This is a genomic window from Reyranella sp., from assembly GCF_004297265.1.
Lineage (GTDB): Bacteria > Pseudomonadota > Alphaproteobacteria > Reyranellales > Reyranellaceae > Reyranella.
The window spans coordinates 106,952-216,106 of record NZ_SCUT01000010.1; the positions used below are offsets into that span (position 1 = coordinate 106,952).

The 109,155-nt window shown below is 66.2% G+C and carries 105 protein-coding genes (1 of these 105 running past the window's edge); 47 read left to right on the forward strand and 58 right to left on the reverse strand.

Features of this window, described 5'->3' with window-relative positions:
* Both EPO41_RS04225 and EPO41_RS04230 read right to left on the reverse strand, forming a co-directional pair.
* Positions 1 to 32, reverse strand: the beginning of a protein-coding gene (locus EPO41_RS04225; RefSeq protein ID WP_296320884.1) for an AbrB family transcriptional regulator. The gene continues 1,060 nt to the left of window position 1, outside the view; 32 of the gene's 1,092 nt are visible here — the first part of the coding sequence; the start codon lies at positions 30 to 32; its stop codon lies beyond the left edge, outside the window.
* The gene (locus tag EPO41_RS04230) at positions 29 to 811 is read right to left on the reverse strand and encodes an NAD kinase (protein WP_296320886.1); all 783 of its coding nucleotides are present in this window, start codon (positions 809 to 811) and stop codon (positions 29 to 31) included. Before EPO41_RS04230 ends, EPO41_RS04225 begins: the two co-directional genes overlap by 4 nt.
* Positions 812 to 913: 102 nt before the next feature.
* On the opposite strand from EPO41_RS04230, the gene EPO41_RS04235 reads away from it, so the two are divergent.
* Positions 914 to 1,792 carry a TauD/TfdA family dioxygenase gene (locus tag EPO41_RS04235; protein ID WP_296320890.1) on the forward strand — a complete coding sequence of 293 codons (879 nt, stop codon included), beginning with the start codon at positions 914 to 916 and terminating at the stop codon, positions 1,790 to 1,792.
* A gap of 60 nt (positions 1,793 to 1,852) precedes the next feature.
* On the opposite strand, the gene EPO41_RS04240 is transcribed toward EPO41_RS04235, so the two are convergent.
* Positions 1,853 to 3,664, reverse strand: coding sequence for a radical SAM protein (locus EPO41_RS04240; RefSeq protein ID WP_296320893.1), 1,812 nt, complete (start codon positions 3,662 to 3,664; stop codon positions 1,853 to 1,855).
* A gap of 291 nt (positions 3,665 to 3,955) precedes the next feature.
* Here EPO41_RS04240 and EPO41_RS04245 point away from each other — a divergent pair, with 291 nt between their 5' ends.
* Together EPO41_RS04245 and EPO41_RS04250 are read left to right on the forward strand one after the other, a co-directional pair.
* The gene (locus tag EPO41_RS04245) at positions 3,956 to 5,206 is read left to right on the forward strand and encodes an MFS transporter (RefSeq protein ID WP_296320897.1); all 1,251 of its coding nucleotides are present in this window, start codon (positions 3,956 to 3,958) and stop codon (positions 5,204 to 5,206) included.
* A 36-nt stretch (positions 5,207 to 5,242) separates the two neighbouring features.
* On the forward strand, positions 5,243 to 6,346 hold the full coding sequence (locus EPO41_RS04250) for a lipid A deacylase LpxR family protein (RefSeq protein ID WP_296320900.1): 1,104 nt from the start codon (positions 5,243 to 5,245) through the stop codon (positions 6,344 to 6,346).
* A gap of 63 nt (positions 6,347 to 6,409) precedes the next feature.
* On the opposite strand, the gene EPO41_RS04255 is transcribed toward EPO41_RS04250, so the two are convergent.
* A complete protein-coding gene (locus EPO41_RS04255) occupies positions 6,410 to 6,565 on the reverse strand; it encodes a DUF3309 family protein (RefSeq protein ID WP_230552445.1) in 156 nt (51 codons plus the stop codon).
* 12 nt (positions 6,566 to 6,577) lie between these two features.
* Positions 6,578 to 7,174, reverse strand: a complete 597-nt coding sequence (locus tag EPO41_RS04260; protein WP_296320903.1) for a superoxide dismutase — start codon at positions 7,172 to 7,174, stop codon at positions 6,578 to 6,580.
* A 297-nt stretch (positions 7,175 to 7,471) separates the two neighbouring features.
* Here EPO41_RS04260 and bfr point away from each other — a divergent pair, with 297 nt between their 5' ends.
* Positions 7,472 to 7,957: a bacterioferritin gene (gene bfr, locus EPO41_RS04265; RefSeq protein ID WP_296320906.1), complete on the forward strand. Its 486-nt coding sequence runs from the start codon at positions 7,472 to 7,474 to the stop codon at positions 7,955 to 7,957.
* A gap of 17 nt (positions 7,958 to 7,974) precedes the next feature.
* Here bfr and EPO41_RS04270 read toward each other — a convergent pair whose 3' ends face one another.
* Together EPO41_RS04270 and EPO41_RS04275 are read right to left on the reverse strand one after the other, a co-directional pair.
* The gene (locus EPO41_RS04270; protein WP_296320909.1) at positions 7,975 to 8,178 is read right to left on the reverse strand and encodes a (2Fe-2S)-binding protein; all 204 of its coding nucleotides are present in this window, start codon (positions 8,176 to 8,178) and stop codon (positions 7,975 to 7,977) included.
* A gap of 105 nt (positions 8,179 to 8,283) precedes the next feature.
* Positions 8,284 to 9,945, reverse strand: a complete 1,662-nt coding sequence (locus EPO41_RS04275; RefSeq protein WP_296320912.1) for an adenylate/guanylate cyclase domain-containing protein — start codon at positions 9,943 to 9,945, stop codon at positions 8,284 to 8,286.
* 87 nt (positions 9,946 to 10,032) lie between these two features.
* Between EPO41_RS04275 and EPO41_RS04280 the strand changes: the two genes are divergently transcribed.
* The 4 genes from EPO41_RS04280 to EPO41_RS04295 are packed head-to-tail and all read left to right on the forward strand — an operon-like array spanning position 10,033 to position 12,243.
* Positions 10,033 to 10,491: a MaoC family dehydratase gene (locus EPO41_RS04280; RefSeq protein WP_296320914.1), complete on the forward strand. Its 459-nt coding sequence runs from the start codon at positions 10,033 to 10,035 to the stop codon at positions 10,489 to 10,491.
* Positions 10,488 to 11,333, forward strand: coding sequence for a VOC family protein (locus EPO41_RS04285; protein WP_296320918.1), 846 nt, complete (start codon positions 10,488 to 10,490; stop codon positions 11,331 to 11,333). The genes EPO41_RS04280 and EPO41_RS04285 overlap by 4 nt, the downstream gene beginning before the upstream one ends.
* Positions 11,334 to 11,338: 5 nt before the next feature.
* Positions 11,339 to 11,782, forward strand: a complete 444-nt coding sequence (locus EPO41_RS04290; protein WP_296320920.1) for a thioesterase family protein — start codon at positions 11,339 to 11,341, stop codon at positions 11,780 to 11,782.
* The gene (locus tag EPO41_RS04295) at positions 11,779 to 12,243 is read left to right on the forward strand and encodes a PaaI family thioesterase (protein ID WP_296320923.1); all 465 of its coding nucleotides are present in this window, start codon (positions 11,779 to 11,781) and stop codon (positions 12,241 to 12,243) included. Before EPO41_RS04290 ends, EPO41_RS04295 begins: the two co-directional genes overlap by 4 nt.
* A 94-nt stretch (positions 12,244 to 12,337) precedes the next feature.
* On the opposite strand, the gene EPO41_RS04300 is transcribed toward EPO41_RS04295, so the two are convergent.
* Complete coding sequence (locus tag EPO41_RS04300; protein WP_296320925.1) at positions 12,338 to 13,921, reverse strand: hypothetical protein; 1,584 nt, start codon at positions 13,919 to 13,921, stop codon at positions 12,338 to 12,340.
* Between the two features lie 62 nt (positions 13,922 to 13,983).
* Between EPO41_RS04300 and EPO41_RS04305 the strand changes: the two genes are divergently transcribed.
* The 8 genes from EPO41_RS04305 to EPO41_RS04340 all read left to right on the forward strand — a co-directional run bounded on the left by EPO41_RS04305 (position 13,984) and on the right by EPO41_RS04340 (position 20,126).
* Positions 13,984 to 14,724: a class I SAM-dependent methyltransferase gene (locus EPO41_RS04305; protein ID WP_296320928.1), complete on the forward strand. Its 741-nt coding sequence runs from the start codon at positions 13,984 to 13,986 to the stop codon at positions 14,722 to 14,724.
* The gene (locus EPO41_RS04310) at positions 14,717 to 15,769 is read left to right on the forward strand and encodes a glycosyltransferase family 2 protein (RefSeq protein WP_296320931.1); all 1,053 of its coding nucleotides are present in this window, start codon (positions 14,717 to 14,719) and stop codon (positions 15,767 to 15,769) included. Before EPO41_RS04305 ends, EPO41_RS04310 begins: the two co-directional genes overlap by 8 nt.
* A gap of 3 nt (positions 15,770 to 15,772) precedes the next feature.
* A complete protein-coding gene (locus tag EPO41_RS04315) occupies positions 15,773 to 16,105 on the forward strand; it encodes an EamA family transporter (RefSeq protein WP_296320933.1) in 333 nt (110 codons plus the stop codon).
* Positions 16,106 to 16,118: 13 nt separating this feature from the next.
* On the forward strand, positions 16,119 to 16,982 hold the full coding sequence (locus EPO41_RS04320; protein WP_296320936.1) for a crotonase/enoyl-CoA hydratase family protein: 864 nt from the start codon (positions 16,119 to 16,121) through the stop codon (positions 16,980 to 16,982).
* A gap of 13 nt (positions 16,983 to 16,995) precedes the next feature.
* Positions 16,996 to 17,382, forward strand: coding sequence for a nuclear transport factor 2 family protein (locus tag EPO41_RS04325; protein WP_296320939.1), 387 nt, complete (start codon positions 16,996 to 16,998; stop codon positions 17,380 to 17,382).
* 74 nt (positions 17,383 to 17,456) lie between these two features.
* Positions 17,457 to 18,494 carry an ABC transporter substrate-binding protein gene (locus tag EPO41_RS04330; RefSeq protein ID WP_296320941.1) on the forward strand — a complete coding sequence of 346 codons (1,038 nt, stop codon included), beginning with the start codon at positions 17,457 to 17,459 and terminating at the stop codon, positions 18,492 to 18,494.
* Between the two features lie 35 nt (positions 18,495 to 18,529).
* Entirely contained in the window at positions 18,530 to 19,327 is a 798-nt protein-coding gene (locus tag EPO41_RS04335; RefSeq protein WP_296321173.1) for an ABC transporter ATP-binding protein, read from the forward strand.
* 1 nt (position 19,328) lies between these two features.
* Positions 19,329 to 20,126: an ABC transporter permease gene (locus EPO41_RS04340; RefSeq protein WP_296320944.1), complete on the forward strand. Its 798-nt coding sequence runs from the start codon at positions 19,329 to 19,331 to the stop codon at positions 20,124 to 20,126.
* Between the two features lie 2 nt (positions 20,127 to 20,128).
* On the opposite strand, the gene EPO41_RS04345 is transcribed toward EPO41_RS04340, so the two are convergent.
* The gene (locus EPO41_RS04345; RefSeq protein WP_296320946.1) at positions 20,129 to 20,950 is read right to left on the reverse strand and encodes an enoyl-CoA hydratase; all 822 of its coding nucleotides are present in this window, start codon (positions 20,948 to 20,950) and stop codon (positions 20,129 to 20,131) included.
* Between the two features lie 149 nt (positions 20,951 to 21,099).
* Between EPO41_RS04345 and EPO41_RS04350 the strand changes: the two genes are divergently transcribed.
* From EPO41_RS04350 to EPO41_RS04360, 3 genes are all read left to right on the forward strand, one after another.
* A complete protein-coding gene (locus tag EPO41_RS04350) occupies positions 21,100 to 21,567 on the forward strand; it encodes a MaoC family dehydratase (protein WP_296320950.1) in 468 nt (155 codons plus the stop codon).
* Positions 21,568 to 21,577: 10 nt separating this feature from the next.
* Positions 21,578 to 22,270, forward strand: a complete 693-nt coding sequence (locus EPO41_RS04355; protein ID WP_296320953.1) for a gamma-glutamylcyclotransferase — start codon at positions 21,578 to 21,580, stop codon at positions 22,268 to 22,270.
* A gap of 79 nt (positions 22,271 to 22,349) precedes the next feature.
* Entirely contained in the window at positions 22,350 to 23,276 is a 927-nt protein-coding gene (locus EPO41_RS04360; protein ID WP_296320955.1) for a DMT family transporter, read from the forward strand.
* 2 nt (positions 23,277 to 23,278) lie between these two features.
* Here EPO41_RS04360 and moaA read toward each other — a convergent pair whose 3' ends face one another.
* The 3 genes from moaA to EPO41_RS04375 are packed head-to-tail and all read right to left on the reverse strand — an operon-like array spanning position 23,279 to position 26,949.
* Positions 23,279 to 24,271: a GTP 3',8-cyclase MoaA gene (gene moaA, locus EPO41_RS04365; protein ID WP_296320959.1), complete on the reverse strand. Its 993-nt coding sequence runs from the start codon at positions 24,269 to 24,271 to the stop codon at positions 23,279 to 23,281.
* The gene (locus tag EPO41_RS04370; RefSeq protein WP_296320963.1) at positions 24,268 to 25,926 is read right to left on the reverse strand and encodes a cisplatin damage response ATP-dependent DNA ligase; all 1,659 of its coding nucleotides are present in this window, start codon (positions 25,924 to 25,926) and stop codon (positions 24,268 to 24,270) included. The genes moaA and EPO41_RS04370 overlap by 4 nt, the downstream gene beginning before the upstream one ends.
* Before the next feature lie 3 nt (positions 25,927 to 25,929).
* A complete protein-coding gene (locus EPO41_RS04375; RefSeq protein ID WP_296320967.1) occupies positions 25,930 to 26,949 on the reverse strand; it encodes a ligase-associated DNA damage response exonuclease in 1,020 nt (339 codons plus the stop codon).
* Between the two features lie 28 nt (positions 26,950 to 26,977).
* On the opposite strand from EPO41_RS04375, the gene EPO41_RS04380 reads away from it, so the two are divergent.
* Positions 26,978 to 29,419: a ligase-associated DNA damage response DEXH box helicase gene (locus EPO41_RS04380; RefSeq protein WP_296320970.1), complete on the forward strand. Its 2,442-nt coding sequence runs from the start codon at positions 26,978 to 26,980 to the stop codon at positions 29,417 to 29,419.
* 9 nt (positions 29,420 to 29,428) lie between these two features.
* Here the strand turns inward: EPO41_RS04380 and EPO41_RS04385 are convergent, their stop codons facing one another.
* The 5 genes from EPO41_RS04385 to EPO41_RS04405 are packed head-to-tail and all read right to left on the reverse strand — an operon-like array spanning position 29,429 to position 35,672.
* The gene (locus tag EPO41_RS04385; protein ID WP_296320973.1) at positions 29,429 to 32,746 is read right to left on the reverse strand and encodes an error-prone DNA polymerase; all 3,318 of its coding nucleotides are present in this window, start codon (positions 32,744 to 32,746) and stop codon (positions 29,429 to 29,431) included.
* A 4-nt stretch (positions 32,747 to 32,750) separates the two neighbouring features.
* Entirely contained in the window at positions 32,751 to 33,191 is a 441-nt protein-coding gene (locus EPO41_RS04390) for a type II toxin-antitoxin system VapC family toxin (RefSeq protein ID WP_296320975.1), read from the reverse strand.
* Positions 33,188 to 33,433, reverse strand: a complete 246-nt coding sequence (locus EPO41_RS04395) for a hypothetical protein (RefSeq protein ID WP_296320977.1) — start codon at positions 33,431 to 33,433, stop codon at positions 33,188 to 33,190. The genes EPO41_RS04390 and EPO41_RS04395 overlap by 4 nt, the downstream gene beginning before the upstream one ends.
* A 12-nt stretch (positions 33,434 to 33,445) precedes the next feature.
* On the reverse strand, positions 33,446 to 35,095 hold the full coding sequence (locus EPO41_RS04400) for a DNA polymerase Y family protein (RefSeq protein WP_296320979.1): 1,650 nt from the start codon (positions 35,093 to 35,095) through the stop codon (positions 33,446 to 33,448).
* Entirely contained in the window at positions 35,013 to 35,672 is a 660-nt protein-coding gene (locus EPO41_RS04405) for a damage-inducible mutagenesis protein (RefSeq protein WP_296320981.1), read from the reverse strand. Before EPO41_RS04405 ends, EPO41_RS04400 begins: the two co-directional genes overlap by 83 nt.
* A 432-nt stretch (positions 35,673 to 36,104) precedes the next feature.
* Here EPO41_RS04405 and EPO41_RS04410 point away from each other — a divergent pair, with 432 nt between their 5' ends.
* On the forward strand, positions 36,105 to 37,265 hold the full coding sequence (locus EPO41_RS04410; protein ID WP_296320983.1) for a glycosyltransferase family 61 protein: 1,161 nt from the start codon (positions 36,105 to 36,107) through the stop codon (positions 37,263 to 37,265).
* Positions 37,266 to 37,338: 73 nt separating this feature from the next.
* Complete coding sequence (locus EPO41_RS04415; protein ID WP_296320987.1) at positions 37,339 to 38,181, forward strand: MBL fold metallo-hydrolase; 843 nt, start codon at positions 37,339 to 37,341, stop codon at positions 38,179 to 38,181.
* 9 nt (positions 38,182 to 38,190) lie between these two features.
* On the opposite strand, the gene EPO41_RS04420 is transcribed toward EPO41_RS04415, so the two are convergent.
* The 4 genes from EPO41_RS04420 to EPO41_RS04435 all read right to left on the reverse strand — a co-directional run bounded on the left by EPO41_RS04420 (position 38,191) and on the right by EPO41_RS04435 (position 41,086).
* The gene (locus EPO41_RS04420) at positions 38,191 to 39,222 is read right to left on the reverse strand and encodes a histone deacetylase family protein (RefSeq protein ID WP_296320990.1); all 1,032 of its coding nucleotides are present in this window, start codon (positions 39,220 to 39,222) and stop codon (positions 38,191 to 38,193) included.
* A gap of 9 nt (positions 39,223 to 39,231) precedes the next feature.
* On the reverse strand, positions 39,232 to 40,404 hold the full coding sequence (locus tag EPO41_RS04425; RefSeq protein ID WP_296320993.1) for a CaiB/BaiF CoA-transferase family protein: 1,173 nt from the start codon (positions 40,402 to 40,404) through the stop codon (positions 39,232 to 39,234).
* 68 nt (positions 40,405 to 40,472) lie between these two features.
* A complete protein-coding gene (locus EPO41_RS04430) occupies positions 40,473 to 40,802 on the reverse strand; it encodes a type II toxin-antitoxin system RelE/ParE family toxin (RefSeq protein ID WP_296320996.1) in 330 nt (109 codons plus the stop codon).
* Positions 40,799 to 41,086: a type II toxin-antitoxin system Phd/YefM family antitoxin gene (locus EPO41_RS04435; RefSeq protein WP_296320999.1), complete on the reverse strand. Its 288-nt coding sequence runs from the start codon at positions 41,084 to 41,086 to the stop codon at positions 40,799 to 40,801. Before EPO41_RS04435 ends, EPO41_RS04430 begins: the two co-directional genes overlap by 4 nt.
* Positions 41,087 to 41,151: 65 nt before the next feature.
* Between EPO41_RS04435 and EPO41_RS04440 the strand changes: the two genes are divergently transcribed.
* Together EPO41_RS04440 and EPO41_RS04445 are read left to right on the forward strand one after the other, a co-directional pair.
* On the forward strand, positions 41,152 to 42,393 hold the full coding sequence (locus tag EPO41_RS04440) for a Zn-dependent hydrolase (RefSeq protein WP_296321001.1): 1,242 nt from the start codon (positions 41,152 to 41,154) through the stop codon (positions 42,391 to 42,393).
* Positions 42,394 to 42,525: 132 nt separating this feature from the next.
* The gene (locus EPO41_RS04445; protein WP_296321004.1) at positions 42,526 to 43,683 is read left to right on the forward strand and encodes a benzoate/H(+) symporter BenE family transporter; all 1,158 of its coding nucleotides are present in this window, start codon (positions 42,526 to 42,528) and stop codon (positions 43,681 to 43,683) included.
* On the opposite strand, the gene EPO41_RS04450 is transcribed toward EPO41_RS04445, so the two are convergent.
* Entirely contained in the window at positions 43,670 to 44,218 is a 549-nt protein-coding gene (locus EPO41_RS04450; RefSeq protein WP_296321007.1) for a carboxymuconolactone decarboxylase family protein, read from the reverse strand. The two genes, EPO41_RS04445 and EPO41_RS04450, sit on opposite strands and share 14 nt — an antisense overlap.
* A gap of 86 nt (positions 44,219 to 44,304) precedes the next feature.
* Between EPO41_RS04450 and EPO41_RS04455 the strand changes: the two genes are divergently transcribed.
* Positions 44,305 to 44,616: a helix-turn-helix domain-containing protein gene (locus EPO41_RS04455; protein WP_296321009.1), complete on the forward strand. Its 312-nt coding sequence runs from the start codon at positions 44,305 to 44,307 to the stop codon at positions 44,614 to 44,616.
* A gap of 12 nt (positions 44,617 to 44,628) precedes the next feature.
* Here EPO41_RS04455 and EPO41_RS04460 read toward each other — a convergent pair whose 3' ends face one another.
* The 14 genes from EPO41_RS04460 to EPO41_RS04525 form a co-directional block, all read right to left on the reverse strand.
* Positions 44,629 to 45,069 carry a hypothetical protein gene (locus EPO41_RS04460; RefSeq protein ID WP_296321011.1) on the reverse strand — a complete coding sequence of 147 codons (441 nt, stop codon included), beginning with the start codon at positions 45,067 to 45,069 and terminating at the stop codon, positions 44,629 to 44,631.
* On the reverse strand, positions 45,066 to 46,307 hold the full coding sequence (locus tag EPO41_RS04465) for a sulfite oxidase (RefSeq protein ID WP_296321014.1): 1,242 nt from the start codon (positions 46,305 to 46,307) through the stop codon (positions 45,066 to 45,068). Before EPO41_RS04465 ends, EPO41_RS04460 begins: the two co-directional genes overlap by 4 nt.
* 29 nt (positions 46,308 to 46,336) lie before the next feature.
* Positions 46,337 to 47,128 carry an ABC transporter permease subunit gene (locus EPO41_RS04470; RefSeq protein WP_296321020.1) on the reverse strand — a complete coding sequence of 264 codons (792 nt, stop codon included), beginning with the start codon at positions 47,126 to 47,128 and terminating at the stop codon, positions 46,337 to 46,339.
* A 10-nt stretch (positions 47,129 to 47,138) separates the two neighbouring features.
* Positions 47,139 to 47,978, reverse strand: a complete 840-nt coding sequence (locus EPO41_RS04475) for an ABC transporter permease subunit (protein WP_296321023.1) — start codon at positions 47,976 to 47,978, stop codon at positions 47,139 to 47,141.
* Positions 47,979 to 48,173: 195 nt separating this feature from the next.
* Positions 48,174 to 49,172 (reverse strand): ABC transporter ATP-binding protein, encoded by a 999-nt coding sequence (locus EPO41_RS04480; RefSeq protein ID WP_296321026.1) that lies wholly within the window; start codon positions 49,170 to 49,172, stop codon positions 48,174 to 48,176.
* A gap of 1 nt (position 49,173) precedes the next feature.
* Positions 49,174 to 50,259 carry a polyamine ABC transporter substrate-binding protein gene (locus tag EPO41_RS04485; RefSeq protein WP_296321028.1) on the reverse strand — a complete coding sequence of 362 codons (1,086 nt, stop codon included), beginning with the start codon at positions 50,257 to 50,259 and terminating at the stop codon, positions 49,174 to 49,176.
* 16 nt (positions 50,260 to 50,275) lie between these two features.
* Positions 50,276 to 50,977, reverse strand: coding sequence for an ABC transporter ATP-binding protein (locus tag EPO41_RS04490; protein WP_296321030.1), 702 nt, complete (start codon positions 50,975 to 50,977; stop codon positions 50,276 to 50,278).
* Entirely contained in the window at positions 50,977 to 51,729 is a 753-nt protein-coding gene (locus EPO41_RS04495; protein WP_296321033.1) for an ABC transporter ATP-binding protein, read from the reverse strand. Before EPO41_RS04495 ends, EPO41_RS04490 begins: the two co-directional genes overlap by 1 nt.
* The gene (locus tag EPO41_RS04500; protein ID WP_296321036.1) at positions 51,722 to 52,699 is read right to left on the reverse strand and encodes a branched-chain amino acid ABC transporter permease; all 978 of its coding nucleotides are present in this window, start codon (positions 52,697 to 52,699) and stop codon (positions 51,722 to 51,724) included. Before EPO41_RS04500 ends, EPO41_RS04495 begins: the two co-directional genes overlap by 8 nt.
* A gap of 82 nt (positions 52,700 to 52,781) precedes the next feature.
* The gene (locus EPO41_RS04505) at positions 52,782 to 53,696 is read right to left on the reverse strand and encodes a branched-chain amino acid ABC transporter permease (protein ID WP_296321039.1); all 915 of its coding nucleotides are present in this window, start codon (positions 53,694 to 53,696) and stop codon (positions 52,782 to 52,784) included.
* A 63-nt stretch (positions 53,697 to 53,759) separates the two neighbouring features.
* The gene (locus EPO41_RS04510; protein WP_296321176.1) at positions 53,760 to 54,896 is read right to left on the reverse strand and encodes an ABC transporter substrate-binding protein; all 1,137 of its coding nucleotides are present in this window, start codon (positions 54,894 to 54,896) and stop codon (positions 53,760 to 53,762) included.
* A gap of 106 nt (positions 54,897 to 55,002) precedes the next feature.
* Positions 55,003 to 56,832: an adenylate/guanylate cyclase domain-containing protein gene (locus EPO41_RS04515; RefSeq protein ID WP_296321042.1), complete on the reverse strand. Its 1,830-nt coding sequence runs from the start codon at positions 56,830 to 56,832 to the stop codon at positions 55,003 to 55,005.
* Positions 56,833 to 56,889: 57 nt separating this feature from the next.
* On the reverse strand, positions 56,890 to 57,522 hold the full coding sequence (locus tag EPO41_RS04520) for a GNAT family N-acetyltransferase (protein WP_296321046.1): 633 nt from the start codon (positions 57,520 to 57,522) through the stop codon (positions 56,890 to 56,892).
* A gap of 27 nt (positions 57,523 to 57,549) precedes the next feature.
* Entirely contained in the window at positions 57,550 to 59,109 is a 1,560-nt protein-coding gene (locus EPO41_RS04525; protein WP_296321048.1) for a benzoate-CoA ligase family protein, read from the reverse strand.
* A 148-nt stretch (positions 59,110 to 59,257) separates the two neighbouring features.
* Between EPO41_RS04525 and EPO41_RS04530 the strand changes: the two genes are divergently transcribed.
* Entirely contained in the window at positions 59,258 to 59,683 is a 426-nt protein-coding gene (locus EPO41_RS04530) for a hypothetical protein (protein ID WP_296321051.1), read from the forward strand.
* Positions 59,684 to 59,914: 231 nt separating this feature from the next.
* On the opposite strand, the gene EPO41_RS04535 is transcribed toward EPO41_RS04530, so the two are convergent.
* Positions 59,915 to 60,292 carry a hypothetical protein gene (locus EPO41_RS04535; protein WP_296321054.1) on the reverse strand — a complete coding sequence of 126 codons (378 nt, stop codon included), beginning with the start codon at positions 60,290 to 60,292 and terminating at the stop codon, positions 59,915 to 59,917.
* Between the two features lie 190 nt (positions 60,293 to 60,482).
* Here EPO41_RS04535 and EPO41_RS04540 point away from each other — a divergent pair, with 190 nt between their 5' ends.
* A complete protein-coding gene (locus EPO41_RS04540) occupies positions 60,483 to 60,758 on the forward strand; it encodes a hypothetical protein (protein ID WP_296321057.1) in 276 nt (91 codons plus the stop codon).
* A gap of 11 nt (positions 60,759 to 60,769) precedes the next feature.
* Here EPO41_RS04540 and EPO41_RS04545 read toward each other — a convergent pair whose 3' ends face one another.
* Positions 60,770 to 61,372, reverse strand: a complete 603-nt coding sequence (locus tag EPO41_RS04545; protein WP_296321059.1) for a hypothetical protein — start codon at positions 61,370 to 61,372, stop codon at positions 60,770 to 60,772.
* Positions 61,373 to 61,625: 253 nt separating this feature from the next.
* Here EPO41_RS04545 and dctP point away from each other — a divergent pair, with 253 nt between their 5' ends.
* Positions 61,626 to 62,597, forward strand: a complete 972-nt coding sequence (gene dctP, locus EPO41_RS04550; protein WP_296321061.1) for a TRAP transporter substrate-binding protein DctP — start codon at positions 61,626 to 61,628, stop codon at positions 62,595 to 62,597.
* A 13-nt stretch (positions 62,598 to 62,610) separates the two neighbouring features.
* Here dctP and EPO41_RS04555 read toward each other — a convergent pair whose 3' ends face one another.
* From EPO41_RS04555 to boxC, 4 genes are all read right to left on the reverse strand, one after another.
* The gene (locus tag EPO41_RS04555) at positions 62,611 to 63,357 is read right to left on the reverse strand and encodes a hypothetical protein (protein ID WP_296321064.1); all 747 of its coding nucleotides are present in this window, start codon (positions 63,355 to 63,357) and stop codon (positions 62,611 to 62,613) included.
* 115 nt (positions 63,358 to 63,472) lie between these two features.
* Entirely contained in the window at positions 63,473 to 67,339 is a 3,867-nt protein-coding gene (locus EPO41_RS04560) for an autotransporter domain-containing protein (protein WP_296321066.1), read from the reverse strand.
* A 332-nt stretch (positions 67,340 to 67,671) separates the two neighbouring features.
* Positions 67,672 to 69,090 carry a benzoyl-CoA 2,3-epoxidase subunit BoxB gene (gene boxB / locus EPO41_RS04565; protein WP_296321069.1) on the reverse strand — a complete coding sequence of 473 codons (1,419 nt, stop codon included), beginning with the start codon at positions 69,088 to 69,090 and terminating at the stop codon, positions 67,672 to 67,674.
* A gap of 162 nt (positions 69,091 to 69,252) precedes the next feature.
* Complete coding sequence (boxC, locus tag EPO41_RS04570; RefSeq protein WP_296321072.1) at positions 69,253 to 70,911, reverse strand: 2,3-epoxybenzoyl-CoA dihydrolase; 1,659 nt, start codon at positions 70,909 to 70,911, stop codon at positions 69,253 to 69,255.
* A 79-nt stretch (positions 70,912 to 70,990) separates the two neighbouring features.
* Here boxC and EPO41_RS04575 point away from each other — a divergent pair, with 79 nt between their 5' ends.
* The 3 genes from EPO41_RS04575 to EPO41_RS04585 are packed head-to-tail and all read left to right on the forward strand — an operon-like array spanning position 70,991 to position 72,486.
* Positions 70,991 to 71,410: a GNAT family N-acetyltransferase gene (locus EPO41_RS04575; RefSeq protein ID WP_296321074.1), complete on the forward strand. Its 420-nt coding sequence runs from the start codon at positions 70,991 to 70,993 to the stop codon at positions 71,408 to 71,410.
* Positions 71,407 to 71,802, forward strand: coding sequence for an Rrf2 family transcriptional regulator (locus tag EPO41_RS04580; protein WP_296321077.1), 396 nt, complete (start codon positions 71,407 to 71,409; stop codon positions 71,800 to 71,802). Before EPO41_RS04575 ends, EPO41_RS04580 begins: the two co-directional genes overlap by 4 nt.
* A gap of 9 nt (positions 71,803 to 71,811) precedes the next feature.
* Positions 71,812 to 72,486, forward strand: coding sequence for a hypothetical protein (locus EPO41_RS04585; protein WP_296321079.1), 675 nt, complete (start codon positions 71,812 to 71,814; stop codon positions 72,484 to 72,486).
* An 84-nt stretch (positions 72,487 to 72,570) separates the two neighbouring features.
* Here the strand turns inward: EPO41_RS04585 and acdA are convergent, their stop codons facing one another.
* The 9 genes from acdA to EPO41_RS04630 form a co-directional block, all read right to left on the reverse strand.
* On the reverse strand, positions 72,571 to 73,764 hold the full coding sequence (acdA, locus tag EPO41_RS04590; protein ID WP_296321080.1) for a 3-sulfinopropanoyl-CoA desulfinase: 1,194 nt from the start codon (positions 73,762 to 73,764) through the stop codon (positions 72,571 to 72,573).
* Positions 73,765 to 73,776: 12 nt separating this feature from the next.
* On the reverse strand, positions 73,777 to 75,288 hold the full coding sequence (locus EPO41_RS04595) for an adenylate/guanylate cyclase domain-containing protein (protein WP_296321083.1): 1,512 nt from the start codon (positions 75,286 to 75,288) through the stop codon (positions 73,777 to 73,779).
* Positions 75,285 to 76,787 (reverse strand): adenylate/guanylate cyclase domain-containing protein, encoded by a 1,503-nt coding sequence (locus EPO41_RS04600; protein WP_296321086.1) that lies wholly within the window; start codon positions 76,785 to 76,787, stop codon positions 75,285 to 75,287. Before EPO41_RS04600 ends, EPO41_RS04595 begins: the two co-directional genes overlap by 4 nt.
* 61 nt (positions 76,788 to 76,848) lie before the next feature.
* The gene (locus EPO41_RS04605) at positions 76,849 to 77,940 is read right to left on the reverse strand and encodes a transglutaminase domain-containing protein (RefSeq protein WP_296321088.1); all 1,092 of its coding nucleotides are present in this window, start codon (positions 77,938 to 77,940) and stop codon (positions 76,849 to 76,851) included.
* 335 nt (positions 77,941 to 78,275) lie between these two features.
* Positions 78,276 to 78,992, reverse strand: coding sequence for an ABC transporter ATP-binding protein (locus EPO41_RS04610; RefSeq protein ID WP_296321091.1), 717 nt, complete (start codon positions 78,990 to 78,992; stop codon positions 78,276 to 78,278).
* The gene (locus tag EPO41_RS04615) at positions 78,989 to 79,720 is read right to left on the reverse strand and encodes an ABC transporter ATP-binding protein (protein WP_296321094.1); all 732 of its coding nucleotides are present in this window, start codon (positions 79,718 to 79,720) and stop codon (positions 78,989 to 78,991) included. Before EPO41_RS04615 ends, EPO41_RS04610 begins: the two co-directional genes overlap by 4 nt.
* Entirely contained in the window at positions 79,717 to 80,715 is a 999-nt protein-coding gene (locus EPO41_RS04620) for a branched-chain amino acid ABC transporter permease (protein ID WP_296321098.1), read from the reverse strand. Before EPO41_RS04620 ends, EPO41_RS04615 begins: the two co-directional genes overlap by 4 nt.
* Positions 80,712 to 81,593 (reverse strand): branched-chain amino acid ABC transporter permease, encoded by an 882-nt coding sequence (locus EPO41_RS04625; protein WP_296321102.1) that lies wholly within the window; start codon positions 81,591 to 81,593, stop codon positions 80,712 to 80,714. Before EPO41_RS04625 ends, EPO41_RS04620 begins: the two co-directional genes overlap by 4 nt.
* Before the next feature lie 15 nt (positions 81,594 to 81,608).
* Positions 81,609 to 82,862, reverse strand: a complete 1,254-nt coding sequence (locus tag EPO41_RS04630; protein ID WP_296321105.1) for an ABC transporter substrate-binding protein — start codon at positions 82,860 to 82,862, stop codon at positions 81,609 to 81,611.
* 73 nt (positions 82,863 to 82,935) lie between these two features.
* Between EPO41_RS04630 and uraD the strand changes: the two genes are divergently transcribed.
* From uraD to EPO41_RS04655, 5 genes are all read left to right on the forward strand, one after another.
* Complete coding sequence (gene uraD / locus EPO41_RS04635) at positions 82,936 to 83,817, forward strand: 2-oxo-4-hydroxy-4-carboxy-5-ureidoimidazoline decarboxylase (protein WP_296321107.1); 882 nt, start codon at positions 82,936 to 82,938, stop codon at positions 83,815 to 83,817.
* Between the two features lie 19 nt (positions 83,818 to 83,836).
* The gene (locus tag EPO41_RS04640) at positions 83,837 to 85,276 is read left to right on the forward strand and encodes an NAD-dependent succinate-semialdehyde dehydrogenase (RefSeq protein WP_296321110.1); all 1,440 of its coding nucleotides are present in this window, start codon (positions 83,837 to 83,839) and stop codon (positions 85,274 to 85,276) included.
* A gap of 158 nt (positions 85,277 to 85,434) precedes the next feature.
* Positions 85,435 to 86,409 (forward strand): tripartite tricarboxylate transporter substrate binding protein, encoded by a 975-nt coding sequence (locus EPO41_RS04645; protein ID WP_296321113.1) that lies wholly within the window; start codon positions 85,435 to 85,437, stop codon positions 86,407 to 86,409.
* A gap of 46 nt (positions 86,410 to 86,455) precedes the next feature.
* The gene (locus EPO41_RS04650; RefSeq protein WP_296321116.1) at positions 86,456 to 87,436 is read left to right on the forward strand and encodes a tripartite tricarboxylate transporter substrate binding protein; all 981 of its coding nucleotides are present in this window, start codon (positions 86,456 to 86,458) and stop codon (positions 87,434 to 87,436) included.
* Between the two features lie 4 nt (positions 87,437 to 87,440).
* A complete protein-coding gene (locus EPO41_RS04655) occupies positions 87,441 to 88,427 on the forward strand; it encodes a tripartite tricarboxylate transporter substrate binding protein (RefSeq protein ID WP_296321120.1) in 987 nt (328 codons plus the stop codon).
* Between the two features lie 3 nt (positions 88,428 to 88,430).
* Here EPO41_RS04655 and EPO41_RS04660 read toward each other — a convergent pair whose 3' ends face one another.
* Entirely contained in the window at positions 88,431 to 89,177 is a 747-nt protein-coding gene (locus EPO41_RS04660; protein ID WP_296321122.1) for an SDR family oxidoreductase, read from the reverse strand.
* Positions 89,178 to 89,216: 39 nt separating this feature from the next.
* Here EPO41_RS04660 and EPO41_RS04665 point away from each other — a divergent pair, with 39 nt between their 5' ends.
* The gene (locus tag EPO41_RS04665; protein WP_296321124.1) at positions 89,217 to 89,999 is read left to right on the forward strand and encodes an alpha/beta hydrolase; all 783 of its coding nucleotides are present in this window, start codon (positions 89,217 to 89,219) and stop codon (positions 89,997 to 89,999) included.
* A gap of 89 nt (positions 90,000 to 90,088) precedes the next feature.
* Here EPO41_RS04665 and EPO41_RS04670 read toward each other — a convergent pair whose 3' ends face one another.
* Together EPO41_RS04670 and EPO41_RS04675 are read right to left on the reverse strand one after the other, a co-directional pair.
* Positions 90,089 to 91,285, reverse strand: coding sequence for a CaiB/BaiF CoA-transferase family protein (locus EPO41_RS04670; RefSeq protein WP_296321126.1), 1,197 nt, complete (start codon positions 91,283 to 91,285; stop codon positions 90,089 to 90,091).
* A gap of 19 nt (positions 91,286 to 91,304) precedes the next feature.
* Positions 91,305 to 92,093, reverse strand: coding sequence for an enoyl-CoA hydratase (locus EPO41_RS04675; RefSeq protein WP_295141408.1), 789 nt, complete (start codon positions 92,091 to 92,093; stop codon positions 91,305 to 91,307).
* 81 nt (positions 92,094 to 92,174) lie between these two features.
* On the opposite strand from EPO41_RS04675, the gene EPO41_RS04680 reads away from it, so the two are divergent.
* The 5 genes from EPO41_RS04680 (at position 92,175) to EPO41_RS04700 (ending at position 97,600) form a co-directional block, all read left to right on the forward strand.
* Entirely contained in the window at positions 92,175 to 93,242 is a 1,068-nt protein-coding gene (locus EPO41_RS04680) for an ABC transporter ATP-binding protein (protein WP_296321130.1), read from the forward strand.
* Positions 93,243 to 93,244: 2 nt separating this feature from the next.
* Positions 93,245 to 94,306, forward strand: a complete 1,062-nt coding sequence (locus EPO41_RS04685; protein ID WP_296321133.1) for an extracellular solute-binding protein — start codon at positions 93,245 to 93,247, stop codon at positions 94,304 to 94,306.
* Positions 94,307 to 94,309: 3 nt separating this feature from the next.
* Positions 94,310 to 95,362 (forward strand): extracellular solute-binding protein, encoded by a 1,053-nt coding sequence (locus tag EPO41_RS04690; protein WP_296321136.1) that lies wholly within the window; start codon positions 94,310 to 94,312, stop codon positions 95,360 to 95,362.
* Entirely contained in the window at positions 95,359 to 97,038 is a 1,680-nt protein-coding gene (locus EPO41_RS04695) for an iron ABC transporter permease (protein ID WP_296321138.1), read from the forward strand. The genes EPO41_RS04690 and EPO41_RS04695 overlap by 4 nt, the downstream gene beginning before the upstream one ends.
* 109 nt (positions 97,039 to 97,147) lie before the next feature.
* Entirely contained in the window at positions 97,148 to 97,600 is a 453-nt protein-coding gene (locus EPO41_RS04700) for an SH3 domain-containing protein (RefSeq protein WP_296321141.1), read from the forward strand.
* Between the two features lie 17 nt (positions 97,601 to 97,617).
* On the opposite strand, the gene EPO41_RS04705 is transcribed toward EPO41_RS04700, so the two are convergent.
* Positions 97,618 to 98,586 (reverse strand): ABC transporter substrate-binding protein, encoded by a 969-nt coding sequence (locus EPO41_RS04705; RefSeq protein ID WP_296321143.1) that lies wholly within the window; start codon positions 98,584 to 98,586, stop codon positions 97,618 to 97,620.
* A gap of 86 nt (positions 98,587 to 98,672) precedes the next feature.
* On the opposite strand from EPO41_RS04705, the gene EPO41_RS04710 reads away from it, so the two are divergent.
* Positions 98,673 to 99,587 (forward strand): YihY/virulence factor BrkB family protein, encoded by a 915-nt coding sequence (locus EPO41_RS04710; protein WP_296321145.1) that lies wholly within the window; start codon positions 98,673 to 98,675, stop codon positions 99,585 to 99,587.
* A gap of 36 nt (positions 99,588 to 99,623) precedes the next feature.
* Here EPO41_RS04710 and EPO41_RS04715 read toward each other — a convergent pair whose 3' ends face one another.
* Positions 99,624 to 99,848 (reverse strand): aa3-type cytochrome c oxidase subunit IV, encoded by a 225-nt coding sequence (locus EPO41_RS04715; RefSeq protein WP_296321149.1) that lies wholly within the window; start codon positions 99,846 to 99,848, stop codon positions 99,624 to 99,626.
* Between the two features lie 96 nt (positions 99,849 to 99,944).
* Between EPO41_RS04715 and EPO41_RS04720 the strand changes: the two genes are divergently transcribed.
* On the forward strand, positions 99,945 to 100,463 hold the full coding sequence (locus EPO41_RS04720) for a tetratricopeptide repeat protein (protein WP_296321152.1): 519 nt from the start codon (positions 99,945 to 99,947) through the stop codon (positions 100,461 to 100,463).
* A 62-nt stretch (positions 100,464 to 100,525) separates the two neighbouring features.
* Positions 100,526 to 102,001: a M23 family metallopeptidase gene (locus tag EPO41_RS04725; RefSeq protein ID WP_296321154.1), complete on the forward strand. Its 1,476-nt coding sequence runs from the start codon at positions 100,526 to 100,528 to the stop codon at positions 101,999 to 102,001.
* On the opposite strand, the gene EPO41_RS04730 is transcribed toward EPO41_RS04725, so the two are convergent.
* Positions 101,987 to 103,486: an amino acid permease gene (locus tag EPO41_RS04730; protein ID WP_296321157.1), complete on the reverse strand. Its 1,500-nt coding sequence runs from the start codon at positions 103,484 to 103,486 to the stop codon at positions 101,987 to 101,989. The two genes, EPO41_RS04725 and EPO41_RS04730, sit on opposite strands and share 15 nt — an antisense overlap.
* A 47-nt stretch (positions 103,487 to 103,533) precedes the next feature.
* Here EPO41_RS04730 and EPO41_RS04735 point away from each other — a divergent pair, with 47 nt between their 5' ends.
* Positions 103,534 to 104,283, forward strand: a complete 750-nt coding sequence (locus tag EPO41_RS04735) for a DUF4239 domain-containing protein (protein ID WP_296321158.1) — start codon at positions 103,534 to 103,536, stop codon at positions 104,281 to 104,283.
* Between the two features lie 24 nt (positions 104,284 to 104,307).
* On the opposite strand, the gene EPO41_RS04740 is transcribed toward EPO41_RS04735, so the two are convergent.
* A complete protein-coding gene (locus EPO41_RS04740) occupies positions 104,308 to 107,886 on the reverse strand; it encodes an autotransporter outer membrane beta-barrel domain-containing protein (RefSeq protein WP_296321162.1) in 3,579 nt (1,192 codons plus the stop codon).
* Positions 107,887 to 108,127: 241 nt separating this feature from the next.
* Between EPO41_RS04740 and EPO41_RS04745 the strand changes: the two genes are divergently transcribed.
* Positions 108,128 to 108,997 (forward strand): hypothetical protein, encoded by an 870-nt coding sequence (locus tag EPO41_RS04745; RefSeq protein ID WP_296321167.1) that lies wholly within the window; start codon positions 108,128 to 108,130, stop codon positions 108,995 to 108,997.
* Positions 108,998 to 109,155: the final 158 nt, after the last annotated feature.

Genomic DNA, 109,155 nt, shown 5'->3' on the forward strand with positions numbered 1-109,155 from the left:
TCGGGCTTGAAGGGAATATCCTTGGCGCTCAAGGAGCGAACTGCTCCTTGAGGATGCGCTCCTCGAGATCGTGCTCGGGGTCGAACAGCAGGGTAAGCTTCGTGTCGCTGGCCTCGGTGACCTCGACATGGGCGACGTTGGCGATCTCCACCGAGTCCGCCGCCGCCGCGACGGGACGCTTCTTCGGGTCGAGGATCGTGAACTCGACCTTGGAGGTGCGCGAGAGCAGCGCCCCGCGCCAGCGCCGGGGCCGGAAGGCGTTGATCGGCGTCAGCGCCAGCAGGCCGGCGCCCAGCGGCAGGATCGGACCGTGGGCCGAGAGATTGTAGGCGGTGGAGCCGGCGGGCGTCGCCACCAGGACGCCGTCGCAATGCAGCTCCGGCAGCCGCTTTTGGCCGTCGACCGCGACTTCGATGCGCGCCGTCTGACGGCTCGAGCGCAGCAGCGACACCTCGTTGATGGCGAGGACTTCGGAGACCTTGCCGCGCGTATTGGTGGCCAGCATGCGCAGCGGAGTCAGCGTCACCTGGCGGGCCTTCTTGAGCCGCTTCAACAGGTTGGTTTCCCTGTATGTGTTGAGCAGGAAGCCGACCGTGCCGAGGTTCATGCCGTAGATCGGCTTGAGCCGCCGCATGTTGCGATGGAGCGTCTGCAGCATCAGCCCGTCGCCGCCCAGCGCGACGATGATGTCGGCCTCGGCGGAGGTCGACGCGCCATAGATTTCTTCGAGGCGGGCCTTGGCCTTGCGGGCCGCGGGCGTGCTGGCACAAACGAAGGCGAGGCGGGGAGCGGGCGGGGACTGGACGGCCATACGGGATACAGCAATGCCTCGGGTGCAGGAATCGTACTATAGCCGCCCGCCGTGCCGGTGCGATAAAATCCCGGCCATAAAGAAACCGCGAGGAGGAACGCGATGGAACTGGTCCCGCTGGCCGATGGCTTCGGCGTCGAGGTGAAGGGCGTCTCGCTGCTCGATGTCGCGACGGACGCCCAGGCCTACAAGGAAGTTCGCGCCGCCTTCGAAACGTATTCACTCCTAGTGTTCCGCGACCAGCAGATCGCCGACGACATCCAGGTCGCCTATAGCCGCGCCTTCGGGCCGCTGGAGCTCACCAAGGTCGCGTCGCTCGGCGCCAACAGCTTCTACTCGCGCCTGACCAATGTGGGCGAGAAGGGCGAGATCGTGCCGCCCGACCACCGCCAGGTGCTGGTCGCCAAGGCCAACGCGCTGTGGCACACGGATTCATCCTTCAAGAAGACGCCGGCGCTCGCCTCGGTGCTGACGGCGCGCGTACTGCCGGACGCCGGCGGCGAGACCGAATACACCTCGACGCGGCTCGCCTGGGAACGGCTGCCGGCCGACCTGCAGGAGAAGCTGAAGACGGCCGTGGCGACCCACTCCTATGCCAACAGCCGCGACCAGATCCATCCCGACCTCGCCAATGCCGAGGAGCGCAAGGCGCTGCCGCCGGTGCGCTGGCGGCTGAACTGGCGGAACCCGGTCAACGACCGCCGCGCTCTCTATGTCGCCAGCCACGCCTATGCGATCGACGGCATGGACGATCGCGACGCGCGCCAGCTTCTCGCGCAGCTCCTCGACGAGGCGACGCGACCGGAATTCGTCTACAGCCACAAATGGCGCCAGGGCGACGCGGTGATGTGGGACAACCGCGCCATGCTCCACCGCGGCCGCCCGTGGGACTACACGCGCGAACGCTCGATGGTGCGCACGACGATCTCGGCAACGGAAGCCGACGGGCTCAGCGAAGTGACGCCGCCAGTCGTTCACTAGGGCAGGGAAGGGGATTGGCGGCCCGGCCCGAGGGGCGCGCCGCCAAGTTCCAGACGCCGCCTACTCGGCGGCGGCGAGGCGCTGCTGGTTCTGCTGGGCCGCCACCTTGGCGCGGGCGAGGTCCTCGCCGCGCCGCTTGTTGACGGCCGCACCGCCGCCCGCCGTGTCAGCGAACAGCGACAGCTTGTCCATGTCGTCGTCCATCACCGGCTGCAGCGCGAGGTCGGTGTATTCCAGCCGCTTCGGGTCGTTCCTGACCATCCGGCCGATGCGGCGGCCCTCCAGGGTGAGACGCACGTAGATCTTCAGCTTGTGCCAGAAGTTCTTCGCCACCTTGTAGTGGAACACGCCGATCGGCTCGATCGGCAGGCCATGGCGCCGGTCGAGGCGGTACTTCATACGCACCGCGCCGCCTTCCAGCGGATGCACGCCCTCGGCCTCGAACATGATCTTGAACATGGTCATGAAGTGCGCGGGCTCGGCCGGGTCGCGGCCGGGGATCGCTCCGTGGCGCCGCGCCACCGTCTCGATATGCTCGGGCGTGTAGTACGACTTCCAGGCCTCGCGATAGACCTGCTCGAATTCCGCGTCGCTCATCTTCGGGTGATGCACGCAGCGATGATGGACGTCGTACTTGTTGAGGTCGGGGTCCATCCAGACGCCCTGCTTCCACAGGGTCTGGTGATCCTCGGAGCCGGGCAGCGGCGTCAGCATGAACAGCTCGAGGATGTCGAGCGGCAGCTCCTTCTTGATGATCTCCATGTCGCGCAGGATCGATTCGCGCGTGTCGCCCGGGAAGCCCAGGATGTAGCCGGCCCAGGTCGAGGCGCCGCTGGTGTGCCACGCCTGCAGCATCTTGCGGTACTCGGTGATCTTGTTCTGGCGCTTCTTGGCGGCCAGCAGATTGTCCGGGTTGACGTTCTCGAGGCCGATGAAGACGCGATAGACGCCGGCCCAGCGCGCCTTGGCGATGAAGTTTGGGATGCGATGGCACTGGGTGTCGACCTGGATGATCAGGGACAGCTGGATGCCCTCGTTCTCCTTCAGCTCGATGAGCCGGTCGAAGAAGCTTTCCCAGTGCTTGTTGCGGGCCATGTTGTCATCGGTGATGAAGAACCCGGTGATGCCCTGCTTGTAGTTCTCGCGGATGATCGCTTCGAGATCGTCGGCGGTACGGAAACGGCTCTTGCGGCCCTGCACATTGATGATGGTGCAGAACGAGCACTGGAACGGGCAGCCGCGGCCAAGATCGAAGCTCGACATGCCGCCTTCGTTGCGCGACAGCGCTGACGGCGGCAGGCTCGGGGTCGGTGCGCCCTCGAGGCCCGGCAGGTCGTCCATGTAGTTGTAGAGCGGCTTCATGGTGCCGTTCATGGCGTCGCGCAGCACGATGTCGAAGCGGCCTTCCTCGGCTTCGCCGGCGAACATGGAGACGCCCATGTCCATGGCTTCCTGGATCTCCGGCGGGATCACCGGCAGCATCGACAGGCAGCCCGACACATGGAAGCCGCCGATCGCCACCGGGAAGCGGCCCTTCAGGAACTTGCGGGCGAGGTCGACGGCGTGGGGGAACTGGTTGGTCTGGACGCCCACGAGGCAGATCAGCCCCTTGCCGCCGCTGCGCTCGATCTGGGCCATCAGCCGTTCGGGTCTGACCCGCGTGTTGGTCTCGTCGATCGGGTGGATGACGATTTCCACGTCCGGCCCGAGCACCTCCCGCGCGCGGCAATCCTCGCCGAGCCCGTACAGCGCGGCCAGGGTGTTCGAGGGAATGTGCGACCGAAGCCAAGTGATCGGATAGCCATCGTCATCGTAGTGAGTAGGCTTGATCAGAATGAGATGAAATTTCGTACGCTTCACGGCACCGCCCATTGCGGACTTCTCCAAGACATAACCCGCACGCGGTTCCAGCCCTATACCGCTTGACGGCATCCATTGTCACAATGCTCTGAGCCGGTCCCCAACGCAACCGGGAGCGACGCAAATTCACAGGTCGAATGCGCAATAGAACCACCAGAATTAGGGTTTTATAGGGCCAAGCCCAGCCATTAGTGCGGATGCGCCATTCCGAGGGGATTATTGCAGTCCGTGGCGTGAAAGCGCAGGTTCGATTCGACCCTGAAGCGCTCGATGAAAGGCGCAGGGGGAGGGAACGAACAAGAATTGAGTCTCATCGAGCGTGCGCCCGCCCTGGCGCCTTTCCGGATTCGGAGCTTCCGCTTCCAGTGGCCGGCCGACCTCCTCGCCTCCTGGGCGTTCGAGATGGAAGGGGTCATCCTCGGCTGGTTCGTGCTGGTCTCGACCGGTTCGGTTTTGGCGCTGGCGGTGTTCGGCTCGCTGCAGTTCCTTGGCACGCTGATCTCGCCGCTGTTCGGCATGGCGGGCGACCGGATCGGCAACCGTAACGTCCTTCTTCTCATGCGGACGGCTTACCTCCTCCTGGCAGCCTGCCTGACGGTCCTGTTCCTGACCGGCCTCGCAGCACCGGTACCGGTGTTCGTCCTGGCCACGATCATGGGGCTGGTGCGCCCCTCGGACATCACGCTGCGCAACCTGCTGGTCGGCGAGACCATGCCGGCCGACTACCTGATGCGTGCCATGGGCGTGTCGCGGACGACCGCCGATTCCGCCCGCATCGTCGGCGCGCTGTCGGGGGCGACCCTGGTCGCGGTGCTTGGCTCGGGACTGGCCTATGTGGTGGTCTGTGGCGTCTATGCCACCTGCTTGGCGCTGACGCTGGGCGTCGGCATCCGTCGCCTGCGCATTCTGGGCGAAACCGAGGCCAGGCCGACCGCGCTCGGTGCTCTGCGGCAGGGCTTCGTCTATGTCTGGTCGACGCCGGTCGTACGCGCGGTGATGCTGCTGGCCTTCCTCGTGAACTTCGCGGCCTATCCGCTGACCGGCTCGCTGCTCGCCTATGTGGCCAAGGATGTGTACGGCATGGAGCAGACCGGACTGGGCTGGCTCATCGCCTGCTTCGCCGGCGGCGCGCTCGCGGGCTCGATTCTGGTGTCGATGTACGGCGCCCATATCCGGCCGGCGCGCACCATGATCGTCTGCACGCTCCTCTGGCTGTCCTGCAACCTCGTCTTCTCCTGGCTCACGACGCCGCTTCTGGGCGAGATCGTCCTGTTCGTCGCGGGCTTCTTCCAGAGCTTCTGCATGATCCCGATGTCGGTGATCCTGCTCCGCGTCACCAATCCCGCGTTGCGGGGCTGCGTCATGGGGGTGCGCATGCTCGCGGTGTACGGCATGCCGCTCGGGCTGCTGATGTCGGGGCCGCTGGTCGAATGGACCGGCTTCACGGTGACGGGCTCTGTCTACAGCCTGCTGGGCATCGCCTTTACGCTGGTGATCGCCGTGTGGTGGCGCGCCGACCTGTGGAGCCGCGCGGCGCCGGTGAATGTGAGGTAGCCGCAACCTGCCGGCGGGCGTTGCGTTCCAGCGGGAATGCATCATCGCCTCGCCACGACCGTCGCTCTGGCGATGACCGTTCTTTTTGCCGCGTGCACCGGGGCCAGTGCCCAGTCCTCCGACGAGGGGAAGCCCGCGCCGCGGCCCTCGGCCACCGAGGACGAGCAACGCAGCATCTACACCTTCCAGGTGGAGAACGACGTGTTCAACCGGTTCGGTCGGTCGGACCGGGACTATACCAGCGGCGTCCGGATCGGATGGCTGTCGCCGGCCATAACGGAGATGCCCCATGGCATCGTCGCGATGACCACCATTCCGACGTTCCTGGGCGAGCCTGCAGCCGATTCGGTGATCCGTCGCATCGCCATCTCCGCCGGCCAGAACATCTATACACCCGAGGACACCTACGTTTCATATCCGATCTACGACGACCGGCCGTATGCTGCCTGGCTCTATGCGAGCTTTGCGCTGCAGTACACGTACAAGCGCCACGATCCCAGGACCGGCATCGACGAGCCGATGCGCCTCGACACGCTGCAGCTCGATCTCGGCGTGATCGGTCCGGCCGCGGGCGGCGAATTCGTGCAGAACAACTTCCATAACCTGATCGGTGTGTCGCCTGCCTACGGTTGGGGCAACCAGCTCCACAACGAACCGACGGTCGGCCTCACCTTCGAGCGGCGCTGGCGCACCGGTCGCGCCGTGCTGATCGACAATCCAAAGCTCGAGGTGGATTTCATCCCGCGCGCAGCAGTCGCCATCGGAAACGTCGCGACCTACGGCAGCGTGGGCGGCACGGCCCGCATCGGCAAGAACCTGCGGGACGATTTCGGGCCCACGCGCGCCCGGCCGGCCTTGCCTGGATCGGACGCCTTCATCGGCGACGGCAGCTTCGGCTGGTACCTGTTCGCGGGCTTCGACGGGCAGGCGGTGGCTCGCAACATATTCCTGGACGGCAACACCGACGGCTTCAGCCAGCGCGTTTCGCACCGGCCCTTCGTCGGCGAGGTGCAGGCGGGACTGGCCGTGCTTTGGCGCGGCATGAGGCTCTCCTACACGCAGGTCCTACGCACACCGGAATTCTTCGAGCGGGACCGCGTCACCCAGTTCGGTTCGATCAACCTGACCTTCCGATACTGAAACCCTCGCGGCCAAATAAAAGGGGCGCCCGAAGGCGCCCCCTTTGTCTGCGGCATGGGCCGGTTAAATGCGTCCCATCAACAGCAGGATGATGACGATGATGAGCACCAGTCCGATACCGCCGCTCGGGTAGTATCCCCAGCCGCTGCTGTGCGGCCAGGTCGGCAACGCCCCGATCAGGATGAGGATCAGGACGATCAGAAGAATGGTGCCCAGCATCTGTTGCTCTCCTTAGCCTAGGTTTTTCTCGGCAAACGACCAGTTCGCGAGCTTGTCGAGCCAGGCCTGGATGTGATCCGGCCGGCGGTTCTGGAAGTCGAGGTAGTAGGCGTGCTCCCACACGTCGGCGACGAGGAGCGGGGTACCGCCGTGGGCGATCGGGGTGTCGGCATTGGCGGTCGTCTCGATCTTGAGCTTGCCGTCGGCGCCCTTGACGAGCCAGGCCCAGCCGCTGCCGAACTGGCCGACGGCCGCCGCCTTGAAGGCCGCCTTGAAGGCATCGAGACCGCCGAAGCTGTCGTCGAGCGCGCTCTTGATCTTGCCGGTCGGCTCGCCGCCCTTGGGTGCCATGCTGTTCCAGTAGAAGGTATGGTTCCAGATCTGGCCGGCGTTGTTGAAGATCGCCTTGCCCTTCTCGTCCTTCGCCGACTTCTTGATGATGTCCTCGAGCGACAGGCCTTCGTACGCCGTGCCGGGGACGAGCTCGTTCAGCTTGTCGACGTAGGCCTTGTGATGCTTGCCGTAGTGGAAGGAAATGGTGTTGGCCGAAACGACCGGCGCGAGCGCGTCATCGGCATAGGGCAGTTTCGGAAGGGTGAAATTCGACATAACGCGAGTCCTCAAGCTGGCTGGCCCGGATCGACCCGGGCGGGCGGCGTCCGACATGAACGCACCTCACCTTATGACGTTGCGCGTTGCGATGGTGCTACGTTTTTTCCTGTAAAATCCTAAAGCCCCGATTCGCCGTGTGGGATCGGATTCGGCAAGTGGTTCTCACTTGCCGGGCCCAGAAAGCGCTTCGCGCGATTTTTTCAGCGAACGTTTCTCAGTCGCTCACTCTGTGGTTGCGTGCCCCGGATCGGTGAGTATTTGTGAGAACTGACTCATTCAAAGAGGAGGTTCGCCATGAAGGGCAACCCGCAGATCATCGCCGAACTCAACAAGCTCCTGAAGAACGAGCTGACGGCGATCAACCAGTATTTCCTCCACGCCCGCATGATGAAGCACTGGGGCTTCGATCGTCTCGGCAAGAAGATCTACGAGGAGTCGATCGGCGAGATGAAGCACGCCGACAAGCTCATCGAGCGCATCCTCATGCTCGACGGCCTGCCGAACTTGCAGGACCTGGGCCGGCTCGCGATCGGCGAGAACGTGCCGGAGGCGCTCGACGCCGACCTCAAGCTCGAGACCGCCGCGCGCACCGCGCTGGTCGAGGCGGTGACGGCCTGCGAGGCGGCGAAGGACTATGTCAGCCGCGAGATCGCCGTCGACATCCTCGAGGACGCCGAGGAACACATCGACTTCCTCGAGACGGAGATCGGCCTGATCGAGAAGGTGGGCGTGCAGAACTACCTGCAGAGCCAGATCGGCGAAGGGAAGGGCCCGAGCTGAAGGCTCGGGGGACCGGATCAGTCGGCAGCGAGAAGCGTCGGCTGGACCGAGCGCTCATGGGCGATCGCGTGGGCAATGCGATCGCGCATGTCGCAGGCACAGGTGCCGCACTGGGGGCTCTTGCCGCAGGCCCGGAAAACGTCGGCCGGACGCCGGGCGCCTGCCCGGACGGCGGCATCGACTTCACGCTCGCGAATGGCCTTGCAGATGCAGATATACATGCCTTGACGGCCGTTTCTTCCCGCTGTTGCGACTTACTCGCAGACGCAGGATAGGGGCAGGACCCCGCGTGGGTCAAGTCCTCGACGCCCTTCGCCGGACGGAACCTACTGCGGCGCCACCATGAACGGTCCGATGGCCGTGATGGCGCATTCGGAGCCGCCGGCATCGCGGCAGGCCTGCAGCGCCGTCGAGGTAGCGTCCTGCTCGCTCGACCGCTTGGTGGCGATGCCGACACGGCCGTTGGCGGCCAGCGCGACGGCGCGCCAACCATCGGCAATCAGGTACTGGTCCAGCGCCCTGGTCTGGGCGTTATCCAAGCCGCTCATATCCTGGGGGGTGAAGATGTCGGTGACGCGCATCGTCTGCGGCGTGCGTACCAGGACCTCGTTGTTGACCGCGTAGACGACGCAGGGCCGGCCCGTCAGGTGGCCGCAGATCTGCAGGTTGCGGCGGATCGCGTCGGCGTCGTTCTCGCTCGGCGTCCACCAGTCGAACCGATTGTGCCCCAGCACCAGGGCGCGGCTGTGCCTGTTGGTGAGGTAATGGGTGGTCAACCGCTCGCGGGCGGCCGGATTGAGCAGCGGCGCCGTCGCGGGATCCAGGGTGATCGGCGGCGACGGCTTCGTCGCGGGCACATAGGGCGGCGGCGGCATGGGCGGCGACCGGAACGACCAGACCACGTCGTTCTCGACGGCGTAGAGTGAGCATCGGTCGTAGGTCCGCACGATCGGCACGTCTCTCTCGACCTTCCTGTTGCAGTCTTCCAGGGCGACTCGGCGCGCGGTCGCCTCGTCGACCCGGTCGGTCGCCATCGCGAAGATGCCGCGTACGTTCAGCGCGAAGGCCTTGGCGCCGGGGGCATCGGCATAGTTCTGCAGGGCACGCCAGTGGAAGTCGGGAACGAAAGGAACGTCCCCGGCCGCAAAGCGACGAAGCGCGGAGGAGGATGGTACGGCAGCCGGGAGGGCCGCCGGCGCCGGAGACGTGTCCGGCGTCGTCGCGCGGGGCGTTGCCTGCGTGGCGACGGTCTCCGGTACGGGCGGGGTCGCAACCGGCAGGGCAGAAGTGGGTTCGGCAGTCTGCAGGGACGGCGGTGCCGAGGGATGGCGCAGATAGAAGGTCCCGGCGAGCGCACCCAGGACCAGGATCGCCACGACCCCGCCAACCAGGAGCAGGCGGGTACGCGGCATCGATCGCGCCACGGCCTGCGCAGGATGGGCGGCGGTGCCCGGCCGCTGGCCGTCGACCGTCAGGCGATAGGCATGGATGGGACGGGGGATGTTCTTGACGTGCTGCTCGCCGATATCCTCGGCGCCCAGCATCAACTTGCCGAGGATCTGGTCGTAGACGGACGAGGAGATGCAGATGCCGCCGGGCGCGGAGATCGACTCCAAGCGTACCGCCACGTTCACGGCGTCGCCCATCAGATCGTCGCCGCTCTCCACGACATCGCCCAGGTTGACGCCGATCCTCAGGACGAGCTGGCCGTCGGCCAGCGCGCCGGCGTTGGCCGAGCGCATGGCCTCCTGGATCTCGAGGGCGGCGCGGACGGCTTCGACCGGGCTCGCGAATTCCGCCAGCAGCCCGTCGCCGGTCATCTTGAAGACGCGTCCGCGATGCTGGCGCACGAGCGTGCCGGCCGAATCGAGGCGGGTGGCCAGCAGGGCCAGGGCATGTTCCTCATCGCGCGCCGACATGGCGCTGAATGCCACCACGTCGAGCGCGAGGATCGTGGTGAGCCGTCGGACGAGATTCGGATCGGTCATTGCGCGTTCGTTCCGGAGGGCAAGGTACCATAGCACGCGGCGGAGGACATGCTTGCGTGATTGCCCATGCTCTGCGAAGACCAAAATATGCAATCTGCAGAGCCCCGCTACTGGGAAGACTACGAAGTCGGCAGGAAGTACCCTCTCGGCTCGACCAGCTTCACGGCCGAGGAAATCGTCGAGTTTGCCGAGAAGTTCGATCCGCAGAGCTTTCATGTCGATGCCGAAGCCGCCAAATCCTCTCTTTTCGGGGGGCTTTGTGCGTCGGGTTGGCACGTCGCCGCCAAGCTGATGCGACTCTTCGTCGACAACTACGTCGACAAGCGCACGGCGCTGGGCTCTCCCGGCATCGATGAACTGCGCTGGCTGAAGCCCGTGCGTCCTGGCGATACGCTCACCGCCTGGGTCGAGTGCGCGGACAAGGTTCCATCCAAAAGCCGCCCGACCCTGGGTGTCATCCATGAGCACTGGACGGCGGTCAATCAGAACGGCGAACTGGTCATGACCTCCAGGGGGGTCAACATGGTGCGCAGGAGGCCGGTATGAAGCGTGCGGTGAAGGGGCTCGACCATGTGGTGGTCATGGTCGACGGCATCGACGCGGCCGAGGCGGCCTACAGGAAACTCGGCTTCCAGGTCCAGCCGCGCGGCTTTCACAAGAAGCTCGGCACGGCCAATCACCTGATGATCTTCGACACCGACTATTTCGAGATCCTGGGCATCGTCGAGGATACCGAAATCAATGCCGAGCGGCGCGAGTGGCTGAAGGGCGGTGGCGGGCTCGCCAACGTGGCGCTGGCGACCGACGGTGCCGACGTGGCCTTCGAGGCCTTCAAGGCGGCCGGTCTCAATCCCGATGCCCCGCTTTTCTTCGACCGCGCGGTCGAAGTGGCGGGAAAGACGGAACTCGCCAAGTTCCGCACGGTGCGCATCCCGAAGGACAACATGCCGGTCGTCGGCTTCTTCGTCTGCGAGCACCAGACGCCGGAATTCGTCTACCGGCCTGAATGGGCCGCCCATCCCAACGGCGCGCGCGGCATCCTGGGTGTCACGGTGATCGCCGAGCAGCCGGCCAAGTGGATCCCCGAGCTCGAAAAGTATTTCGGGGCGGGTTCCGTCAAGCGCGAGGGCGAGGGGCTGGTGGTCGATACAGGAACGCAGCCGATCCGCTACATGACGCCCAAGGACTATGCCGTGCGCTATCCCGGCATCACGCCGGTGCGGTCGGGCGACCATCCTGCGCTGCTTACCATCCGCGTCGAGAACCTCGCGGCCTGCGAGATTCTCCTGAAGAAGAACGGCGTCAAATTCACGAAGCCCGACTCCGGCCGCCTGGTGGTGCCGCCGTCGGAGGCCGCGCATCTCACCCTGGAATTCTCGGAGCTCTAGTCTTCATGGCGTTCGATCTCGCCGACCGCGGCATCTACGGCTTCTCGACCACCGAAAACCTGCGCTTCGCCGACGTCGACGCCAACGGGCACATCAACAACGGCGCTTTCCTCGAGCTGCTCGAGAATGTGCGCGTCTGCTATCTGCGTGGCATCGTGCGGACGGGTCTGCCGCGTTTCCGGCTGGTCATCGGCCGCATCGAGGCCGACTTCAAGCGCCAGATGTTCTATCCCGGGACCGCCGTCGCCTGTGCCCGCCTGATCGAGGCGCATGACCGCAAGTGCGTGATCGGCCAGGGCCTGTTCGACGGCGAGGGCAACTGCACGGCCGTGCAGAAGGTGATCATGGTGTCGCTGAACGAGGAGACGCACCGCGCCACGCCCTTCGATCCGGCGGTGCGCGCCATGCTCGACCGTCTCGCAGCCTCCAGGGACGGGCTCGATCCATGACCGCTTCGATACCGGAAGGCTTCCGTAAGCTCGACGTCACCGACGACTTCGTCGGGTTGGTGGGACCGCTCTGGTTCAAGGCGGAAGGGGATGGTCTCAGGATCGGCCTGCCACTGGAGAAGCGGCACGGCAATCCGATGGGCTGGGCCCATGGCGGGCTGCTGGTCACGGTCGCCGACATGGTGATGGGCGTTGGTTCGGGTTTCTCGACCGGCATGTTCTGGCCGCATCCCACGATCTCGCTAACCAGCGAGTTCGTGCGCGGCGCCAGACTGGGACAGTGGCTCGAAGGCAAGGCGCGCATCGCCCGCCGTACCCTCAACTTCTGCTTCGCAAGCTGCGATCTCGTGTGCGGGGGCGAGATCGTGCTGGTGGCGTCGGGCGTTTTCAAGGTGCCCGATCCGGAGAAGATCCCCGAAACGGCGCGTGCCGCGGCGCTGTCGCCGCCGTGGAAGGCCTGAGCCTCCTGTCATCCCGAGCGAAGCGAAGGATCTCACGTCCGCCAGGGAGTACTTCGGTCGTTCCGTCAGGTCCTTCGCTTCGCCAAGGGCGACATTATTTCTTCAGCTTCTTCCGCCGGTAGATCCGGTAGCGGTCGAAATCCATCAGGTGTTCGTAGTTCTCGAAGGCGTCGGCGAACACCCGGTTCTGCAGGAAGTATTCGAGATAGTCGAACTCCTTGCCCTGGCAGCGCGGCACGCCGGCGATCCGGTCGACGATCAGCAGGTCGGGATGCTCGCGGGCGAAGTCCTCGCTCACCGTATCGAACACGAACTTCTCGGAGTCGCCCATCGTGTCGGGCGGATTGTAGAGGGCAGGGAAGTCGTCGCAGGTCGCGTAGACGCCCTGCAGCACCCACATCGTCAGGAACCGCGTCGTCATGCGGCCGCCGATATAATTGATCATCGGCCAGAACGGGTAGATGCCCGGTGACAGGACGAGGATTGTCCGGTGCGGCGCGTTCTGCTCGATGATGTGCTGCAGCCGGCCACCGATGGATGCCTCGAACTGGCGCTGCTTGTAGAAGGGTGGCGTGTAGAGAGCGGCCTGGAAGTAGAGCAGCACCATGAAGGTGGCGCAGATCACCGCCACCGGCAGGCGGTGGGCGCTGCGGCTGATCGGCAGGTAGCGGTCGACGGTCTGCGAGACGGTGAGCGCCGCGAGCAGGATCGCGGCCGAAAGCGCCGGCAGCACGTGATAGGGCCAGCCCTTGGCCTGGCCGATGGCCGAGAGGGCGGCGCCCACGCCGAACACCACGAGGACGCGTGCGGCGATGGTCTTGGTGAAGACGATGGCCAGCAGGCCGAAGATCGCCAGCGCCAGCAGGGTGGGGCCGAGAACGTTGCTGGTCAGCACCTCGCGCCAGCCCGAATCGCCGATCGGCGCATAGGCCTCGACCGCCAGCGGCAGCACGAAATGGCCGAACTCGGGGAACACCAGGTACATCAGAGCGAGGTGCGCCACCGCGAGCAGGCCGATCGCCCAGGGGATGGGATCTGTGAAGGTCGGGCGCACGCCGCGCCGGACCAGCAGGTAGAGTTCGACCGCGGCCGGGATGGCGAGATAGTGCGGCTTCATGGCCAGCGCCACACCGGCCACGAGGCCCACCATGACAGAGGCGAAGCGCGACGGGTTCACGCCCTCGGCGCGCGCCATCGAGGCGACCAGGTAGGGCGCGCAGGCCACGAACATGATGTGTTCGCGCTGGCCGAAATGCTCGTTGGGCAGCACCGTGAACAGGAACAGCAGCACCGGCGGCAGCAGCGCCTCGGTGAGCGCGTGATCGGCCGAGGGCACGAGATGGATCAGCCGCCGGCAGGCCCAGAACGAGGCAAAGATGCCTGCCACGACCCAGGTCGTGAACCAGAATGCCACTGTTCCAGGCAGCAGCTTTGCCGTCAGCACGGGCAGTCCGTGCACGATGAAGGTAAGCGGCAGGTTCTCGTCGAGCACCTCGACATAGAGCTTCTCGCCGCCGATCCAGCGCGTCGACACGTCGAGGATGGCGGCGACATCGTGGTTGATAGGTGGAAAGAAGTATCCGGCGAGCCAGAGGATCGGCAGCGCGAACAGCGGGACCAGCAGGAGCTGCTCGACACGCGGCGGGATCGTCGGAGGTTTGGTCTGAACGGTTGGCAAGGCGGGGCGAAGATATCATAAGCGGACGGGAAGAGGAGACTTCCCGGGAGAGAGGCCGCTTCGTGGAACGGGCCGAATACGAGCTTATGCATGCGGTCGAAGATCGCATGTGGTGGTATCGCGGCCTGCGGAGGCTGGTGACAGACCAGCTTGCCCGGGCGCTGTCGCGGTCCAGGGCCGGCGGCCCGGTCCTCGATGCTGGATGCGGCACTGGCGGCATGCTGCGCGTGTTGGGCCCGGACGTCGCCGGCCGGCCGACCATCGGCCTTGAATACGATCCCGTAGCCGCCGGCATGGCGAAATCGAAGGCCGGGCGGCCCGTCCTGTCGGGCTCGGTCAATGAAATGCCGCTCGGAGACGGAACCTTGGGCGGCTATGTCTCGCTGGATGTCCTGTGTCACGCCAATGTGGAACCCGCGCGCGCCCTGAAAGAGGCGCATCGTTGCCTCGGGCCAGGCGCGATCGCGGTCTTCAATCTACCGGCCTATTCCTGGATGCTGTCGGCGCACGACAGGCGCGTCCACAATGCCCGCCGCTTCACCCGCGGCGAGGCGCGCGCCCTGATCGCCGCACCGGGCTTCCGTATCCTCCGGGCGAGCTATTGGAACACGCTCCTCTTTCCCCTGATGCTCCTCCACCGGCTGGTCGAGCGCGACGACGCGGAGAGCGATGTGCGCGACTATCCGCGCTGGCTCGACACCATCTTCTCCACTGCGCTCGCCATCGAGCGCGCCGCCATCGGCGCCGGGCTCAGCCTGCCGTTCGGCGGTTCCCTCATGATCGTGGCGGTGCGTGATGCTTGAGACTTTGGGTAATGCGCCGGCTCTTTCGATCGTCGTGCCGGTTTACAACGGTGCGGCGACGGTCGGCGAACTGGTGAAGGCGCTCCGCGCGCTGGAGATCGAGGGCGGGCTGGAGATCGTCCTGGTGGTCGACGGCAGTCCCGACAATAGCCTCGATGTCTGCAAGCAGCTCGCGGCCGAACCCGGGGCGCCGGTGACGGTGCTGAGCCTCAGCCGCAATTTCGGCGAGCACAACGCGGTCATGGCGGGCTTCGCGCGGGCGCGCGGCGCATACACGATCACCATGGACGACGACCTGCAAAACCCGCCCGAGGAAGTCCGTCGCCTGTTCGAGCATGCGCGCGACGGCAACTATGATGCAGTCTACACCTACTACGAAGAGAAGAAGCACGCCGCCTGGCGCAATCTCGGCAGCCGCTTCACCAACTGGTGCGCCGACAAGCTGATCGACAAGCCGCCCGGCCTCTACCTCTCGAGCTTCCGCTGCGTTTCGAGCTTCCTGCGCCAGCGGGTGGTGTCGAGTTACGAGGGGCCGGCGCCCTATGTCGACGGCCTGATCTTCCAGATCACCCAGAACGTGAGCCGCCTGCAGGTCAATCACCTGCCGCGCGCGGAAGGGCGCTCGAACTACACGCTGCGCCGCCTGCTGCGCCTGTGGCTGGCGATGTTCCTGAATTTCTCGGTCATGCCGCTCCGTATTGCGACGATCCTCGGCCTCGTGTTCGGCGCGCTGGGTGCCCTCGCTGCCGGCATTACGATCGTCGAGGCGATCGTCTCCGACAAGCCGCCGCAGGGCTGGGCCTCGCTGATGGTCGCGGTGCTGGTGCTGGCGGGAGTGCAGCTGCTCGTGATCGGCATGATCGGAGAGTATCTCGGCAGCATGTTCCTGGCCGTGAACCGCAAGCCGCAATACCTCGTGCGGGAAGTGTTCCGCCGCGGTCCTGGAGACGGGGGGCTCGACATCGAGCGGCCGAAGGTCGATACGCGGGCGGCCGGCCAGCCGCATCGCGAGCCGTCGCACGAGCAGGACCGCAGGGAGAGCTGAAGGATGACGATCTACTACGTGGCGCTGGGGATCGGGATACTGACCGGCATCGGCGGCCAGATGCTGCTCAAGGCGGGTGCCGATGCGCCGGACTTCGTAAGCCAGCTCTTCCGCCCCTCCACCATCATGGGGCTGGCGCTCTACGGGTCCGCCGCGTTCCTTTACATCGTCGCGCTGCGCAAAATTCCGGTTTCTGTCGCCTTTCCCAGCGTGTCGCTCTCCTATGCGATCGTTGCAGTGCTCGGGCACTTCCTTTTCGGCGAGGCCTTCGGCATCAAGCAGATCGGCGGCATCGCGCTGATCGTGGGCGGCGTCGTTCTCATCAACCAGACCTGAGAGGGACGTCCCCGTGAACTACGAGCAGATCAAATACGAGACCAGGGAAGGGATCCTCACCATCACCCTGAACCGCCCCGACAAGCTCAATGCCTTCACCGGCAAGATGCTGTCGGAACTGCTCGACGCGATGGACCGCGCCGACCGCGACGACGATGTGCGAGCGGTCGTATTCACCGGCGCGGGCCGCGGCTTCTGTGCAGGAGCCGACCTGTCGGGCGGCGCCAATACCTTCAATGCCGAGAATCGCGGGCCGGTCGATCCCGGCCTCGACGGTCATCGCGATGGTGGCGGTCTGTTCACCCTGCGTCTCTACGAATCGCTGAAGCCCACCATTGCCGCCTGCAACGGCCCGGCGGTCGGCGTTGGCATCACCATGCAGCTCGCCATGGACATCCGCCTCGCGTCCGAGGCGGCGCGCTACGGTTTCGTCTTCACCCGCCGCGCCATCGTGATGGAGGCCTGCTCAAGCTGGTTCCTGCCGCGCCTCGTCGGGCCGCAGCAGGCGCTGGAATGGGTGATGACCGGCCGCGTCTTTTCGGCCGAGGAGGCGCTGAACGGCCGTCTCGTGCGCTCGATCCACAAGGCCGACGATCTCCTGCCGGCCGCCTATGCGCTGGCCCGCGAGATCGCCGACAACACCGCGCCGGTCTCGGTCGCGCTGAACCGGCAGATGATCTGGAAGATGCTGGGCGCGGATCATCCGATGGAAGCGCACAAGGTCGATTCCAAGGGCATCTACTCGCGCGGCAAGTCTGAAGACGTAAAGGAAGGCGTGACCGCCTTCCTCGAGAAGCGCCCGGCCCGCTTCCCCATGAAGGTGAGCGACGGTATGCCGTCCTACTTCCCGTGGTGGCAGGAGCGTAAGTTCAAGTAGGCGGGAGCCTCCCGTGGACGAGCGGCTCGAGCGCAACAAGCGGACGGTCAGGGAATTTTATGACCTGATGTTCAATCAGTGTCGTCCGCGCGAGGCGGTCGAGCGCTATGTCGGTGCCGACTACATCCAGCACAATCCCGGGGTCGCGAGCGGCAAGCAGGGCTTCATCGCCTATTTCGAGGAAGCCGCTCGTGAATACCCCGGCAAGCGCGTCGAATTCAGGCGGGTAATTGCCGAAGGCAATCTCGTCGTTCTGCACTGCCGTCAGGACTGGCCCGGCGATCACGTCTGGGCAGGCATCGACATCTTCCGCCTGGATGACGAGGGCAAGATCGTCGAGCATTGGGACGTGTTGCAGATCGTGCCGGAAAAGGCCGCGAATCCGAACGGGATGTTTTGACGTTCGCTCCGGATCGGTTGCCGCAACGGTTGGCTTGCGGCAAGCTGCCGGAAAACAAACCTGTCGCGGAGGAAATGATGACCAAGCTGCAGATGCGGCGCCGGACCTTGCTGGCGGCCGCCCCGATCGTACTGGCGGCGCCCCATGTCGCGCGGGCCCAGACCAAGCCCGAGAAGAGCAAGGTCATCCTGGCTGTCGGCGGCAAGTCCGCCCTCTATTACCTTTCGCTGACCATCGCTGAGCGCAAGGGCTTCTTCAAGGAAGCCGGCCTCGACGTCGAGATCAACGACTTCCAGGGCGGCGCCAAGTCGCTGCAGGCCCTGATGGGCGGCAGTGCCGACGTGGTCGCCGGCGCCTACGAGCACACGATCCGCATGCAGCAGCGTGGCCAGCCCATCGTCGGCTTCGCCTTGATTGGCCGCGGCATGCAGCTTGCGATCGGTCTGCGCACGGATGTCGCCGCCAAGGTCAAGGGACCGGCCGACATCAAGGGCATGAAGTTCGGCGTCACGGCGCCCGGCTCCCAGACGCACATGCTGGTCAACAACTGGGCCGCCAAGGGTGGGCTGAAGCCGACGGATATCGTGGCAATCGGCGTCGGCGCCGGCGCATCCGTGGTCGCGGCCATCGAGAAGGGCGAGGTCGATGGCGTGTCCCAGGCGGATCCCGCGCTGACGATCCTGCAGGAGAAGGGCGCGATCAAGATCATGGTCGATACCCGCACGATGAAGGGGAACCAGGAACTGTTCGGCGGCTCGATGCCGGCGGCCTGCCTCTATGCCCAGCCCGATCTTCTCAAGAAGACGCCGGGAACGGCGCAGGCTCTTGCGAGCGGCATCGTGCGGGCGGATCAGTGGCTGCAGACGGCCAGCCCGGCCGACGTGGCGGCAACCGTGCCGGAAGCCTTCCTGCTGGGCGACCGCGCGATCTACGAGAAGGCCTTCGCCAACGTGCGCGACACCATCTCGCCGGACGGCGTCATGCCTTCGGACGGCCCGGCCAACTGCCTCAAGTTCCTGGCCGAGGGTGACCCCAAGATCGAGCCGGCCAAGATCAAGCTCGCCGACACCTGGACCAACGAGTTCGCCCAGCGGGCCGGCAAGCGCAGCTAACCGGCGTGAATACCAATGGTGTGCCGGCGCTGCGGCTGGCAAACGTCACTTGTCGCTTCGCGGACCGTGACGGAAGGGGCGAGGGCTATACGGCCGTTGCCGACACGACGCTGACGATCGAAGCGGGGGAGTTCGTCTCCGTCGTCGGTCCGACCGGCTGCGGCAAGTCGACCCTGCTGAACGTTGCGGCCGGGCTGCTCGATCCCTCGGCTGGGTCGGTAGAGGTTTTCGGCCAGCGCCTCCACGCGGCGGACGGCGTGAACCGCCGCGCGGGCTATATGTTCCAGGCCGACGCGCTGATGCCTTGGCGGACCGGGTTCGACAATGTCGTGGCGGGTCTCGAGTTCCGCGGTATGTCGCGCAGCGAGGCGAGGGTGCAGGGCGAGGAGTGGTTGCGCCGGGTCGGTCTTGCGGGCTTCGGCGACCGTTATCCGCACCAGATGTCGGGCGGCATGCGCAAGCGACTGGCCCTGGCCCAGACCCTGATCCTGAGCCCCGACATCCTGCTCATGGACGAGCCTTTCTCCGCGCTCGACGTCCAGACCCGCCAGCTCATGGAGAACGAGCTGCTCGACCTCTGGGCGCAGGACCGCAAGTCGGTGCTGTTCATCACGCATGACCTCGAGGAGGCGATCGCGTTGTCCGATCGCGTGGTCGTGCTCTCGGCCGGCCCGGCGACACGGCCAATCGGCGACTTCAAGGTGGATCTGCCGCGTCCACGCGACGTGCAGGAGATCCGCATGACGCCGGCGTTCCTCGCGCTCCATCGCGAGATCTGGGGCGCCATGAAGGAGGAGGTCCTGAAGGCCTATCAACGCCAGAAGGTGGGCTGAGATGCAGCTGCGCGCCCTGCAACTGCTCGTGCTCGCGGTCCTGATCACCATCTGGTACGCGATGACGGCACCCGGCCTGATCCCGCCCTTCTATTTCGAGCAGGACAACCGTGCCGCCTTCTTCTTCGGCGAGCCACAGAAGGTTTTCGGTGTCGTCGTCGACTGGTTCGCGACGGGCGAGATTTTCCCCCATCTCGGCGTCACGCTGCTGGAGACGGCGCTGGGCTTCTTCATTGGTGCATCCTTCGGGCTCGGTGTCGGCCTGTGGTTGGCGCTGTCTCCCACCGCGTCGGCGATTATGGATCCCTATATCAAGGGCTTTAATTCGATGCCGAGGGTCGTGCTGGCGCCGATCTTCGCCGTGTGGTTCGGGCTCGGGATCTGGTCGAAGGTGGCGCTGGGGGTTACGCTCGTCTTCTTCGTGGTGTTCTTCAACGTCTACCAGGGCGTGCGCGAGGTCAGCCCCAACCTGATCGCCAACGCGCGCATGCTGGGCGCCTCGCAGCGGCAGCTCCTGCGGTCGATCTACCTGCCGAGCGCGATGAGCTGGGTGTTCGCCAGCCTGCACAACGCGGTGGGCCTCGCCTTCGTCGGCGCCGTGGTGGGCGAGTATCTCGGCTCGTCGATGGGCGTGGGCTACCTGATCCTCCAGGCCGAAGGCACGTTCGACATCAACACCGTGTTCGCCGGCATTCTTGTCCTGACCGCCTTCGCCCTTGTGCTTGACGGCCTGGTCGGCACCGTCGAGCGGCGTCTCATGACCTGGCAGCCGAAGGCCGGCCAGACGGAGAAGGTTTAGCCCTAGTTCCCTGTGAATCGCGCGGCGCGCTTCTCGAGGTAGTGGGCGACGCCTTCCTTGAAGTCGGCGGTCTGAAAGGACAGTTCCATCTCGTGGTTGGCCTGGACAGTGGCCTCGGCCAGGGTCTGGAACTGGGCTTCCCAGAGCTGGCGCTTCATCACTGCGACCGACCGCGGCGAGACCGTGTTGGCCAACAGGGTGGCATAGGCGCGGGCCTCGGCGAGCAGCCTGTCGTCGGGGATGACCCGGTTCACGAGCCCCATCGCCAGCGCCTCGGGCGCCCTGAACTTGCGGGCCGAGCAGAGCAGGTCGAGCGCCGTCGGCAGGCCGACCAGCCGCGGCAGCAGCCAGCTGATCCCATGCTCGGCGATCAGGCCGCGCTGAGCGAAGGCGGTGGTGAAGACCGCCGATTCGCCCGCGAACCGCAGGTCCGCATAGAGCGGGATCACCATGCCGAGGCCGGCCGCCGGGCCGTTGATCGCCGCGATGATGAACTTCGGGATCGCCGGGAAATAGGAATAGTTCATCTTGAATTCGGGCAGGGTGCTGCCGCCCGGCACACCCGCCTGAGCCTTGGTCGAGCGGTCGGCTGAAGCCCCCGAGCCGATCGCCTGCAGGCCGCCCATGTCGGCGCCGGCGCAGAAGCCACGGCCCGCGCCGGTCAGGATGATGGCCCGCACGTCGGGGTCGGCGCCCGCCTTGTGCATGGCGTCCTTGAGGTCGAGGTGCATCTGCCGCGTCCAGGCATTGAGCTTCTCCGGACGGTTGAGCGTGATGGTGCAGATGCGGTCCGCGACGTCATAGAGGACGGTCTCGTACGCCATGTGGGGGTCTCCTCCTGTGCATTCTTGTGAGTGGCATGATGGGCAAAACCTCGCGACGATACAAACTTGGGGAGCAGCACAGAGGCGGTCGTCGGCCAGCATTTGTGTTGTCAATTGCATTAAAAGTGCAATAATGGAGCTGAGGCAAGATGGCAAAGCGTGAGTTCGCCCATCCGAACGAGATGCACAAATACGTGGGCCAGGAGATTGGCGTGAGTGACTGGGTCGAGGTCACCCAGGAAAGGATCAACCTCTTCGCCGATGCGACAGGCGATCATCAGTGGATCCATGTCGATGTCGAACGGGCGAAGAAGGACATGCCGGGCGGCAAGACGATCGCCCACGGCTTCCTGACCCTGTCGCTGATCCCGATGCTCAGCCATCAGATTTCTCACATCAACAACGTGCGCAACGGCATCAACTACGGCTGCAACAAGGTCCGCTTCACCAGCCCGGTCCCGGCGGGATCGAAGGTACGGGCGCGCGCCAAATTGATCGCGGCCGATCCGATGGACAAGGGCGGTGTCCGCCTGACCAACCAGGTCACCATCGAGATCGAGGGACAGGAGCGTCCGGCCTGTGTGGCCGAGACCATGTCCATCGTCTACGGCACCTGAGGGCGCGCGGTTGCTGACGCGCGAGGACCTCTCGTCGGAGCGGATCGACCAGATCGTCGCCGACGCTCGTGCCGCCGGTTACGACTTCTTCCTGTCGTCGCCGGAGCGCGAGGCCAGCCTCAACGAGGCGCTGCTCGACCGCCCGCCGGGCGAGGAGACCTGGATCTTCGCCTACGGCTCGCTGATGTGGAACCCGGCGCTCGAGTATGCCGAGGTCCAGCCTTGCCGGGTGGAGGGATGGCGCCGTTCCTTCTGCTTCTGGACGCCGATGGGCCGGGGCACGCCCGAACTTCCCGGCTTGATGCTGGCACTGGCCGACGGCGGACAGTGCGAGGGCATCGCCTATCGCCTGTCGCCCGAGCTGGTGCGGCAGGAACTGGGCCTGCTGTGGAACCGCGAGATGCTGGCGGGCCTCTACAAGCCGCGCTGGGTGCCGACCAAGCTGCGCGACGGGCGCACCGTCAGCGCCGTAACCTTCGTCGTCGAGACCGGGCATTGCCAGTATTGCGGCGACCTGCCGATCGAGCGCGCCGCCTACCACATCGCCTTCGCCGAGGGCCGCCGCGGTGCCTGCCGCGAGTACCTTCTGAACACGGCCGCGCATGCGCGATCGCTGGGCATCAACGACCCCTATCTCGAGGAGCTGGTTGCCCGTGTCGTCCGCTTGCGTGAGGACCAGGTGCCGGCCACCGTCGTGGCCTGAACGGGCCACGCACTCGCCTTACGGAAGCTGTCGTAGCGTCGATGGTGCGAGGCCGCAGGGCCTGTGACATAGTCGCGGCGTGTCCGCCCTTGTTGCTCGCTGGCTCGCGCTGCCGCCGAATTTGCGCGGCATCCTCTGGGTCGCATTCTCGGGCGTACTGTTTGCGCTGCTCAACGTCTTCACGCTGATTCCCGCGCAGCATCTCAATCCCTATGTGATGGCCTTCCTGCGCTATTTCTTCGGCGCGCTGTTTCTCGTGCCGCTGGTGATGCGGCTTGGCCTCTACCGGTCGCTGCACACCAGGCGGCTGCCCCTGCACATCTCGCGCGGCGCCATCCATACGATGGGCATGATGCTGTGGTTCGTGGCGCTGCCGCTCACCACCCTGGCCGAGATCACGGCGCTGGGCTTCACAGGGCCGATCTTCGTCACGATCGGCGCCGCGCTGTTCCTCTCGGAGAAGGTGCGGCTGCGGCGCTGGATCGCCGTCATAGTGGGCTTCATCGGCGCCATGATCATCATCCGGCCGGGCTTCGGGGACATCCATATCGGCGTCATCTGTATCCTGATCTCGACGCCGATCTTCTCGGCCTCGAACCTGATCTCCAAGGCGCTGGCCCGAACCGATTCCGCCACCACCATCGTGATCTGGCAGAATATCGTGATCGTGGCCTGTGCCCTGCCGTTCGCACTGTGGTTCTGGCAGATGCCGCAATGGGGAGACGTCGTCTGGTTCCTGCTGGCCGGCGCCGCCGGTACCCTCGGCCATATCTGCCAGCAGCGGGGTTACCAGCTCGCTGACATCACGCTGCTGCAGCCGATCGGCTTCCTGTCGCTGATCTGGAACACGATGCTGGGTTATTTCCTGTTCTTCCAGAAGCCCGACGTCTGGACCTTCGTCGGCGCGGCGGTGATCTTCGCCAGCGCCCTCTACATCTCCCACCGCGAGGCGGTGCGGCGGGCGCAGATCATGACGGCCAATGCGAAGGGCAACCCGGAGGCTTGAGCTCAGCCGCCGGTCACGCTCATGTGGCGGGGGACGGCGGGGCCGCTGTGGCGGCGATCGATGATGAAGTCGTGGCCCTTGGGCTTGCGCGCGATCGCCTCGGTGATGGCGCGGTCCAGCACCTCGTCGCTCTCCGACGCCCGCAGCGGCGCGCGCAGGTCGGCGGCATCCTCCTGACCCAGGCACATGTAGAGCGTGCCGGTGCAGGTGAGGCGCACGCGATTGCAGCTTTCGCAGAAATTGTGGGTGAGCGGCGTGATGAAGCCCAGCCGTCCGCCGGTCTCTTCGACCTTGAAGTAGCGGGCGGGTCCACCGGTGCGGTAGTCGGTCTCCGTCAGCGTGAAGTGCCGGGCAATCTCGGTGCGTGCCAGTGACAGCGGCAGATACTGGTCGAGCCGCGCGGCGTCGCCGATCTCGCCCATCGGCATGACCTCGATCAGGACCAGGTCCATGCCGCGGCCGTGACACCAGCGGATCATCTCCTCGAATTCGCCGTCGTTGACGCCGCGCAACGCCACGGCGTTGATCTTGATCGCGAGCCCGGCGCGCTGGGCGGCGTCGAGGCCGCGCATCACCTGGTCGAGGTCGCCCCAACGCGTCAGCTGGCGGAACTTGTCCGAATCCAGCGTGTCCATCGACACGTTCACCCGGCGCACGCCGATATCCGCCAGTTCCTGCGCATACTTGGCAAGCTGGCTGCCATTGGTCGTGAGGGTGAGCTCTTCGAGAGCGCCGCTTTCGAGATGTTTCCCGAGCCCGCGGAACAGTGACATCACGTTCTTGCGCACCAGCGGCTCGCCGCCGGTCAGTCGAAGTTTCCGGACGCCGCGGCGGATGAACGCCGTGCATAGTCGCTCCAGTTCCTCGAGTGACAGCACCTCCGCCTTGGGCAGGAAGGTCATGTCCTCGGCCATGCAGTAGACGCAGCGGAAATCGCAGCGATCCGTCACGGAGACGCGGAGGTAGGAGATGTGGCGGCCGAACGGGTCGATCATGGCTCTTCGGTTAAGGTGACGCCCGGATAATGGGCATGCGACATACCCCCTGCAAGGGGCGATTCCGGCTCCGATTTCGTCAGCAGCCGCAGGAGATTGTCGACCGCGTCGGCCTCGGCCGCGGGCTTGTCGATCCGGATGCGGTTGATGCGCGGGAAGCGCATGGCCACGCCCGATTTGTGGCGGGTCGAGCGGGCGATGCCGTCGAAGGCGATCTCCAGCACCAGTTTTTGCTCGACCTCGCGGACCGGGCCGTAGCGGTTGATCGTGTGATCGCGCACCCATTTGTCGAGCCAGCGCAGTTCCTCGTCGGTGAAGCCAAAATAGGCCTTGCCGACGGGCGCCAGCTCCCGCCCACCTGCCGAACCGTCACGCCAGCAGCCGAAGGTGAAATCCGAGTAGAAGGAGCTGCGCTTGCCATGGCCGCGCTGGGCATACATCAGCACGCAGTCCGCGAGCATGGGGTCGCGCTTCCACTTGAACCAGGGGCCCTTGGGCCGGCCCGAGAGATAGGCGCTGTCGCCGCGCTTCAGCATCAACCCCTCGATGCCGTCGGCGCGCATCTCCTCCCGCTTGGCGGCAAGCTCCGCCCAGTCGGCGAAGGTCACCAGCGGCGACAGATCGAAGCGCGGACGCTCCTTCAGCGCCATCCAGGCTTCGAGCCGGGCGCGGCGTTCGTCGAAGGAAAGGCCACGCAGATCCTGTCCCTCCAGCCACAGCACGTCGTAGAGCCGGATATGCGCGGGATGCTCTTTCAGCATCTTCGGCGTTACCGTCTTGCGGTTCAGCCGCTGCTGCAGGTCGTTGAACGGCGCCACCGCCGTCTCGCGGCGCACCAGCAGCTCGCCGTCGAACACGCCTTCGAAGTCGATGGCTTCGATGATGTCGGGGAAGGCGCCCGAGACATCCTCGCCGGCGCGGCTGTAGAGCCGCTTCAGTCCGCCGGATGCGGCGACCTGCACGCGAATGCCGTCCCACTTCCATTCCGCCCGGAAATGCGCGGGATCGAGCGCGTCTAGCTCGCTGCGGTCGATGGGATTGGCCAGCATCGCGGGCAGGAAGGCCGCACCCGCATTGCTGCTGGGCCGAGGCGCCCCGTGCAGCAGCCAGTCGAACAGCGGCCGATAGGGCGCTTCCAGCCCGTGCCAGACCTCCTCGACCGCATCGACCGGTTGGTTGCCGATGTTTGCGACCGCCTGCTTGGCCAGCCGCGCCGAGACGCCGACCCGGAGCGCGCCGGTCAGGAGTTTCAACAGAGCCCACCGGCCGGTCGAATCGAGGGCGTCGAGCCAGCGCTTCAGGATCGCCGGCGTCTGGGTGCGTGTCGCGCGCTGCAAGGTCTCGACGACTTCGGCGAGGGTCGGCGGCGGCCCGGCGGCGGGATCGGTCTCCCAGATCAGCGCCAGTGTCTCGGCGAGGTCACCGACATAGTCGTAGGAGAGGGCGAACAGCTCCTCGCCGATCTTCTCCTGGCCGAAGCCACGCAGCAGCGCGGGCTTGGCCGAGGGAAAGTCGAGCCCGCCGGTCAGCGCCGCCAGCGCCCAGCCCCGGTCGGGATCGGGCGCCTCTCGCAGGTAGGTCTCGATCAGCCGCAGCTTGGCGTTTCGCGCCGGCTGGAAGGAGAGGGAGTCGAGAAGGCGGGCGAAGGCCTGCACGGATCAAGAATCCTCTTCCTCGCGGCCAGCGAGGTGCAACGCTTCGGCGTCGATGCCGAGCCCGCGCGCATAGTGCACCAGCGCCTCCTCGCGGCCATGCGTCACCCATACTTTGGGCGCGCCGACGTCCTTCAGGGTCTGCGCGAGTTCGGGCCAGTCGGCATGGTCGGAAATCACCAGCGGCAGTTCGGCACCGCGCTGCCGCGCGCGCGCACGTACATTCATCCAGCCCGAGCAAACCGCGGCGATCGGATCGGCGAAGCGCCGCGACCAGCGGTCGGCGATGGCCGAGGGCGGGCAGAGCACGATGGCCCCCTTGAAGGTCTCCAGGATCGCCTCGGAGACCGGCGCCACGTCGCCGAGATCGACGCCATGCTCCTGGTAGAGCTTGCACAGGGACATCAGGCCGCCATGCAGCCAGATGCGCTTATCGTAGCCGGCTTCGCGCAACAGGCGGATGACCCGCTGGCACTTGCCGAGCGCGTAGACGCCCACCAGATGAGTGCGCTCGGGAAAGGTCGCGACGGAGCGCAGCAGCTTGCCGATCTCGCCGGCGTCGGAGGGATGATGGAAGACCGGCAGCGCGAAGGTCGCCTCGGTGATGAACACGTCGCACGGTACGGGCTCGAACGGCGGGCAGGTCGGGTCGGGCCGGCGCTTGTAGTCGCCCGACACGACGATGCGCTGGCCCCTGTATGCCAGCACTGCCTGCGCCGAGCCGAGAATGTGACCGGCTGGCGCGAAGCCGACCTCGACCTCGCCGATGCGCACGCTCTCGCCGTATTTCAGCGCCTGCTGGTCGGTGTCGGGCATGTCCTGGAAACGCGTCCGCATGATCGCGAGCGTCTCCGGCGTGGCCAGCGCCCTGCGGTGGCCCGGCCGCGCATGATCGCCATGCCCATGCGTGATCACCGCGCGCGGCACCGCGAAGGCCGGATCGACATAGAAGTCACCGGGCTCGCAATAGAGGCCGCGCGGCGTCGGATAGAGCCACTTACGGGGATTTAGGGTCTCGGTTGCCATGAGCCTTGCTGCATCCTACCCAACAGATATGGGGATTCCCGACCTGTTTGCACGCTGGTTCGAGAGTCGCGGCTGGGCGCCGCGGCCGCATCAGCTCGCGCTTGTCGAACTGGCGCGACAGGGCAAGAGCGCGCTGCTGATCGCGCCGACAGGCGGCGGCAAGACGCTGGCGGGCTTCCTTCCGTCACTGATCGAACTCACGGAAAGGCGGCAGGCCGGGGAGGACCTAGCCTACAAGAAAGGGCAAGGGGAGCTGCACACGCTCTACATCTCGCCGCTGAAGGCGCTGGCCACCGACATCCGTCGCAACCTCGAACAGCCGCTGGCCGAGATGCGGCTGCCGGTGCGGGCGGAGAGCCGGACCGGCGACACGCCGCAGAGTCGCCGCCTGCGTCAGCGCGAGCGGCCACCCGACCTGCTGATGACGACGCCGGAATCGCTGGCGCTGCTGCTCTCCTATCTCGATGCGGCGAAGTTCTTCGCCAGCCTCAAATGCGTGATCATCGACGAGCTGCACGCTTTCGCGACCAGCAAGCGCGGCCATCACCTGGCGCTCTGCCTGTCGCGGCTGGCGACCTTGGCGCCGCAGGCGCGCTTCGTCGGCCTTTCGGCCACCGTTGCCGATCCGCCAGCGCTCGCCGGGTTCCTCAATCTGCGCGACGATCCGCTCGAGATCGTGATGGGCGAGCCCGGCGCGCCGCCGGTCGTGTCGATCATCGACGCGCACGAGCGGCTGCCGTGGGGCGGGCACATGGGGCGCCATGCGGTGCCGGAGATCTACAACATCATCCGCCAGCACAGGACGTCGATCATCTTCGTGAACACGCGCGCCCAGGCGGAGTTGGCCTTCGATGCGTTGTGGCGCATCAACGACGACAATCTGTCGATCGGCCTGCATCACGGGTCGCTGGCCGTCGAGCAGCGCCGCAAGGTCGAGGCGGCGATGGCCGCGGGCAAGCTGCGCGCGGTGGTGGCGACCTCGTCGCTCGACCTCGGCATCGACTGGGGCGACGTCGACCTCGTCATCCAGATGGGCGCGCCCAAGGGCGTCAGCCGCCTGATGCAGCGCATCGGCCGCGCCAACCATCGGCTCGACGAGCCCAGCCGCGCCATGATCGCGCCGGCCAATCGTTTCGAGGTGCTGGAATCGCTGGCGGCGCTGGAGGCCGTCGAGGCGCGCGAGCTGGACGGCGATCCGCCACGGCCGCCCTGTCTCGACGTGCTGGCGCAGCACATCGTGGGTTCCGCCTGCGCCCAGCCGATCGACCGTGAGGCCTTTTTCGCCGAGGTGCGCCGGGCGCAGCCCTATCGCGACCTGCCACGCAAGGATTTCGACGACACGTTCGACTTCGTTGCGACCGGTGGCTATGCGCTTGCAGCCTACGATCGCTGGCACCGGCTGAAGCAACTGCCCGACGGGCGGTGGATGCTGGCCTCGCCGATGGTGGCCAAGCAGTTCCGCATGAATGTCGGCACCATTGTCGAGCTGCCCCTGATGAAGGTGCGGCTGCGGCGCGGGCCCGTGCTGGGCGAGGTCGAGGAGGGCTTCGTGCAGGGGCTGGTGCCGGGCGACACGTTCGTGTTCGCGGGGCGCCTGCTGCGCTTCGAGGGCGTCAAGGAACTGGCGGCGATCTGTTCGCCGGCCACCGGTGGCGATCCCAAGGTGCCGGCCTATGGTGGCGGGAGGCTGCCGCTCTCGACCTTCCTCGCCAACCGGGTGCGCGGCATCCTGCAGGATCCGCTGAAGCATCCCAAGCTGCCGGCCGAGGTGCAGGAGTGGCTGCGCATCCAGGTTTTCCGCTCGATGCTGCCGCCGGCCGACAAATTGCTCGTCGAGGGTTTCCCGCGCGGCGGCAAGCAGTTCCTGGTCGCCTATTGCTTCGAAGGCCGCAACGCGCACCAGACGCTGGGCATGCTGCTGACGCGCCGCATGGAGCGCATGGGCCTGCGGCCACTGGGCTTCGTCGCCACCGACTATGTGCTGGGCCTCTGGGGCTTGCGGCCGGCCTCGCCGAAGCAGCTCGAGGAATTGTTCGACGAGGACATGCTGGGCGACGATCTCGAGACGTGGATGGACGAATCGAGCATGCTGCGGCGCTCGTTCCGCAACGTCGCGGTGATCGCCGGGCTGATCGAGCGGCGCTTTCCCGGCGAGGAGAAGTCGCGCCGCCAGGTCACGTTCAGCTCGGACCTGATCTACGACACGCTGCGCCAGCACGAGCCCAACCACATCCTGTTGCGCGCCACGCGCCAGGATGCGGCCTGGCAGCTTGCGGACCTCAAGCGGCTGGGCGACCTGCTGAAGCGCGCCAAGGGCCGCATCGTCTATCGCCGGCTCGACCGTATCTCGCCGCTGGCTGTGCCGGTGCTGCTCGAGATCGGCAAGGAACGCGTGCTCGACGGCACCGCCGAGGACGAGCTTCTGGACATCGCTGCGCAGGAACTGATCGACGAGGCGACGCGGCTCTGAAGAGCGGCGTCAGTGGAAGTCCCGGCTCTGGATGCGGATTTTGGGCCGGTCGAGGACGATGCGGTTTCGGTCGTACTTCGGCTGGCTGGCCGGCTTTTCGGGAACATGCCGGCTCGAACGATGGCGCGTGGCGTTGGCTTCCGCGACCTTCACCCGGCGATCGCCGGGATCGCTGCGGACCTCGTCGCCGCGACCGTTTGTCAGATGGAACAAGTCGAGTTCGGAGATCGAATCGAGCTCGGCCGACAGGTCCCACACTTCCTCGGCGACCAGATGGATCACCTTGTAGTCATCCTCGCCCTGGCACTGGATGCGACCGCGCACGCCCATCAGGCGCGCGCCCATGACGATGCGACGATGAGCGTCGAACACCTTGGGCCAGACCACGAGATTGGCGATGCCGAATTCATCTTCAAGGGTGACGAATACCACGCCCGAAGCCGTGCCGGGTCGCTGGCGGACCAGGACGAGACCCGCCAAGGTCATGAACTGGCCATTCCTCGACGTCTTGAGCGCTTCGCTGCTGGATATGCCGCGTTGCGCGAAAGTTGCCCGCAGCAGCTCCATCGGGTGGGACCGCAACGACATCGAGAAGCTGCCGTAATCGTCCACCACCTGTTCGCCGAGCGTCAGGGCGGGAAGGGTGACGGCAGGTTCCTGGTCGCACACCCCCTGCCGCATGTCGAGCAACGGCAATTGCCCGTCGGAGAAGCCGCGCACGGCCCACAAAACGTCGCGGCGCGTGAGGCCGAGGGACGCGAAGGCATCGGCGCGAGCCAACGCTACAATCTGCCGTTTGGTAAGGCCGCTGCGCCGCCATAGGTCCGCAGCATCTCGATAAGACGCAGTGCCACGGCGCACGACCATCCGCTCCGCTGCTTCCTTGGAAAGACCCGTCACCTGTCGCAGGCCAAGGCGTAGGGCGCAGCGGTTGTTCCGTCCCGGCTCCAAGGTGCAATCCCAGTCGCTGGCGTTGATGTCGGGCGGACGCACTTCGACGCCGTGCTCCTTCGCGTCGCGCACGAGCTGGGCCGGTGCGTAGAAGCCCATCGGCTGGGAGTTGAGCAGGGCCGCAGCGAAGACCTCGGGGTAATGATGCTTCATATACGACGAGGCATAGACCAGGATCGCGAAGCTCGCGGCATGGCTTTCGGGGAAGCCGTACTCGCCGAATCCCTCGATCTGCTTGAAGCAGCGTTCGGCGAATTCCTCCTCATAGCCGTTCTTCTTCATACCCTCGATGAAAGGCGTCTTGAACTTGTAGATGGTGCCGTTGTGGCGGAACGTCGCCATGGCGCGCCGCAGTTCGTCTGCCTTCGCGGGGGTGAAACCCGCCCCGTCGATGGCGATCTGCATCGCCTGCTCCTGGAACAGGGGGACACCCAGCGTACGTTCGAGGACTTTCTTAAGCTTCGGCCCGGGATAGGCGACGGCGTCGGGATTGGCGCGGTTCTTCAGATAAGGATGGACCATGCCGCCCTGGATGGGGCCGGGGCGCACGATCGCCACCTCGACGACGAGATCGTAATATTTCCTGGGCTTCAACCGCGGCAGCATCGACATTTGCGCCCGGCTCTCGACCTGGAACACACCCACCGAGTCCGCACGGCACAGCATCTCGTAAACATTCTCGTCGGTTGGCCGCATGTCGAGCGACAGCTTCTCTCCGAAATGCTTCTCGACGAGGGCGAAGCCCTTGCGCAACGCGGTCAGCATGCCGAGCGCCAGCACGTCGACCTTGTAGATATCCAGTACGTCGAGGTCGTCCTTGTCCCACTCGACGACGGTGCGGTCCTTCATCGCCGCGTTCTGGATCGGCACCAGTTCGTCGAGCCGGTCTTGGGTGAGAACGAAGCCTCCGACATGCTGCGAGAGGTGACGGGGAAACCCGCACAAGGCTGACGACAGTTCGAGCGCCAGCATGATGCGCGGGTCCATCGGGTCGAGGCCTGCTTCCCGCACATGGTCGACCTTCACGCCGCTCGACCCCATGCCCCACACCGTGTCGGCCATCACGCCCACCGTGTCGGGCGAGAGGCCCAGGACCTTGCCGACCTCGCGGATGGCGCTGCGACTCCGGAAGGAGATCACCGTGGCGGCCAGGGCGGCCTTCGAACGATGCTTCTCCTCGTAGATCCACTGAATGATCTCCTCGCGACGTTCGTGCTCGAAGTCGACGTCGATGTCGGGCGGCTCATCGCGGGAATTGGAGAGAAAACGCTCGAACAGGACGTCGGTCTCTGCAGGATTTACCGACGTGATGCCGAGGCAATAGCAAACGGCGGAATTGGCGGCAGAGCCGCGCCCCTGGCAAAGAATGCCACGCCTGCGGGCCTCCATCACGATCTCGTGCACCGTCAGGAAGTAGGGCGCGATCTTCTTGAGATCGATGAGCGCGAATTCCTTCTGGATCGTGCTTGTCACCTCCTCAGGAACGCCGCCCGGATAGCGCCAGTGCGCCCCCTCCCAAGTGAGGCGCGTGAGCTTGTCCATGGGAGTCTCGCCGCCCTCGTAGAGGACCGGGTACTGGTAGGTGAGCTGCCGGAGCGAGAAGCTGCAGCGCTTCACGATCTCCTGGGTATGCGCGATGGCGTGCGGATGGCGGCGGAACAGACGCCCCATCTCTGCGGGCTCCTTGAGGTGGCGTTCGGCGCTGGCGAAGCGGCGGAAGCCCAGCTCCTCGACGGTGCAGCCGAGGCGAATGGCCGTCACCACATCCTGCAGGGCCCGCCGCTCGGGGACGTGATAGTGCACGTCGTTGGTGGCGACGAACTTCACCCCCATCCCGGTGGCGAGGTCGTCGAGCTGGGCCAGGCGCCGCGCATCGTCGCCTCGGAACAGCATGGTGCCGGCGAGATAGCAGCGGTCGCCGAACAACCCGGCCAGGGCGCGCAGCCGGTCGCGGAAGGCCGGATCCTCGGGCTTGCGGGGCGGTAGCACGATCGCCAGCAGGCCTTCGGCATGTTCCGCGAGATCGTCGAAGCCGATGTCGCACTGGCCCTTCCCGGTGCGCCGGTTTCCCAGGGTCAGCAGGCGGGAGAGACGCTTGTAGGCGTCGAGGTCGGTCGGATAGGCGAGCAGCGAATAGCCGTCGCGTGTTTCGAGGCGGCTGCCGACCAGCAGCTTGATCCTGTCGCACTTGGGGTCCTTGGGCCTCTCACCGCGCGAGGCAGCGAAGGCGCGCACGACGCCGGCCAGCGTGTTGCGGTCGGTGATGCCGATGGCGGTATGGCCGAGTTCGATCGCGCGTTCGACCAGTTCCTGCGGGTGCGAGCCGCCGCGCAGGAAGCTGTAATTGGTCGTGACCTGGAGCTCGGCGTAGTCCATGGCGTCAGGGATCGACGAGTTCGTCCGCCCGGGCGAGCGGCACGCCGCGCACCGGGATGCCTTCGCTTCGCAAGGCATGGAGGAAATCCTCGTCGGCGCTGACCAGCGGCGCCTGGGCAGCCTCGGCGCAGGCGGCATAGAAGCACTCGTGCACCGGCCGGCTGCACTGGAGCGCGATGGCAAGCGCGCGGTTGCGCAGCTGCGGCGATTCGACGAAGGCCGAGACGAAAGATGGCAGCGCGATGTTGCGGACGATGGGCTCGGCCTGCTCGACCGTGATCTCGCCGCGCGTCGCCTTCTGCCAGGCCAGTTCGGCGACGCCCGCGATCAGGATGTCGGGGGCGATCACCTCGTGGCGGTTCGCCAGCAGCGAGCGAGCCTGCGGCCGCAGCGGCTCCTCGACGAACCACTTTATGGCGACGCCGGGATCGACGACGACGATCACTTGCCATCTCCCATCTGGGCGACGGTCATCCGTGGTGTCATGGCGGCGATGCGGTCGGCCTCTTCCAGCGGATCGAGCACCAGCGGCTGGCCCGACGCGTAGGTCAGCAGGTCGCGCAGGTCGGCTTCGAGCGAGCGGCCCTTGGCGCGCGCATGGATCTTCAGCCGTTCGATGATCGCGACATCGAGACCGCGGATGGTGAGCGTGGTGCCCCGTTTGGCCGTTGCTGTGACTGTCTCCATTTCCCTCTCCCCTCAGGCGCAGAATCCGTGGAGGAACCAGCGGGCGGTCGGCTGACCGTTGGCGGCGAGCTGGTAAGGCCCGTCGCGGAACAGCCAGAAGCGGCCACCATCGTCGTCCTCGACGCGGTAGTAATCGCGGACCGGCGGCAGGATGCCGGCCGGCGGATGAGTGCCGTCGGACCGGGGCCGCCACCATTCGTTGGCGATCCGCTCCGGCCCGTCGGCGCGCACGATGCGATGGGCATGCCGCCGCCAGCGGAAGACCGAGGGCGGATCGTCGGGCACGAAGGCGGTGACCTCGACAGGTTCGGGCCGCTGCAGCAGACGCGTCGGCCGCGCCCCCTTGAGATCGGCGGCACGACGCCAGGCGCCCGTCGCGGCAGGCTTCGACGAAACGGGCGCGGCGATCTGCACGCGCTCCGGCAGGTGGCTGTCGCGTGTCAGAAGCCGCACGACATTTCCCGCGCCCAGCCGCAGCGCCAGCCGGTCGGCGAGATCAATCGTGCCGTCCACGCCCGAGGCGATGCCGGGCGACTCCTGGTCGGGCAGCGCATCCTGCGTGCCGCTCCACGCCTCGACCTCGGGCGCCGACAGGATCATCAGCTCGACGCCGAACCCCGGATCGAGCTCGTCCAGTCTTTCCTCGAACAGCTTCATGAGCTTCGGGTTGTCGCGGTTGGGCCGGCTGGTGCCGATCGAGGTGCGGTCGACCGACCCGTCGACGCGATAGAGCGCGATCTCGAGCCGGCGCGCGCCGACACCGGCCTGCTCGAACTGGTGACAGAGGGCGGCCAGCAGACGGCTGGTCGCGGCGGCAATGTCCTCGGCCCGGCCGATCGGCTCGGCGAAGGCGAGACGCGTGCGGAAAGCGGGTGGGATGCGGCGCGGCTCGATCGGCTCGGCGAGCGCACCCAGCGCCTGGTCGAGACGATTGAGCGGCAGCTCGCCGAAGCGGCGGACGAGTGGTGCCCGCGGCATGGGATAGAGATCGCCGATGCGGCGCAGGCCGAGCTTCAGGAAGGTTTCCATGGTCGGAGGATCGAGACGCAACCCTTCGACCGGCAACGACGCGAGCGCATCGCGCTGGCCGCGTGCGGGACAGTGGAGATCGGCCTGGCGTTCGGCGAAGCGCGCCAGAGCCCAGGCAGCGCCTGCCGTGTCGGCCATGGCGGCGCGGCAGGAAAGGTCACGGCGGGCCAGGCGCATGACGAGATCGGCCAGCAATGCGCGCTCGCCGCTCTCGCCCTCGCCGAAGAGATGCGTGCAGCCCGTTACGTCGAGCAGCAGGCCGGCATCGCCGCCGAATCCGCCGGCGCTGCACGCTGTCTCGATATCCTCGGCCAGGGCGCCGCCCAGCGGGTCGATGGCCACCCAGGGCGTGTAGCGATCGCACCACCCCGCGATCGTCTCGATCAGGCGGCAGTCGGCCTGCGGTTCCCCCGCCTCGGTGACGAGGTCGGGCAGCAGGGCACGCGCATCGGCCAGCCGCATGCGCGGACGCAGGCCGGCAGCCCGGGCATGCGGATTGATGGCGGCGAGGCGTGGGCAGCCGTCATGCCAGGCGACGGCGGCGGCGGCCCTATCCGACCAGTCTTTCCTGGAAGCGCGCGCTAGGCGATCCGTGGAGAGCTTGGGGAACCACAGCGAGACAATGCGTTTCATCGTTCCACTCCAGGAGCCAGGACGGTGTTTCGGCGGCGGACGGCGTGCCGAAGCGGTTGCGCCGCAATTCGAGGCGCCAGCGCGCGGCGCCGACATCGGTGAGGCCCGGCATCGAGGCCGATGCGGCGGAGGCGACCCGCCACCGCGTCGCGCATACGCTTTGCGGCGGCGCGGGCTGCGCGCGCAGCAGCAGGGCGGGCACGCCGTTCTTTTCGGCGGCGAGCGACAGGCGGCGACCGGCCGTGGGATCGGCGGCCCGCGTCTCGCCCAGTACGGCGGCAATGCCGGGACAGCGCAGCCCTTCCTCCATGGCCCAGAAGAGATCCTCGTCGCGCTGCGCCGTGACCATCAGCAGGCGCGCCGGATCGAACCAGGCCGACAGCGCGGGCGCATAGGGGGCGGCATCGAAGCGGCCGGTGGGACGGCGGCACCACAGGATCGTACCGGGGCCGAAGCGCCCGAGGAGATGGGCGGTGAAGCCGAGAGCGGCGCCATCATGAGGGGCCACGCGACCGGAAGGACCAGGCCCGGCCTCGATCTCGTGCAGGGCGCCCGTCAGCAGCCCGCCTTCGGGCAACAGGACATCGATGGCCGGAATCCCAACGGGAACCGCCGCCGCTTTACCGCTTCTCTGGATACTGTTCGCCCTCTCCAGGCGCCTTACTTTTTCCCGCAGGGCTGCGGGGACCAAAGCCGCCAGGTCATTGGCAGCCCTTGGATCAGGGGAAGCAAAAGCACTCGGGGAAATGACAGGCATCGTCCCCCTCGTTGGTCTGGTGGATAGGCTGTGGGTTAAAAGTTCTTGTTTTGTTCTAGTTGCTTCACAATCGTGAGTCAACGGTCCCAGGACTGGCATATCGAGTGCATCCGGGAAAAGCTGCCGTCCTCCCGCAGCGTGGCAAGTTCATCTGGCTGGGGAAGTACAGAGAACGCACGGATGTCAGGTCAGGGCGCACCGTTGAACACCCCTCGCGATGAGCGCAAACGGAGGCGTCGCCTGCGACGACGGATGCTCGCCGCCGAAAACTCGCTGGGTCTGCTTGAATGGCGGGAACTGTCCTCCATCCTTCATGAGCCCCGGGGGCAGAGGCCTGAACCGCCGATGGAGGAGCCATCGAAATCCGGGAAATGGCTCATCGGTGGACCGATCTACTTTCACAAGCGGCGCGCGATCCTCTCGCCGGCCGTCGAAACCATTCCCATGACCGCCGAGCCCATCTCGTCGGCTTTCGTATCCGGCCATCGCCATCCGACACTGCCGCCCGCCACCCACTACGCCGGTGCGGTGTATCGCGACGACCGCAGGATCGTGTCCGAATTCCTTGAGTACGACTCGCTGACCGGACATCGCGTGCCAAGACGCACCAATCCCCCCGTGATCGAGGAGGCCCGCGTCAGGCAAGCCCCCCGGCTTGACGGGACATGCATATACATGGGGCCTCTCTCCGATCATTTCGGGCACTTCCTTTTGGAGTCCATGCAGCGTGCCTGGTATCTGACGGAGGCCGACCCTTCAGCCCTTCTGCTGTTTCACCGCAGAAGCGAACAGGCCAACCTGCCCCCCTTCGCCCGCATCATCCTTGCAGCCCTCGATGTCGACGTTGCGCGAATCAGGATCACCATGAACGACGTGCTAGTCTCGAGACTCGTCCTTCCGGCGTCGCAGTTCTGGCAGGGGATCAAGGCATCGCCCGGAATGGGCATTGCCTTCGACCATGTCAGGGAGAGGATACTGAAGCGTCGGGCGGGCAGGCCGCCGACACCGGCCAAGGTCTATTTCAGCCGGAAGAGCCTCTCGCCGGAGAGGATGTCCGGCAGATCACGCGCCGTGATCTCGAATGAAGAAGAGGCGGAGGCCCTGTTCCGCAAGCGTGGCTACGAGATCCTGCAACCCGAGACCCTGCCGTTCGAGGAGCAGGTCGCCCTCGTTGCAAACGCGACCCATGTCGCAGGCACTTCCGGTTCGGCCTTGCACCTGATGCTGTTCAACGACAATCCGCGGACCCGGCTCATCGAGTTGCGGACGAAGCCGGCCGTCAATCAGCTCCTGATCAGTGCCATCCGTCCGAGTGCCGCTTTCCACATATGGAGTTTGGCAAAAGACAGTTCACGCGAGACGGCCATCCTCGACATGGAAGTCGTCGACCAGGCCGTGAGACAAATCGATTGAGATGATCGTTCCCCTCGCTGATATTGACGATGGCCGACGGCGGGATCGGTGGTGCGCGTCTCATGGAGGTCCCATGACTCTTCGATTGTCCCTTGCCGCCCTGTGCGCCACCGCCTTCGCCCTGCTGGCAGGACCGGCGCTGGCCCGCTGTTCCAAGAACCTGGTCGAGCTCGGTCCCACCCTGCAGGGCCGCGGCACACAGATGGCCTCGCTCGACGGGGCGCAGATGGCGGCGGACACGGCGAGCCGCGCCATCATCACCTTCCTCGGCCATGCCAGCTTCGAGATCGACACGCCTCAGGGCGTGCGCGCCATCACCGACTACAACGGGCTGAACGGCTTCGGCCGCAAGCCCGACATCGTGACGATGAACAACGCGCACTCCACGCACTACACCGACACGCCCGAAGAGGGGATCACCTACGTGCTGCGCGGCTGGCCGAGCGAGGCCGGACAGACCGAGGCGCGCCACGACGTCTCGCTCAAGGACCTCAAGGTGACGAACCTGCCGACCAATGCGCGCGACTGGGGCGGGGGCTCCGCGCGCATCAACGGCAACTCGATTTTCACCTTCACCATCGGCGATCTCTGCATCGCCCATCTCGGGCATCTGCATCACCGGTTGACCAAGGACCATCTCGACGAGCTCGGCCGCATCGACGTGCTGATGGTCCCGATCGATGGCGCCTACACGGTCGGCCTGCCGGTGATGGTCGAGGTCATCCGCCAGGTGCAGCCGCGCATCGTGCTGCCGATGCACTATTGGGGACGCGGCCAGGTCGCGCGCTTCGAGGAGCTGATGGCCGACCAGGACGCCGTTTTCATCTGGCCCGACCGCCGCACCATCGAGGTCGCGCACGACACGCTGCCCGAGAAGCTCACCGTCTACGTCGTCGGCGGAAATGGCGGCGACTGACGTGAAGCGCTAGGCGCCGCGGCCCTTCTCGAAGCCGGTGAGGAACTGCACCAGGTTGCGGCCGAGATCGTCGCCGAGATAGCCGCCTTCCTGGACCAGCACCGTCGGCAGGCCCAGGCGTGCGATCTTCTCGGCCATGGCATGGAAGCCCGCGCCGGTGACCTTGAGGCCCTGCAGCGGATCGCTTTCGCTGGCGTCTAGGCCCAGTGCCACGACCAGCGCCGTCGACTGGAATTCGCGGATGCGCGCGAGCGCCCTGTCGCCGGCCTCGAGCCACGGCACGTCGGGCGAGCCCAGCGGCAGCGGCAGGTTGAGGTTGAATCCCTGGCCCGTGCCGGCGCCGTGCTCGTGCGCATGGCCCCAGAAGAAGGGATAGTAATAGTCGGGATCGGCGTGGATCGAGACGGTGAGCACATCGTCGCGCTCGTAGAAGATGCCCTGCGTGCCGTTGCCGTGATGCACGTCGACGTCGAGGATCGCCACGCGTTCGTGCTTGCCGCGCAGTCTCTGCGCGGCCACAGCGGTGTTGTTCAGGAAGCAGAAGCCGCCCGCCATGTCGGCATAGGCGTGATGACCGGGCGGCCGGCAGAGCGCGTAGGCGTGGCTCTCGCCCGCCAGCACCATGTCGGCCACGGTCGCGGCGACTTCGGTGGCGGCGAGGGCTGCCTCCCAGGTGTGCGGGCCGATCGGGCAGGCCAGGTCGACCTGGTGCCAGCCGGCCCGGCCGGCCAGCGCCTTCGGGTAGGAGGCATGGGCGCGCGCCGGATGGACGTTGGGCACGACCTCGGCGCTGGAGCCCGGCAGCTTCGCCCATTCGCGCGCGGCGATCTGCAGGAAGTCGATGTATTCCGGCGTGTGCACCGTGGCGGCCGGCGCCGGACCGTACGACCGCGGTGGCAGGATCGTATGGCCGGAGGCCTTGGCGGCGGCCAGAAGGCGCGTGGCGCGCTCCGGCTGCTCGGCGCTGCGCTGCTTTGTGCCGCGCACCACGAAGTTCTGCGGATCGTGCTGGGCGTGCTTTTCGGAATAGACGATCTTCACGGGAGGACCTCAGGTCGTCGCGATGGCCTTCGCCGACTTCAGCGCGGCGATCTCGTCATCGCTATAGCCCACCTCGCGCATGATCTCGACCGTGTGCTCCCCGATGCCGGGCGACTTCTGCCGCGTCTCGACGGGGGCGGCGGAAAGCTTGATCGGGTTGGCGGCCGACTTCACGGGGCCGATGCCGGGATAGTCGATCTCCAGCACGCTGCCGCGCGCCCTGGCGTGGTCGCTCGCCATCACGTCGCTCACCTTGTAGGCGGCGGAGCAGGGCATGCCGGCGGGAATGAGCTTGTCCAGAAGCTCGTCGGCGGTGTGCTCCATGAAATAGGCCTCGATCATCGGCTCGAGGATACCGCGATGGGCGACTCGGCCGGCGTTGGTCTTGAAGCGCTCGTCGTCCAGCCAGTCCTTCCTGCCCAAGGCGGTGCAGAGCAGACGCCAGAAGGCGTCGTTGGTGCCGGCTACGAACACCGGCTGGGTTTTGGTCGGGAAGACGCGCAGCGGACAGAGGATCGTGTTCGAGGTGCCCATGCGCTCCGGGTTCTCGCCGGTGAGCCCATGGTTGGTGATCCAGTGGCTCATCAGGTGCATGCCGACGTCGAACAGCGACAGGTCGAGCCGCTGGCCCTTGCCGGTCTTGATCCGGTGCAGCAGCGCGAAGGCGATGCCGCCGGCACAGGCGAGACCGGTCGAGTAGTCGATCGGGGCGGTGCCGACGCGGCACATCTCGCCCTGGTAGGGGCCGGTCGCATCCATCAGGCCGATCTCGGCCTGGATGCAGGGATCGTAGCCGGCACGCGGCGAGTAGGGGCCGGTCTGGCCATAGCCGGAGATCGAGGCATAGATCGTCTGCGGATTGACCTTCGACACGACGTCCCAGCCGAAGCCCAATTTGTCGATCACGCCCGGCGTGAAAGCCTCCATGAACACGTCGGCCTTCTTCACGAGGCGCATCAGAACGTCCTTCCCGCCCTCGCTGCGCAGGTCGATCGCCAGGCCGCGCTTGTTGCGGTTCATCGACGGCACCCAGGCACCGCCGAAATGCGGCCGGAAATGCTCGCCATTGAGCGGCTCGACCTTGATCACGTTGGCGCCCATGTCGCCCAGGATCTGGCCGGCGGTCGGGCCGGCGATGACCTGCGTCAGGTCGAGAACGAGCGTATCGGACAGCGGAAGCATGCGGTTACACATCCAATGTTGTGAGGTCCGAGCAATAGCGGTGTGCGGCCGATCCTGCCAGCACTGGCCTAGGCGCCCAGCAGGCGTCTGGCCAGCAGGGCACGCATATCGCGCCGACCGTCCGCGATGAGGAATACAACGACCTCTCGCTCATAGACGCGATAGACGATGCGGTAGGGCTTGAAATGGATTTCTCGGAAGCTGCGGTTGCCCAGGGTCAGAAGCTCCCGCGGATACTGTCCGCGGTCCGGCAAGCTGGCCAGCGACGCGAGTGCTTCCTCTATTCGATTGGCGACGTGCTCGGCTTTTTCCGGCAAGTCGTGGAGCGCGATGTAGCGGGCAATGTCGTCGAGATCGAGAAGGGCCTGCTCGGTCAGTATCACCGTATAGCGCTTCATTCCCCCGCTCTTGTCCGCTTGATCCGGTCGCGGAACCGTCGCATCGCCTTCGCGGCGGGAACAGTCTTGCCTTCTCTGACCTGCTGCTCGCCCAGCGCCAGGATCTTGAGGAGCGCAAGTGTCTCCTGCGTCTCCTCGTAACTGGCGATGTCCTGAATGACAGCGGTCGCTTCGCCGTTCTGTGTGATGATCATCGGCTCGCCGCTTTCGGCGAGGCCGCGCACGACCTCGGCCGCGTTCGCCTTGAGGTAGCTGATGGGCTTGATCCGGGTGGAGTATTTCATGGTAGGGTCCTCCTGACCTTGGACTGAATTTAGTCCGTTAACGGCTTGCTGACAACGGAGTCACCATGACCACCGCCGACCGCCCAAATCTCAGTGTCGATCCTGATCGCCTGTGGTCGAGCCTGATGGAGCTGGGCCAGATTGGCGGGACGGAGAAGGGCGGCGTGTGCCGCATCGCGCTGACCGATCTCGACCGCCAGGGGCGCGACCTGTTCGTGCGCTGGGCCAGGGAGGCGGGCTGCACGATCAAGGTCGACCAGCTGGGCAACGTCTTTGCCCGTCGCGAGGGCCGTGATCCGGCCAGGCCGCCCGTCATGACCGGTAGTCATCTCGACACGCAGCCGACCGGCGGGAAGTTCGACGGCGCCTATGGCGTGATGGCGGGGCTCGAAGTGCTGCGCGTGCTGCACGATTCCAACTATGTCACCGAGGCGCCGATCGAGGTCGCGGTCTGGACCAACGAAGAGGGCTGTCGCTTTGCACCTGCCATGGTCGCCTCGGGCGTGTTCGGCGGCGCCTTTACTCTGGAGCATGCGCTGTCGATCAAGGATCGCGACGGCGTCACCTTCGGCGAGGCGCTGAAGCAGATCGGTTATGACGGCAAGGAGCCGGTCGGCGGCCGGCCGATCGGCGCCTTCTTCGAGGCGCATATCGAGCAGGGGCCGATCCTGGAGCGCGAAAAGAAGACGATCGGCGTCGTCACCGGCGCCCAGGGGCAGCGCTGGTACGAGATCAGCTGGACGGGCATGGAAAGCCACGCCGGAACGACGCCCATGGAGGGCCGCCGCGATGCGCTGGTCGGCGCGGCCGAGTTGATTGTCGCTGCCCGCACCATCGGCAACCGGCCGAATGGCCGGTCGACCATCGGCGTCATCGAGAGCCACCCGCAGGCGCGCAACACCATCCCCGGCCGCGTCTTCATGACGGTCGACTTTCGTCATCCCGACGATGGCGAGCTGACCAGGATGGACGCCGAGATGCGCGCCGCCGCGGCGGACATCGCGAAGCGCCATCGTCTCGAGGTGAAGATCGAGCAGATCTGGTACTTCCCGCCGTCGCCCTTCGCCAAGGAACTGGTCGATGCGGTGCGCCGCGGCGCCGAGCAGGCGGGCTATCCGCACATGGACATCGTGAGCGGGGCCGGCCACGACGCCTGCTATGTCAGCCGCGTCGCCCCGACGGCGATGGTCTTCGTGCCCTGCAAGGACGGTGTCAGCCACAACGAGATCGAGGATGCGAGCAAGAGCGACGTCGGCGCCGGCGCGCAGATCCTGCTGCAGGCGATGGTCGAACGGGCGAATGCGTAATCCGACGCACGGCGAGCAACCGACCTCTCTTGTCATCCCGAGCGCAGCGAGGGACCTTTCGCAATACCGAGTAAAGGTCCCTCGCCTGTGGCTCGGGATGACAATGGTTTCGAAATCGACAGGCGTGCGCCCTTGAAATCGGCTGGACTCGTCTCCGTCGCGACCGCCGCTCTGGTTGCGACCATCGCCGGTGCGGGCGGGGCGCTGCCGGTGGTGCTGGCGGCGACGCAGGGCGTCGGCGCCACGCCCGAGCAGGCAAGTTCGTGGGTTTCGGCCCTCGGCATCGCCACGGCGGTCAGCGCGCTGATCCTGAGTGTGCGCTACCGCATGCCGATCATCGCCGCCTGGTCGACGCCCGGAGCCGCGCTCCTCGCCTCGACCTCGGGCGTGCCGAGCTTTGCCGCAGCGGTCGGCGCCTTCGTGCTGGCGGCTCTCCTGATCCTGCTCACGGCGGCGGTGCGGCCGCTCGGGCGGTTGATCGAGAGGATTCCGGCCAGCATTGCGGCGGCCATGCTGGCGGGCGTCCTGCTGCGTCTGGTCATGGCCATGTTCGAGCACGTGCCGACGGCGCCCGTGCTGGTCCTGCCGTTGCTCCTGCTGTTCCTGGTGTCGCGCGCCTTCCTGCCGACGCTCGCCTCGCTGGTCGTCCTGGTCGCGGGTGCGCTGCTCGCCTGGTCGATGGGGATGGTGAAACCGCTGCCGCCGCTCGGCTTCTCGACCGTGGTGTTGACGATGCCGGCGTGGGATGTCGCCACAGTCGTGGGGCTCGGCGTGCCGCTCTACCTCGTGACCATGGCATCGCAGAACCTGCCCGGCTTTGCCGTGTTGCGCGCCTCGGGCTACCAGCCGCCGGTCCAACCCATCCTCGCGGTCACGGGCGTCGCGTCGCTCGTCAGCGCGTTCCTGGGCGCCCACACATCGAACCTCGCGGCGATCTCGGCCGCGATCTGCACCGGCCCGGACGCGCATCCAGATCCGGCGAAGCGCTGGATGACGGGCCCGTTCTACGCCCTGTTCTGGGGCCTGATCGCGCTGTTCGGCGCGTCGGTGGTGGGGCTGTTCATGGCGCTGCCGCCGGCGCTGCTTGCGACGGTCGCGGGCACGGCATTGCTGGGATCGACCGCGGGCGCGCTGGGATCGGCCCTCTCGGGCGATCAGGACCGGCTTGCGGCAGCGGGGACGCTGGCCGTCACCGTCTCCGGTATCGGCCTGCTCGGCATCGGCTCGGCTTTTTGGGGCCTTGTCATCGGCCTCCTCATCCTGGCGATCGACCGTCTCACGAAGCGCTAGGGAAGCGCGCGGCGTAGCCCTCGAGCGGCAGGTCGAGGGCGCGGCAGAGGAAGCTGATCGTGTGGTAGTAGCCCGCGAGCGCGATCACTTCGAGGATTTGCGCCTCGTCGAAATGCGCGGCGAGTTCAGTCCACGTCTCGTCGCCGATGGTGTGACGGTCGACCAGATCGTCGACGGCGGCCAGCAACGCCTGTTCATCGTCCGACCAGCAGGGTGCATCGGCCGGGCCGTGGATCGTCGCGGCGATCCTCTCGGCATCGAAGCCGACCTTCTCGGCGAAAAAGGCGATATGAACGCCCCATTCATATTCGGCCCCGAGTCGCGCCGTCGTGCGGTCGATCACGACCTCGCGCTGCCGCAGCGACAGCGTGCCTTTGTCGAGCAGGCCGCCGGCAAACATCTTCCCGAAGACGCGCGGGTTGCGCGCCATCGTCCGGAACAGGACCAGCGGCGCAACGCCTGGAGGCATGGTGCGCGCAAGAGCAGCCGCGATCTCGGTCGGATAAGGCTCTTCGGCGGGAGCGATGCGGGGCATGGCGGGTCTCCGGTGTCTTTGCTACATATTCCGTAGCAATGAGCGATGCGGTTTGCTACAGAAAATGTAGTAACGGAGTGTAATAGATGGTGAAGAGGGTGCGCGGCTCGACGACCGGCCGCCCGATCATGGCGCTGCTCGACCTGCTGGGGCGGCGCTGGACCCTGCGCATCGTCTGGGAGCTACGCGAGGAACCCAGGCGCTTCCGCGAGCTGCAGGATCTGATCGGCGCCAGCCCGACCATCGTGAACACGCGGCTGGCAGAGCTGCGCGAGGCAAAGCTGGTCGAGCTGGACGAGGCGACGGGCTATCGGCTCACGGCGCTCGGCAACGAGCTGCTGCGGCTGTTCCTGCCACTGCATGTCTGGTCTGAGAAATGGGCGAAGGCGACAGCTTAGCCGCCGCCCGCCTCATTTCAAAAACGGATTGTCGCTGCCGCGGCCCTTGCGTCGGGGCGGGAAGGTCTCGGCGAGATAGTCGAGGATCTCCGTCCGCTCCTCGGCCTTGATCGGCGGCATGCGATGCTTTTCCAGCATTAGGTCGATGGTCGAATCCCAGAGGTCGCGCGTCAGACCCTGGGCCTTGATCAGCGCCACGCCATGGCAGGCCGTGCACGTGTAGAACGTGAGCTCGCGGTTCTTGCCCTCGGGCAGGTCCTCGACCGTGTCGTTGTGCGGCGGCGGCTTGCCCTTGTCGGGATCGGCGACGGCCGGTGCCGCCGCGACCTTCGGTGCCGGCGGCACGTGGACATACTGATCCCTGCGCAGCGCGCCGGCGCGATCGAAGGCGAGCAGCAGGAACGTCGCCGTCAGGCCGATGACGGCGGCGTGGATCACGTTGAGGCGGGTCAAGATTCGACGAGCACCCGGATGCGGTTGATCGGATTGGCGCCGTATCCCTGCGGGTTCCAGTTGGCGGCCTGGAAGGGCTGGGTCACGCCCTTGCTGTCGGTCGCCTTGGCCCACACTTCGTAGTAGCCCGCGGTCGGCAGTTCGATCGAGGCGCTGAAGTTCTGCCACGCATACTTGTTGGCCGGCGCGTCGACCTTGGCGGGCTTCCAGGTCACGCCATAGTCGGTCGAGATGTCGACGGTCTTGATGTCGAAGTCGCCGGCCCAGGCATGGCCGCGCAGGTCGAGTTTGCGCGACGTGAGCTTCGAGCCGTCGGCCGGGAAGGTGATGATCGAGCGCACGGGCATCGATTCCAGGATCGCCATGTCCTTTTCGTTGCCCTTGCTGCCCGGCACGATCGGCGTTTTCGGCACTCGGTAGGAGAAGCCGCCCATGCCGGGGCCGTCGTGCTCCTTGTCGCGGATCCAGATGCGGTTCAGCCACTTGGTCGACGCGGAAGCGGGCCAGCCGGGGATCACGAGGCGGACCGGTGCGCCGTGGATCAGCGGCAGGTCCTGGCCGTTCAGCTTGAAGGCGATCAGCGAGTGTTCCTCCATCGCCTTGGCGATCGGCACACCGCGCGAAATGGAGGGCTTGTTGGTTTCGCCGGCCAGGGTCGGATCGGCACCATAGGCGCCGGTATAGATGGCGGAGGACTTGAGCCCGGCGGCCTTCAGCACGTCGGCCAGGCGCACGCCGGTCCACATCGGGCAACCCGCGCCGCCGTTGGTCCACTGGTTGCCGCGCGCCTCGGGCGTGAAGAAGGACCGGCCATTGCCACCGCATTCCAGCATGAGCTGGTAGGTGACAGCGGGGAACCTGGTCATCAGGTCGCCGACGCTGATTTCCATCGGCGTGTTGACCTCGCCGTCGATCTTGACCTTCCAAGCCTTGGGATCGCCCGTAATGTCGGGCACCTGCCCGTTGTTGCGGATGAACAGCTTGTTGGTCGGCGTGACGTTGTCGTCGAGCAGCTCGGCCTGCGTCTCGGCCACGAGCGGTCTGTCACCCAGGACCGCGAGCTTGGCCTTTCCGTCCATTTCGAGCAGCTTCGGGCCCTTGGCGGCCGCCGGCGCGCTCTGCGCGTGAGCCGCACCTACCGGCGGCAGGGAAGCACCCAAAGACGCACCGACAGTGGCCATTCCGACCCCCTTCAGCACATTACGACGCGACGGCTTGGACGTTCCGGAACGAAGCATTTTTTCCTCCCTGAGGTAGGATTCTTAGCTCAAACTTTCCGGCGCGTCAGCCAGCCGGACAGGATCAATGCACAGGCCGCGACCGTGACGACGATGGTCGCGAGCACGTTGATCTGCGGGTCGACGCCCAGCCGGACGCTGGAATAGACGCGCATCGGCAGGGTCTGCGACTGCGCCCCGGCGACGAACTGAGTCAGGATCAGATCATCCAACGATAATGTGAAGGCGAGCAGCCAGCCCGAGCCGACGGCTGGCGCGATCAGCGGCAGGGTGACGGTGCGGAACGTCACCCAAGGGGTGGCGCCGAGGTCCATCGCCGCCTCCTCCAGCGCGCGGTCGAAGTCGGTGAGGCGGGCCTGTACGACGATGGCCACGAAGGCGATCGAAAAGGTCGTGTGGGCGACGACGATGGTGAGGAAGCCGCGGTCCGGGCCGCCGAACAGTCTTTCGGAGCCGACGAACAGCAGCAGCATCGAGATGCCCATGACGACTTCCGGCATGACCATGGGGGCCACCACGAGGCTGCCGAACAGCGTGCGTCCGGGGAAGCGAGGTGCGCGCGCCAGCGCATAGCCGGCCGCGAGGCCAAGCAGCGCCGCGCCGGTCGCGCTCACCAGCGCGATGCGCAGCGACAGCCAGGCGGCCTCCAGCATCGCCTCGTTGGCGAACAGGGCGTGCCACCATTTCAGGGAGAAGCCCGACCAGACGGTGACGAGGCGCGATTCGTTGAACGAATAGATGATCACCAGCGCGATCGGCAGGTAGAGGAAGGCATAGCCGAAAGCCAGCACGCCGAAAGCGAGGCGGGCGCGGCCGGTCATGTGCCCAGCCTCATGTGCGCTTCTCCAGGCTGCGCGCCTGGTTGCGCTGGAAGATCGCGATCGGGCCGACCAGCAGCACCAGCAGACAGACCGCGACCGCGGAGGCGAGCGGCCAGTCGCCGTTGGTGAAGAACTCGTCCCACAGGACCTTGCCGATCATCAGCGTCTCGGTGCCGCCCAGCAGGTCGGGGATCACGAACTCGCCGACCGCCGGGATGAACACCAGCAGGCAACCCGCGACGATGCCGGGCAGCGACAAGGGCAGCGTGACGGTGAAGAAGGCGGCCAGCGGCTTCGCACCGAGATCGGCCGCCGCTTCGAGCAGGCTGTCGTCCAGCTTCTCGAGGGTGGCATAGAGCGGCAGGACCATGAAGGGCAGGTAGGCGTAGACGATGCCGAGATGTACCGCCCACTCGGTGCCGAGGATCGTGCCGGGATTGGACACGAGGCCGCTCCAGCGCAGGAACTGGTCGATCAGGCCGTTGTCGGCCAGCAGGCCCATCCAGGCGTAGATGCGGATCAGGAACGAGGTCCAGAAGGGCAGCACGACCAGCATCAGCAGCAACGGGCGCCGGTTGGGCGCGGTGCGCGCGATGGCATAGGCCATGGGATAGCCCAGCAGCAGCGCCACCAGGGTCGAGGTCGCGGCGATCCTGAGTGAGGAGAGCCAGGCCGCCAGATAGAGGCCGTCGGAGAAGAGGAGCGCGAAGCTCTTAATGCTCAGTCCCAGCTCGACCGGCGGCACCGAATCGGGCGCATAGGTTCCCAGCGAGATGGCCAGCACCAGCAGGCAGGGGAGCAGGAAGAAGATCCCGAGCCACAGGAACGGCAGGCCGATGACGAACCGCACCGTCTAGAGTCCTTCCATTTTTACATTGACCCACTTACCTCATCCTGAGGAGCGTCGTGAAGCGGCGCGTCTCGAAGGATGGGCAACAGGCAAGGTGCGCGTTCCCACCCTTCGAGACGCATCGCTGCGCGATGCTCCTCAGGGTGAGGTCGGTGTTGGAATGCTCGGTTCAATTCAATCTCGCCCATGAACGCTCTAGGCCTCCAGCCTCTGGCCGGATTCGTCCGCCCAGCCCAGCCAGACCGGCTGTCCTCGTGCGAAAGCGGCGCCGGCGCTGCGGCTGGTGTTGGTCGTCGACACGGTCATCGTGCCGTGGGCGTCGGTCTCGACATGATAGAGCGAGCGGTCGCCCTCGTAGGCGACGTCGACGATCCGACCGGCGATGGTCCTGGGCAGGCCGGGCCGTTCGGCAGAGAGCGCGATCTTCTCGGGTCGCAGCGCCATCCAGCCGCCGCCGTCGCGGGCGATGATGTTGGCGATGCCGATGAAGTCGGCCACAAAGCGCGAGACCGGATGCTCGTAGACCTCGTGCGGCGTGCCGATTTGGGCGATTCGGCCCGCGTTCATCACGGCGAGTCGCGTCGCCATCGACATGGCCTCCTCCTGGTCGTGCGTCACCATGACGAAGGTGAGGCCGAGCTGCTCCTGCAGGCGCACCATCTCGAAACGCGTGCCCTCGCGCAGCTTGCGGTCGAGGGCGGCCAATGGCTCGTCGAGCAACAGGAGCTTCGGCCGTTTCACCAGCGCGCGTGCCAACGCCACCCGTTGGCGCTGGCCGCCGGAGAGCTGCGACGGCTTGCGTTTGGCATGGTCCTGCAGGTGCACGAGCGTCAGGATCTCGGCGACCCGCTCGGCGATCTCGGCCGCCTTCACCCCATCGCGGCGCAGCCCGTAGCCCACATTGGCCGCCACATCCATGTGCGGGAAGAGGGCGTAGGACTGGAACATCATGTTCACCGGCCGCCGGTAGGGCGGCACGTCGGTCATGTCCTGTCCGTCGATGAACAGCCGGCCCTCGTCGGGTGTCTCGAACCCCGCCAACATGCGCAGCAGGGTGGTCTTGCCACAGCCCGAGCCGCCCAGCAGCGCGAACAGCTCGCCGCGGGCGATCTCGAGATCGACACGATCGACGGCGACGATCGGTCCGAAGCGTCGGGTCAGTCCCTCGATGCGGACGATTGGCCCTGAATTCAATTCAACGGCCCGTCTTCACCGAGGTCCACAGTCGCGTGCGCTCGCGCACCTGTTCGGCAGTGCCGGCGGTGATGGTGTAGAACTTCGCGCGCACGTCGGCCGGCGGATAGATCAGCGGATTCTCGGAGATGTCCTTGGGCAGCAGCGCGAAGGCGGCCTTGTTGCCGTTGGCGTAGCCGGTGAGTTCGCTCGACGCGGCGGCGACCTTGGCTTCCAGCATGAAGTCGAGGAAGCGGTAGGCATTGGCCTGGTTGGGCGCGTCCTTCGGGATCGCCACGACGTCGATCCAGAGCAGCGACCCCTCCTTCGGGATCGCGTATTCGATGTCGACCTTGCTGGCGGCCTTGGCGCCGCGGTCGCGCGCCTGGAAGATGTCGCCGGAAAAGCCAAAGGCCAGGCAGATGTTCCCACCGGCCAGCGCGTTGATGTATTCGGAAGAATGGAACTTGCGGATGTAGGGCCGCACCGCCTTCACCACGTCGGCGGCCCTGGCGAGATCCTCCGGCCTCTTCGAGTCCGGATCGAGGCCGAGATACTTGAGCGCGGCCGGCAGCACGTCGGTGGCGCTGTCGAGCAGCATGACGCCGCAATCCTGGAACTTCGAGACGACCGCCGGATCGAAGATCATGCGCAGCGAATCGACCGGCGCATCAGGCAGGCGCTTCCTGATCTCGGCGACGTTGTAGCCGATGCCTGTCGTGCCCCACATCCACGGCACGCCATGGGCGTTGTTCGGATCGTACTTGGCCAGCGCCGTCATGATCTCGGGATCGAGATTTTTCCAGTTCTTCAGCTTCGCCTTGTCGAGAGGCAGGAAGATGTTGGCCTGGAGTTGCCGCACGAAGAAGGGCGAGGCCGTCGGAACGACGATGTCGTAGCCCGACTTGCCGGTGCGCAGCTTGGCGTCGAGGATTTCGTTGCTGTCGTAGGTCGTGTAGTTGACCTTGATGCCGGTATCCCTGGCGAAGTCCTTGAGCTGGTCCTCGGCGATGTAGTCCGACCAGTTGTAGACGTTGACCGATCCCTGCGCGGCGACGGGCGCGACAGCGGCGAGAAAGAGCAACGAGGCAACGGCAAACAGACGCATCGGCAACTCCACTGGATCAGACGCCAAGATACCTGTGCTGAAGTTCCTTGTCCTCGGCCAGGGCCTGGGACGAGCCGGCCCAGACGACGCGGCCTTTCTCGACGATGTGGTGGCGGTCGGCCAGCGGGATGAGGGCCGACACGTTCTTGTCGATGACCAGGATCGCCTGGCCCTCGGTCTTCAGCCGGCCGAGGCAGGACCAGATTTCCTGACGGATCAGCGGCGCCAGCCCCTCGGTCGCCTCGTCGAGGATCAGAAGCTTGGGGTTGGTCATCAGGGCGCGTCCGATCGCCAGCATCTGCTGCTCGCCGCCGGAAAGCTGGTTGCCCATGTTGCGCTGGCGCTCGGCCAGCCGCGGAAAGAACTCGAAGACCCGCGCGGTGGTCCACGGGCTCGGCCGCGCGGTGCGGTTGGCGCTGGCGGCCAGAAGGTTCTCGCGCACCGAGAGGTTGGGAAAGATCTGGCGCCCCTCCGGCACCAGCCCGAGTCCGAGCCGGGCGATGCGGAAGGCGGGCATTCCATCGACCCTGGCGCCCTCGAACTCGACCGTGCCGCGGCGCGCCGGCATCAGGCCCATGATCGTGTGCACGGTCGTGGTCTTGCCCATGCCATTGCGGCCCATCAGGGTCACGACCTGGCCGGCCTCGATGGCGAGTTCCATGCCGAACAGCGCCTGGCTGGGACCGTAGAAGGCGTCGAGGTCGCGGACCTTCAGCATCAGGCCATCTCCTCGCCGAGATAGGCTTGGCGCACGTCCGGGTTCGCCCGGATCTGGTCGGGCGTGCCGCTGGCGATGGCACGGCCATAGACCAGCACGGTGATGCGGTCGGCGAGCTGGAACACGGCATCCATGTCGTGCTCGATCAGCAGCATAGCGTGCTTCTGCTTCAGCGCCCGCAGGAAGCCGATCAGCCGCTGACTCTCCTCGACGCCCATGCCGGCCATCGGCTCGTCGAGCAGCAGCAGGCGCGGATCGCCGGCCAGCGCCATGGCGATCTCGAGCTGGCGCTGCTCGCCGTGGCTCAGAGACGAGGCCAGGGTGCCGGCGCGCTCGCCGAGACCGACTTCCTCGAGCAGGCGGCGGGCGGGGCCGCGCAGGCCCTCGTCGCGGCGCGCATCGGCCAGGAAGCGGAAGGAGTGGCCGGCATGGCCCTGCACGGCCAGCGCCACGTTCTCCAGCGCCGTGAACTCGCGCAGCACCGAGGTGATCTGGAAGGAGCGGCCGAGCCCCAGCCGCACCCGCGCATGGGTCGGAAGGCGGGTCACGTCGCGGCCGGCGAAGTGGATGGCGCCGGAATCGGGGGCGACCACGCCGGTGAGCTGGTGGACCAGGGTGGTCTTGCCGGCGCCGTTCGGGCCGATCAGCGCGTGGATCTCGCCCGGCCGGACGTCGATCGAGACGTTGTCGGTCGCCAGCAGGCCGCCGTAGCGCTTCACCAGCCCCTCGGTGCGGAGCAGTGGCTCAGTCATGACGCCGCCCCAAAAGCGAGTCGATGCCGCCGCGCGCATAGAGCGCGATCAGCACCAGCAGCGGGCCGAACACGATCATCCAGTATTCGCCCCAGCCCTTGTGGGCGAGGTTGAGGATGGGTGGCAGCGCCTCCTCCAGCACGAAGAAGGCGATGGTGCCGTAGAGCGGCCCGCACAGGGTGCCCATGCCGCCCAGCACGACGATGACGATCAGGTCGCCCGACTTCATCCACGACATCATGGCGGGCGAGATGTAGGCGCCTTCGTTGGCGAGCAGGACGCCCGACAGCCCACCCAGAGCGCCGGCGATGGTGAAGGCCGCCAGCCGGTAGCGGAACACCGGGAAGCCGAGCGCCGTCATGCGCAGCTCGTTGGATTTGGCGCCGCGGATCACCAGGCCGAAGCGGGAATTGGCGTAGCGGCCGCAGAACCACAGGCTGGCGCAGAGCAGCGCGAGGCACAGCCAGTAGAAGCTCGCCTTGTCGCGCAGGTCGATCAGGCCGGGGAAGCGGCTGCGGCTGATGTTGAGCCCGTCGTCGCCGCCATAGGCTTCGAGGCCGCTGCCCACATAGTAGACGAGCTGCGCGAAGGCGAGCGTGATCATGATGAAGTAGAGGCCGCGCGTCCTGAGCGACAGCGCGCCGATCACCGCGGCCCAGGCGGTGGCCGCGAGCACGGCGACCGGCCACTGGATCCAGCCGCTGGAGATGCCTTCCGCCGACAGGATGCCGACCGCGTAACCGCCGATCCCGAAAAACATCGCGTGGCCGAAGCTCACCAGCCCGCCATAGCCCAGGATCATGTTGAGGCTGACCGCCGCGATCGACCAGATGACGATGCGCGTGCCGATCGACAGGAGATAGCGCTGGTCGAAGGCCTGGGTGAGCAGCGGCAGGGCCGCCAGCACCAGCAGGATCAGCGCCGTCGCGATCCCGCGCGGTGTAAGGAGCGAGGAGACGAGGTCTCTCATCGGAGCGCGCCACTCCAGTGGCGCTCATGAAAAGATGCGCCACTGGAGTGGCGCGCTCCAGGGAGGCGTGGGTGCGAAGCGATCATGTGCGCTGGCCGAACAGGCCGGTCGGCCGCCACACCAATACGGCGGCCATCAGCACGTAGACGAGGACCTGAGAGATGGCGGGCGCGGCGCTCGAGGCGGCGCTGGAGCTCATGAAGGTCTTGAGGATGTCGGGCAGGAAGGCGCGGCCGACGATGTCGATCTGGCCCACCACCATGGCGGCGATGAAGGCGCCCTTGATCGAGCCGATGCCGCCGATGACGATGATCACCAGGGCGAGGATCAGGATGTCGTCGCCCATGCCGATCCGCACCGTGGCGATGGGGGCGGCCATCAGGCCGGCGAGGCCCGCGAACACCGCGCCCAGGCCGAAGACCAGGCTGAACAGCAGCTCGATGTTGACCCCCAGCGCGCCGATCATGCGCCGGTTGGAGGCGCCGGCGCGGATCAGCATGCCGAGCCGCGTGCGCGCCACCAGCCAGGCCAGCAGGATCGCCACGACGGCGCCGACGACGATGATGGCGAAGCGGTAGGCCGGGTAGGGCACGCCCGGCAGGATCTCGACGGTGCGGTTCAGGAATCCGGGGATGGCAATGCTCTTGCCGGCGGGGCCCCAGAGCGCGCGCACCAGCTCGTTGAAGAACAGGATCAGGCCGAAGGTCGCCAGCACCTGGGTGAGATGGTCGCGCGTGTAGAGCCGTCTAATCACCGCGATCTCGACGGCGACGCCCAGCAGGAAAGTCGCGGCCAGCGCCAGTAGCGTGCCCAGCACGAAGGAGTCCGTAACGCCGATCAGGGTCCAGGCGATGTAGGCGCCCATCATGTAGAGCGAGCCGTGCGCCAGGTTGACCAGGTCCATGATGCCGAGCGTCAGGGTCAGGCCGGCGGCGAGCAGGAACATCAGCAAGCCGAGCTGCACGCCGTTCAGCACCTGGAGCAGCAGGTATTCCATCCGGTCCTCAAACAAAACGGGAGCGCGTCGCCGCGCTCCCGTCGATTGCTTCGACGAAGATCCTCACTTCATCGGGCACTTTGCAGCGAAGGGATCGACCGCGTCCTTCACGGCGGTGGCGATGGTCTTCACCGTCATCATGCCCTGCGGATCCTTGACCGTTTCCTGGATGTAGAAGTTCTCGATCGGGAAGTTGTTGTTGCCGAACTTGAAGTCGCCCCGGACGGACTTGAAGTTGGCCTTCTTCATTTCGGCGCGGACCTTGTCCTTGTTGGACAGATCGCCCTTCAGCGCCTCGGCGGCCGAGGCCATCAGCATGATCGCGTCGTAGCTTTGCGCGCCGTAGTAGGACGGATAAACGCCGTGCTTCTTCTTGAAGTCCTCGACGTACTTCTTGTTGGCCTCGTTCGGCAGGTCGTTGACCCATTCCTGGGCGCCCAGGGTGCCCAGCGCGAGGTCGCCCTGCTGCGGCAGGGTGATCGCATCGATCGAGAACACCTGGTAGAGCGGCACCGTCTTGTTGAGGCCCGACTGCGCCCACTGCTTCACGAACTGAACTCCGTGCGCGCCGGGATAGAAGATGAAGATGCCGTCCGGCTTGGCGGCGGCGATCTTGGTCATCTCGGCCGAGAAGTCGAGCTGGTCCGGCCACTTGGTGAAGTCCTCGCTGACGATCTTGCCCTTGTAGGTGCGCTTCACGCCCGCGAGCATGTCCTTGCCGGCGGCGTAGTTGGGGCCGACCAGGTAGAGGCTCTTCACGCCCTTGGTGTTGAGATACTCGCCCATCGCCATCGGCGTCTGGTCGTTCTGCCAGGAGGTCGAGAAGAAGTTCTTGTTGCAGAGCTCGCCCGCGATCTGCGACGGGCCGGCATTGGCCGAGACCAGGATCGTGTCGCCCTCGTCGACCACGGTCTTGTAGGAGGCCAGCAGCACGTTCGACCAGATGTAGCCGCCGATGAAGTTCACCTTGTCCTGCTGGACGAGCTTCTCGGAGCGCGCCTTGCCGACGTCCGGCTTGAACTGGTCATCCTCATAGATGATCTCGAAGGGCTTGCCGCCCATCTTGCCGCCGAGATGTTCCTTGGCCAGTTCGACCGAGCGGCGCATGTCCTCGCCGATCGCGGCCTGCGGGCCGGAGAAAGTGCTGACGAAACCGATCTTGACCGGGCTCTGCGCCATCGCTGGCAGGCCGAACGCCATCGCCGCCGCAATTGTTGCGCTCCCAAACAATTTGTTCTTCATGAGCCGTCGCTCCCTGTTTTCCCTTTGCGCCATAAAAGCGGAAAATGCAGGGCCCAACAATCGCTTAATGGACGGTCGCGGTGGTTCTGAGCGCGGCGAGCGGCAGGGCCGAGGCGGCGGCGACGTCGGCTGGGGCGCCGTCGAGGATCGCCCAGGCGAAGCCATCGCCGGCGGCCGCGCGGCAGCTCGCGCTCGCCACGATCGTTACTTCGCCCTCGCGCGGGGCGCGACGCCCGAACTGCTCAAGGCGGGAGGCGACGTTCACCGCCTCGCCGATGGCGGTGTAATCGACCCGGCCCGCGAAGCCGATGTTGCCGACCAGCACCGTGCCGGTGTGCAGGCCGATGCGCATGCGGCAGGCATGCAGGCCGCGCGCCCGGCGCTCGATGTTGAAGGTCTCGACCTCCTTCGCGACCGCCAGTGCACCCTGGCAGGCGATGCGGGCATGGTCGGGAACGGTGTCGGGCGCCCCCCAGAAGGCCATCAGCCCATCGCCGATATACTTGTCGATCGTGCCGCCGCTCGACTCGATGGCCGGGCCGATGCGCGACAGGAGTTCGTTCAGATAGGCCGCCGTCTCGGCGGCCGGCCGATCGCGCGAATAGGCGGTGTAGCCCTCGAGGTCACTGAACAGGATGGTGACGGCGCGGTCCTCGTTCACCGGCAGGCTGCCCTGCTGCGCGGTCAGGCGCGCGACCAGGGCACGGGGCAGGTAGGTCGCCGACAGTTTGAGGCCGCGAGCCATGCGTTCGAAGGCGTGGTTGGCGCGGCTGATCTCGCGGACCCGGCTGCGGGGCAGGGCGGGCACGTTCTCGAGGTCCAGGCGTTCGACGGCACCCGCCGCTCCGGCCAGCGCCAGGATGGGCTCCGCCAGCCGCCGGCCGAGATAAATGGCGGCGATCCCGGTGAGGACCATCAGCACGCCGCCCGCGATCAGGATGCCGCGCACGATCCAGCGCGCCCACGCCGATTCGCGGCCGGCCTCGTGATAGCCCACGATCAGCTCGGCCGGCGCATAGGCCTCGACGTTTCGCCGGATCCAGGCGAAGGAACGCTCTCCGACCCAGTTCCAATGGCCTTCGATCCGGGCATCGGTGCGGTCCCACGACAGCGGATTGGGATCGGGCGCCCAGACCGCGGCGAGCACCGGATCGCCGACTTCGTCCAGGGTAACCAGGCGCGTCTGGGCACGGGCCTCGCCGTTCAGCGTCTTCGCGAGCTTGGGATGCGCCAGTACCTGATCGCGGCCGGCCAGGATGAACGGGGTACGCTCGCCCGTGAGCTCGATCTCCTTCAGGAAGCGCGACAGGTCGGTCGTGCCGATCGCCGCGCCGATGACGCCGCGGAACTCGCCGCGCACGCGCATCGGCACGATGATCGGCAGGATCGGCTCGCCCACGACGAAGGACCAGACGGGTTCGCCCCAGCCGGGCCCGTCCATGGTGCGCGCCCGCGCCAGCAGCGCGTCGGCGTCGCGGATATTGTGGCGCTGCTCCGGCCGCATGGTCCGGTCGGCGCGAACGAAGCGCGTTGGTTCGCCCTCGGTCGGCAACACGACGAAGCCCACGGTCTGTGGCACGGCCGCCAGCGTTCCCAGCGCGAAGATGCGCCACTGCTCGCGGTCGTCGAAATCGATCTCGCCGCGCGCGATGGCCTCGCTGAGATAGGTGAGCTGGCTCTGGACCGGACGCAGATGCGCTTCGAGCCGCCGCTCGATCAGGTCGATCGTCAGTTCGGCGCGCTGCAGCGAGGAGGCGTCGAGATTGCTCTGTGCGGCCAGCCAGGCGACGCCGATCACCGGGACGATGGAGACGAAGACCAGGCCGACCATCAGCGCCGGTAACAGCCGCGCGATCGGCCAGCCGTGTGTCTCGGATTTCTTCGCGAGGACCATGCAGGCCTCATGCTTCCACGAAGCGGGGACGAAAAAGTGGCGCGACCGGCGCTCGGCCTACACGATTGCTTGATTTCCCATCCAGCAGGTGCGGCTTTCGGGGACACGATCCAGCATCAGTGGCGCGAAACCCCGCTTGGTCCAGAAGCCCATCGCGCCGGTGTTCATGCGATTGACGCCGATATGAAACGACCGGGCGCCTCTTGTCCGGGCGGCAGCGAGCCACGTTCCGAGAAGCAACGATCCCAGGCCGCGACGCTGCAGACGGGGCAGCAAGTTCATGTGCAGGTGTGCTGGGTAGCGTGTCACGATCTCGGCAGGCGTTGCGGTGGGGTGGTGGATCATCGAGGCGCGACGCTGGTCGGCGGTCTGCTCTCCAGGAGAGACGCCGATCGGATCGGCGTATTGCCGGCGCAGCGACGGCCACCAGTCGCGATCCAGGCGCTCTTCCCACGCCGCAGTGTCGACGACGCCCGCGACGAAACCCGCAACACCGTCGCGATCCTGCGCGACGAAGCAGAGGGCTGGTTCGAGCAACGCGTAGGGCGCGATGTAGATATGCCCCATGATCTTCGGATCGCGATAGAGGTGCGAGGCATCGCCACCGGCATGGCCCGTGGCGAGCGAAATCGCATAGCAGGCGTCGAGGTCGCCTTCCCTGAATGGCCGGATTTGCGGAGGGCTGTTCACCGAAGTGGCGCTAAACGGGGCATCTGGTTAGCCCCGCAGCTTGAAGCGCTGGATCTTGCCGGTCGCGGTCTTGGGCAGCTCCGGCACATACTCGACCCAGCGCGGATACTTGTAAGGCGCGAGCGTCTTCTTGCAGTGGGCCATCAGCGCGTCGGTCAATGCGGCGCCGGCATCGCCCGGCTGCTTCAGGACGACGATCGCCTTGGGCTTGATCAGTGCCTGCTCGTCGGCCTGGCCGATCACGGCGGCTTCGAGGATCGCGGGGTGCCCCACCAGGCAGTTCTCGATCTCGACCGGCGAGCACCAGATGCCGCCGACCTTGAGCATGTCGTCGCTGCGGCCTTCGTAGATGAAATAGCCGTCTGCATCCTCGCGGTAGGTGTCGCCGGTGTTGAGCCAGCCGTTCACCATCGTCTCGGCGGTCTTGTCGGGTTTGTTCCAATAGTACTTCGCCGCCGATTCCGCCTTGATCCACAGGCGACCGCTTTCGCCCCTGGGGACGGGATCTCCGTTCTCGTCGAGGATGCGCACCTCGTAGCCCGGCACCGGCTTGCCGCTGGTGCCCGGCCGGAAATCGTCGAGCCGGTTGCCGATGAAGATGTGCAGCGCCTCGGTCGAGCCGATGCCGTCCAGGATGACCGTCCCGGTCTGCTCCCTCCAGCGGCGGAACATGTCGCCGGGCAGGGCCTCGCCCGCCGAGACGCAGGCGCGCAGACTGGAGAGGTCGCGCCTGCTCGTTTCGAGCGCGGCGAGCTGGGCGGCATAGAGCGTCGGCACACCGTAGTAGATCGTCGGCTTGAAGGTCTCGATGTTGGAGAAGGTCGTCTCCGGCGTCGGGCGACGATCGTCGAGGACGGCCGTGCCGCCGACCCACAGGGGGAAGGTCATGCCGTTGCCGAGGCCATAGGCAAAGAAGAGCTTGGCGGCGGAGTAGCAGATGTCCTGCTCTGTGACGCCGAGCACACGCACACCATAAAGCTCGCTGGTCACCACCATGTCGCGCTGGGCGTGGACGGCGCCCTTGGGCCGGCCGGTCGAGCCGGACGAATAGAGCCAGAAGCAATCGTCTTCGGGGGCGGCGAGTCGGGCCTCGAGCACGGGCGACGCCTTCGCCACTTCGGGGAGGAAGGCGTCCACCGTCATCGACTTCGGCGCCTTGGTCCCGAGCTGTTTCAGTGCCGGCGCGATTTCCCCCGTGAACTCGGAGGAATAGACGACGAGCCCACAGTCCGAGTCTTCGATCATGTAGGCATAGTCGGGAGCGCGCAGCAGCGTGTTGGGAGGCACCGGCACGATGCCTGCCTTGATGGCTCCCCAGAAGAGATAGAAGAAGGCCGGACAGTCCTTCACCACCATCAACAGGCGGTCGCCCGGCTTCAGCCCGAGCGCGAGCAGCGTATTGCCCGTCTGGTTCACGCGCTCGGCAAGCTCCGCATAGGTCACCGTCTCCTCGCGAGTCAGGATCGCCGCCTTGGCTCGCCGGCCCTCGGCCAGGTGACGGTCGATGAAGGGCACGGCGGCATTGAAGCGCGCCGGCAGTTGGACGGCATGCGTGGACGAGAAGGAAATGCCTGAGGGAAGCGCCATGTCGGGACCCGGAAAGGATTCTTGAACTCCTTGGATACTGACCAGCCAGCCGACTCGCAACGCCTGCAACCCGTCCAGCGTTGTCGGGCCGCAAAACCATCACGGATCCCCCATGAAACAAGGCCTCGTTTTTGCTCTGGCTTCCTCGATGCTGTTGGCCGCCGTCGCCGTGGCCCATGTCGTCGCCCCGCTGCCGGAGGGAGCGGCATTCCGATCCTCCGCCAAGGCCGCGACCGCTTCGGACGTTTCGGCGTCGAAGCCGATTCTCGATACGACGGCTTCCAGGCCCCGCGTGGAGGTCCGCCAGGCCCCGGTTCCCTTGCAGATGCGGGAAAGGCCGCCGGTCGCTCTGCCTCCGGCCGTCGAATCCGCTTCCGTTGCAACCCCGGCGGTTGCAACGGCGGCCGACGTGGAAGGCGGGACCTTCGCCAAGAGCGCCATCGAGGCGGACGGTTACAAGTCGGTGAAGAACATCGTCGCCGGGCCAGACGGAACCTGGCGGGCGCGCGCGCTGAGGGGCAAGACCGAAGTGGTCCTGACCGTCGATAAGGATGGACGTGTTTCGGCCGATTGATTTTTGCCCGCAACCCCTCGCAACCCTACGTGTGCCGGTGCGTTGTTGGGTTGCAGCCTTCGACGGCTCGCTGTAGCCGTCCCTCTCCCCCGAGGGGTTGCGGGAGCCCGTCCTGACCACCTCAGGACGGGCTTTCCTTTTGCCGTTTCCGCCCTCCAATGCAGAGCCAGTCCGGGCAAAGCAAAGCCCGCCCAGGATGCCGGGCGGGCCGTTCCTGTATCGGAGGCGGTCCTAGAATCGCAGGATCACGCCCCGGTCGGTGGGCACGGACAGGCCGTCACCGGCTTTGGGCAGCGGCTGCACGGGCAGCGCCGTGACGCTGATGGCGCCCGCGGGAGCTCCCTGGCGGACCAGCTCCTGTTTCAGGGCATTTGCGTAATCGGCACGCCCTTCGATGCGGACGGGCGACTGTCTGGCGGCGTCGGCGGCGGCCCGGACGGTCTGCATCGCCGACTCCGGCACACGGTTGCCGTTGCTTCCCATGAACACCAGGTGATCAGACCCGACCATGGGCGAGGCGCTCGGGGCCGAGGCAAGGTTCTGACCCATCGCCGACAGCGGCATCAGGGCGAGACTGCCAATGACCAAAGCTGTGCTGACCTTCTGCATGATAAGGGCTCCTTCTCTTTGCACCTGATCAACGCAAAAACCGCGGTGGAAGTTTCCTGAAAAAAAAGCGCAACCGGGGGGCGATGACCGCGTTTGGTCCAATCGGGTCTCGTCATTTGTCGCTGCTTTGCTCTGGTGTCCGCATTATGCTGAAACAATATCAGTGCAAGAAGGACAACGGAGGTCGGTCATGTCGGAGGAACGGAAGAGGGTGCTGCAGCGCTTCAAGGAGCGGCTTGCCCACCTCGAATCGGGAGCGATTGCCGGTCCGGCGCACTGGCATCTATTCCATCTGCACAATGCACTGAATGCGCTTCCCGAGGATCATTCGGTCGCCGACCTTCATCTCGACGAGTTCGATCGGGCTGACCTCGCGAAGGAGTTTCCCGAAATGGAGGCCGACAAGCCTCCGACCGCTGCCGAGATCCGCACGCGCTTCGACATGCTGGCCGGCGGGCTGCTCTAACGACCCCAGCGTCAGACCTGCTTGCCCATTCCCGCGTCGCGCCATTCGCGACGCCTGCGTTCGATCTCGGTCTCGTTGGGCCGATGGGCCGGCCCGTCAAACGTCGTCCAGCCATCCGCTCGCCAAGCCGCGGCGCGCTCTACCGGGTCGACAGGCCGGTGAATCGACATGAGCCCCTCGATGCGGCCGACCTGATCGTCGGGGACGCGCACCGCGACGAGCGTGGCGCCGCGACGGACCGCTTCCAAATGGATGGCGGCGTGCTCCTCGTCGACGCCGGCGTCGATCAGCGCCCCCATGAGACCTCCCGTGGCAAGACCCGCGGCGGCGCCGACGGCGGTGGCCGCCAACCACCCTGCGGCGACGACTGGACCGAGACCGGGGATCGCCAGCAGTCCAAGGCCGGCCAGCAGGCCGGCGCCGCCGCCAACGACGCCGCCTATGCCGGAGCCTGCGGCAGTTTCCGATATCACCTGGGTCTCGTCATCCCCGGCACTGACATGCTTGTTGGCGATCAGGCTCACATCTGAAGAGGGTATGCCGGCCTTCTCGATGGCAATCACGGCGGCGCGCGCCTGGGCGTAGTTGTCATAGAACCGGTTCACCGTTTTCATCGCCCACTCCTTCTTCGGATCTGCCGGTACAACAGGTCGAGGGGCATAGAGTTGCCTCGCAGGGCAGTACCGGAGCAATCGCTCCTCGCTCATATGCGCAGATAGTGATCTCGCTGCTGTCGAGATCGTCTAGCTTGGGCACGTGAAACGAGTTCGCTTCGATTAAACAGGACGTGAATCCAGCCGGGACGCGCAATCTTTTCCAATTCCGTTCGGTTTCTGACACAGTGGAATTGAGGAGCGGTCCCGAGTCATGCGTATCTTCAAGCTTGCAGTGGTGCTCGCGGGCCTGATGCTCGGACCGTCGGCCGGGGCCCGGGATTTCACGTCGTCGGACATCCTTCCCGCCGGTTATCCCACCGTTCGCGCCGTGGCCTACATGGCCGACCTGATGCGCGAACGCAGTAGCGGCCGCCTGAACCTGTCGGATCTCGGCGCCGACGACCCGCGGACCGAGAGCTACACGCTGGGTCAGCTCCGCAACGGCACGCTCGACATGGCGCGGGTCAACGTCGCTGCGTTGAACAGCGCGGCACCAGCCACCCTCGTGCTCACGCTGCCCTACCTTTTCCGTTCGACGGCACATGAGCAGCGGGTGCTCGATGGGCCGCTCGGCGAGGAGATCCTGGCCTCGCTGGAGCGTGCCGGTTTCATTGGCCTCTGCTTCTACGATCTCGGTCCGAGATCGATCTATGGAATCAGGCCGATGCGTACGCCGACCGATCTGCGCGGGCTGAAGTATCGCGTCCAGCAATCCTCCAACTGGGCACCCATGGTGCGGGCGCTGGGCGCGCAGCCGGTGGTGATGCCGTTGTTCCGGGGCCAGGCCTCGATGCGTGCGGGAGTCGTCGACGTGGGCGACGGCAACTGGTCAACCTTCGTCGCCTCCCAGCATCATCTGGCGGCGACGGCCTTCAGCCTGACCCAGCATGTCCGGTCGCCCGGCGTGCTGCTCTTTTCCCGGCAAGTCTGGGAGACGCTGTCATCCGGCGACAAGGCGATCATCCGGGCCGCCGCCCGCGATTCCGTCGCCTATCATCGACGCCTGTGGGACGACCATGAGGCGGCGGCCCGGCGAACGGCCGAGGCGGCGGGCATCCAGGTCATCAGCGACGTCGACCATGCGGCCTTCGCCTCGGTCCTGATGCCTTTGCACGACACAGTCGTCTCCGACGCGCGATTGAGGTCGATGATCGAGCGCATCAAGGCAGACAAGGGGCCGTAGCCGTCGAGACGCGCTACTTGAGCGCGTTCCTGAGCGGTTCGTTGGAGAGCTGCATCAGGCCGCCGAACGGCAGACCCAGTTCCAGGATCAGGTAGAAGGCCGCGGATGCGGACAGGATGCAGAGCGCCATCACGACGAACAATGTCGGGTTGGGGGGCGACGTCATGCTGAAGATGCCGAAGATGAACATCAGCCAGAGGATCAGTACGACGAGGAACGTATTCGAGATCGAATCCGTCGGCTGTGCGAAGAGTGCGAGCTGCGTCTGGGCAAGGTCGGAGCTGACCTGGATGGCGCGTGCCTGGAGCGCTCGTTGCTTCGAGTTGGCCGGCTGCAGGTCCTGCAGCATGAACAGAACTTCCTCTTCCGGCGTTTTCGCTTCGTCGGACCCGGTGCCGCGATTGGCGGCCTCCTCGCGCCAGATGGAATCGATCATTGGCTGAATCTCGGCGCGCAGAGCCGTCCTTATCGGCTGAGCCTCCGGCCCGTAATGTTTCAGCACCCGGTCGAGTTCGCTGATGTCGGCCGTCAGGCGGCTCACCAGGCCGCTGGTGCGCTCGAAGGACGTGCGGGTCGAGGCGAAGAGCAGCGCCAGCACCAGGGCCGACATGGTGGCGACCAGCGCGATCGAGAGTTTGATCACGTCCTTGGAATCGCCGCTCACATGATGCTCGGGCAGGCGGCTCCGCAGCAAGGCGCCGGCGATTGCACTGGCTATGATGCAGACAAAGGCGACGGCGGCAAACTGGATCGGGCTCAAGACGGGACCTCAGGTCGTTCTGGATGTCAGGCTGCCCAACCTGCCCCACGCCCGCGTGTGCATGCAATGCCAAGCATTTTCGGACCAGCGCCCCTGGAGCCGCAGGATTCCCACGTCACCATGTCATCCTGAATCCACCGTTGAGCATGTGGTTGGTAGTGCCGCTGCCCGTTTCGCCATCGTAGCGGAGATAGAGTGACGTGCCAGGGGCGACGACGGTGTTGGCGGCGAGGCTGAAGGCGGCGCTGTCGCGCTGCGGGGCGGCGCCGAATACGGTGAAGTTTGCACCCGGCGCGCCGGCAAAGCTTGCCGTCACCGGCCGCGTCGTATCGGCGTATTCGTGCGCCCAGCCCAAGCGAAGCTGTAGCGCCAGCTTCTCGCGGCCCTCGAGGCCGAAGGCGCCGGCGAACTCGGCGCCGAGCACGCTGCGCGCCGACCCTGTGGTCTGTGGCGCAACGTTGAGGCTGAGTGACCCCGCGCCGTTTTCGGTGAAGCCGGACTGGCTGTTGGTCGTTCCCTGGAAGCGGGCAAAGGGTGTGACCGAAACCGCGGTAGGCTCGTGGATCCCGATGCGATAGCCCGCTTCGATCTGCCCCAGGAACTGGTTGGCCCCGGTGCGGCCCTGTGCGAGTCGCGCCGACAGATTGGGCAGCACGATCTGGCGCGTCATCTGGTTATCGCTGTAGCCATAGCCCGCAAGGCCATCGAGATAGAAGGCGCCCTGGGTGAAGGAGGCGTAGAGACTGGCTTGGAAGCTGTTGGTCGTGCCCTGGCCGCTGAAGCCGCTGGCCCACTGGTTGCCGCTGACATAGCCGAGGGCGACCCCGGCCAGGAAACGCGGATCGAAGCGATAGTCGGCGCCGGCAGCGAAGCCGCCTGCGTTGTAAGTCAGGGTGCCGGCATTGGCATTGCCGGCAACACTGCCGGTGCCGCCCAGCGCGCTGCCCCACAGGCTCCACGGGGTGGCGGTGTCGCCATCACAGGCCTCCGAGGGAGCCACGTCACAGGCCTGGGCGACGGCCACGCGGGTGCCGCTCCCGACGCCGCCGCGGGCGAGGCTCATCTGCTGGCCCATCATGTTCATGAACAGCAGCGCGTTGCCCAGATTGGCGGTGCCGAAGCCGGAATAGTTCTGGCCGCTGAGGGCATCGAGGGCGGCCTGGCCCTGGCCCTGGGTGTAGGTGGCCAGGGTGCCGATGACGGTGGCGAAGTCGCCGTTCGATCCGGCGACGCTCCGGTCGAGGACGCGGCCGACGGAAGACTGGTTGGGCGTGGCGCCGCCGACACCGAAGCCGCCGGGCTTGAGGGTGAGATAGACGTTGTTGGCGTCGTACGCGAGCGAGGGCTGGAGGAAGGGATAGAGGCTGCTGGCGCCGGCATAGGTACCGGTGACGCCGCCGGTGGCATTGACGATGGTGTAGGTGGTGCTGGGGGCATACACGCCCGAGGCCGCGGTCACGATCACGTTCCCGCCGGCGATGATCGCGGTGCCGGGGGCCCCGGTAACGTTGACGCGGTCGGCCTGACCGGCGGCATTGGTCTCGACCTCGTAGCTGCTGCCGGCGGCCTGGGTGTAGGCGCCGTTCACGGTCAGCGTGCCGATCGAATTGCCGGGCGCGACGATGCCGTTGTTGGTGACGGTCCCGAAGATGGTGCCGCTGCCACCGAGATTACCGGCGGCGCCCACGGTGACATTGCTGGTGATGCTGCCGTTGACGGCGAGGCGGCCGCCTGTGATGGAAGTGGGGCCGGCGTAGGTGTTGGCGCCGGTGAGGGAAAGCATGCCCGGCCCCTGCAGGGTGAGGCCGCCGGTTCCGGTGAGGATACCGGCGAAGGTGTTGCTGCCCTGCTCGGCCACCGTCAGCGTGCCGGCGCCCAGCGCGATCGTGCCGCCGAGACCGGAGAGGGATCCGATGGTCGCGTTGTTGCCGTTGAAGTCGAGGGTTCCGCCATTGACCATGAGCGGGCCGGTGGTGGGCAGCGAGGCACCCGGCGCCAGCTGCAGGATGCCCTGATTCAGGACGGTGCCGCCGGTGTAGCTGTTGGCGCCCGACAGGGTCAGCATGCCGAGGCCGTTCTTGGTCAACCCGCCCGGACCAGCCACCGCCGTGCCGAGCACGAGGTTGAAGCCGTTGGTGTCGAAGGCGCCGCCGCCCGGACCGAGTGTGACCTGACGAGCCATCGTGAAGTCGGACAATGCCGCCAGCATGCCGTAGTTCAGTGTGAGACCGCCTGACGTGTTACCGAGTGCCGCATCGGCATTGATCCCGAGGGTCGCTCCGCCCTTGACCGTCGTGCCGCCGGTGTACGTGTTCACGCCCGTGAGAATGAGGAGGCCGCCCGTCAGCGCAACGCTGCCGCCGGTGCCAGCCCATGCTCCGCCGTCGGCGATGATGCCGCCAAAGCTGCCGCCATTGGTGATAGTGAGGTTCTGCCCGCCCAGGTTCACCTGCCCCGAGCCGGTGAGATTCTGGATGGCGACCGGATTCCAGGCGCGCGAGATGTCCAGCAGGCCGTCGTTCACCACGCCACTGGATGCGGCGATGCTGCCCGGTCCGGAAATGAGGAGCTGGGCCCCGCTGTCGAGTTTGGTCAGGCCGGAATAGGTGTTGGTGGCGCTGAGTTGCACCGCGCCGCCGTCGTGGATGGTGACGCCGCCCGGTCCGGAGATGACGCCCGCCAGGCCCAGCGGCAGGTTGCTGCCGTCGACGACCAGTGGTCCATCGGCGGTGGTCATGAGGTTGGCCGGGGTGACGTAGAACAGCGTGTAGCCGATCGCCTGGCCCGTCAGGTCGAACATCACCGAGTTCTGCATGAAGAACGGTATGCCCAGAGTGTTCGACGATCCCGATCGTATCTCTACCGAATAGGTGTCGCCGCTCGTCGACGAACCCGCGAGAGTGGATATGCTCGTCGGGATTCCAGGGATCGTTCCTCCCGACGGCGAGGCCCCGGAAATCGAAAGGGTGCTCCCCGTGTTCGTGTCACCACTGCCCATCTCTGTGGCCAGCACATAGAGGGATGTGCCGGTATCGAGCAGGGTAGGGGCGGTGTTGGAGACCGATGAACCGCCCGAAGTGCCGGGAGGCAGGGTGGTCGTGAAGTTCGAGCCGGACTCCCGCGACCCGTTGTTTCCGGTGCCGCCGCCGTAGGGGTTGGGAAAACTTGTGCCCGTTTGCGCCCATGGCACGACTCCCACCTGACCCGTTGACGAGACCGGGGCGAACTGGCCGATCAACTCGGGGGTAAGTCCGACCGTCACGCAGGCGATGCAGGGACTCACCTGTCGCGATTGACCGCCGATGGTCACGACCTGGGTACCGCCCGGTGAATTGGTGATCCTGTGCGGCGTACCGTCGGGGTCGTAGCTCGCCGGATTGGGCTGGCCGTTCGCCGACACGACGTAGCCCTGATGCTGCACGCCGGGGAGGATGGTCTGGCCGAGTACACCGCCCACGAGCGCCGAGGTGTTCGTCAGGTCGGTGAAGTTGCCGGCACCGAAGATGCCATAGAAGGTCTTGTACAGGGGCGGTTTATCGTGCGTCTGGAAATACTCCGGGAAAGTGTTCTCCACGCGGGTGCCGTTTTCATTCGTCTCGTTGTAGACGGCGTTGACCTGATAACCCGGATTGGCGGAGAGGGTGGCCGCCGGCGGGCTGCCTGCCGTGGCCCCGGGCGCGTAAAAATTCAGGACCGGCACCTGAACCAGATTGCCCGTGTAGCAAGGTGGCGAACCATAGCAATAATGGACGCCCGACCCATTGGGCACGGTCGCCGCCGGGACGGTCTGGCCGAAGCCCTGCCAGGTGGCTGGGTTCCACGCGGCATTGAAGACGGCCGACCCCGTGTCGAACAGGTAAGGCTGAGGCGTGCCGCCGTTGATGCCGATAGTGATGCCGAGGCTCCAGCCATTCACCTTGTAATATTCGATGGGAATCGTAACGGATTGGGCATGAGCCTGTGTGACCGACAGAAGAATCAACACAAGATTTGCTGCCGCGACCAGCGCGGCGCACGCAGTCCGATATACGCGTCGAAACATGGATTCCCCAAGTACGCCGCTCGCAGATTCCCCAGTTTCCGGCGAGCTTGGGATCACTTTGCAAGTATCGAAATTGCCGTGCAACTGAATATCACCAGCAGCTGGCGACTAACCGGTGCGCACGGCTGCGCGCCGGAACAAGCCACGGCACAGACTCGGCCCGACCGCGCCGTGGTAGCCTCGGTGAGGAAACACCGAGGCCTAGGGGCGAGATCAACTATTCTGCGACAATTGAAGACGGAAGCTACCGGGGCGGAACGGGCGGCATCGTCCTAGTTGAAGCGGACGTACTCGAAGTCGGCCGGCTGGTTGTTGATGCCGCGGGCCGGCGGGGCGATCCAGTGGGCGAACTTGCCGGGCTGGGTGACCGCGGCGCCCATCAGCGAGGTGACGTAGGCGCGGTCCTCGTCGGTCGGCAGCCACTTGTCCTTGTGGGCATTCCATTCGGCCTCCGAGAGAACCTTGCCTTCGGGCGACACACGAAGACCCGCGAAGGCGCCGATCTGCCGGTCGAAGGCGCGGTGGGGCAAAGTCATCTCGAACGGGATGCCGGCGCGCTCGATTGTCTTGTTCCAGCGCAGCACGCCCTTTGCGCAGTCGTCGATGTAGTCCTGGCGCAGCCGCTCGTTCAGCGCCTGCAGGGCCGGCACCGCCTTCTTCACGATGCGGCCGTCCTCGACTGAGTCGATCTCATAGGTCGCGTTGGTGAGCAGGTGGTCGTCGTCGATACGGGTTTCGAGGAAACGGCCCTTCACACCTTGTGTGTAGTAGTTGGCGGCATTGGTCGAGGCTTCCTGGCCGAACAGGTCGAGCGACACAGAGAAGTGGAAGTTGAGGTACTTCTGGATGGTCGGGAGGTCGATGCCGCCCAGGCCGCGCACGTCGTCCGTCTTGTGTTCCTTCATCAATTCGCAAGTGCGCTGGAGGATACGGCCGACGCCGGTCTCGCCCACGAACATGTGGTGGGCCTCCTCGGTCAGCATGAAGCGGCAGGAGCGGGCCAGCGGATCGAAGCCCGATTCGGCCAGCGACGCGAGTTGGTACTTGCCGTCGCGGTCGGTGAAGTAGGTGAACATGAAGAAGGAGAGCCAGTCCGGCGTCGCCTCGTTGAAGGCGCCGAGGATGCGCGGCTTGTCGGGATCGCCTGAATGCCGCTCCAGCATGGCTTCCGCCTCCTCGCGACCGTCGCGGCCGAAATAGGCATGCAGAAGATAGACCATCGCCCATAGATGCCGGCCTTCCTCGACGTTGATCTGGAACAGGTTGCGCAGATCGTAGAGCGACGGTGCGGTCTTGCCGAGCAGGCGCTGCTGTTCGACCGAAGCGGGCTCGGTATCGCCCTGGGTCACGATCAGGCGGCGGAGCGTCGAACGCAGCTCGCCGGGCACGTCCTGCCAGGCCGGCTTGCCCTTGTTGTCGCCGAAGGCGATCTCACGATTGGGATCGCGGTCGGCCAGGAAGATGCCCCAGCGGTATTCCGGCATCTTCACGTAGCCGAAATTGGCCCATCCGTTGGCGTCAGTGGAGACGGCGGTGCGCAGGTACACGTCGAAGGCCGAGGTGCCGTCGGGCCCCATGTCCTTCCACCAGTCGAGGAAGCGCGGCTGCCAGTTCTCGAGCGCGCGCTGGAGGCGACGGTCCGATGAGAGATCGACGTTGTTGGGAATGAGCTGGCTGTAGTCGATGGCCATGATTGACTCCTTCTCGTCCTGCTTGCCGGAGATCACCTCACCCTGAGGAGGCGCGCAGCGCCGTCTCGAAGGGTGGGCACGAGCACCTTGTCTGTTGCCCATCCTTCGAGACGCGCTTCAGTGAAGCGCTCCTCAGGATGAGGTTGGGGGTGTTTCATCGCTTTAAGCCCGCTTGCGGTCGTACTTACTCTGCTTGCCGGTGCCGTAGAGTTTCAGCGCGCCTTCTGGGCCGGTCGCGTTGGGCCGCTGGAATATCCAGTTCTGCCAGGCCGAGAGCCGCGCGAAGATCTTGGTCTCCATCGTCTCGGGACCTGGGAAGCGCAGGTTCGCCTCCATGCCGATCAGCCCGTCGGGCGAGAAGCCGGCGCGTTCCTCGATGGCGAGGCGCACCTCGCCTTCCCAGTCGATGTCGTCGGGCGCGAAGGTGACGAGGCCGGCTTCTTCGGCGGCGGTGGCATCCAGCGCCTCGCCGATCTCGCCCTTGAGTTCGTCGACCTGCGACGGGTCGTGCAGGAAGCGTGTTGCGAGGCGAGTCAGCCCGTTGCCCATCGGGTAGGGGCCGAAGTTCATGTCGGTGAGCCGGATCGTCGCCGCCGGCAGGTTCGAGCCCTCGAACACGCCGTCCAGCATGTAGGAGCGGTCGGCGGCCAGCGCGACCTCGAGCAGGGTGCCGGTGAAGCAGGAGCCGGGCTCGATCAGCGCGATCAGGCTGCGCGAGCTCAAGTCGAGCCGCTTCAGGGTGCGCTTCCAGTAGAGCACGATCTCTCGCACCAGCCAGTCGTCGGCCTTCGCGGCCAGCACCGCGTCATAGGCTTCGACGAGGGCCGCATCGCCCTGGCTGGTGAGCACCCAGGTGCCGATCTCGGTCTCATTGAGCCGCAGATGCATCATCGCATCGTCGAACTCGCGGGCGAGCGCCAGCGGCCAGAAGGCGGCGCCTTCGGCATGCACGGAAGCCGGTGGCGCGGAGGAGGGGCCGTTGAGCCGGAATTTTGCCGAGCGTCCTTCGCGGTCGATCTCGACGGTGAGATGGCTGTACCGAATCGTGTCGCCGTCGATCTGCCGTTCCACCGTCGGCAGCGCAATGCCCTTGGCGTCCTTCGGACGAGAAGACTTCGCGGCGACCTCCTCGGCAATCTTCTGCGTCTGCTCGGCGAGCTTCGAGGGCGGGATGAGCTGATCGACGAGGCGCCAGTCGCGGGCGCGCTTGCCCCGCATCCCCTCGGCGGTGGTGCAGAAGAAGTCGGCATGGTCGCGCCGCACCATGCGCTTGTCGACGAGACGGGTGAGCCCGCCGGTACCCGGCAGCACCGCCAGCAGCGGCAGTTCGGGCAGTGACACCGCGCTCGATCCGTCGTCGGCCAGCAGGATCTGTTCGCAGGCCAGCGCCAGCTCGTAGCCGCCACCGGCGGCAATGCCGTTGATCGAGCAGATGTAGGTCTGGCCGGACTGCGTGCTGGCGTCCTCGATGGCGAGGCGCGTCTCGTTGGTGAACTTGCAGAAGTTCACCTTGTGATCGTGCGTCGAGAGGCCGAGCATGTTGATGTTGGCGCCGGAGCAGAAGATGCGGTCGCGCTGCGAGCGGATGACCACGGCGCCCACCTCGGGGTGCTCGAAGCGCAGCCGCTGCACGGCATCGGCCAGTTCGATGTCGACGCCGAGATCGTAGGAATTGAGCTTGAGCTTGTAGCCAGGCTTCAGGCCACCCTCCTCGTTCACGTCCATCGTGAGGTAGGCGACGCCGTTCTCGAACGAGAGTTTCCAGTGCTTGTAACGGCTGGGATCGGTGCGGAAGTCGATGGGCGCGGCGGCGGAATCCATTGGCTTTCCCTATTTCTGTATTTCGGTACTGAATTACCTATTTACTTTCCGCGCCGCAAGGTCATTCTAATCCCCAGACATGATCGCCATCCGACCCGCGCAAGCCTCTGATCTGGCAGCGATTTCCGCGCTGGACGCACGGCTGACAGGATCGGACAAACCCGAATACTGGCGCGAGATGCTGGCGCCGGAACGGCATTTCCTGGTCGCGGAGACGGGGAAGGGCGCGCTGGCCGGCTTCATTGCCGGCGAGGTCCGGGCTTGGGAATTCGGCCAGCCCGCCGCCGGCTGGGTCTTCGCGATCCAGGTCGATCCGAAGACGCGGCTCAAGGGCGTGGGCAGCGCCTTGTTCCAAGCGCTGGCCGTGCGCTTCAGAGAACGGGGAGTGACGCGCGTGCGAACGCTGGTCGATCGCAAGGACCATCTGATCCTTTCCTTCTTCCGCGCCCAGGGCATGGTCGCCGGCCCCTCGCTGCAACTCGACAGGGAATTGCCGTGAAGTTGCAGACGGCCACCCGGCTTGGTCTCTATGCGGTCCTCGAACTGGCGCGTGATCCCGCCCGCACACTCTCGGCCGCCGAACTCGGCGAACGCTTCGGTGTCTCACCTCATTCGCTGGCCAAGGTCCTGGGAACGCTCTCGGCCGCCGGCCTCGTGCAGGGCGGCCGTGGAGCGGCGGGAGGCTATCGGTTCATCGGCAACAGGCGCCGCATCACGCTCATGGATATCGTCGCCCTGTTCGAACCCGCGCCGGGCAAGCGCGCCAAGGAGGCGGGCGAGGACACGGAGATCGGCGCCGCTTTGCAACGGGTGCTGACCGAGATCGACGAAATCGCCGAGGCCACGTTGCGTTCAGTCAGCCTGGAGACGATGCTCAAGAATCCGATGTGAAGACCGTGCATGCTTGTCCGTCTGCTGTGTCTCGCCACCCTGCTGCTTCCTTGCCCTGCGTTGGCGCAGGCGGTGGGTGAGGCGCCGAAGGCCTGCGTGCCGAAGGGTGCGCTCAATCCCACGTATGAAAGCGAAAGCCAAAAGATCGAATGGCCACAGGAGGCGCCGCGCCTGCGGGTGGACGTGCCCAATGTCTCGCGGCAGGGCGACCGGCTGCGGCTGGCGATCGACGGCGGCACGGCGGTCGAGCTGCAGGATTGTCCGTACGGTGACGCCGGCTACCAGTATCTCTACGAGCGCCATGACGATCCCGGCCGCTTCTATGTCGTGCGCACACCGGGGCTCGACGATTTCGCCTGGACGCTGGTGATGAGGCGCACGGGCCGGTTGTTCACGGTCCACGGTGCGCCGGTCTGGGCGTCGGACAAGACGCGGTTCCTGACGGTCGCCTGCTCTCTCCAGCCGGCGCGCGGCACACTGTCGATCTTCACGCCATCGGGCGACGGCCTCGCGACCGAGGCAGAATTCGAGCTTCCCTGCGCGACCGAGAGCTGCTCGGCGCGCTGGGATTTCCAGTCCTGGATTTCGATCGCCTGCACGCCGCGCGACGATCCTGCGAGGAAGGGCAAGGAGTTCGTCTTGATGCGCGGTAATGCCGGCAAGTGGAACCGGTTCGGGCGGTAGTCATTGGAGCGCGCCACTCCAGTGGCGCTCATGTCTTGCTCATTGACGAATCTTGAGCGCCACTGGAGTGGCGCGCTCCATTGATCAGACCTTGTCCCACCCCTCCCGCGTCTGCGGCAGCTTCTTCTTCAGCAGCGCACCCGCCACCACGTTGCGCAGGACCTCGGCCGTGCCGCCGCCGATGGTGAACATGCGGACGTCGCGGGCCATGCGTTCGAGCGGCAGTTCGCGGCTGTAGCCGCGGGCGCCGAAGAACTGCAGGGCGTCGTTCACGATCTGGATGGCGCTCTCCGAGGTGAAGACCTTGGCTTGCGCGGCCATCAGCATGTCGGGGAAGCCGCCTTCGCCCGAGCGCGCGGCATTGTAGACCAAGGCACGCGCGGCCGAGAGCTTGATCGACATGTCCGCGAGCTTCCATTGCAGGCCCTGGAACTCGTTGATCGGCCGCCCGAACTGGTGGCGCTTCTCCGACCAGTCGAGCGCGAGCTGATAGGCGCCGTCGGCGATTCCCAGCGCCACGGTGGCGGCGCCGACCCGCTGGCTGTTGTAGGCGGTCATCAAGTCGGCGAAGCCCTTCTTCAGGCCGCGAGGCGGGATCACCAGTGCTGATGGCGGCACGTCCATGTCCTCGAGGTCGATCACCGCCTCGGGGATGCCGCGCAGACCCATGGTCGGCTCGCGCTTGGTGATCTTGAGGCCCTTTGTCTCGTCGCGGATGGCGAGGAAGCCGCCGATCCCCTCGAACGCGCCCTTCTCGTCGTAGACCTTGGCGAAGATCAGGTGCAGGCGGGAGACGCCGCCGCCGGTGATCCAGTGCTTGCGGCCGTTCAGGACGTAGCGGTTGCCCTTCTTGTCGGCGCGCGTGGTCATGCCGTTGGCATCGGAGCCGGCGTCGGGCTCGGTGATGCAGATGGCGGGCTTGTCGCCGGCCAGCACCATGTCGGCCGCCGTCTTCTTCTGCTCTTCCGAGCCGTAGGCCATGACGGCACTGATCGCGCCCATGTTGGTCTCGACGGCGATGCGGCCGGTGACGGCACAAGCCGAGGACAGCGCCTCGATGGCGAGCACGGCGTCGAGCCAGCCCTTGCCCTGGCCACCATACTGCTTCGGGATCGTCATGCCGATGAGTCCGGCGTCCTTCAGCAGCTCGACATTGTCCCAGGGATACTGCTCGGTGCGGTCGACCTCGGCGGCCCGGCGGGTGACGGGTCCTGCTGCCAGTTCGCGGGCGCGGGCCTGCAGCTCGAGCTGATCCGGTGACAGGGCGGACGGATTCATGGACGGCGGACCTCAGACAGTATCGATGGTGAAGATGGCGATCGACCCGCTTCGGCCGCGGACGGCCGTGCTGCCGAGCGGCTTGAACACGAATTCCGTGCCGCAGCCGGCGCAGGTCGTCTCCGAAACGAGAATGCTCGTGCCATGATCCTTGTTCAACTTTTCCAGCCGCGCGGCGAGGTTCACCGTGTCGCCTAGCAATGTGAAGCTCAGTCGCTGGCCGGCGCCGACCGATCCACCGATGACAGCTCCGGTGCTGATCCCGATCCGGGTGACGAAGGGGACCCTGGCTTCGCCGAAGCTGCGGCCTGCAACGGCGCGCTGGATGTCGACGGCGGCATGGATCGCGGCCGAAGCGTGATCCGGACAGGCGAGCGGCATGTTGAAGGAGGCGAAGAGACCGTCGCCGATGAAGGTGTGCACGACGCCGCCGTGGGCACGGATAGGCCCAAGGACGGTCTCGAGGTATTCGTTCAGCGCCCCGAAAAGCTGATCCGGCGGCAGTTTCTCGGCGATGGTCGTGAAGCCCGATACGTCGGTGAACAGGATCGTCGCCTCGCGCGTCTCGCCGGCCAGCACCCCGTTGCCGCCGCGCTGCAGGATGGTCGAGGCCACGCTCTCGTCGACGTACCGGCCGAAGGTCTCGCGGATCTGCTCACGCTCGCGCAGCCCCTCGACCATGGTGTTGAACTGGCTGGTCAACTCGCCGACCTCGTCGTTCGAGGTCACGGGAATCCTTACCGACATATCGCCGCCAGCGACGGTCGACATGGCACGGGACAGGATACGTATGGGACGCAGTAGGGATCGCCATATGAAGTAGACCGAGACGACAACGCCCATCAGCGCGATGGCGACGTCGGTGGCGATCTCGAACTGCAACTTCATGCCGTCATAGCTGAGGAGGTCGACGACGACGGCCGTCATGGGCGCGAGCGAGATGACGAGCAGGGCGATGCCGAGCTTGAGGCGGTAGCGCCCGAAGAACAGCGACAGGTTCCGGCCGGTACGCTCGAAGATGAATCCGCAGAGATGGCCGAGATAGTCGCTTATGACGAAGTAGATGTAGGTAAAGTAGAAGAGCGGCAGCACGACCAGGAGCGCCGCGGTATCGGCCAGCGTCTGCGTGGGTAGGGTTTCGAAGGTGGCATCCGGCCAGAAGTATGGCGCTGACACCCGAAAACTCACCATCATCAGGGCGAGCACCGCCACACGCGAGGCCGTCAGGAGCGGGAGCTGCGTGATCCGGCGCTCCACATCCTCGAACGAGCGCCGTCCTCCCAGATACTCTTCGATGGGCCGGAAAAGGCGCCAACAGACCGGGGCGTTGACGCCCAGCAGCAGGAACAACCCGACGGCGACCGACCGTGGCGCATAGGCCCAGGCATCCGCGAAAGCGACGAAAATGCCGGTGAAGGCGACATCGACTCCGGCCGCCGACACGGCTCGCAGCAGATAGCGCCGCCGCAGGCCGCCGATCTCCGCCGCCGTGGCGACGGGCTTTGCCTCATCTGCCGCCGTCACAGGGGCTGTCCCACGTGATAGATGACCACGCCGTCGTGATGACCGCGAACGTCGGTCGTACCCAGCCGTTCGCAGAAGGTCTCGGCACCCGCCGCCACCACGGTGCTCTCGGTGGCCAGGATGCGTGTGCCGAACTTCTTGTTGAGCTGCTCGAGTCGCGCGGCGACGTTCACGGCGTCGCCCAGCAGCGTGTAACTGAGGCGATTGTCGGTGCCGATGGTGACGCCGATGACCGGGCCGGTGTTGAGGCCGATGCGTGTCGGGAGTGTGAAACCGCGGGCGAATCGGGCGGTGGCGAGCGCCTTCTGGATGTCGATCGCCGCCGCGATGGCGGCCCTGGCGTGATTCTCCAGCAGACGTGGCAAGCCGAAGCTCACGAAGAGCCCGTCGCCGATGAAACTGTTCACGATGCCGCCGTGGCGCTGAATGACCGGGACGACGGTATGTAGATAGGCGTTCAGGAGGGCCGCGACCTCGGCCGGTGTCGTGCTCTCGGACAGGCCCGTGAAGCCTTCGATGTCCGTGAACATCAGGGTCGCTTCGGCCGTGGTGTCGATGCTGCGGCCGGTGTTGCCGCGGTTGGACAGGATCGAGTCGGCGACCGTCTCGCTCACATACTTGCCGAACGTGTCGCGCAGATACGCCTTCTCGGCGAGGCCCTCGACCATCTGGTTGAAGCGGCTGGCGGCATGGCCGAGTTCGTCGTCCGAGGTGACGGGAAGGCGGACGGTATAGTCATTGTCGGCGACCCGGCGCAGGCCGCCGTCCAGTCGCGTGATCGGCCGGGTCAGCGCATTCGATATCCAGTAGTACATGAACGCCGTGCCGATCGCCGAGGTCGTGATGTCGGACGAGGCTTCGCGGACCAGACGCTCGCCGCTGTAGCTCAGCATGTCGGCGGCGATCAGGACCATGGTCGCGAAGGACACGAAGAGAAGGGCGAGAGCCACCTTGCTCCGGAACCGGCCGCCGAACGTTCCGATGTTCACGCCTTTCGTGCGGAAGAGTTCCTGACACAGATGATCGAGGTACGCCGCGACGACGAAGAAGGTGAGGACGACGTTGAAGCCCGTCCCGACCGTCAGGTTGGCGACGACGTCAGGCCAGGCGACCTGCTGCAGCGTGGCCCCGAAGGTGATCTCGAGGCGATGCGACAGCAGGCGAAGCGCCACCATCGGCGCATACATCATCCCGACGACTGTCGCGGAATGGCGCGGCAGGCGCGCCAGCGAAAGCTCGATATCGCCGAAGGCTGCGCGTCCCACGATGAAATGCCGGATCGGCCGGACGAGGAGCCAGGCGCCGAAGCCGACGCCGCCGGCGAGGAACAGGGTCGTGATCGCCAGCGACGGGAGTACGACTTCGGGGGCGCTGTTGAGCGCCGCATAGACCAGCACCGAGACCGCGTCGATCAGGAACGGCACCGACATCGCAAGGTAATAGCGATACACGAGTCGGGCGGGCGACTGATGCGACGCCGCGTCGGTGGGTGCGCTCATCCGCCGGATATAATGCGGATCGGGACGGAGCGGAATGCCCCGCCCGCCGCTTCAGGCCAGGCTAGGCCGTCAGTTCGCGTGCCGTGATCCGGTACTTGAACTTGTCCGGGTCGAGCGAATCCAGAAAGCCGGAGCGATTCTCGGCCTGGGGATACATCAGGAAGGCGATCGGCTCCTCCCTGGAGCCCGGCAGCTTCACATCGTGCGCGACGTTGTAGGCGAGCCAGTTGCCCTCCCAGGAACCGAACAGGGCGCGGCGGGCCGCTACGACCTTGGGATCGGTCATCGCGAGGTTGGCCGGCGGCTCTTCCAGCACGACCTTGCGCACGTCGGCCGGATCGACCGGCGTCCAGCCCGAACCGGCGAGCCAGACCTCGGCGCGGCAGTGCTGTGCCTTGGACACGACCTCCGAACCGGCGCCCAGCGCCTTGAAGCCGAACTCGGACGGCATCACGCGAATACCGTAGACGTCGCGTGCGGGCAGCCCGACCGAGCGGGCAAGGCCGACATACAGCGCGTTCAGGTCAGCGCACTTGCCGTTCAGGTTGCCGGTCCGGATCATCGTGGTGATGTCGCCGACGCCGCAACCCAGCGTCCTGGGATTGCGGAAGGTGTTCTCGACGACCCAGTCGTAGATCGCGCGGGCCTTGGCCAGGTCGCCCTGCTTGCCGCGCACGATCCCGTCGGCGGTTTCCTTTACGATTCCGTCGATCGGCAGGAAGGTGGTCGGCATCAGGTTCAGCTTGCGCTCGGCGTCGCCGAGCGGCTGGGCATTGCCCTGACCGGGCGCGACCGAGCGGTTCTGCGCCTGGACCTGAGCGACGACCTCGATCACCGGCGCCTGCTGATCGGCCGCCCATTCGACCCGGAGCATCTCCGCGCCGTACTTCGGATCGCGGACGCGTTCGGCGACGCGCGCGTTGCCGGTCCAGGTGACGCCCCCGGGACGCTGCCAGTCGGGGGCCTCGAAGGTCGGCAGCGGGATCCAGGCCTTCGTGGCGCCCGCCGTCGGCTCGACCCGCGTCGTCAGCACGTGGGTGCGCCAGCCTTTCGGCACGGGCGCGTATGTGGTGGCCTGTGCAGAGGCGAGGCGCGGCGCGAGACCGATTGCGCCGGCGGCGAGGCCGGCCTTGAGCATGTCACGACGGTTCACTTGGTGTTTCTCCCCATGGGCAAGGTCTGCCGGGGAGGGCGGTCGCCCCGTCGTCGGGAGGAGCCGGCGCCATCCCGGACCGATCCGCGTCGCACGCGACAGCGTCAGTACCGGAAGCGGCGAGAATTGCAGCCGGCCGAGGCTTGCGTCAATGCCTCAGGAACCGGGACAGGCCGGCCGGCGCGGTCTCCGACCCTGCGACCCGGCCGCATCGTGAGGCAGCATAAGCGAAACAAACAAAATAAACGAAACGAACGAAAGGAAAAACCTCTTTTCCCTTCCCCAGACGGCGATTCGGGGGCGTCGCAGCCCCTGGAACCGGGAGTCAAGTGGCTCTAGAGCCCCAGATAGGCCTGGCGGACGCGGTCATTGGTCAGCAGGTCGGCGCCCCGGCCCTCCAGCTCGATGCGGCCGTTCTCCAGCACGTAGCCGCGATCTGCGATGCGCAGAGACGCCATCACGTTCTGTTCGACCAGGAGGATGGTGAGGCCCTCCTCGTTCAGTCGGCGCACGATGCGGAACACTTCCTGCACGATGGTGGGGGCCAGTCCGAGCGAGGGTTCGTCGAACATGATGAGCCGGGGCTGGCCCATCAGGCAGCGGCCGATCGCCACCATCTGCTGCTCGCCGCCCGAGAGCGTACCGGCAGCCTGGCGCCGCCGCTCGGCGAGACGCGGGAACATCGCGAAGACCCGCTCCAGGGTCTGCTTCTCCAGCGCCCGGGCGCGCTTGGGCGTCGCACCCATCTCGAGGTTTTCCAGCACCGAGAGATTGGGGAAGACCTGCCGGCCTTCGGCGACATGCCCGACGCCCGCCTCGCAGACGCGATAGGAAGGCCAGCCGGTGATGTCGCTGCCGTCGAAGCGGACATGGCCGCGCGCCGGCTTCTCGATCCCGTGGATCGAGCGGATCAGCGAGCTCTTGCCCGCCCCGTTGGCGCCGACGATGGCCACGATCTCGCCCTGGGCGATTTCGAGCGACACGCCGGCCAGCGCCTGGGCGTCGCCATAGAAGAGCTCGAGATTCTCGACCTTCAGAAGGGCCGCGCTCATGCGGGCTCCGCCTCGCCTAGATAGACGTCGAGCACGGCCTGGTGGCGGGCGATTTCGGCCGGGGTGCCTTCGGCGATCTTCTCGCCGTAGCTGACCACGACGATGTTGGAGGCCAGCGCCATGACGGCCCGCATCACATGCTCGATCAGCAGGATGGTAAGGCCGGTCCGCCTGTTCAGCTCCTGCAGGAACGTCACCATGACGTCGATCTCGGTGGGCCGCAGCCCCGCCATCACCTCGTCCAGCAGCAGCAGCTTCGGTTCGGTGGCGAGCGCGCGCGCGACCTCGAGGCGCTTGCGATCGGGCAGGGTGAGGCTCTCGGCCGCCTGGTGCCGGCGATCGTGCAGGCCGAGCTGCATCAGTATGTCGGCGGCATAGGCGCGGGCGTCGGGAAGGGTTGGCCGGCGGTGCAGGGCACCGACCGTGACGTTCTCCAGCACGCTCAGCCCCTTGAACGGCTTCACGATCTGGAAGGTGCGGCCGACGCCCGCGTCGCAGACGAGGTCGGGCCGCAGGCCGGAGATCTGCCGCCCGTCGAGGCGCACGCTGCCGGAGTCGGGCCTGTAGACGCCCGCAATCATGTTGAAGATCGTGGTCTTGCCCGCGCCGTTGGGCCCGATCAGGGCGTTGATGGCGCCGCCGGGCACTTCGAACGAGACGGCGTGCACCGCACGGAGGCCGCGGAAGCTCTTGGCGATCCCGTCGAGTTCGAGCCGCGCGCCGCTCATCGCCGCTTCTCCCCGAAGCCGAAGCGCTCGGCGATCCACGGCCAGACGCCGGCCGGGCGGTACATCACGATCACCAGCAGGGCGAGGCCGTAGAAGATCTGCTTCAGGCCGGAGATGTGGAAGACCTCGCTCAGGTCGGTAAAGATCTCGCCGAGGCCGGTCAGGACCACCGCGCCGACGATGGGTCCGAACAGCGTGCCCAGCCCGCCGATGATCGGGGCCAGCGTGAACTCGATGGAGCGGCCCATGGCGAAGGCCGTCTCCGGGAAGAGGTTGTTGTAGTAGAAGGCGTTCCAGACGCCGGCCAGCGCCGTCAGCGCCGCCGAGATCACGATCGCAATCATCTTGCAGCGCAGGACCGGGACGCCCACCGCCTGGGCCGCTTCCGGGTCTTCGCGGATGGCGAGCCAGTAGCGGCCGAGCCGGCTTTCGAGGAGGAGGCGGCAGAGGATGAAGGTGCCGGCCGCCAGCGCCAGGATCACGTAATAGAAGAGCAGCGGCCCGCCGCGAAGGTTCAGGATGTCGGAGGCGGCGTCGACCTTTAGGAAGAGGCCGCCCGACCCGCCGGCCCAGCCCCAATGATCGAAGGCAATGCGCGTGAACTCGCTGAAGGCGATGGTGAGCAGGGCGAAATAGACGCCGGCCAGCGAGAAGCGGAAGCCGAGATAGCCGACGATCGATCCCGCGGCGACGGCCGCCGCGACCGCGACGAAGACGCCGGCCCATGGGCCGATGCCGTAGTGGAAGAAGAGACCGGCGGCGATGTAGCCGCCCACACCGGCATAGAGCGCGTGGCCGAGCGAGAGCTGGCCGGCGAAGCCCATCATGATGTTCCATGCCTGGCCGACGAAGGCGAAGTAGAGGACCAGGATCAGGACGGAGAGGCCGTATTTGCCAAGCAGCGCCGGTGCCACGAGCAGGAGCACGAGAAGCGCGCCCAGGCACCACAGAGAGCGGGCCGGCACGCCCCCGGTCAGTCGTGCGAGAAGGTTCATGGGCCGCTCTTGCCGAACAGCCCCTGCGGCCGCAGCAGCAGCACCAGGATCAGGATTCCAAAGCTCACCATGCTCTTCAGTGACGGCTGCAGCAGGAGGCCCGCCACCGCCTCGCTGACGCCGATCAGCAGGCCGCCGGCCAGCGCGCCCGTCATGCTGCCGAGGCCGCCCACGATCACGATGACGAAGGCGAGCAGCGTGTACTCGGCAGCGAGGAACGGCGTCACCGGAATGATCGTGATCATCAGCGCGCCGGCGGCGCCGACGCAGGCCGCACCCACGCCGAAGGTGAAGGCGTAGAGCCGGCGGACGTCGAGGCCGACGACCAGGGCGCCCAGATTGTTGTCGGCGGCGGCGCGGATCGACTTGCCGGTGCGGGTCCGGGTGAAGAAGAGCCACAGCAGGCCCGCGATTACCACCGCGGTGAGGGCGGCATGGACGCGGACCGCATCGAAGACGAACGGGCCGAGTTCGTAGGAGTCGAACTGGGAGTCCATCTGCACGCCGCGCGCGTCGGGACCGGCGATGACCAGCGAGACGTTGACCAGGAGGATGGCGATGGCCAGCAGCAGCAGGAACTGCTGGTGCTCGGGCCGGCCGATGAAGGGCGAGATCACCGCGCGCTGAAGCACGTAGCCCGCGCCGAAGAAGATCACGGCGATCAGCGGCAGGCTCAGCATCGGCGAGACCTGCAGGTATTCGAAGCCCATCCAGGCGAGATACATGCCGACGACCATCATCTCGCCATGCGCGAAGTTGACCACGCGCATCACGCCGAAGATCACCGACAGGCCGAGCGCCATCAGCCCGTAGACCATGCCAGTCAACAGGCCCTTGGTGATCGCCTGGGCGAGCGAAAGGAGGAAGTCGGCTGTCAACGCGCTAGTCGGCCATCAGGTGCGGCGCTTGTCGTTCCACGGCGGCATCGGGAAGACCAGAGGCGCGGCGGCCGATTCGAGCGGCAGCACGACCGTGGGCTTGCGCTTGAGGTTCTCGACCGCGGTGGCCTTGATGTTGACGTTCTGGCCCTTGGAGTCGAACTGGATCGGGCCGCCCACCATGACGTGCTGGTCGATCTTGATCTTGCGCAGCGCGTCCATGAGGTCGCCGGGCTTGGTCGACTTGGCGGCGAGCCAGGCTTGGGCCGCGATCAGGATGCCCTCGAAGGTGAAGCCGCCGTTGAGGTCGAGCTGGTCGTTCGGGAACTTTGCGGCATGCCGCTTCTCAAGTGACTGCGTCATCGCCGACTTCGGATCGAGCCAGGGCACGTTCGAGATCATGTACTCGCCGTACTTGCCCATCGTCTTGAGGAAGTCCTGCTCGTAGAGGCCGGGGGCGCCCGGGTTCAGGACGCCCATCGGCTCCCAACGCTGCTTCACCATCTCCTGCACCAGGAGCTTGGCGTCGTTCAGGCGGCTGACGGGCAGCAGCAGCTCGGCCTTGGTGGCCTTCGCCTTGGCGACCTCGACCGAGAGATCCTTGGCGGCGACGTCGTAGCTGATCGTGTCGACCAGCTCGTAGGGCATGTCGAGCTTGGGGAAGAGCGCCTTGATGCCATTGATCATCGAGGTGCCGAACGTGTCGTTCACGCTCATCAGCACGGCGGTCTTGGGCGTCTTGCCCGAGACCTTGAAGATCTCCTTGTGCAGCGACAGCGCACCGGTGATGAGCATCGGTGCGGTCGGGAAGTTGCGCACCACGAACTTGTAGCCCTGCTCCGTGATCTGCGGCGCCGCCGCGATGTTCACGACCAGCGGCACGCCGCGCTGCTCGCAGACCTGGGCGATGGCAATGGTCTGGCCTGAATCGAAGGCGCCGACCAGGATATGACAGCCGGCGTCGATCGCTTTCTCGGCCTGGGTGCGGGCGACGTCCGGCTTGGTCTCGGTGTCGTAGTTCACGATGTCGAGCTTCACCGGCAACTTCATGTCGGCAAACACGTCGTTGGCCACGTCGGCGCCGCGGCGGCAGGCCTGGCCGATCTGGGCCTGCAGGCCCGAAGTCGGGAGCAGGAGGCCGACCTTGAGGTTGGCGGGAGCGCCTTGCGCAAAGGCCTGGCGCAGCGGCAGCGGGGCGCCGAGAAGGGTGGCTCCGGCGAGGGCAGTCTGTCCCAGGCGGCGACGGGTGAAGGTGTTGCGGCCGGTCATTGCGGCTCCTCCCAATGGATTTTGCTGGGCCGGACTATAGAGACGGTCCTTGGGGCATGCTAGGTCGGCCGGCATGATCCATCTGCTTGCCGACCTAAACCGCGCGGACCCTGCGGACTTCTGCGCCGCGGTCGGCGATACGTTCGAACTGGCACCCTGGGTCGCGGAGGCGGCCGCCGCCAGGCGGCCCTTCGCGACGGTTGCCGCACTGCACGAAGCAATGATGGGCGCGGTGCGCGCCGCACCGCGCGAACGGCAGCTCGACTTCCTGCGCGGCCATCCCGATCTGGCCGGCAAGGCCGCCCGCGCCGGCGACCTGACCGAGGACTCGCGGCACGAGCAGGCGAGCGTCGGTCTCGACACGCTCTCCGAGGAGGAGTTCGCGCGCTTCCATCGCCTGAACGATGCCTACCAGGAGAAGTTCGGCTTTCCCTTCATCGTCTGCGTGCGCCGCCACACGCGCGATTCGATCCTGAACCAGTTCGAGCGTCGGTTGCAGCATGACGCCGCCACCGAGTTCGCCGCCGCGTTGCAGGAGATCTTCTTCATCACGCGCCTGCGCATGGCCGCCAAGGTGGCGGGCGAGGGGCCGCTCAAGGTGAACGGCCGGCTGAGCACCCATGTGCTCGACACCCATGCCGGCCGTCCGGCAATCGGTGTCGCCATCGAGCTCTACGAATTCGCCGGCGACCGCGCCCATCGCATCGCGACCTCGGTGACGAACGCCGACGGCCGTACCGATGCACCGCTGATCGGCGGCCGGCCCCTGCCGATCGGCCGCTACGAGCTGCGTTTCGCGGTGGGTGACCATTTCCGCAGCAGGGGCATCGAGCAGGGCGACCCGCCTTTTCTCGACATCGTGCCTTTACGCTTTTCCATTGCCGAGCCGGAGGGGCATTATCACGTCCCGCTGCTCTGCACGCCGTGGAGCTATTCGACGTATCGCGGAAGTTAGAGACAACGGAGGAGAACCAATGACGAGCTACAGCGACGTATCCCTGATGATCGACGGCGCCTGGACCAAGGGCGCCAACGGCCGGACGATCCCGGTCATCAATCCGGCGACGGAAGAAGTGATCGGCCAGGTGGCCCATGCCGAGAAGGCCGATCTCGACCGCGCGCTCGAGGCCGCCGAGAAGGGCTTCCAGCAGTGGCGAAAGGTCTCGCCATTCGATCGCTACAAGATCATGCGCAAGGCCGCCGAGCTGATGCGCCAGCGCGCCGACGAGATCGCGACCATCATGACGATGGAGCAGGGCAAGCCGGTGATCGAGGCCAAGGGCGAGACCCTGCTCGCCGGCGACATCATCGACTGGATGGCCGAGGAAGGCCGCCGCACCTATGGCCGCATCGTCCCGGCGCGCTTCGAGAATGTGTTCCAGCTCGTGACCAAGGAGCCGGTCGGCCCGGTCGCCGCCTTCACCCCATGGAACTTCCCGATCAACCAGGTGGTGCGCAAGGCTTCGGCGGCGCTCGCCACGGGCTGCTCGATCATCATCAAGGGACCGGAAGACACGCCCGGCTCCTGCGCCCAGCTCATCAAGGCCTTCGTCGATGCCGGCGTGCCGGCGGGCGTGATCCAGCTCGTCTATGGCGTGCCGTCGGAGATCAGCGAGTATCTGATCCCGCATCCGATCATCAAGAAGGTGACGTTCACCGGCTCGACCCCGGTCGGCAAGCAGCTCGCTGCCCTGGCCGGCGCGCATATGAAGCGTGTCACGATGGAACTGGGCGGCCATTCGCCGGCCATCGTGTTCGAGGATGCCGACGTCGACCAGGCGGTGAACATCCTGGGCGCCAACAAGTTCCGCAACGCCGGACAGGTCTGCGTCGCACCGACCCGCTTCCTGGTACACGAGAAGGTCTATCCGGAGTTCGTCGAGAAGTTCACCGCCTACGCCAGGAACCTCAAGGTCGGCAACGGCCTCGACAAGGACACGCGCATGGGCCCGCTCGTCGCCGAGCGCCGCCTGCACGCGATCGACGGCTTCGTGAGCGATGCCATCGGCAAGGGGGCCAAGGTCCAGACCGGAGGCCAGCGCAAGGGCAACAAGGGCTACTTCTACGAACCGACCGTCCTCACCGACGTGCCGCTCGACGCCCGCATCATGAACGAGGAGCCTTTCGGTCCGCTGGCCCCGATCTCGTCGTTCAAGGATTTCGACGGCGTGATGAAGGAGGCCAACCGCCTGCCGTGGGGCCTCGCAGCCTACGCGTACACCACGAACAGCAAGACCATGACCAAGGTCGGCGCCGCCTTCGAGAGCGGCATGGTGTCGATCAACCACCATGGCCTCGCGCTGCCGGAAGTGCCGTTCGGCGGCATGAAGGACTCGGGCTACGGGTCGGAGGGCGGTATCGAGGCGCTCGAGGCCTATCTCAACACCAAGTTCATCAGCCAGCTCGGCATGTAATCCATCGCAGGCTGCAAGAACCGGGCCCTCCTCCGTTCCGTCGGAGGAGGGCTTTTTCTTTGCGAAACCTGTCGCCCTTCGGAACGGAGGGCAAACACACGCTCGCCTTTTGGCCGCGCCGACTTATACGGGTCCCGTTTCGATCGAGGAGCGTATGCATGAAGCGTAGAGATGTTCTGGCCGCTCTCGGCGGCCTTCCGGTTGCCGCCGCGCTGGGTTCCGGTGCGCGGGCGCAGGAAGCCTATCCGTCGCGGTTGGTGAAGATCCTGGTGCCGTTCGGCCCGGGCGGATCCACCGACATCATCTCGCGCCTGATCGGCAAGCAGCTCGAGACCGTGACGGGCAAGCCGTTCGTCATCGAAAACAAGCCCGGTGCCACCGGCATGATCGGCACGACGCAGGTCAAGAATGCGCCGGCCGACGGCTACACGATCCTGCTGGGCTCGACCAGCACGCTGGCTGCCAACTACAGCCTCTACAAGACGATGACCTACGAGCCGTCCGATTTCACGACGGTCGCCGTGAACGGCACGATCGGCAACTTCATGCTGGTGAAGCAGGACGCGCCGTACAAGACGGTGAAGGAGTTCGTCGAGTACGCCAAGAAGCAGCCGAAGCCGCTCTTCTCGGGTTACGGCAACGCCTCCTCGCGGGTGCCCGCCGCGCTCTTCGAGGTCACGACCGGCGTGAAGTTCGAAGAAGTGGCGTATCGCGACGCCGTCGCCTCGATCCAGGACCTCAACGCCGGCCGTGTCGACTGCGTGTTCCCCGACCAGGTGGTGGGCGAAAGCTATGTCCGCTCCGGCTATGTCCGTGCGCTGGCCGTAACCTCGAAGGAGCGGTCGGCGCTCTTCCCGGACATCCCGGCCGTCGCCGAGACCTATCCGGAGTATGTGATCATTTCCTATTCGTGCTTCTCGGTGCGCCGGGAGACCCCCGACGACATCAAGAAAAAACTGAACCGCCTGATCATGGACGCGATCTATGAGCCGGCGGTGCTGGAGAGGGTGAAGCAGCTCGGCTTCCTGCCGCCGCCGAAGGACTGGACGATCGAGCAGTGCGACGCCTTTGTGGCCAAGGAGCGCGAGGATTGGACCAAGTACATCAAGCTCGCGAAGATCGAGGCGCAATAGCGTGCGGTATTGCGCCGCCGCGGCTGGCGGCTAAGCTCCCGCCTGAATGAGTGGGATTGCACGGCGGACCCTGCTGGGGGGATTGATGGCGACCAGTGCCGGGGCGGCGGCCCCGGCGCGCGCCAGCGACTGGCCGACGCACACCGTCTCCTGGATCGTCCCGTTCCCGGCCGGCGGCGGTTCCGACATGTTTGCCCGGCCGGTGGCGGCGCGGGTGGCCGAGGCGATCGGCGAATCGGTGGTGATCGACAATCGCAGCGGCGCCGGCGGCACGGTCGGCACTGCCGTTGCCGCCCGGGCCGCGCCGGACGGCTACACGATGCTGGTGGGCGACACCGGCCTCGTCTACGCGCCGACCATCTATCCACGCGCCGGCTTCGACTTCCTGCGCGACTTCGCGCCGATCGCCGCCTTCGGCCGCGTGCCCTATGCGCTGGTGATCAATCCGGCAAAGATCGACGTCGCGAACCTCGAAGCCTTCATCGAGATGGCGAGGAAGGCGCCGGGCCGCATCGACATCGGTTCGGCGGGCCTCGGGACCGTGACGCATCTCGCCATCGGCCTCTTCGAAGGACGTGCCGGGATTAAGCTCACCCATGTTCCCTATCGGGGCGGCGCACCGATGCTGCAGGACCTGCTGGCCGGACAGATCGGCGCCGCCTTCGTGCTAGTGACGGCTGTGGCGGGCTATGTCCGATCGGGCAAGCTGAAGGCGCTGGCCGTGATCAACCGGCGCCGGGACGTGCTGCTGCCCGACGTGCCGACGGCGCACGAGGCAGGGCTGCCCGACTTCCGCATGACCACGTGGTTTGGCCTGTTCGCGCCGGTCCGCACACCCGACGCCGTGCTCGACCGCACGCACGCCGCCGTGCAGCGGGCGCTGGGTTCGGATGGGGTGAAGCGGCTGTGGGCCGAGCACGGGGCGAAGGTCGAGCTCGAAAGCCGGGCCGACTTCGCCGACTTCATAGGCCGCGAAGTCGAGCGGTGGAGCCGCATCGCCAAGGCCGCCAACGTCCAGATGGAGTGAACCGATGACGGTCTCGCGGTCTCTTTCTCGCCGGGCCGCGATGGGTGGCCTGCTGGCCGTCAGTGCCATCGTCCCCGCGCAAGCGCAGCAGTGGCGTCCGCCGCGGGCGATGAACTGGATCGTGCCGTTCCCGCCCGGCGGCTCGAACGATACCTTTGCGCGTCCCGTTGCGGCCCATGTCAGCAGGAGCCTGGGCCAGCCCGTGGTCGTGGAGAATCGCAGCGGCGCCGGCGGTACCCTGGGCGGCATGGTCGTGGCGCGCGCGCGTCCCGATGGCTGCACCCTGCTGGTCGCCAACAGCGCGCAATCCTTCGCGACCGTCGTCTACGCGGACTCGGGCTTCGACCTGCTGCGCGACTTCGCGCCCGCCAGCAATATCGCCAGGGTGCCGGTGGGTCTGGTGGTCAATCCGGCCAAGCTCGACGTCAGAGATCTCGCGGGCTTCCTTGCCGCGGCCCGCAAGGTGCCGGACACGATCAACATTGGCTCCTCGGGCCTCGGCACCATGCCGCATCTCGCCATCGAGCTGCTGCAGCGGCGCACCGGCATCAGACTGATGCATGTGCCCTATCGCGGCGGCGGCCCGGCTCTGCAGGACCTGCTGGCCGGCCAGCTCGACGCCACGTTCCAGCCGCTCAGCACCGTGGCTTCCTATGTCCAGTCCGGAAAATTGCGCGCACTCGCCGTCGCGACGACGAAGCGCGAGAGCGTGCTGCCCGACGTTCCGACTTTCGCCGAGGCCGGCGTGAAGGATTTCGAGGTCAGCACCTGGTATGGCCTGTTCGCGCCGAAGGCGACGCAAGCTGCCGCGCTCGATGCCCTGCACGCCGCCGTCCAGGCGGCACTGGCCGAGCCCGACATCAAGCGCATCTGGCAGGAGCAGGGCGCCCGCATCGACCTCGAAAGCCGCCAGGCCTTCGGCGACTTCGTAAAGGCCGAGGTCGAGCGATGGAGCGCCATCGCCCGAACCACCGGCCTCCCGATGGAGTAGGCGTCAGGTCTGCCCGCCGCCGTTCACCTGGATCATCTGGCAGTTCACGTAGGCGCCGCCGTCGGATACCAGCAGGCCGAGCACCGAGCCGATCTCGGCGGGCGTGCCCATGCGGCCAAGCGGGACCTTGGCCATCGTTTCGAGGCGATGGTGGTTCGACTCGTCATCCTCCTCGACATCGGCCGAGATCGGGCCGGGCGAGATGGCGTTCACCGTGATGCCCTTGGGACCGAACTCCTTGCCCAAGGCCTTGGTGAGGCCCCAGACGCCATGCTTGGCGACCGAGACCGGCGCGCGCCCGGCGTAGCCGTGCATCGCGTTCATGCCGGTGAAGTTGACGATGCGGCCCCAGCCTTTCTTCACCATACCCGGCAGGCAGGCCTGCGACAGCCACACGGCGGCGTCGAGATCGACCGAGATGACGCGCCGCCAGTCGGCCTCGCTCATCTCGAGAAAGGGCTTGGCCGGCCGCAGCGCCGCATTGTTCACCAGCACGTCGACCGAGCCGAACCTGGCGATCGCCTCCTGCGCCATGCGACGGCATTCTTCGGGGCTGCCGACATCGGCCATGACGACCAGCGTCTCGACGCCGAGGGCCGCGGCTTCCTTCGCCACCGACTCGCAGGCCTTGCGGTCGGAGGAGCCGTTGATCACGACGTCGTAGCCCATCCGGGCGAGCTCCAGCACACAGGCCCGGCCGATGTTGCGGCCTGCGCCGGTCACCAAAGCTGTTCTCCGCGTCGTGGCCATCTTCTATATCTCCCGCTTCATATGTTGAGAGGGCGTGACGTGGAGCTGAAGACAATTTTGCTCGGACAGCGCCCGGCGCGAGTCTGGACCGGCGGCACCGGCGAGGCAATCGTGCTGCTGCATGGAGGCTGGGCGGGGGCGGAAGCCTACTGGTCGACCGTGACCGACGATCTCGAACGCACGCATCTCGTCGTTGCGCCCGAGCTGCCGCCGATCCACTCGGCGGAGGGCTTGCCGAGCATCGGCGCCTATGCCCAGTGGCTCGCTGAGCTGCTGACGGCACTCGGCATTGAACGCGCGACCTTCGTCGGCAACTCCCTGGGCGCGACCGTCGCCTGGCGCTTCGCCGGCCAGTATCCCGAGCGCTCCACGGGCCTCGTGCTGGTCAATGGCTACCAACCGGCAGTCTATTCGAAGATGCTGCGCTGGCTCGCCGGCAGGACACCGATCCGCGCGCTTGCGCGCGGCAACCTGCAGCGCCTGCATTTCGGCCCCGAGGTCCTGCCGCTCGCCTTCCACGACCGTTCGAAGGTGCCAGCGGAGATCGCCCGGACGCTCGACAATTTCACCGCCGCCGATGCTGACCGCGTGCTCGACCTCCTTTTATCAGGCGAGGAAGCTGCACCACCCCCCAAAGGCTCGGTCCTGCTGATCTTCGGCGAAGCCGACCGCTCACCGGTCCTCGACAAGAACGGTGCTCGCAAGATGCGGCTGTCCCTGGAACAGTCGAAACTTGTGACGATTCCAGAAGCGGGCCACCTGCCGCAAATCGAGCGCCCGTCCGAATTCCTCCGAGTACTGCGCGGATTCCTGGAACGGTAGAAGCAATGGAGCGCGCCACTCAGTGGCGCTCATGCTCATCGACGAGAAAAGCGCAACTGGAGTTGCGCGCTCCGTTGACAGATCTCGTGCTAGACCGCGCCGCCAGCCTTGAGATCAGCGATGACTTTCGCGTCGTAACCCAGACCGGCCAGAACCTCGTCCGTATGCTGGCCGAGGTCTGGCGTCGGGTTGAGCGCCTTGGGCTGCGGGTAGTCGGAGAGGTTGATCGGCTGGCCGACCACCTTGATCTCGCCGAGCGCGGGATGATTGACCGGGCGGGCGATGCCGAGGTGCTGGACCTGCGGTTCGGCGAAGGTCTTGTCGATCGTGTTGATCGGGCCGCAGGGGACGCCCGCCTTGTTCAGCGAGTCGATCCAGTGGGCGCTGGTGTTGGTCCTGGTGACCTCGGCCAGGCGCTCGTTCAGCGCCTTGCGGTTCTGCGAGCGCAGCGCCGGGGTGGCGTGCTCGGGATGGTCGATCAGCGCCTGGGCACCCAGCGCCAGCGCCGCGCGCTTCCACATCTTGTCGCCGGCTGCGGCGATGTTGATGTAGCCGTCGCTGGTCGGGAAGACGCCGGTCGGGATGCTGGTCGGATGGTCGTTGCCGGCCTGCTTCGGCACCTCGCCCTTCATCAGCCAGCGCGAGGCCTGGAAGTCGAGCATGAAGATCTGCGCCTCGATCAGCGAGGTGTGGACCCACTGGCCCTTGCCGGTACGCTCGCGGGTGTAGAGCGCCAGCATGATCGCCTGCGCAAGCAGGAGGCCCGACGTAAGGTCGGCGATGGGAATGCCGACCCGCATCGGGCCGCGGCCGGGCTCGCCGGTGATCGACATGAGGCCGCCCATGCCTTGGGCGATCTGGTCGACGCCGGGGCGCGCGGCATCAGGGCCGCTCTGGCCGAATCCCGCGATCGAACCGTAGATGATGCGCGGGTTGATCTTCGCCACCGTGTCGTAGTCGACCTTGAGGCGGTGCTTCACGTCGGAACGGTAGTTCTCGACGATGATGTCGGCCTTTTCCGCGAGCTTCATGAAGATCGCGTGGCCCACGGGGCTCTTGAGGTTGAGCGTCATCGACCTCTTGTTGCGGTGCAGGTTCTGGAAGTCGAAGCCGTGGCGCGCGCCGCCCATCGAATCGTTGCTCTTGCCGCCCTCGGAGGGCGGCGGCGGCGGTTCGATCTTGATGACATGTGCGCCCCAGTCGGCGAGCTGGCGCACGGCGGTCGGGCCGGCGCGATGCGCCGTGAGGTCGAGGACGGTGAGATGCGAAAGGGGCAGGGCGGTCATCGGCGTTTCCTCGTGTTCGTTAGCGGCCCTTGAAGACCGGCTTGCGCTTTTCCATGAAGGCGCGGCGGCCCTCCTTGAAGTCCTCGCTGTCGAAACAGGCCTCGGCCATCCTGTCGAGCTTCGCGTGGTCCTGCTTCGATTCTGGCTTGGCGATCTCGCGCGCCGCAGCCTTCGCGAGCGCGATCGTGAGCGGCGCGTTCTGCGCAATGGCGCCGGTGATGCCGTCGACCATGGCGTCCAGTTCGGCATCGGCGGCGACGCCGTGCACCAGGCCCATGTCGTAGGCTTCCTTGGAGGAGTACTGCTTGGCGGTGAAGAGGAATTCCATGGCGCGCGGCAGCCCGACGATGCGCGAGAAGCGCTCGATGCGCAGGAAGCCGTAGCCGAGGCCGAGCTTGGCGGCCGGCACGCCGAAGCGCGCGCCCTCGTTGCAGTAGCGCAGGTCGCAGCAGGCCGCGAGGTTCATGCCGCCGCCGATGCAATAGCCGGTGATCTTGGCGATGGTCGGCTTGGGAAAGTCGTAGAGCGCCTCGTAGCCTTCCTTGGAAATGGCGTCGTAGCGCACCTGGGCTTCGGCATTGGCGCGTTCGCTTTCGAACTTCGAGATGTCGGCGCCGGACACGAAGGCCTTGCCGCCGCTGCCGCTGACCACGAGGCAGCGGATCTCCGGGTCCTGGGCGAAGTCCTTCAGGATGCTGACGAAGCCGTCCCACATGTCGAGCGAGACCGCATTGAGCTTCGCCGGGTTGTTGAAGACGACGTGACCGACGGCGCCCTCTCGGCGGCCGATGATTTTCTGTTCCTGCATACCGGGAATCCTTCCAATGAGGCGGCGAATATAGCCTGTGCCCGCCGATTTGAATAAGGTGAGAAGCAACAGGGAGGAACCGTGGCCTCAGTAGAACTGAAGGGCCTTTCCAAGCACTACGGCGCTGCCGTCGCTGTCGACGACGTGTCTCTGCGCGTGGAGCATGGCCAGCTCGTCTGCCTGCTGGGCCCGTCCGGGTGCGGAAAGACCACGACCCTGCGGTTGATCGCCGGGTTCATCGAGCCTTCGGCAGGCGAAATCGAGGTGGGCGGCAAGGTCCTGTCCTCGCCTTCGCGCACGGTGCCGCCCGAAGGCCGCAAGATGTCGATGATCTTCCAGAGCTACGCGCTCTGGCCGCACATGACCGTGGCCGAGAACGTCGCGTACGGGCTCAAGATCCGGAAGCTCGACCGCGCCACGATCGATTCGAAGCTCAAAGCCATCCTTTCGACAGCGCGCCTCGAGGCGCTGGCCGAGCGCTATCCCGGCGAGTTGTCGGGCGGCCAGCAGCAGAGGGTGTCGCTGGCGCGCGCGCTGGTGGTGGAGCCCGAGACCCTGCTGCTCGACGAGCCGCTGTCCAACCTCGACGCCAACCTGCGCGAGGAGATGCGCTTCGAGATCCGCCGGCTGCACGATCAGTATCGCTACACGACAGTCTACGTGACCCACGACCAGGCCGAGGCCATGACCACGGCTGACCTGATCGCCGTCATGAACAAGGGCAAGGTGGAGCAGCTCGGGCCGCCGGAAGAGATCTACGCACGCCCGCGCTCGGAATTCGTGGCCCGCTTCATCGGCGGCTCTAACGTGCTCGCAGCAAAGGCAATCGACGACAGCCGTATCTCCGTGGCCGGCAGTGTCCTGCGCACGATCGGGCGTCCACTGGTCGCCAATCGCCCGGTCGCCGTCTCGGTGCGCCAGCACGAGATCGCCATCGCCCTCGAATCGCCGCCATCGGGGATGGAGAATCATCTGCACGGCACAGTGACGCGGCAGGTCTTCCTGGGCTCGACACGCGACTACACGGTCATGCTGGACGACGCGACCGAGCTGCGCGTGACGGCGCCGCCGGGGCAGAACATCGCAGCCGGCCAATCGGTCTGGCTGCACCTGCCGGCGGAACAATGCCGGGCTTTGGCGGAGGAGTGACCATGACGAGGAAGCTGACGCGACGCCGTGTGCTTGCCGCTTCGGCGGCGATGGCCGCCGGTTCGTTCATCACGCCGGTGCGTGCGGCACCGCCGGAGCCGACCAGGATCACGCCGACGCTGATCGAGGCCGCCAAGAAGGAAGGCAAGTTCTCCTGGTACACGTCGGTCGACCTGGCACTGGCCGAGAAGGTCGCCAAGGCGTTCGAGGCGAAGTATCCGGGCATCACCATGAAGGTCGAGCGCTCTGGCGCGGAGCGTAACTTCCAGCGCATCGGCCAGGAGTTCCAGAACAAGATCTACAACTGTGACGTGGTGAACAGCTCCGATGCCGCGCACCTCATCGTGTGGAAGCGTGCCAGGATGCTGGCGCCGTTCGTGCCGGAGGAGGTGGCGCAGTATTTCCCCGCGGCGCACAAGGACCCCGATGGCATGTTCGCCTCGTGGCGCATTACGCTCTGCCCGATCGCCTACAATACGAAGCTGGTTAAGGCTGAGGACGCGCCCAAGTCCTACGCTGATCTGCTCGATCCCAGGTGGATGGGCAAGATCGTCAAGGCGCACCCCGGCTACAGCGGCACCATCATGACGGCGACGCAGCAGCTCAGCCGCGACCTGGGCTGGCCGTGGTTCGAGAAGCTGGCGAAGCAGAAGGTCATGCAGGTCCAGTCGGCGACCGAGCCGCCCAAGAAGCTGGCGCAGGGCGAGCGCGCGGTGATGGCGGACGGCGGCGAATATGTCGTCGAGGAACTGAAGTCGCGCGGCGAGCCGGTCGAGATCGTCTACGCGAGCGAAGGCACGCCGCTGATCACCGGGCCCTCCGCTGTGATGGCCAATGCGCCCAATCCCAACGCCGCGCGCCTGTTCCAGGCCTGGTCGATGACCCGCGAGGCGCAGCAGCTCAACATCGACGTCGGCGCCCTACGCTCGGCGCATCCGCAGGCGGTCGATCGCGCTGACATGAAGAAGTTCGCGGACATCAAGACGCTGAAGGAAGAGGCGAACGTCGTTGCCGATCAGGCCGACGCGATCAAGGCCCAGTACGTCAAATACTTCAAGGTGTAGCCCATGCGCCGTCGTCAATTCGTTGCCGCCGCCGCGGCGTCCACCGTCCTCGCGCCGCTCGGCGCACGGGTCCTGTCCGCCGCCCCGCCGGCGACCGCCATCACGACCGAGCTCGTGGAGGCGGCCAAGAAGGAAGGCAAGGTCACCTACTACACGGCGATGGATCTCTCCGTCGCCGAGCCGATGGCGAGGGCTTTCGAGGCGAAGTATCCCGGCATCAAGGTCGCCGTCGAGCGGACGGGCGCCGAGCGGCTGTTCAACCGCATCGGCCAGGAGGTCGGCAGCAACATCCGCCGGGTCGACGTCGTCAACAGCTCCGACGCCGCACACTTCATCGTCTGGAAGCGGCAGGGCTGGCTGGAACCGTTCCTGACGCCCGACATGGCCGAGAACCTGCCGGCGAACCAGCGCGATGCCGACGGCGCCTTCGTCAACCAGCGCACGCATCTGTCGGCCATCGCCTACAACACGAAGCTGGTGAAGCCCGAGGACGCACCCAAGGGCTTCGTCGACCTGCTCGACCCGAAATACTCGGGCAAGCTGGTGAAGGGGCATCCGGGCTATTCCGGCACGATCATGACGGCGACCCAGCAGCTCGCGAAAGCGCTGGGCTGGGAGTATTTCGAGAAGCTCTCGAAGCAGAAGGTGCTGCAGGTCCAATCCGCGACAGAGCCGCCCAAGCGCATCGAGGCGGGCGAGCGCGCCATCGCCGTCGACGGCAGCGACTACCTCTTCTGGATGGCCAAGGAGCGTGGCTCGCCGATCGAGGTCGTGCATGCGGTCGAGGGTACGCCGCAGATCTCCAATCCCATGGCGATCTTCAAGGCCTCACCCAACCCCAATGCCGCGCGGCTTCTCGTCGGCTGGATCATGTCGCCCGAGGGACAGGAATTCATCGTCAAGGTGAGCGGCCAGTATCCTGCGAACAAGCTGGTCAAGGCCAAGGTCGGACGGCCGGCGCTGGCGTCGATCAAGACGCTGCCCGAGGACCCGGCCGAGGTCGAGAAGCAGGCGGACGAGATCAAGTCGCGCTACCAGCGCTACTTCAAGGTATGACGCGCAGCTTCGATCTCTCGCGGCCCGTTCTCGCCGCTGTAACCGCCCTTCTGGCGGTGATGATCGTGCTGCCGGTCGGCTGGCTGCTGGTGGTGAGCCTGACCGGCAAGGACGGCGGCATCACGCTCGCCAACTTCGGGGCGCTGTTCACCGACCCCACCTTCGTCGATCCGCTGATCACGACCTTGATCATCGCCTGCTCGGTGAGCGCGATCTGCTGCCTTGTCGCCGCACCTCTTGGCTGGCTGGTGGCGCGCACCGATATGCCGCTCGCCCGCACGATCCGCACGTTGGTCATGGCCTCGCTGGTGACGCCGCCGTTCGTCGGCGCCATCGCCTGGGAGATGCTGGCGGCGCCCAATTCGGGCCTGCTGAACCAGCTCTGGCGGATCATGACCGGCATGCCGTCCGACGAGGCGCTGTTCGACATCTACAGCCTCGGCGGCCTGATCTTCGTCATCTCCTGCTACACGTTTCCCTACGTCTTCATCCTCGTCGCGAACGCGCTCGACCGCATGCCGGGCGAACTGGAAGACGCCTCGTCCATGCTGGGCGCCAAGACCTGGCAGACCGCGCGGCTGATCACCGTGCCGCTTGCGCTGCCGGTGCTGCTGGCGGGGGCGCTGGTCGCCTTCCTGCAGGCGCTGAACCTGTTCGGCTCGCCCGCCATCCTGGCCATTCCTGCCGGCTTCCACACGCTCACCACGCGCATCTGGAGCCTGTTCCAGTTCCCGCCCAAGCCCGAGCTGGCGGCGGCGGCCTCGGTACCGCTGCTGGTGCTGACGGTGCTGCTCTTGCGCGCCCAGGCGATGGCGCTGGGACGGCGCGGCTATGCGGTGCTGGGTGGCAAGTACGGCGCACCGCGTCCCATCCGGCTGGGCTGGCTGCGCGGGCCGGCCGTCGCGCTGGCGCTATTCGTCCTCGCCATGCCGCTGTTCCTGCCTTACGCGGCGCTGTTCAACTCCGCCTTCTCGAGGGTCGCCTCGCGCATCGTCGGACCGGAGACGATCACGCTGCACAATGTGAAGTTCACCTTCCTAGAGCTCAGCTCGACGATGCCGGCGCTGAAGAATACCTTCCTGCTGGCCATCGCCTCGGCGACCTTGGGCGCGTTGCTGGCGCTGCTGATCGCCTACATCGTGGCCCGCAAGGCCGTGCGCGGCTACCGCGTGCTGGGCTTCCTCGCCACCGCGCCGCTTGCCATCCCGGGTATCGTGCTGGGTGTCGGGCTGTTCCTTGCCTATACGCGCCCGCCGCTGGCGCTCTACGGCACGTTGTGGATCCTGCTGATCGCCTTCGTCACGATCGAGCTGCCGGCCGCTTACCAGCAGCTGGGCTCGGCTTTCCATGCCGTGCATCCCGAGCTGGAGGAGGCGGGGCGCATGCTGGGAGCCACCCGTCTCAGGACCCTGGCCGATATCACCGCGCCGCTGCTGCGCTCCGCCGTGATCGCCACATGGTGCTTCATCTTCGTCGCCACCATCCGCGAACTCTCCGCGGCCGTGATCCTGTTCACGTCGGAGACGAAGGTGCTTTCGGTGCTGATCTTCGACCTGAAGGAAAGCGGCGACGTCGGCGCCATCGCGGTGCTCAGCCTCACCATGGTCGCGATCACCACGGTCGTGATAGCCGCGGCCAATCGGCTGCATGGACGGCCGCAGATACGGCCGGCCTGATCGCGGGTTGCCAAGCCGGCGACGAGAGGGCGCAATCGGCCGCGACGGCGCAGTTGGGCCAGCGCCGTGGAGCCGTGCGTCACCTCCAGCCAGGAAGGAAATCCCACGAATGTTCTTTGTGCGCTATTTCCTGATCGCTCTTCTTGTCGGAATGCTGGCGTTGGATATGTCGACGGCTTCCGCTCAGCAAATGGTCAGCGTGGCGCGCGAGGAGGTCAACGTGCGCTCTGGTCCGGGCACCAACTATTCGGCGGAGTGGGTGCTGGGCAGGGGCTTTCCCCTGAAAGTCGTCGGACGACGTGGCGACTGGCTGCAGGTCCGGGATTTCGAGAACGACAAGGGATGGATTCTTCGGCAGCTGACCGGCAGTACGCCCTATCACATCGTGAAGGTGAAAATTGCGAACGTGCGCAGCCAGCCGAGCACGAGCAGCCGGATCGTCGGCAAGGTCTCCTACGGCGACCCGGTGAAGACGCTCGAGCACAAGAGTGGCTGGGTCAAGGTTCAGCGCGACGGAGGGCTGCGAGGCTGGATCTCGCGGAAACTGCTCTGGGGCTGGTAGGTCCGGCCTTCCGATTCTCAGTCCAGAATCGCGACATCGTCGACCGTGACCGGCTTGGCGAGCAGGCCTAGCGCATCGAGCGTGCTGATCGTCGCTTCCCAGCCGGCGCGGGTCTGCTGGCCGGTGGGCGGGCCCGAGAGCTGCTGGGAGACGGTCGCCATGCTGCGATCGACGTAACGCGGCGCCAGCCGCGGGAAGAGGCGGGAGAAATGAGACGCGGCGTCGGCCGGCCGCTCCCGCACCATGTTATAGCCTTCCTGTACGGCCTCCTGGACATTCTTCGCGATCTCGCGCCTGACCGGATCGGCCCAGGCGTCGTCGTTGACGATCAGGTTGAGGCTGTAGGCCTTCACGCCGAAGTCGCTCAGGCGGATCATGGTGATGCGGCGTCCCTCGGCGATCAGCTCGGCCGGTGCCATCTCGTCGTAGTCTATCAGGGCATCGACCTTCTTCTCGATCAGGTCGTAGGCATTCCAGCTGACCGTCGTTTCCTTGATCTTGCTGCGGTCGAGCCTGTTGGCGGCAATCAGGGCGCGGAATTCCTCGTTGGTGATGCTGCCCGGCACGAGTCCCAATGTCTTGCCGTAGAGATCGCGCGGATGGGCGATGCGATCCTCGCCGCGGGTATAGATCACGGTCGGCGTCTTGGCATAATAGACGGCGAGGCTCTTAATCGACTGTCCCCTGGAGCGACCGATGGCCGTGGCGATGCCGCTCGACGAGCCGATCCAGTATGGCTTGCCCACCCCGATCATCTCCGCTGACGAGATCGCCCCCTGGGTCTCCGAGAAGGTGACCTCGAGGCCGCGGCGCTCGAAGGCGCCCATCTCGCGGGCGAGGTAGAAGCCGGCAAATGTCGGCAGCGCCTTCCAGTCGAGCAGGATATCGACCTTCTGGGGAGCGTCGGGGGCAGGCTGCGCGATTGCCGACACCGGACACAGCGCGGTAAGGGCGGCAGCGAGTATCAAGCGGCGGGAAGCGATCATGAAGGTTCCTGAATCAGCCTGCGTCCGGAGAGTAGGGGCGGACCATGTCATAAACACGTCCGGATAAGGGAGCGATTTTCGCTCTAGTGCGTTTCCCGCCGGTGGACTGCCTCACTCCGTCCGGCCGTGTCCGCCGGCTTCTCACCGAGACCGTCGTAGGGTTCATCGACGACGATGCCTTGAGCCGCGGCGCGTCCATCGCCTATTTCACGTTGTTCTCGCTGGCGCCGGTGTTGCTGCTCGTCATCGCCGTGGCGGGCCTCGTATTCGGCCAGGATGCTGCGCGAGGTGCAATCGTCGACCAACTGAGCGGTCTGATGGGCCGCGAGACGGCGGAGGCGACCCAGGCCATGATTCGCAGCGCCGGCGACCGCATGTCGGGTTTCCTGGCAACCGTCATCGGCGTCGCCGCCGTCATTCTCGCCGCCAGCGGTGTTTTCGGCGAGGTGCAGTCGACCCTGAACGCGATCTGGAAGTCGAAATCGCGGCGCTCGACCATGTCGCGCCTGCTGCGCGCACGTCTCGCCAGCTTCGGGCTGGTGATTGCGCTGGGCTTCGTGCTGATGGTCTCGCTCGCGCTCAGTGCGGCGCTGACGGCGCTGGGAAGATTCCTGCGCTACAGCTTCCCGGTCGCCGAGTTCGCGGTGCAGGTGACCGATTTCGTGATCTCGGTCGCCCTGATCTCCGGCATGTTCGCGATCATGTACAAGGTGCTGCCGGACACGCCAATCCGCTGGCGCGACGTGGCGGTCGGTGCGCTGATGGCCACCGGGCTTTTCGAAGGCGGCAAGTTCCTGATCGCGCTTTATATCGGCCAGACCGATGTGGCCTCGAGTTTCGGTGCGGCCGGTGCGCTGATCGTGCTCCTACTCTGGATCTTCTATTCGACCCTGATCTTTCTGCTGGGCGCTGAATTCACCCGGGCATGGACCCATGTCTACGGTTCGCGTTGTAACGGTCCCGCCCGCGCGTCACGCGCAGTGCCGCTACAGGTCGACTAGTTCGGGCACGCTCGCCTCGGGTGCTCCCCGGGAGCCCTAGCTGGTGATGGCGAAGGCGACCAGCAGGGCGAGTGTCCCGCCGAGGCCCAGCAGAAGACCCAACACCGGGATATGGCCGAGAAAGGCCATCGCCAGGCACGCCAGGACGAGCACGATATGGAGAACGGCAAACAGGACCAGCTTGCTGAAGCTGTGAAAGGTCTCCTGATGCTCCTGCAGTTCCTGAAGGGGAATATCCGGCGAATTGACTGTTGGGACCATGGCGAACCTGTATGTGGCTTGGCCTCGCATGCCCAACGTCGGCGCCGATCTGTCGTTGCTTGCGGGGCAGCACACTTGAAGCCATATCTTTGGCCCATGAAATCGCTCCTGCCTGCCCTGCTTGTCCTCCTCGTCGCGGCCCTGGCGACACCCGCGACGGCGCAATCCTACGAAGACCAGATGCGACAGGCGGCGAGCGCTTACGAGCGAAAGGACATGGCGACCGCCGTGCGCATCTGGAAAGTGTGGGCCGCCAAGGGCGAGGCCGAGGCGCAGACGTTGCTCGGCGCCATGTACTGGAGTGGCGACGGCGTGCCCCGCAACCTGAACGAAGCGGCAAGACTATATCTTGCCGCTGCCAAGCAAGGCTACGCGCGTGCGCAGAACAACATCGGCTTCATGCTGGGCTTCGGCGAGGGCGTCCCGCCGCGCGACGACATCGAAGCCTACAAGTGGATCAAGCTCGCCATCGACGGATATACGGCCAAGAATCAGGACCGGCTCGACCAGGCCCGAAAGGACCTGGCGACCCTGTCTGCCCGCATGAACCCTGCGCAAATCGCCGAGGCCGAAAGGCGTGTTCGGGCATGGAAACCCGTGCCGAAGGTGCGGTAAGATCAAAAACCACGCGGCGGTCACGAGCGATGCCCCGGCGTCGGCCCTATAAGAAGGACTGAATGAACCGACCCTCGGTCGCCGCGGCTTTTGCCGCCTCACTGCTTGTCGGCGGGATGTCCCAGGGCATCGCGCGCGACCTGCCGTGGGTCGAACAGGCGCATACGACGAATCGCGGTCGCATGGCCGAGCTTCGGGTGCTGGGGGCGGAATTGGCGCCCCTCTACGATCAGCCCTCGGCCGTGGCCGGTCTTCGCGACCACCTCCATTTCATGGAACTGGCGTCGGTGGATGGACTCCTCGAGCGGAGCGTGGCCATCGAGGTCACACCTCCCCAGCCGCTCATAGCGATCGCCGAGAACGCTCCGCCGCCGATTGCGAGCGGGCCGGTCCCCGAATCCGTGATGGCTGATGGCCGCATTGTCGCGGACAGGATTTTGGGCGACGGCCTGGATGACGAGCGGCAGCAGGCCTACCTCCCGTTCGAGCGCCGGCTGGGCGTCTCCGGGGTCATCTCCGGTGGCTCCTTCGAAGCCTCGGCTGTGGCAGCGGGCGTTCCGGCGCCGGCCCTGCTTGAAGCCATGCAGGCGATGGCCCTGTCGGTCGATCTCAAGAAGGAGATGCGGGACGGCGACAGGTTCTACGTCCGCTACGAGCAGACGTTCACCCAGGCGGGCGCGCCGCTCGATGTCGGCCGCGTGCTCTGGATGGAACTGCGCACGCCCAGGGGGGTGATGGCCATCCATCGGTTCCGCACGCGCGATAACAGTGAGCGCTTCTGGATGGCGAGCGGGCAGGCCGCGATGCCGCCGTCGTTCAGACTGCCGCTCGATACCGTCTCGATCTCTTCGGGCTTCGGCCTGCGGGCCGATCCGTTCGACCAGCCACCGCCACCCTACGGCGGCAAGCCGCAAGGGGCCGGCGGTCCGCAGCGTCCGCCGGGCCTCCCGCCTGGCCTGCCGACAGGAGGCGCCACCGACATGCCGCGCGCAGGCATCGGTGCGGGTTTTGCCGCGTCGCCGGGCGCTTCCGCCTACGGCAGCTCGTCCTATGGCGGTTTCCGGGCGCCACCGGCCTATGCACTGTCGGCCCGGCCCTCGTCGCGGTCACTGTTCATGCATGAAGGCGTCGACCTGGTGGCGCCGGCCGGCACGCCGGTCGTTGCGGCAGCCGATGGCCTCGTCGTCGGGGCGGCGCCGAACGGCCGTTACGGCAACTGGATCCGCATCGAGCATGGCGGCAAGCTGGCGTCGGTCTACGGACATCTTTCCGCCTTCGCGACCGGCCTGCAGCCCGGCAAGATCGTCTCGCGCGGCGACGTGATCGGTTATGTCGGCAGCACCGGCCGCTCGACCGGCGCGCATCTTCATTTCGAGCTTCAGGTCGACGGCAAGCCCGTCAACCCGATCACCCATCCCGAACTGAAGCGCGCCCAGTTGCGTGGTCCCGATTTCGAACGTTTCCGCAAGCAGGTGGCGGCAAGCCTCGCCGAACGCGAACTCGAAGCCAGACCGGCCGCCGTTTCAGTCGGCGACTGATCCACCGGTCGCCTCACGGGCCTTGATCGCGAAGGCCTCCTCCGGCGACAGGACCAGCCGGTGCCGGCCGACGAACGCGAACCACGCGATTCCCAGCGCGAACCATGCACCGACGCCGATCACGCCGGACACGAATACCGGATCGAGCAGCTGGTAGACCAGCGTGACGGTGGCGATGATGATGGTGATCACGGCGCCCGCCACGCCCATGGGCGAGCGATAGGGACGGGCGAGGCCCGGCAGCCGCATGCGCAGCACGAGAAAGCTCACGGCCTGCAGGAGATAGGAGAGCATGGCACCTGCCACCGCCATGTTGAGCAGCATGCCCTGGATCGCAGCGGCGCCCCGCTCGGCGCCCATGCCGAACCACAGCGTGAACATGATGGCGAGGGCCACGGCCGAGCCGGCCAGCAGTGCGACATGGGGCGTCTTGTGGCGCGGATGGGTGATCGACAGGAAGCGCGGGAAATAGCCGGCACGTGACAGGGAATAGATCTGCCGGCCCTTGGCGAAGAGGATGGTATGAAAGCTGGCGACCAGGCCGATGCAGGCGACCAGCGCCAGCACCTTCGCCAATCCGCCGCCAAACGTGGCGCGGAAACCGTCGAGCAGCGGCTCGCCGGACCCCGCAAGCTGGAAACTGCCAGGGGCCACTGACGGGTTGAGCCAGACGGTGAGACCAGCCGAGACGAGAAGTGTCAGTAACCCGGCCACGATCCCGCGCGGAATGTCGCGCGACGGCTCCATCGATTCCTCGGCCGCGAGCGGTAGCTGCTCGATGGCGAGGAACAGCCAGACGGCGAAGGGAAGCGCCGCCAGCGCGCCGTGCAGCCCGAACGGCAGCAGCGGGCCGCCACCTTGCGCCAGCTCGACCGGCTTGCCGTCGGCTCCGGCGCCAATGTTGAGCGCGTATCGGCCGAACTCCGCGACCGGGAGCGCCGAGCCCCAGAACACCGCAAGGCATGCCAGCGAGGCCAGCGTAACGATGACGGTGACCTTGAAGGAAAGCTCGACGCCGCGGACGTTCAGCGCCACGAACACCGCGTAGCCGGCCACCCAGTAGGCCGGCAGCCAGGCGGGAGGTGTCTCAAACACTCCGGCGAGATAGGTCGCCAGGAAGGACACGATGACGGCCGGCGTCAGCACGTATTCGACGTTCTCGCAGAGGCCGGTGACGAAGCCGCCCCACGGCCCCATCGAGGCGCGTGCGAAGGAGTAGGCCCCGCCCGTGTGGGGAAGAGCGGCGGCCATTTCGGCGATGCAGAAGACCAGCCCGAAATACATGACGGCGATGATGCAGGCGGCCAACGCATAGCCGCCCCATCCGCCGGCCAGGAGACCGAGGTTCCAGCCCGAGTAATGGCCCGAGATGACAGCGCCGACGCCGAGGGCCCACAACGAGAAGACCCCGGCGTAACGCCGTAGACCGCGGCGGGCGAAGTAGTCTTCTGTAACAGTCTGGTAAGGGGGCAGCGGTAGGCTCATTGCACTTATGTTACCGGTGCAGGCCGGTTCTGGACGAGGTGAAAGAGTTGAGTGCCGTCGAAACCGCGCTGCTTGTCCTGGGCGTGATCCTGATCAGCACCGCCGCCGGCGTCCTTCTCCGCCGCAGGCTACCCGAGAAGCACCTGAGCGGCGACTCGAAGGACGTCATCAAGCTGGCGACGGCCCTGGTCGCCACCATGGCGGCACTGGTGACGGCGCTTCTCTTCGCCTCGACCCGGGCCTCCTACGAGGCCACTCACAGCCAGGTCGGCCAGCTCACGGCCAATGTCATCGAGCTCGACCGTCTGCTCAAGGACTACGGTGCCGAAGGCGTGGCGCTGCGGCAAGCCCTGCGCCAGGACGTTGCCGCGATCGTGAATACGATCTGGCGCGATGACGATGCCGTTGCCCTGACGCCGGCACAGGCTTCGGCATCGGAAGCCCAGGTCATCACCAGGCTGCGCCTGCTTGCGCCGCACGATCCGGTTCAGACCTCGCTGCAGGCGCGGGCATCGGTGGTGAGCAATTCCCTGGCCCAGATCCAGCTCACACTCTACGCTCACCCGTCCGACTCGCTGGCCAAGCCGTTCATCACCGTGCTGGTCCTGTGGCTCTGCTTCATTTTCGGCAGCTTCGCCATGTCGGCGGATGCCAATGGCACGATGTTGAGCGTCCTGTTCTTCTGTGCCCTCTCCGCGGCCAGCGCGATCTATCTCATCCTCGAACTGGGCCAGCCGTTCGACGGGCTGATGCAGGTGCCGAGCGATCCGCTGCGGCATGCGCTGGCGCCGCTGTAGCGGCTCGGGAGGTGACGGGACGGGCTACCAGGTCATGCGGAATCCGGCGGTGAGGGCGTGGTTGGAATCCTGGCTGGAGATGTCGCCCTCGTAGCGGAAGTAGACGGAGGTGGCGTCGGCGATGACGGTGTTGGCGGAGAGGCCCAGCACGACGCTGTCGCGCTGGGGCGCGGCGCCATAGGTGGTGAAGGGCAGGGCCGGTGCGCCGACAAAGGAAGCGGTGACGGGCCGGCCGGTGTCGGCATATTCGTGGCCCCAGCCCAGCTTGAACTGCATTGCCAGCTTCTCGCGCCAGCCGAGGTCCATCGCGCCGCCGAGCTGGGCACCCAGCACGCTGCGCAGCGAGTTGGTGGTTTGCGAGGCGACCGACAGGTCGAGCGAGCCCGCACCGGATTCGGTGAAGGCGTTCTGCGTGGCCGTTGCCGCCTGCAGGCGCGCGAAGGGGGTGACGTAGGCTTCCGCGAGGCCGCCGATCTCGAAGCGGTAGCCGGTCTCGATCTGGCCGAAGAACAGGTTGGCGCCGGTGCGGCCGTTGGCGGTGCGCGACAGGCCGGGGAGGGTGATCTGGCGCGTCATGCGGTTGTCGGAATAGGCATAGGCCGCCAGCCCGTCGACATAGACGGCGTCCCTGGCATAGCTGGCGTAGAGGCCGGCCTGGAACGTGTCCGAGGTGCCGACGCCGGAGAAGCCGCCGACCCACTGGCTGCCACTGGTGAAGCCGGCGGTGACACCGACCAGCAGGTCTGGCGTCAGGCGCCGGTCGATGCCGGCCGCGAAGCCGCCGAGATTGTAGGTGAGCGTGCCGGCATTGGCCGTCCCGCCGACGACACCGAAGCCGCCCAGCGCTCCGCCCCAGGCGCCCCAGCGGCCGGGCTCGGTCGTGTCGCAGGCGACATCGCAGGCCTCGGCCAGGGCGACGCGCTTGCCGCCGCCCGAGGTGCCGCCGACCGTGTTGGCGAAGTTGGTCATGAATATCTGGGTGGTCGCGATGCCGACCGAGGAGAAGGCCGAATAGTTCTGGCCGCTGATCGTGTTCATGGCCGCGACGCCCTGCTGGGTGTTGAATGCCGAAAAGCCACTGAGCACGGTCGCGAAATCGCCGGTGGCGCCGAGCGCGGCAACGTCGAGCACCGATCCGACGGCAGCTTGGTTCGGTGTCAGGGCCTGGCGGGCAAAGCCACCGACCTGCAGGGTGAGATAGGCGTTGTTGGCGTCGTAGCTGAGGCTCGGCAGGACGAACGGCAGGTTGCCGGCGAGCGACGTGACCGACGAGAACCTGCCGGTGACGCCGCCGCTGGCGCTCATGATGGTGGACGTCGAGCGGACCGCGCCCGGCGGCAGCGGCATGGAGCCATCCGGCAGCCAGAAAGCGCCACTGAGGCCGGAAATGACGGCGGTGCCGGTCGCATTGATGAGGTCGGATTGGCCTTGCGCATTGGTCTCGACGACGTAGGAGCTGCCGGCAGCCTGGGTGTAGCTGCCGACGACGTTCAGCGTGCCGATCGAGTTGCCGGGGGAAACGGTCCCGCTGTTGACGACGTTGCCAGCGATCGCGCCGATGCCGGACATCGTCCCCGAGTTGGTCACGTCGCCGACGATCGTGCCGTTGTTCACCATGGTGCCGGTGTTGTTGAGGCCGCTCAGGAAGGCGCCGCTGTTGAGGAAGAGCCCCTGGTTGAGAAGTGGCCCGGTCCCGGGCTCTGCAATGTAGGTGCCGGCATTGGCCAGGATGGCATTTGCGGCGACAGAGTAGCCGCCCGTCGTGCTAAACACGGCGCCCGACTGGATGCCGAGGCTGCCGACCATCGTGCCGGTGAGATTCAGGATACCGCCGTTCACGAAGGTGCCGCCGGTGTAGGTGCTGGCACCGGCGAGGGTTTGCGTGCCGCCCGCGATGGTCAGGCTGCCGCCTGCAAGCGGGTAGGCGCCGCCGTCGCTCAGATTGCCCGAGTAGGTGCCGTTGGCATTGGCGATCGTCAGGGCATTGCCGCCGAGACTCACGAGGCCGGTGGCGGCGCCCGTCAGGGACGAGATGGTGACAGGTGCCCAGGCGCGGGAGATGTCGAACACGCCGTCATTGGTTACGCCGCTCGAGAGCGCGATGCTGCCCGGGCCCGCGACGTTGAGCCTTCCGCCGTCGGCGATGTTCGTCACGCCGGTATAGGTGTTGGTCGCACTGACCTGGATCGCTGCACCGGCACCGACATTTACTCCCCCGAGACCCGAGATGACTCCCGCCAGTCCCAATTGCAAATTGGACGACGTGACGCTCAGCGGGCCGAGGGCCGTCGTCGCGAGCGGCGCATCGGTGACGAAGAACGGCGTGTAGCCAATCGCCCGGTTCGAGAGATCGAACAACACCGAGTTCTGCATGAAAAAAGGCAGGCCGAGGATGCTCGTGTTCTCCGAGTTGAAATTCCCGACGTGATAGGTGCCGTAGTATGGGTTCAGATTCGCCGATGTCGTTGTCAGACCGGGAATGGCGGTGCCGTCCGGATTCACGCCCGTCATGGTTATGTATGTTGCCGTCGTGCCGGCCGCACTCAGGCTCGAGGCCAGGCCGAAGCTCGGCGTGCCGGTGTCCAGCAAGGCGCCCGTCGTCACGGTGAGGGGCGCCCCGCCGCCGTTCGGCGTCAGGGCAACGGTGAAGTTCACGCCATATTCGCGAGTGGCATTGTTGCCCGGCGAGGCGCCGTAGGGGTTGGGAAAGGGGTCGGCGGTTTGCGTCCATCTGACCAAGCCGGGAACGTCGGGTCTCCGGCTTGGCAAGCCGACCGTGGCGAACTGGCCGATCACCTCGGGAGTAAGGCCCACGGTCACGCACGGATTGCACGCCGTGACCGCCACGTTCGAATTGCCGCCGATCGAAACCAGCGCGTTGCCGGAGGGAGGATTCGAAATCCCGCCTGCAGTCGCCTGATTGGCCTGGCCGTTGGCCGCGACCATGTAGCCTTGAGCCATATGGCTGTTGGCAACCTGGATTTGCCCGAGCGGGCTGCCGACCGTGACGGGAGGCGTACTCTGGCCGGTGGGGCATGTCGCTGGGATCGCGATGGCGGTAGAGCAGCCGACTTGGGGCGACGTAAAGGCACCGGCACCGAATATTCCGTAGAACAGAAGCGAATCCGGCGGCGTCGGATTGGGAGTACCGGGGCAGGCGAAACCGCCGCTGCAGAAGTAATCCGGATAGATCAGCGGCGAAGGCTGGCTGAAGGCATTGTCGGAAGACACCGCGGTAATGTGGAAGCCACCGGACGGAGGCGCATTGAATGTCGTCGTTCCCCCGGTCGGATCCTGGAAGCTGAGCGACGGAACCTGGACGATGTTCCCAATGAAGCCACGGCAGGCGCCGGGCGTGTCGCCGTAACAGAACTGGACATTGTTGCCATTGGCGATCGTGGAGGCGGGAACGGTCGTCGTCGACCCGCCACCAAAACCGTTCCAGGTCGTCGGGTTGTAGGCAGCGTTGAAGCCGGGAGAACCGGTGTCGAACAGGTAGGATTGCAGCGGTCCGCCGTTGATGCCGACGCTGATGGCAAGTCGGTACTGATCGCCTCCTACGCCGACATACGACAGCGGGATGTTCGTCGATGACGTCGGCATGTATTGGCCCAGTGCGGCGCCATTCGCCCACAGAGCCAGAGCGAGGCCGATCAGGCCGCGATGGATGATGTTTAGAATCAGCTTCTGCCTCCCCGATGCGCAAAGGCTACGGGCAGAACACGAGATGCGACAAGAAGGTTACTCACCAAAATGGGTCAGCGCGTCGCTCACGGCTCAATTCTCGCCCAAGGTTGGTAGGATGTTGAACGGAGACCAGCCTGAAGATCGAGGGAGTCCAGCAATGATCCGGTCCAGCCGCGCGATGGATCTCGCGGCGCATCCCGAGGTTTATACGATCGGCCGGATATCGACCGAGTTCTTCCTGCGGGGCTTCGAGGTGATCGGCCGGGCGCACGATGACGTCCTGGGCGGCATGATCATCATGACGATGCTGGGCGACGCGCTCGTCGACCCGAGAGACGACAAGCCGATAGGAATTCGCGAGCTGGCCCGCCGGCTGGACACACCGTTTGAGACCGTACGTCGGCAGGTTCACAAGCTTGTTCTGAGGGGCGCCTGCCATCTGGAGGTTGGCGGAGCATGCCTCGCCTCCGCGACGTTGAGGAGCCAGCGTACGAACGCGATGCTGCGAAAGATCTATCTCGAAGCCGTACGCATGCTTGACGGGCTCAGGCGGATCAAGATCGGGCACTTCAGACCGCCCAGATCCTTCGATGCGCCGCGCACCCTCAACAAGGAGCAGGTCGTCGTTGTCGTCGCTTCGATCCGAGTGCTGCTTGCCGCGTTGAAGGTCTTGCGCGATTTTTTCGGCGGCGACCTCATGACGGGATTGGTGTTCACCGCGATCCGCGCCGCCAACGTCAAGCACATCACGAACACTGCGCCCGGCGCCAACCGGGACATACTGCCCGACTCGGATCGGCGGCCGGTCAGCATGATGGCGATTTCGAACTCGATGATGCTCCCTTACGAGACGGTCCGGCGGCACACCGCGCAGTTGATGAAGCAGGGCAAATGCGTACGAGTGAGCCGCAGTGGCCTGGTCGTTCCGGCCGCCGCTTTCCGCAAGATGACTCTGGAAGCCGGTACGGTCGTTCAGCTGGTACTTGATTTCATGGACGAGCTGCGAGCGGCGGGGATCAAGGTTTGACGGGACTCCCGATTGGCGAAGCAGGCCTCGGGACCGCGCGTCAGTCCCAGGCGGCGTCGACGATCTGTCCGGCCTCGGAGAGGACGAGCGTGAGGCGGTTGGGCTCGTATTCGTAGCTCGGGATGCCGTCGGCCGGGCGGATGATGCGCAGCGGATAG

Excerpts from the sequence above, each read along its gene's own strand:
- EPO41_RS04230 (WP_296320886.1), bottom strand. The coding sequence starts at position 811 with ATGGCCGTCCAGTCCCCGCCCGCTCCCCGCCTCGCCTTCGTTTGTGCC.
- EPO41_RS04235 (WP_296320890.1), top strand. The coding sequence starts at position 914 with ATGGAACTGGTCCCGCTGGCCGATGGCTTCGGCGTCGAGGTGAAGGGC.
- EPO41_RS04240 (WP_296320893.1), bottom strand. The coding sequence starts at position 3,664 with ATGGGCGGTGCCGTGAAGCGTACGAAATTTCATCTCATTCTGATCAAG.
- EPO41_RS04250 (WP_296320900.1), top strand. The coding sequence starts at position 5,243 with ATGCATCATCGCCTCGCCACGACCGTCGCTCTGGCGATGACCGTTCTT.
- EPO41_RS04255 (WP_230552445.1), bottom strand. The coding sequence starts at position 6,565 with ATGCTGGGCACCATTCTTCTGATCGTCCTGATCCTCATCCTGATCGGG.
- EPO41_RS04260 (WP_296320903.1), bottom strand. The coding sequence starts at position 7,174 with ATGTCGAATTTCACCCTTCCGAAACTGCCCTATGCCGATGACGCGCTC.
- bfr (WP_296320906.1), top strand. The coding sequence starts at position 7,472 with ATGAAGGGCAACCCGCAGATCATCGCCGAACTCAACAAGCTCCTGAAG.
- EPO41_RS04270 (WP_296320909.1), bottom strand. The coding sequence starts at position 8,178 with ATGTATATCTGCATCTGCAAGGCCATTCGCGAGCGTGAAGTCGATGCC.
- EPO41_RS04275 (WP_296320912.1), bottom strand. The coding sequence starts at position 9,945 with ATGACCGATCCGAATCTCGTCCGACGGCTCACCACGATCCTCGCGCTC.
- EPO41_RS04280 (WP_296320914.1), top strand. The coding sequence starts at position 10,033 with ATGCAATCTGCAGAGCCCCGCTACTGGGAAGACTACGAAGTCGGCAGG.
- EPO41_RS04285 (WP_296320918.1), top strand. The coding sequence starts at position 10,488 with ATGAAGCGTGCGGTGAAGGGGCTCGACCATGTGGTGGTCATGGTCGAC.
- EPO41_RS04290 (WP_296320920.1), top strand. The coding sequence starts at position 11,339 with ATGGCGTTCGATCTCGCCGACCGCGGCATCTACGGCTTCTCGACCACC.
- EPO41_RS04295 (WP_296320923.1), top strand. The coding sequence starts at position 11,779 with ATGACCGCTTCGATACCGGAAGGCTTCCGTAAGCTCGACGTCACCGAC.
- EPO41_RS04310 (WP_296320931.1), top strand. The coding sequence starts at position 14,717 with ATGCTTGAGACTTTGGGTAATGCGCCGGCTCTTTCGATCGTCGTGCCG.
- EPO41_RS04315 (WP_296320933.1), top strand. The coding sequence starts at position 15,773 with ATGACGATCTACTACGTGGCGCTGGGGATCGGGATACTGACCGGCATC.
- EPO41_RS04330 (WP_296320941.1), top strand. The coding sequence starts at position 17,457 with ATGATGACCAAGCTGCAGATGCGGCGCCGGACCTTGCTGGCGGCCGCC.
- EPO41_RS04340 (WP_296320944.1), top strand. The coding sequence starts at position 19,329 with ATGCAGCTGCGCGCCCTGCAACTGCTCGTGCTCGCGGTCCTGATCACC.
- EPO41_RS04345 (WP_296320946.1), bottom strand. The coding sequence starts at position 20,950 with ATGGCGTACGAGACCGTCCTCTATGACGTCGCGGACCGCATCTGCACC.
- EPO41_RS04350 (WP_296320950.1), top strand. The coding sequence starts at position 21,100 with ATGGCAAAGCGTGAGTTCGCCCATCCGAACGAGATGCACAAATACGTG.
- moaA (WP_296320959.1), bottom strand. The coding sequence starts at position 24,271 with ATGATCGACCCGTTCGGCCGCCACATCTCCTACCTCCGCGTCTCCGTG.
- EPO41_RS04375 (WP_296320967.1), bottom strand. The coding sequence starts at position 26,949 with ATGGCAACCGAGACCCTAAATCCCCGTAAGTGGCTCTATCCGACGCCG.
- EPO41_RS04380 (WP_296320970.1), top strand. The coding sequence starts at position 26,978 with ATGGGGATTCCCGACCTGTTTGCACGCTGGTTCGAGAGTCGCGGCTGG.
- EPO41_RS04385 (WP_296320973.1), bottom strand. The coding sequence starts at position 32,746 with ATGGACTACGCCGAGCTCCAGGTCACGACCAATTACAGCTTCCTGCGC.
- EPO41_RS04395 (WP_296320977.1), bottom strand. The coding sequence starts at position 33,433 with ATGGAGACAGTCACAGCAACGGCCAAACGGGGCACCACGCTCACCATC.
- EPO41_RS04400 (WP_296320979.1), bottom strand. The coding sequence starts at position 35,095 with ATGAAACGCATTGTCTCGCTGTGGTTCCCCAAGCTCTCCACGGATCGC.
- EPO41_RS04410 (WP_296320983.1), top strand. The coding sequence starts at position 36,105 with ATGCTCGCCGCCGAAAACTCGCTGGGTCTGCTTGAATGGCGGGAACTG.
- EPO41_RS04415 (WP_296320987.1), top strand. The coding sequence starts at position 37,339 with ATGACTCTTCGATTGTCCCTTGCCGCCCTGTGCGCCACCGCCTTCGCC.
- EPO41_RS04425 (WP_296320993.1), bottom strand. The coding sequence starts at position 40,404 with ATGCTTCCGCTGTCCGATACGCTCGTTCTCGACCTGACGCAGGTCATC.
- EPO41_RS04430 (WP_296320996.1), bottom strand. The coding sequence starts at position 40,802 with ATGAAGCGCTATACGGTGATACTGACCGAGCAGGCCCTTCTCGATCTC.
- EPO41_RS04435 (WP_296320999.1), bottom strand. The coding sequence starts at position 41,086 with ATGAAATACTCCACCCGGATCAAGCCCATCAGCTACCTCAAGGCGAAC.
- EPO41_RS04440 (WP_296321001.1), top strand. The coding sequence starts at position 41,152 with ATGACCACCGCCGACCGCCCAAATCTCAGTGTCGATCCTGATCGCCTG.
- EPO41_RS04450 (WP_296321007.1), bottom strand. The coding sequence starts at position 44,218 with ATGCCCCGCATCGCTCCCGCCGAAGAGCCTTATCCGACCGAGATCGCG.
- EPO41_RS04455 (WP_296321009.1), top strand. The coding sequence starts at position 44,305 with ATGGTGAAGAGGGTGCGCGGCTCGACGACCGGCCGCCCGATCATGGCG.
- EPO41_RS04465 (WP_296321014.1), bottom strand. The coding sequence starts at position 46,307 with ATGCTTCGTTCCGGAACGTCCAAGCCGTCGCGTCGTAATGTGCTGAAG.
- EPO41_RS04470 (WP_296321020.1), bottom strand. The coding sequence starts at position 47,128 with ATGACCGGCCGCGCCCGCCTCGCTTTCGGCGTGCTGGCTTTCGGCTAT.
- EPO41_RS04485 (WP_296321028.1), bottom strand. The coding sequence starts at position 50,259 with ATGCGTCTGTTTGCCGTTGCCTCGTTGCTCTTTCTCGCCGCTGTCGCG.
- EPO41_RS04490 (WP_296321030.1), bottom strand. The coding sequence starts at position 50,977 with ATGCTGAAGGTCCGCGACCTCGACGCCTTCTACGGTCCCAGCCAGGCG.
- EPO41_RS04495 (WP_296321033.1), bottom strand. The coding sequence starts at position 51,729 with ATGACTGAGCCACTGCTCCGCACCGAGGGGCTGGTGAAGCGCTACGGC.
- EPO41_RS04500 (WP_296321036.1), bottom strand. The coding sequence starts at position 52,699 with ATGAGAGACCTCGTCTCCTCGCTCCTTACACCGCGCGGGATCGCGACG.
- EPO41_RS04505 (WP_296321039.1), bottom strand. The coding sequence starts at position 53,696 with ATGGAATACCTGCTGCTCCAGGTGCTGAACGGCGTGCAGCTCGGCTTG.
- EPO41_RS04510 (WP_296321176.1), bottom strand. The coding sequence starts at position 54,896 with ATGGCGTTCGGCCTGCCAGCGATGGCGCAGAGCCCGGTCAAGATCGGT.
- EPO41_RS04515 (WP_296321042.1), bottom strand. The coding sequence starts at position 56,832 with ATGGTCCTCGCGAAGAAATCCGAGACACACGGCTGGCCGATCGCGCGG.
- EPO41_RS04525 (WP_296321048.1), bottom strand. The coding sequence starts at position 59,109 with ATGGCGCTTCCCTCAGGCATTTCCTTCTCGTCCACGCATGCCGTCCAA.
- EPO41_RS04530 (WP_296321051.1), top strand. The coding sequence starts at position 59,258 with ATGCTGTTGGCCGCCGTCGCCGTGGCCCATGTCGTCGCCCCGCTGCCG.
- EPO41_RS04535 (WP_296321054.1), bottom strand. The coding sequence starts at position 60,292 with ATGCAGAAGGTCAGCACAGCTTTGGTCATTGGCAGTCTCGCCCTGATG.
- EPO41_RS04540 (WP_296321057.1), top strand. The coding sequence starts at position 60,483 with ATGTCGGAGGAACGGAAGAGGGTGCTGCAGCGCTTCAAGGAGCGGCTT.
- EPO41_RS04545 (WP_296321059.1), bottom strand. The coding sequence starts at position 61,372 with ATGAAAACGGTGAACCGGTTCTATGACAACTACGCCCAGGCGCGCGCC.
- dctP (WP_296321061.1), top strand. The coding sequence starts at position 61,626 with ATGCGTATCTTCAAGCTTGCAGTGGTGCTCGCGGGCCTGATGCTCGGA.
- boxB (WP_296321069.1), bottom strand. The coding sequence starts at position 69,090 with ATGGCCATCGACTACAGCCAGCTCATTCCCAACAACGTCGATCTCTCA.
- boxC (WP_296321072.1), bottom strand. The coding sequence starts at position 70,911 with ATGGATTCCGCCGCCGCGCCCATCGACTTCCGCACCGATCCCAGCCGT.
- EPO41_RS04575 (WP_296321074.1), top strand. The coding sequence starts at position 70,991 with ATGATCGCCATCCGACCCGCGCAAGCCTCTGATCTGGCAGCGATTTCC.
- EPO41_RS04585 (WP_296321079.1), top strand. The coding sequence starts at position 71,812 with ATGCTTGTCCGTCTGCTGTGTCTCGCCACCCTGCTGCTTCCTTGCCCT.
- acdA (WP_296321080.1), bottom strand. The coding sequence starts at position 73,764 with ATGAATCCGTCCGCCCTGTCACCGGATCAGCTCGAGCTGCAGGCCCGC.
- EPO41_RS04600 (WP_296321086.1), bottom strand. The coding sequence starts at position 76,787 with ATGAGCGCACCCACCGACGCGGCGTCGCATCAGTCGCCCGCCCGACTC.
- EPO41_RS04610 (WP_296321091.1), bottom strand. The coding sequence starts at position 78,992 with ATGAGCGCGGCCCTTCTGAAGGTCGAGAATCTCGAGCTCTTCTATGGC.
- EPO41_RS04615 (WP_296321094.1), bottom strand. The coding sequence starts at position 79,720 with ATGAGCGGCGCGCGGCTCGAACTCGACGGGATCGCCAAGAGCTTCCGC.
- EPO41_RS04620 (WP_296321098.1), bottom strand. The coding sequence starts at position 80,715 with ATGAACCTTCTCGCACGACTGACCGGGGGCGTGCCGGCCCGCTCTCTG.
- EPO41_RS04630 (WP_296321105.1), bottom strand. The coding sequence starts at position 82,862 with ATGACCGGCCGCAACACCTTCACCCGTCGCCGCCTGGGACAGACTGCC.
- uraD (WP_296321107.1), top strand. The coding sequence starts at position 82,936 with ATGATCCATCTGCTTGCCGACCTAAACCGCGCGGACCCTGCGGACTTC.
- EPO41_RS04640 (WP_296321110.1), top strand. The coding sequence starts at position 83,837 with ATGACGAGCTACAGCGACGTATCCCTGATGATCGACGGCGCCTGGACC.
- EPO41_RS04645 (WP_296321113.1), top strand. The coding sequence starts at position 85,435 with ATGAAGCGTAGAGATGTTCTGGCCGCTCTCGGCGGCCTTCCGGTTGCC.
- EPO41_RS04650 (WP_296321116.1), top strand. The coding sequence starts at position 86,456 with ATGAGTGGGATTGCACGGCGGACCCTGCTGGGGGGATTGATGGCGACC.
- EPO41_RS04655 (WP_296321120.1), top strand. The coding sequence starts at position 87,441 with ATGACGGTCTCGCGGTCTCTTTCTCGCCGGGCCGCGATGGGTGGCCTG.
- EPO41_RS04660 (WP_296321122.1), bottom strand. The coding sequence starts at position 89,177 with ATGGCCACGACGCGGAGAACAGCTTTGGTGACCGGCGCAGGCCGCAAC.
- EPO41_RS04670 (WP_296321126.1), bottom strand. The coding sequence starts at position 91,285 with ATGACCGCCCTGCCCCTTTCGCATCTCACCGTCCTCGACCTCACGGCG.
- EPO41_RS04675 (WP_295141408.1), bottom strand. The coding sequence starts at position 92,093 with ATGCAGGAACAGAAAATCATCGGCCGCCGAGAGGGCGCCGTCGGTCAC.
- EPO41_RS04685 (WP_296321133.1), top strand. The coding sequence starts at position 93,245 with ATGACGAGGAAGCTGACGCGACGCCGTGTGCTTGCCGCTTCGGCGGCG.
- EPO41_RS04690 (WP_296321136.1), top strand. The coding sequence starts at position 94,310 with ATGCGCCGTCGTCAATTCGTTGCCGCCGCCGCGGCGTCCACCGTCCTC.
- EPO41_RS04695 (WP_296321138.1), top strand. The coding sequence starts at position 95,359 with ATGACGCGCAGCTTCGATCTCTCGCGGCCCGTTCTCGCCGCTGTAACC.
- EPO41_RS04700 (WP_296321141.1), top strand. The coding sequence starts at position 97,148 with ATGTTCTTTGTGCGCTATTTCCTGATCGCTCTTCTTGTCGGAATGCTG.
- EPO41_RS04705 (WP_296321143.1), bottom strand. The coding sequence starts at position 98,586 with ATGATCGCTTCCCGCCGCTTGATACTCGCTGCCGCCCTTACCGCGCTG.
- EPO41_RS04715 (WP_296321149.1), bottom strand. The coding sequence starts at position 99,848 with ATGGTCCCAACAGTCAATTCGCCGGATATTCCCCTTCAGGAACTGCAG.
- EPO41_RS04720 (WP_296321152.1), top strand. The coding sequence starts at position 99,945 with ATGAAATCGCTCCTGCCTGCCCTGCTTGTCCTCCTCGTCGCGGCCCTG.
- EPO41_RS04725 (WP_296321154.1), top strand. The coding sequence starts at position 100,526 with ATGAACCGACCCTCGGTCGCCGCGGCTTTTGCCGCCTCACTGCTTGTC.
- EPO41_RS04730 (WP_296321157.1), bottom strand. The coding sequence starts at position 103,486 with ATGAGCCTACCGCTGCCCCCTTACCAGACTGTTACAGAAGACTACTTC.
- EPO41_RS04740 (WP_296321162.1), bottom strand. The coding sequence starts at position 107,886 with ATGCCGACGTCATCGACGAACATCCCGCTGTCGTATGTCGGCGTAGGA.
- EPO41_RS04745 (WP_296321167.1), top strand. The coding sequence starts at position 108,128 with ATGATCCGGTCCAGCCGCGCGATGGATCTCGCGGCGCATCCCGAGGTT.